The 111,513-nt window shown below is 71.4% G+C and carries 108 protein-coding genes, 6 tRNA genes and 4 pseudogenes (1 of these 118 only partly in view); 86 read left to right on the top strand and 32 right to left on the bottom strand.

Going from position 1 to position 111,513, the window contains the following annotated elements; all coding sequences use genetic code 11:
- Positions 1-111 precede the first annotated feature (111 nt).
- From ACIBK6_RS13120 to ACIBK6_RS13110, 3 genes are all read left to right on the top strand, one after another.
- Positions 112-1,368, top strand: coding sequence for a site-2 protease family protein (locus tag ACIBK6_RS13120; RefSeq protein WP_399051272.1), 1,257 nt, complete (start codon positions 112-114; stop codon positions 1,366-1,368).
- Between the two features lie 57 nt (positions 1,369-1,425).
- Complete coding sequence (locus tag ACIBK6_RS13115; protein ID WP_399051271.1) at positions 1,426-2,313, top strand: tRNA (adenine-N1)-methyltransferase; 888 nt, start codon at positions 1,426-1,428, stop codon at positions 2,311-2,313.
- 182 nt (positions 2,314-2,495) lie between these two features.
- Positions 2,496-3,074 (top strand): hypothetical protein, encoded by a 579-nt coding sequence (locus tag ACIBK6_RS13110; protein ID WP_399051270.1) that lies wholly within the window; start codon positions 2,496-2,498, stop codon positions 3,072-3,074.
- Between the two features lie 67 nt (positions 3,075-3,141).
- On the opposite strand, the gene ACIBK6_RS13105 is transcribed toward ACIBK6_RS13110, so the two are convergent.
- On the bottom strand, positions 3,142-3,420 hold the full coding sequence (locus ACIBK6_RS13105) for a ferredoxin (protein ID WP_399051269.1): 279 nt from the start codon (positions 3,418-3,420) through the stop codon (positions 3,142-3,144).
- Positions 3,421-3,660: 240 nt separating this feature from the next.
- Here ACIBK6_RS13105 and arc point away from each other — a divergent pair, with 240 nt between their 5' ends.
- The 6 genes from arc to prcA all read left to right on the top strand — a co-directional run bounded on the left by arc (position 3,661) and on the right by prcA (position 9,734).
- On the top strand, positions 3,661-5,427 hold the full coding sequence (gene arc / locus ACIBK6_RS13100) for a proteasome ATPase (RefSeq protein ID WP_399051268.1): 1,767 nt from the start codon (positions 3,661-3,663) through the stop codon (positions 5,425-5,427).
- A gap of 234 nt (positions 5,428-5,661) precedes the next feature.
- Complete coding sequence (dop, locus tag ACIBK6_RS13095) at positions 5,662-7,173, top strand: depupylase/deamidase Dop (protein WP_399051267.1); 1,512 nt, start codon at positions 5,662-5,664, stop codon at positions 7,171-7,173.
- Positions 7,174-7,293: 120 nt separating this feature from the next.
- A complete protein-coding gene (locus ACIBK6_RS13090) occupies positions 7,294-7,512 on the top strand; it encodes a ubiquitin-like protein Pup (RefSeq protein ID WP_016325855.1) in 219 nt (72 codons plus the stop codon).
- Between the two features lie 5 nt (positions 7,513-7,517).
- Entirely contained in the window at positions 7,518-8,123 is a 606-nt protein-coding gene (locus ACIBK6_RS13085) for an endonuclease VII domain-containing protein (RefSeq protein ID WP_399051266.1), read from the top strand.
- The gene (gene prcB, locus ACIBK6_RS13080; RefSeq protein ID WP_399051265.1) at positions 8,075-8,920 is read left to right on the top strand and encodes a proteasome subunit beta; all 846 of its coding nucleotides are present in this window, start codon (positions 8,075-8,077) and stop codon (positions 8,918-8,920) included. Before ACIBK6_RS13085 ends, prcB begins: the two co-directional genes overlap by 49 nt.
- Before the next feature lie 55 nt (positions 8,921-8,975).
- Positions 8,976-9,734 (top strand): proteasome subunit alpha, encoded by a 759-nt coding sequence (gene prcA, locus ACIBK6_RS13075; RefSeq protein WP_399051264.1) that lies wholly within the window; start codon positions 8,976-8,978, stop codon positions 9,732-9,734.
- A gap of 43 nt (positions 9,735-9,777) precedes the next feature.
- Here prcA and ACIBK6_RS13070 read toward each other — a convergent pair whose 3' ends face one another.
- Positions 9,778-10,800: a LacI family DNA-binding transcriptional regulator gene (locus ACIBK6_RS13070; RefSeq protein WP_399051444.1), complete on the bottom strand. Its 1,023-nt coding sequence runs from the start codon at positions 10,798-10,800 to the stop codon at positions 9,778-9,780.
- A 175-nt stretch (positions 10,801-10,975) separates the two neighbouring features.
- Here ACIBK6_RS13070 and ACIBK6_RS13065 point away from each other — a divergent pair, with 175 nt between their 5' ends.
- The 12 genes from ACIBK6_RS13065 to ACIBK6_RS13010 all read left to right on the top strand — a co-directional run bounded on the left by ACIBK6_RS13065 (position 10,976) and on the right by ACIBK6_RS13010 (position 23,227).
- Positions 10,976-12,235 (top strand): MFS transporter, encoded by a 1,260-nt coding sequence (locus ACIBK6_RS13065; protein WP_399051263.1) that lies wholly within the window; start codon positions 10,976-10,978, stop codon positions 12,233-12,235.
- A gap of 9 nt (positions 12,236-12,244) precedes the next feature.
- Positions 12,245-13,606, top strand: coding sequence for a Pup--protein ligase (pafA, locus tag ACIBK6_RS13060; protein WP_399051262.1), 1,362 nt, complete (start codon positions 12,245-12,247; stop codon positions 13,604-13,606).
- A 136-nt stretch (positions 13,607-13,742) separates the two neighbouring features.
- Positions 13,743-14,753 (top strand): FKBP-type peptidyl-prolyl cis-trans isomerase, encoded by a 1,011-nt coding sequence (locus ACIBK6_RS13055; protein ID WP_399051261.1) that lies wholly within the window; start codon positions 13,743-13,745, stop codon positions 14,751-14,753.
- A 167-nt stretch (positions 14,754-14,920) separates the two neighbouring features.
- Positions 14,921-15,292: an FKBP-type peptidyl-prolyl cis-trans isomerase gene (locus tag ACIBK6_RS13050; RefSeq protein ID WP_399051260.1), complete on the top strand. Its 372-nt coding sequence runs from the start codon at positions 14,921-14,923 to the stop codon at positions 15,290-15,292.
- A gap of 147 nt (positions 15,293-15,439) precedes the next feature.
- Entirely contained in the window at positions 15,440-16,390 is a 951-nt protein-coding gene (locus ACIBK6_RS13045) for a helix-turn-helix transcriptional regulator (protein WP_399051259.1), read from the top strand.
- A 16-nt stretch (positions 16,391-16,406) separates the two neighbouring features.
- A complete protein-coding gene (locus ACIBK6_RS13040) occupies positions 16,407-17,381 on the top strand; it encodes a helix-turn-helix transcriptional regulator (protein WP_399051258.1) in 975 nt (324 codons plus the stop codon).
- A gap of 15 nt (positions 17,382-17,396) precedes the next feature.
- Positions 17,397-17,651, top strand: a complete 255-nt coding sequence (locus ACIBK6_RS13035; RefSeq protein ID WP_399051257.1) for a hypothetical protein — start codon at positions 17,397-17,399, stop codon at positions 17,649-17,651.
- Positions 17,652-17,662: 11 nt separating this feature from the next.
- Positions 17,663-17,860, top strand: coding sequence for a hypothetical protein (locus tag ACIBK6_RS13030; RefSeq protein ID WP_399051256.1), 198 nt, complete (start codon positions 17,663-17,665; stop codon positions 17,858-17,860).
- Positions 17,861-18,071: 211 nt separating this feature from the next.
- Positions 18,072-18,356: a Sec-independent protein translocase subunit TatA gene (tatA, locus tag ACIBK6_RS13025; RefSeq protein ID WP_399051255.1), complete on the top strand. Its 285-nt coding sequence runs from the start codon at positions 18,072-18,074 to the stop codon at positions 18,354-18,356.
- Between the two features lie 70 nt (positions 18,357-18,426).
- Positions 18,427-19,383 carry a twin-arginine translocase subunit TatC gene (gene tatC / locus ACIBK6_RS13020; RefSeq protein ID WP_399051254.1) on the top strand — a complete coding sequence of 319 codons (957 nt, stop codon included), beginning with the start codon at positions 18,427-18,429 and terminating at the stop codon, positions 19,381-19,383.
- Between the two features lie 37 nt (positions 19,384-19,420).
- Positions 19,421-20,353: a diacylglycerol kinase gene (locus ACIBK6_RS13015; RefSeq protein ID WP_399051253.1), complete on the top strand. Its 933-nt coding sequence runs from the start codon at positions 19,421-19,423 to the stop codon at positions 20,351-20,353.
- Between the two features lie 45 nt (positions 20,354-20,398).
- The gene (locus ACIBK6_RS13010) at positions 20,399-23,227 is read left to right on the top strand and encodes a DEAD/DEAH box helicase (protein ID WP_399051252.1); all 2,829 of its coding nucleotides are present in this window, start codon (positions 20,399-20,401) and stop codon (positions 23,225-23,227) included.
- A 194-nt stretch (positions 23,228-23,421) separates the two neighbouring features.
- Here ACIBK6_RS13010 and ACIBK6_RS13005 read toward each other — a convergent pair whose 3' ends face one another.
- The gene (locus tag ACIBK6_RS13005) at positions 23,422-24,315 is read right to left on the bottom strand and encodes an ADP-ribosylglycohydrolase family protein (RefSeq protein WP_399051443.1); all 894 of its coding nucleotides are present in this window, start codon (positions 24,313-24,315) and stop codon (positions 23,422-23,424) included.
- Positions 24,316-24,541: 226 nt separating this feature from the next.
- Here ACIBK6_RS13005 and ACIBK6_RS13000 point away from each other — a divergent pair, with 226 nt between their 5' ends.
- From ACIBK6_RS13000 to ACIBK6_RS12990, 3 genes are all read left to right on the top strand, one after another.
- Positions 24,542-25,210 carry a PadR family transcriptional regulator gene (locus ACIBK6_RS13000; RefSeq protein WP_399051251.1) on the top strand — a complete coding sequence of 223 codons (669 nt, stop codon included), beginning with the start codon at positions 24,542-24,544 and terminating at the stop codon, positions 25,208-25,210.
- Between the two features lie 198 nt (positions 25,211-25,408).
- Positions 25,409-26,419 carry an ATP-binding cassette domain-containing protein gene (locus ACIBK6_RS12995; protein WP_399051250.1) on the top strand — a complete coding sequence of 337 codons (1,011 nt, stop codon included), beginning with the start codon at positions 25,409-25,411 and terminating at the stop codon, positions 26,417-26,419.
- The gene (locus ACIBK6_RS12990) at positions 26,416-27,237 is read left to right on the top strand and encodes an ABC transporter permease (RefSeq protein WP_399051249.1); all 822 of its coding nucleotides are present in this window, start codon (positions 26,416-26,418) and stop codon (positions 27,235-27,237) included. The genes ACIBK6_RS12995 and ACIBK6_RS12990 overlap by 4 nt, the downstream gene beginning before the upstream one ends.
- 161 nt (positions 27,238-27,398) lie before the next feature.
- On the opposite strand, the gene ACIBK6_RS12985 is transcribed toward ACIBK6_RS12990, so the two are convergent.
- A complete protein-coding gene (locus ACIBK6_RS12985; protein WP_399051248.1) occupies positions 27,399-28,244 on the bottom strand; it encodes a siderophore-interacting protein in 846 nt (281 codons plus the stop codon).
- 49 nt (positions 28,245-28,293) lie between these two features.
- The gene (locus ACIBK6_RS12980) at positions 28,294-29,202 is read right to left on the bottom strand and encodes a 5'-3' exonuclease H3TH domain-containing protein (RefSeq protein ID WP_399051442.1); all 909 of its coding nucleotides are present in this window, start codon (positions 29,200-29,202) and stop codon (positions 28,294-28,296) included.
- A gap of 230 nt (positions 29,203-29,432) precedes the next feature.
- Here ACIBK6_RS12980 and ACIBK6_RS12975 point away from each other — a divergent pair, with 230 nt between their 5' ends.
- From ACIBK6_RS12975 to ACIBK6_RS12960, 4 genes are all read left to right on the top strand, one after another.
- The gene (locus ACIBK6_RS12975; RefSeq protein WP_399051247.1) at positions 29,433-30,500 is read left to right on the top strand and encodes a glycine betaine/L-proline ABC transporter ATP-binding protein; all 1,068 of its coding nucleotides are present in this window, start codon (positions 29,433-29,435) and stop codon (positions 30,498-30,500) included.
- Positions 30,493-32,292 (top strand): ABC transporter permease/substrate binding protein, encoded by a 1,800-nt coding sequence (locus ACIBK6_RS12970; protein WP_399051246.1) that lies wholly within the window; start codon positions 30,493-30,495, stop codon positions 32,290-32,292. The genes ACIBK6_RS12975 and ACIBK6_RS12970 overlap by 8 nt, the downstream gene beginning before the upstream one ends.
- Positions 32,293-32,518: 226 nt before the next feature.
- Entirely contained in the window at positions 32,519-33,073 is a 555-nt protein-coding gene (locus ACIBK6_RS12965) for a helix-turn-helix domain-containing protein (protein WP_399051245.1), read from the top strand.
- On the top strand, positions 33,073-33,786 hold the full coding sequence (locus ACIBK6_RS12960) for a helical backbone metal receptor (protein ID WP_399051244.1): 714 nt from the start codon (positions 33,073-33,075) through the stop codon (positions 33,784-33,786). Before ACIBK6_RS12965 ends, ACIBK6_RS12960 begins: the two co-directional genes overlap by 1 nt.
- Before the next feature lie 5 nt (positions 33,787-33,791).
- Here the strand turns inward: ACIBK6_RS12960 and ACIBK6_RS12955 are convergent, their stop codons facing one another.
- Positions 33,792-34,904, bottom strand: a complete 1,113-nt coding sequence (locus tag ACIBK6_RS12955) for a TDT family transporter (protein WP_399051243.1) — start codon at positions 34,902-34,904, stop codon at positions 33,792-33,794.
- 70 nt (positions 34,905-34,974) lie between these two features.
- Between ACIBK6_RS12955 and ACIBK6_RS12950 the strand changes: the two genes are divergently transcribed.
- Complete coding sequence (locus ACIBK6_RS12950) at positions 34,975-35,904, top strand: LysR family transcriptional regulator (RefSeq protein WP_399051242.1); 930 nt, start codon at positions 34,975-34,977, stop codon at positions 35,902-35,904.
- A gap of 20 nt (positions 35,905-35,924) precedes the next feature.
- Here the strand turns inward: ACIBK6_RS12950 and ACIBK6_RS12945 are convergent, their stop codons facing one another.
- The 4 genes from ACIBK6_RS12945 to ACIBK6_RS12930 all read right to left on the bottom strand — a co-directional run bounded on the left by ACIBK6_RS12945 (position 35,925) and on the right by ACIBK6_RS12930 (position 39,984).
- Positions 35,925-36,608, bottom strand: a complete 684-nt coding sequence (locus tag ACIBK6_RS12945) for a GNAT family N-acetyltransferase (RefSeq protein ID WP_399051241.1) — start codon at positions 36,606-36,608, stop codon at positions 35,925-35,927.
- Positions 36,609-36,920: 312 nt separating this feature from the next.
- Positions 36,921-37,607, bottom strand: coding sequence for a gamma-glutamyl-gamma-aminobutyrate hydrolase family protein (locus tag ACIBK6_RS12940; RefSeq protein WP_399051240.1), 687 nt, complete (start codon positions 37,605-37,607; stop codon positions 36,921-36,923).
- A gap of 29 nt (positions 37,608-37,636) precedes the next feature.
- The gene (eat, locus tag ACIBK6_RS12935; RefSeq protein WP_399051239.1) at positions 37,637-39,088 is read right to left on the bottom strand and encodes an ethanolamine permease; all 1,452 of its coding nucleotides are present in this window, start codon (positions 39,086-39,088) and stop codon (positions 37,637-37,639) included.
- A gap of 140 nt (positions 39,089-39,228) precedes the next feature.
- Positions 39,229-39,984 (bottom strand): FadR/GntR family transcriptional regulator, encoded by a 756-nt coding sequence (locus ACIBK6_RS12930; protein ID WP_399051238.1) that lies wholly within the window; start codon positions 39,982-39,984, stop codon positions 39,229-39,231.
- Positions 39,985-40,061: 77 nt separating this feature from the next.
- On the opposite strand from ACIBK6_RS12930, the gene ACIBK6_RS12925 reads away from it, so the two are divergent.
- From ACIBK6_RS12925 to ACIBK6_RS12905, 5 genes are all read left to right on the top strand, one after another.
- A complete protein-coding gene (locus tag ACIBK6_RS12925; RefSeq protein ID WP_399051237.1) occupies positions 40,062-41,426 on the top strand; it encodes a glutamine synthetase family protein in 1,365 nt (454 codons plus the stop codon).
- Positions 41,427-41,434: 8 nt separating this feature from the next.
- Positions 41,435-42,805, top strand: coding sequence for an aldehyde dehydrogenase family protein (locus ACIBK6_RS12920; protein ID WP_399051236.1), 1,371 nt, complete (start codon positions 41,435-41,437; stop codon positions 42,803-42,805).
- 6 nt (positions 42,806-42,811) lie between these two features.
- Positions 42,812-43,597 (top strand): 3-oxoacyl-ACP reductase, encoded by a 786-nt coding sequence (locus ACIBK6_RS12915; RefSeq protein WP_399051235.1) that lies wholly within the window; start codon positions 42,812-42,814, stop codon positions 43,595-43,597.
- A gap of 164 nt (positions 43,598-43,761) precedes the next feature.
- Positions 43,762-44,991, top strand: a complete 1,230-nt coding sequence (locus ACIBK6_RS12910; RefSeq protein ID WP_399051441.1) for a haloacid dehalogenase-like hydrolase — start codon at positions 43,762-43,764, stop codon at positions 44,989-44,991.
- A gap of 66 nt (positions 44,992-45,057) precedes the next feature.
- The gene (locus ACIBK6_RS12905; protein WP_399051234.1) at positions 45,058-45,993 is read left to right on the top strand and encodes a DUF2510 domain-containing protein; all 936 of its coding nucleotides are present in this window, start codon (positions 45,058-45,060) and stop codon (positions 45,991-45,993) included.
- 41 nt (positions 45,994-46,034) lie between these two features.
- Here ACIBK6_RS12905 and ACIBK6_RS12900 read toward each other — a convergent pair whose 3' ends face one another.
- Positions 46,035-47,237: an amino acid deaminase/aldolase gene (locus tag ACIBK6_RS12900; protein WP_399051233.1), complete on the bottom strand. Its 1,203-nt coding sequence runs from the start codon at positions 47,235-47,237 to the stop codon at positions 46,035-46,037.
- A gap of 163 nt (positions 47,238-47,400) precedes the next feature.
- Between ACIBK6_RS12900 and ACIBK6_RS12895 the strand changes: the two genes are divergently transcribed.
- From ACIBK6_RS12895 to ACIBK6_RS12885, 3 genes are read left to right on the top strand one after another with little or no spacing between them, the layout of a single operon-like run.
- Positions 47,401-48,456, top strand: coding sequence for a hypothetical protein (locus ACIBK6_RS12895; protein WP_399051232.1), 1,056 nt, complete (start codon positions 47,401-47,403; stop codon positions 48,454-48,456).
- A complete protein-coding gene (gene mycP, locus ACIBK6_RS12890) occupies positions 48,453-49,643 on the top strand; it encodes a type VII secretion-associated serine protease mycosin (protein WP_399051231.1) in 1,191 nt (396 codons plus the stop codon). The genes ACIBK6_RS12895 and mycP overlap by 4 nt, the downstream gene beginning before the upstream one ends.
- A gap of 59 nt (positions 49,644-49,702) precedes the next feature.
- Positions 49,703-50,431 (top strand): SseB family protein, encoded by a 729-nt coding sequence (locus ACIBK6_RS12885; RefSeq protein ID WP_399051230.1) that lies wholly within the window; start codon positions 49,703-49,705, stop codon positions 50,429-50,431.
- 31 nt (positions 50,432-50,462) lie between these two features.
- Here ACIBK6_RS12885 and ACIBK6_RS12880 read toward each other — a convergent pair whose 3' ends face one another.
- Entirely contained in the window at positions 50,463-50,822 is a 360-nt protein-coding gene (locus tag ACIBK6_RS12880; RefSeq protein WP_399051229.1) for a DUF1844 domain-containing protein, read from the bottom strand.
- Positions 50,823-51,170: 348 nt separating this feature from the next.
- On the opposite strand from ACIBK6_RS12880, the gene infC reads away from it, so the two are divergent.
- The 10 genes from infC (at position 51,171) to ACIBK6_RS12830 (ending at position 62,039) form a co-directional block, all read left to right on the top strand.
- Entirely contained in the window at positions 51,171-51,854 is a 684-nt protein-coding gene (gene infC / locus ACIBK6_RS12875) for a translation initiation factor IF-3 (protein WP_399051228.1), read from the top strand.
- 99 nt (positions 51,855-51,953) lie between these two features.
- The gene (rpmI, locus tag ACIBK6_RS12870; protein ID WP_362721830.1) at positions 51,954-52,148 is read left to right on the top strand and encodes a 50S ribosomal protein L35; all 195 of its coding nucleotides are present in this window, start codon (positions 51,954-51,956) and stop codon (positions 52,146-52,148) included.
- A 104-nt stretch (positions 52,149-52,252) separates the two neighbouring features.
- Positions 52,253-52,639 carry a 50S ribosomal protein L20 gene (gene rplT / locus ACIBK6_RS12865; protein WP_114037952.1) on the top strand — a complete coding sequence of 129 codons (387 nt, stop codon included), beginning with the start codon at positions 52,253-52,255 and terminating at the stop codon, positions 52,637-52,639.
- 114 nt (positions 52,640-52,753) lie between these two features.
- Complete coding sequence (locus tag ACIBK6_RS12860; RefSeq protein ID WP_399051227.1) at positions 52,754-53,608, top strand: TrmH family RNA methyltransferase; 855 nt, start codon at positions 52,754-52,756, stop codon at positions 53,606-53,608.
- Between the two features lie 66 nt (positions 53,609-53,674).
- Positions 53,675-54,787 (top strand): ATP-binding protein, encoded by a 1,113-nt coding sequence (locus tag ACIBK6_RS12855; RefSeq protein WP_399051226.1) that lies wholly within the window; start codon positions 53,675-53,677, stop codon positions 54,785-54,787.
- A gap of 148 nt (positions 54,788-54,935) precedes the next feature.
- Positions 54,936-56,057 carry a phenylalanine--tRNA ligase subunit alpha gene (pheS, locus tag ACIBK6_RS12850; protein WP_399051225.1) on the top strand — a complete coding sequence of 374 codons (1,122 nt, stop codon included), beginning with the start codon at positions 54,936-54,938 and terminating at the stop codon, positions 56,055-56,057.
- On the top strand, positions 56,057-58,585 hold the full coding sequence (gene pheT, locus ACIBK6_RS12845; protein WP_399051224.1) for a phenylalanine--tRNA ligase subunit beta: 2,529 nt from the start codon (positions 56,057-56,059) through the stop codon (positions 58,583-58,585). Before pheS ends, pheT begins: the two co-directional genes overlap by 1 nt.
- Before the next feature lie 208 nt (positions 58,586-58,793).
- Positions 58,794-59,861, top strand: a complete 1,068-nt coding sequence (locus ACIBK6_RS12840; RefSeq protein WP_399051223.1) for a PP2C family protein-serine/threonine phosphatase — start codon at positions 58,794-58,796, stop codon at positions 59,859-59,861.
- A 249-nt stretch (positions 59,862-60,110) separates the two neighbouring features.
- Positions 60,111-61,451: a transcriptional regulator gene (locus ACIBK6_RS12835; protein ID WP_399051222.1), complete on the top strand. Its 1,341-nt coding sequence runs from the start codon at positions 60,111-60,113 to the stop codon at positions 61,449-61,451.
- A gap of 51 nt (positions 61,452-61,502) precedes the next feature.
- Positions 61,503-62,039: an NUDIX domain-containing protein gene (locus ACIBK6_RS12830; RefSeq protein WP_399051221.1), complete on the top strand. Its 537-nt coding sequence runs from the start codon at positions 61,503-61,505 to the stop codon at positions 62,037-62,039.
- 10 nt (positions 62,040-62,049) lie between these two features.
- Here ACIBK6_RS12830 and ACIBK6_RS12825 read toward each other — a convergent pair whose 3' ends face one another.
- Complete coding sequence (locus ACIBK6_RS12825; protein WP_399051220.1) at positions 62,050-62,307, bottom strand: hypothetical protein; 258 nt, start codon at positions 62,305-62,307, stop codon at positions 62,050-62,052.
- A 192-nt stretch (positions 62,308-62,499) separates the two neighbouring features.
- On the bottom strand, positions 62,500-63,360 hold the full coding sequence (locus tag ACIBK6_RS12820; protein ID WP_399051219.1) for a 3-hydroxybutyryl-CoA dehydrogenase: 861 nt from the start codon (positions 63,358-63,360) through the stop codon (positions 62,500-62,502).
- A gap of 164 nt (positions 63,361-63,524) precedes the next feature.
- Here ACIBK6_RS12820 and ACIBK6_RS12815 point away from each other — a divergent pair, with 164 nt between their 5' ends.
- Entirely contained in the window at positions 63,525-64,787 is a 1,263-nt protein-coding gene (locus ACIBK6_RS12815) for a glycoside hydrolase family 10 protein (RefSeq protein WP_399051218.1), read from the top strand.
- 20 nt (positions 64,788-64,807) lie between these two features.
- Here the strand turns inward: ACIBK6_RS12815 and ACIBK6_RS12810 are convergent, their stop codons facing one another.
- Together ACIBK6_RS12810 and ACIBK6_RS12805 are read right to left on the bottom strand one after the other, a co-directional pair.
- Positions 64,808-65,002 carry a DUF1918 domain-containing protein gene (locus ACIBK6_RS12810; RefSeq protein WP_399051217.1) on the bottom strand — a complete coding sequence of 65 codons (195 nt, stop codon included), beginning with the start codon at positions 65,000-65,002 and terminating at the stop codon, positions 64,808-64,810.
- Positions 65,003-65,040: 38 nt separating this feature from the next.
- Positions 65,041-65,961: a DMT family transporter gene (locus tag ACIBK6_RS12805; RefSeq protein WP_399051216.1), complete on the bottom strand. Its 921-nt coding sequence runs from the start codon at positions 65,959-65,961 to the stop codon at positions 65,041-65,043.
- Here ACIBK6_RS12805 and ACIBK6_RS12800 point away from each other — a divergent pair.
- Positions 65,960-67,438, top strand: coding sequence for a PLP-dependent aminotransferase family protein (locus ACIBK6_RS12800; RefSeq protein WP_399051215.1), 1,479 nt, complete (start codon positions 65,960-65,962; stop codon positions 67,436-67,438). The two genes, ACIBK6_RS12805 and ACIBK6_RS12800, sit on opposite strands and share 2 nt — an antisense overlap.
- Positions 67,439-67,469: 31 nt before the next feature.
- On the top strand, positions 67,470-67,901 hold the full coding sequence (locus tag ACIBK6_RS12795; RefSeq protein WP_399051214.1) for a GNAT family N-acetyltransferase: 432 nt from the start codon (positions 67,470-67,472) through the stop codon (positions 67,899-67,901).
- Positions 67,902-67,936: 35 nt separating this feature from the next.
- On the opposite strand, the gene ACIBK6_RS12790 is transcribed toward ACIBK6_RS12795, so the two are convergent.
- Complete coding sequence (locus ACIBK6_RS12790; protein WP_399051213.1) at positions 67,937-68,494, bottom strand: sugar O-acetyltransferase; 558 nt, start codon at positions 68,492-68,494, stop codon at positions 67,937-67,939.
- Positions 68,495-68,566: 72 nt separating this feature from the next.
- Between ACIBK6_RS12790 and ACIBK6_RS12785 the strand changes: the two are divergent.
- Positions 68,567-68,650 (top strand): annotated as a pseudogene (locus ACIBK6_RS12785) (alpha/beta fold hydrolase); the annotation flags it as partial.
- 76 nt (positions 68,651-68,726) lie between these two features.
- Entirely contained in the window at positions 68,727-69,461 is a 735-nt protein-coding gene (locus ACIBK6_RS12780; RefSeq protein ID WP_399051212.1) for an alpha/beta fold hydrolase, read from the top strand.
- A 69-nt stretch (positions 69,462-69,530) separates the two neighbouring features.
- Here the strand turns inward: ACIBK6_RS12780 and rox are convergent, their stop codons facing one another.
- Positions 69,531-70,982, bottom strand: a complete 1,452-nt coding sequence (gene rox, locus ACIBK6_RS12775) for a rifampin monooxygenase (RefSeq protein ID WP_399051211.1) — start codon at positions 70,980-70,982, stop codon at positions 69,531-69,533.
- A 373-nt stretch (positions 70,983-71,355) separates the two neighbouring features.
- Between rox and ACIBK6_RS12770 the strand changes: the two genes are divergently transcribed.
- The 6 genes from ACIBK6_RS12770 to ACIBK6_RS12745 all read left to right on the top strand — a co-directional run bounded on the left by ACIBK6_RS12770 (position 71,356) and on the right by ACIBK6_RS12745 (position 77,427).
- Positions 71,356-72,465 (top strand): FAD-dependent oxidoreductase, encoded by a 1,110-nt coding sequence (locus ACIBK6_RS12770; protein ID WP_399051210.1) that lies wholly within the window; start codon positions 71,356-71,358, stop codon positions 72,463-72,465.
- A gap of 101 nt (positions 72,466-72,566) precedes the next feature.
- A complete protein-coding gene (gene argC, locus ACIBK6_RS12765; protein ID WP_399051209.1) occupies positions 72,567-73,598 on the top strand; it encodes an N-acetyl-gamma-glutamyl-phosphate reductase in 1,032 nt (343 codons plus the stop codon).
- Positions 73,595-74,776, top strand: coding sequence for a bifunctional glutamate N-acetyltransferase/amino-acid acetyltransferase ArgJ (argJ, locus tag ACIBK6_RS12760; RefSeq protein WP_399051208.1), 1,182 nt, complete (start codon positions 73,595-73,597; stop codon positions 74,774-74,776). Before argC ends, argJ begins: the two co-directional genes overlap by 4 nt.
- Complete coding sequence (gene argB / locus ACIBK6_RS12755) at positions 74,773-75,684, top strand: acetylglutamate kinase (protein ID WP_399051207.1); 912 nt, start codon at positions 74,773-74,775, stop codon at positions 75,682-75,684. The genes argJ and argB overlap by 4 nt, the downstream gene beginning before the upstream one ends.
- Positions 75,681-76,877 carry an acetylornithine transaminase gene (locus ACIBK6_RS12750; RefSeq protein WP_399051206.1) on the top strand — a complete coding sequence of 399 codons (1,197 nt, stop codon included), beginning with the start codon at positions 75,681-75,683 and terminating at the stop codon, positions 76,875-76,877. Before argB ends, ACIBK6_RS12750 begins: the two co-directional genes overlap by 4 nt.
- A 7-nt stretch (positions 76,878-76,884) precedes the next feature.
- Positions 76,885-77,427 (top strand): arginine repressor, encoded by a 543-nt coding sequence (locus ACIBK6_RS12745; protein WP_399051205.1) that lies wholly within the window; start codon positions 76,885-76,887, stop codon positions 77,425-77,427.
- 48 nt (positions 77,428-77,475) lie between these two features.
- On the opposite strand, the gene ACIBK6_RS12740 is transcribed toward ACIBK6_RS12745, so the two are convergent.
- On the bottom strand, positions 77,476-78,165 hold the full coding sequence (locus ACIBK6_RS12740; protein ID WP_399051204.1) for a L,D-transpeptidase: 690 nt from the start codon (positions 78,163-78,165) through the stop codon (positions 77,476-77,478).
- Positions 78,166-78,370: 205 nt separating this feature from the next.
- Here ACIBK6_RS12740 and ACIBK6_RS12735 point away from each other — a divergent pair, with 205 nt between their 5' ends.
- The 4 genes from ACIBK6_RS12735 to ACIBK6_RS12720 all read left to right on the top strand — a co-directional run bounded on the left by ACIBK6_RS12735 (position 78,371) and on the right by ACIBK6_RS12720 (position 83,257).
- Positions 78,371-79,564 carry an argininosuccinate synthase gene (locus ACIBK6_RS12735; RefSeq protein WP_399051203.1) on the top strand — a complete coding sequence of 398 codons (1,194 nt, stop codon included), beginning with the start codon at positions 78,371-78,373 and terminating at the stop codon, positions 79,562-79,564.
- Positions 79,565-79,676: 112 nt separating this feature from the next.
- On the top strand, positions 79,677-81,104 hold the full coding sequence (gene argH, locus ACIBK6_RS12730; protein WP_399051202.1) for an argininosuccinate lyase: 1,428 nt from the start codon (positions 79,677-79,679) through the stop codon (positions 81,102-81,104).
- Positions 81,105-81,173: 69 nt separating this feature from the next.
- Positions 81,174-81,725 carry a TetR/AcrR family transcriptional regulator gene (locus ACIBK6_RS12725; RefSeq protein WP_399051201.1) on the top strand — a complete coding sequence of 184 codons (552 nt, stop codon included), beginning with the start codon at positions 81,174-81,176 and terminating at the stop codon, positions 81,723-81,725.
- On the top strand, positions 81,722-83,257 hold the full coding sequence (locus ACIBK6_RS12720) for an MFS transporter (RefSeq protein WP_399051200.1): 1,536 nt from the start codon (positions 81,722-81,724) through the stop codon (positions 83,255-83,257). Before ACIBK6_RS12725 ends, ACIBK6_RS12720 begins: the two co-directional genes overlap by 4 nt.
- 199 nt (positions 83,258-83,456) lie before the next feature.
- Here ACIBK6_RS12720 and ACIBK6_RS12715 read toward each other — a convergent pair.
- Positions 83,457-84,187: pseudogene (locus tag ACIBK6_RS12715) on the bottom strand (lysophospholipid acyltransferase family protein).
- Positions 84,188-84,400: 213 nt separating this feature from the next.
- Here ACIBK6_RS12715 and ACIBK6_RS12710 point away from each other — a divergent pair.
- From ACIBK6_RS12710 to ACIBK6_RS12700, 3 genes are all read left to right on the top strand, one after another.
- Positions 84,401-85,567 (top strand): glycerophosphodiester phosphodiesterase, encoded by a 1,167-nt coding sequence (locus ACIBK6_RS12710; RefSeq protein ID WP_399051199.1) that lies wholly within the window; start codon positions 84,401-84,403, stop codon positions 85,565-85,567.
- A gap of 133 nt (positions 85,568-85,700) precedes the next feature.
- Entirely contained in the window at positions 85,701-86,195 is a 495-nt protein-coding gene (locus ACIBK6_RS12705; protein WP_399051440.1) for a sigma-70 family RNA polymerase sigma factor, read from the top strand.
- A gap of 37 nt (positions 86,196-86,232) precedes the next feature.
- On the top strand, positions 86,233-86,736 hold the full coding sequence (locus tag ACIBK6_RS12700) for a GNAT family N-acetyltransferase (protein ID WP_399051198.1): 504 nt from the start codon (positions 86,233-86,235) through the stop codon (positions 86,734-86,736).
- A 10-nt stretch (positions 86,737-86,746) separates the two neighbouring features.
- Here ACIBK6_RS12700 and ACIBK6_RS12695 read toward each other — a convergent pair whose 3' ends face one another.
- Both ACIBK6_RS12695 and ACIBK6_RS12690 read right to left on the bottom strand, forming a co-directional pair.
- Positions 86,747-87,163, bottom strand: coding sequence for a hypothetical protein (locus ACIBK6_RS12695; protein WP_399051197.1), 417 nt, complete (start codon positions 87,161-87,163; stop codon positions 86,747-86,749).
- Between the two features lie 2 nt (positions 87,164-87,165).
- Positions 87,166-87,525 (bottom strand): hypothetical protein, encoded by a 360-nt coding sequence (locus ACIBK6_RS12690; RefSeq protein ID WP_399051196.1) that lies wholly within the window; start codon positions 87,523-87,525, stop codon positions 87,166-87,168.
- A gap of 108 nt (positions 87,526-87,633) precedes the next feature.
- On the opposite strand from ACIBK6_RS12690, the pseudogene ACIBK6_RS12685 reads away from it, so the two are divergent.
- From ACIBK6_RS12685 to ACIBK6_RS12645, 9 genes and pseudogenes are all read left to right on the top strand, one after another.
- Positions 87,634-87,877 (top strand): annotated as a pseudogene (locus tag ACIBK6_RS12685) (hypothetical protein); the annotation flags it as partial.
- Between the two features lie 382 nt (positions 87,878-88,259).
- Entirely contained in the window at positions 88,260-89,300 is a 1,041-nt protein-coding gene (locus tag ACIBK6_RS12680; RefSeq protein ID WP_399051195.1) for a methionine ABC transporter ATP-binding protein, read from the top strand.
- Entirely contained in the window at positions 89,297-89,965 is a 669-nt protein-coding gene (locus tag ACIBK6_RS12675; protein ID WP_399051194.1) for a methionine ABC transporter permease, read from the top strand. Before ACIBK6_RS12680 ends, ACIBK6_RS12675 begins: the two co-directional genes overlap by 4 nt.
- A 68-nt stretch (positions 89,966-90,033) precedes the next feature.
- Positions 90,034-90,897 (top strand): MetQ/NlpA family ABC transporter substrate-binding protein, encoded by an 864-nt coding sequence (locus ACIBK6_RS12670; protein WP_399051193.1) that lies wholly within the window; start codon positions 90,034-90,036, stop codon positions 90,895-90,897.
- A gap of 203 nt (positions 90,898-91,100) precedes the next feature.
- Complete coding sequence (locus ACIBK6_RS12665; protein WP_399051192.1) at positions 91,101-91,745, top strand: GNAT family N-acetyltransferase; 645 nt, start codon at positions 91,101-91,103, stop codon at positions 91,743-91,745.
- A 158-nt stretch (positions 91,746-91,903) separates the two neighbouring features.
- Complete coding sequence (cbiE, locus tag ACIBK6_RS12660; RefSeq protein ID WP_399051191.1) at positions 91,904-93,106, top strand: precorrin-6y C5,15-methyltransferase (decarboxylating) subunit CbiE; 1,203 nt, start codon at positions 91,904-91,906, stop codon at positions 93,104-93,106.
- A 345-nt stretch (positions 93,107-93,451) separates the two neighbouring features.
- Positions 93,452-96,757 (top strand): nicotinate-nucleotide--dimethylbenzimidazole phosphoribosyltransferase, encoded by a 3,306-nt coding sequence (cobT, locus tag ACIBK6_RS12655; RefSeq protein ID WP_399051190.1) that lies wholly within the window; start codon positions 93,452-93,454, stop codon positions 96,755-96,757.
- Between the two features lie 268 nt (positions 96,758-97,025).
- On the top strand, positions 97,026-98,246 hold the full coding sequence (cobA, locus tag ACIBK6_RS12650; protein ID WP_399051189.1) for a uroporphyrinogen-III C-methyltransferase: 1,221 nt from the start codon (positions 97,026-97,028) through the stop codon (positions 98,244-98,246).
- A 110-nt stretch (positions 98,247-98,356) separates the two neighbouring features.
- Entirely contained in the window at positions 98,357-99,244 is an 888-nt protein-coding gene (locus ACIBK6_RS12645) for a TrmH family RNA methyltransferase (protein ID WP_399051188.1), read from the top strand.
- A gap of 125 nt (positions 99,245-99,369) precedes the next feature.
- Here ACIBK6_RS12645 and ACIBK6_RS12640 read toward each other — a convergent pair whose 3' ends face one another.
- Entirely contained in the window at positions 99,370-100,530 is a 1,161-nt protein-coding gene (locus tag ACIBK6_RS12640) for a hypothetical protein (protein ID WP_399051187.1), read from the bottom strand.
- A 204-nt stretch (positions 100,531-100,734) separates the two neighbouring features.
- Here ACIBK6_RS12640 and ACIBK6_RS12635 point away from each other — a divergent pair.
- Positions 100,735-100,985, top strand: a pseudogene (locus tag ACIBK6_RS12635) (TrmH family RNA methyltransferase); the annotation flags it as partial.
- Positions 100,986-101,070: 85 nt separating this feature from the next.
- On the opposite strand, the gene ACIBK6_RS12630 reads toward ACIBK6_RS12635, so the two are convergent.
- A complete protein-coding gene (locus ACIBK6_RS12630; protein WP_399051439.1) occupies positions 101,071-102,261 on the bottom strand; it encodes a serine/threonine-protein kinase in 1,191 nt (396 codons plus the stop codon).
- A gap of 200 nt (positions 102,262-102,461) precedes the next feature.
- Here ACIBK6_RS12630 and ACIBK6_RS12625 point away from each other — a divergent pair, with 200 nt between their 5' ends.
- Positions 102,462-102,740 carry a hypothetical protein gene (locus ACIBK6_RS12625; protein ID WP_399051186.1) on the top strand — a complete coding sequence of 93 codons (279 nt, stop codon included), beginning with the start codon at positions 102,462-102,464 and terminating at the stop codon, positions 102,738-102,740.
- Positions 102,741-102,940: 200 nt separating this feature from the next.
- Positions 102,941-103,150 carry a hypothetical protein gene (locus ACIBK6_RS12620; RefSeq protein WP_399051185.1) on the top strand — a complete coding sequence of 70 codons (210 nt, stop codon included), beginning with the start codon at positions 102,941-102,943 and terminating at the stop codon, positions 103,148-103,150.
- 214 nt (positions 103,151-103,364) lie between these two features.
- Here ACIBK6_RS12620 and ACIBK6_RS12615 read toward each other — a convergent pair.
- The 4 genes from ACIBK6_RS12615 to ACIBK6_RS12600 form a co-directional block, all read right to left on the bottom strand.
- Positions 103,365-103,439: transfer RNA gene (locus ACIBK6_RS12615), tRNA-Val, on the bottom strand.
- 45 nt (positions 103,440-103,484) lie between these two features.
- Positions 103,485-103,556: transfer RNA gene (locus tag ACIBK6_RS12610), tRNA-Val, on the bottom strand.
- Between the two features lies 1 nt (position 103,557).
- Positions 103,558-103,631: transfer RNA gene (locus ACIBK6_RS12605), tRNA-Cys, on the bottom strand.
- A 39-nt stretch (positions 103,632-103,670) separates the two neighbouring features.
- Positions 103,671-103,743 (bottom strand) — tRNA-Gly (locus tag ACIBK6_RS12600).
- Between the two features lie 191 nt (positions 103,744-103,934).
- Between ACIBK6_RS12600 and ACIBK6_RS12595 the strand changes: the two genes are divergently transcribed.
- Genes ACIBK6_RS12595 through ACIBK6_RS12585 form a run of 3 tightly spaced genes read left to right on the top strand, consistent with a single transcriptional unit; the run spans position 103,935 to position 106,687 of the window.
- A complete protein-coding gene (locus ACIBK6_RS12595; protein WP_399051184.1) occupies positions 103,935-104,990 on the top strand; it encodes a chorismate-binding protein in 1,056 nt (351 codons plus the stop codon).
- Positions 104,991-105,812, top strand: a complete 822-nt coding sequence (locus ACIBK6_RS12590) for an aminotransferase class IV (RefSeq protein ID WP_399051183.1) — start codon at positions 104,991-104,993, stop codon at positions 105,810-105,812.
- Positions 105,813-105,853: 41 nt separating this feature from the next.
- On the top strand, positions 105,854-106,687 hold the full coding sequence (locus tag ACIBK6_RS12585) for a GNAT family N-acetyltransferase (RefSeq protein WP_399051182.1): 834 nt from the start codon (positions 105,854-105,856) through the stop codon (positions 106,685-106,687).
- 1 nt (position 106,688) lies between these two features.
- On the opposite strand, the gene ACIBK6_RS12580 is transcribed toward ACIBK6_RS12585, so the two are convergent.
- Positions 106,689-107,207: a DsbA family protein gene (locus ACIBK6_RS12580; RefSeq protein ID WP_399051181.1), complete on the bottom strand. Its 519-nt coding sequence runs from the start codon at positions 107,205-107,207 to the stop codon at positions 106,689-106,691.
- Positions 107,208-107,347: 140 nt separating this feature from the next.
- Between ACIBK6_RS12580 and ACIBK6_RS12575 the strand changes: the two genes are divergently transcribed.
- Both ACIBK6_RS12575 and ACIBK6_RS12570 read left to right on the top strand, forming a co-directional pair.
- A complete protein-coding gene (locus ACIBK6_RS12575; RefSeq protein WP_399051180.1) occupies positions 107,348-107,797 on the top strand; it encodes a hypothetical protein in 450 nt (149 codons plus the stop codon).
- A gap of 147 nt (positions 107,798-107,944) precedes the next feature.
- Positions 107,945-108,118 (top strand): hypothetical protein, encoded by a 174-nt coding sequence (locus ACIBK6_RS12570; RefSeq protein ID WP_399051179.1) that lies wholly within the window; start codon positions 107,945-107,947, stop codon positions 108,116-108,118.
- Between the two features lie 31 nt (positions 108,119-108,149).
- Here the strand turns inward: ACIBK6_RS12570 and ACIBK6_RS12565 are convergent, their stop codons facing one another.
- Together ACIBK6_RS12565 and ACIBK6_RS12560 are read right to left on the bottom strand one after the other, a co-directional pair.
- A complete protein-coding gene (locus ACIBK6_RS12565) occupies positions 108,150-108,707 on the bottom strand; it encodes a CGNR zinc finger domain-containing protein (protein WP_399051178.1) in 558 nt (185 codons plus the stop codon).
- Positions 108,708-108,904: 197 nt separating this feature from the next.
- Positions 108,905-109,321, bottom strand: coding sequence for an SsgA family sporulation/cell division regulator (locus tag ACIBK6_RS12560; protein WP_053723613.1), 417 nt, complete (start codon positions 109,319-109,321; stop codon positions 108,905-108,907).
- Between the two features lie 291 nt (positions 109,322-109,612).
- Between ACIBK6_RS12560 and ACIBK6_RS12555 the strand changes: the two genes are divergently transcribed.
- The 3 genes from ACIBK6_RS12555 to ACIBK6_RS12545 all read left to right on the top strand — a co-directional run bounded on the left by ACIBK6_RS12555 (position 109,613) and on the right by ACIBK6_RS12545 (position 110,366).
- Positions 109,613-109,684 (top strand) — tRNA-Val (locus ACIBK6_RS12555).
- Positions 109,685-109,753: 69 nt separating this feature from the next.
- The gene (locus ACIBK6_RS12550; protein ID WP_399051177.1) at positions 109,754-110,221 is read left to right on the top strand and encodes an SRPBCC family protein; all 468 of its coding nucleotides are present in this window, start codon (positions 109,754-109,756) and stop codon (positions 110,219-110,221) included.
- A gap of 73 nt (positions 110,222-110,294) precedes the next feature.
- Positions 110,295-110,366: transfer RNA gene (locus tag ACIBK6_RS12545), tRNA-Val, on the top strand.
- Between the two features lie 51 nt (positions 110,367-110,417).
- Here ACIBK6_RS12545 and ACIBK6_RS12540 read toward each other — a convergent pair.
- Positions 110,418-111,143, bottom strand: a complete 726-nt coding sequence (locus ACIBK6_RS12540; protein ID WP_399051176.1) for a 3'-5' exonuclease — start codon at positions 111,141-111,143, stop codon at positions 110,418-110,420.
- Between the two features lie 191 nt (positions 111,144-111,334).
- Here ACIBK6_RS12540 and ACIBK6_RS12535 point away from each other — a divergent pair, with 191 nt between their 5' ends.
- Positions 111,335-111,513: the 5' end (the start) of a DUF4365 domain-containing protein gene (locus ACIBK6_RS12535; protein WP_399051175.1), read on the top strand. The gene runs 400 nt beyond the window's last position; the window shows 179 of its 579 coding nt (coding positions 1-179); it begins with the start codon at positions 111,335-111,337; the stop codon falls past the right edge of the window.

Raw genomic sequence — 111,513 nt, 5'->3', positions numbered from 1 at the left:
CATGATCGTGGCATCGCACCATGCAGCGAACATTCGGCCGGACGAGGAGAGTCCGGCCGGGCTCCCGGGGCAGATTCCCCAAGGCAGGCATCGTACCGACGAAGGGAACCCGTGGAAGACAGCGGCGAGAGCGGCAAGCGCGAACGGCCGCAGTCCGGCGCCAAGGACAAGAACCCCGGCGCCGCCCCCGGCAACGGCACGCCGCCCCGCTCCGGGCCCGGCGGCGGCCTCCTGATGGGCCGCCCCTTCGGCGTGCCCGTCTACGTCGCCCCGAGCTGGTTCCTGGTCGCCGCCCTGATCACCTGGGTCTTCGGCGGCCAGCTCGACCGGGTGCTGCCCGAACTCGGCGCCGCCCGCTACCTCGTGTCGCTCTTCTTCGCCGTGGCCTTCTACGCCTCTGTGCTGGTCCACGAACTCGCCCACACGGTGGCCGCGCTCCGCTTCCAGCTGCCGGTGCGCCGCATCCAGCTGCAGTTCTTCGGCGGCGTCTCCGAGATCGAGAAGGAGACCGAGAGTCCGGGCCGCGAATTCGTGCTCGCCTTCGTCGGCCCGCTGCTCTCGCTCGTCCTGTCCGGGCTCTTCTACCTCGGCATGAAGACCGTCGAACCGGGCACCGTCCCCGGTGTACTGCTGGCGGGCCTGATGATCTCCAACCTGATCGTCGCGGGCTTCAACCTGCTGCCCGGCCTCCCCCTCGACGGCGGCCGGATGCTCCGCGCCGTCGTGTGGAAGATCACCGGCAAGCCCATGAGCGGCACCATCGCCGCCGCCTGGGTCGGCCGCGCACTCGCCGTCACCGTCCTCATCGGCCTCCCGCTGCTCACCCAGACCGGCGTCCTCGGCAACTCGCCCGACGAGGTCAGCGGCATGGACACCGTCACCGACGCGCTGCTCGCCGCCATCCTCGCCGCGATCATCTGGACCGGCGCCGGCAACAGCCTGCGCATGGCCCGGCTGCGCGAACACCTCCCCGAACTGCGCGCCCGCACCCTCACCCGGCGCGCGGTGCCGGTCGAATCCGCCACCCCGCTCTCCGAGGCGCTGCGCCGCGCCAACGAGGCCGGGGCCCGCGCCCTGGTCGTGGTCGACGGGCACGGCGATCCGACCGCGCTGGTCCGCGAGGCCGCCATCGTCGGCGTACCCGAACACCGCCGGCCCTGGGTCGCCGTCAGCGGCCTCGCCCAGGAGCTCACCGACGGCATGCGGGTCCCCGCCGAACTCGCCGGCGAACCCCTGCTCGACCTGCTCAGGGCCACCCCCGCCAGCGAGTACCTCGTGGTCGAGGAGACCGGCGAGATCTACGGCGTGCTGTCCGCCGCCGACGTCGAGAAGGCCTTCGTGGCAGCCATGGCTCGGCCCGGCAGCTAGCACCGCGGCGCGGCGGCCGTGGCGTTCGCGGCTTCGTACGGCCGGTACTCTGGTCGTATGTCCGAACCGACCGGTGCCGCCCGCCGTCGCGGGCCCTTCAAGGTCGGGGACCAGGTCCAGCTCACCGACCCCAAGGGACGCCACTACACGTTCACGCTCGAAGCCGGGAAGAATTTCCACACCCACAAGGGTTCCTTCCCGCACGACGAGCTGATCGGTGCTCCCGAGGGCAGTGTTGTCCGTACCACGGGAAACGTCGCCTACCTCGCGCTGCGCCCCCTGCTCCCCGACTTCGTCCTGTCCATGCCCCGCGGTGCCGCCGTGGTCTACCCCAAGGACGCGGGGCAGATCCTGGCCTTCGCCGACATCTTCGCCGGCGCCCGCGTCGTGGAAGCCGGGGTCGGCTCGGGCTCGCTGAGCGCCTTCCTGCTGCGCGCCATCGGCGACCACGGGATGCTGCACTCCTACGAGCGCCGCGAGGACTTCGCCGAGATCGCCACGCAGAACGTGGAGCGCTACTTCGGCGGCCCGCACCCCGCCTGGCAGCTCACCGTCGGCGACCTGCAGGACAACCTGTCGGACGCCGACGTCGACCGCGTCATTCTGGACATGCTCGCCCCCTGGGAGTGCCTGGACGCCGTCTCCAAGGCGCTCGTCCCCGGCGGCATCCTCTGCTGCTACGTGGCCACCACCACCCAGCTCTCGCGCACCGTCGAGTCCATCCGGGAGATCGGCTGCTTCGCCGAGCCGCAGCCCTGGGAATCGATGATCCGCAACTGGCACGTCGAGGGCCTGGCCGTCCGCCCCGACCACCGGATGATCGGACACACCGGCTTCCTGGTGACCGCCCGCCGCCTCGCGGACGGCGTGGAGCCCCCGATGCGCCGCCGCCGCCCCGCCAAGGGCGCGTACGGCGACGACTACGAGGGCCCCAACAAGGACTGACCCAGCTCAGTCACAACGAACCGGCGCCGCCGCCGAGTTCCCGGACCGACCCGGGAACTCGGCGGCGGCGCCTTTACGTTGACCTGTTGCCCCGGTGTTCCGCCCGCCTGTGACGTGTGGCACGATGCTGGCCACCCCCACCACCCCCACCACCCGCACCGCCCCCACAGGAGACCTCCCGCGTGCAGAATGCCGCCGTCCCTGAGCTCGCGCACACCCACGCCCGCCCCGTCCACTGGCTCGCCACCGCCACCGCGATGGCCGCCGTGGTGGCCCTCGCCGGCTTCCTCCAGCCGGATGCGGCCAAGGCCTCCCAGACACCCCGCGAGCACGGCGAACCCCTGACGACGGTGGCCGCCCCCGATCCGGGCGCGGTCGTCCTCCCGCTCCAGTGCGGGGCCGCGGGCTCGGTGGTGGAGAAGAAGTCCTCGGGCGACCTCGACGGCGACGGCGTCCCGGAGACCGTGGCGGTCGCGCACTGCCAGGCCGGCGGCGGCACCCCGCCCAGCGGCGTCTACGTACTCACCCGGGGTGCGGTCGAGGGAGCGCCGCCGCGCCTGGTGGCGACGCTCGTCGACCCCAGGGAGAAGCAGACCGTCGCCGACCTCACCGTGCGGGACGGCGCGGTGACGGCCACGCTGCTCGGCTACTCCTCCAACGACGTGCCGCGCTACGAACCCGACGTGCGCCAGCAGGTCAAGTGGCGCTGGCAGAGCGGGAAGTTCATCCGCTCGACCCAGCCCGCCCCGCTGGGCGTCTGAGCCTCGGGGGCTCCGAGCCCCAAGGCCACTGTGCGTAGCGGCCGGTAGCCCTCTGTTGGCTGGCCGCCTACTCCGCGCCGGGCCCGTACACCTCGACGCTGTCCGAAACCCGACGTACGTGAATGCAGTCGCCCGGGCACTCCTTCGCGGAGTCCACGACGTCCTGGAGCAGCGGCAGCGGTACGGGTGTTGTGGCCCCCGGAGTCTGCAGCAACTCGTCCTCGGAGCTCTTCACATAGGCGAGCCCGTCGATGTCCAGCTCGAAGACCTCGGGCGCGTACTGGACGCAGATGCCGTCGCCGGTGCACAGGTCCTGGTCGATCCAGACTTCGAGAGCCTCGTTCATGTGCCTGCCGTTCCTGCGCGAGTGAATCAATCGATGCCAGCCCTGACGGGTGTTGACCCACTCGACGATAACAACCGCCCGCTTTCCGATGTTGTTGGGTGGGTATTCCCCTGGCGTGAGGGAGAGCGCAAGGGTGAAGATCGGACACACCCCGGAGTCTTTGTGATCTAGGGGTTTCAATCACCACCAGCCCAGGTAGGGTCAGGAAGCGTCCAGCTCCCCTTGGAGGAGGTGAGGACCGTGGCAGCCCACGACGACGACATCAACCGCGGCATCCGGCCCGGGCGGGGGTCCGAGGACCCAGCCGGCCAGGTTGCCTATCTAGAGCAGGAAATCGCCGTCCTGCGACGTAAGCTCGCCGACTCGCCGCGTCATACGAGGATTCTCGAAGAGCGGATCGTCGAGCTGCAGACCAATCTGGCGGGCGTGTCCGCACAGAACGAGCGGCTCGCCAACACGCTCCGCGAGGCCCGCGACCAGATCGTGGCCCTCAAGGAGGAGGTCGACCGGCTCGCGCAGCCGCCGGCCGGCTTCGGTGTCTTCCTGCAGACCAACGAGGACGGCACCGCCGACATCTTCACCGGGGGCCGCAAGCTCCGGGTGAACGTCAGCCCCAGCGTCGAACTGGACGAACTGCGGCGCGGCCAGGAAGTCATGCTCAACGAGGCGCTCAACGTGGTCGAGGCCATGGAGTTCGAGCGCGCCGGGGACATCGTCACCCTCAAGGAGATCCTTGAGGACGGCGAGCGCGCCCTGGTGGTCGGGCACACCGACGAGGAACGGGTGGTGAGGCTCGCCGAGCCGCTCCTGGACATCACCATCCGCCCCGGCGATGCGCTCCTGCTGGAACCCAGGTCCGGCTACGTCTACGAAGTGGTCCCCAAGAGCGAGGTCGAGGAACTCGTCCTCGAAGAGGTGCCGGACGTCGACTACTCCAAGATCGGCGGACTGGGCAACCAGATCGAGCTGATCCGCGACGCGGTCGAACTGCCCTACCTCTACCCCGACCTCTTCAAGGAGCACGAACTGCGGCCGCCGAAGGGCATCCTGCTCTACGGACCGCCCGGCTGCGGCAAGACGCTGATCGCGAAGGCGGTCGCCAACTCCCTTGCCAAGAAGGTCGCCGAGGTGACCGGCCAGCCCGCGGGGAAGAGCTACTTCCTCAACATCAAGGGCCCCGAGCTCCTCAACAAGTACGTCGGCGAGACCGAGCGGCACATCCGCCTCGTCTTCCAGCGTGCCCGGGAGAAGGCGAGCGAGGGCACCCCCGTCATCGTCTTCTTCGACGAGATGGAATCCCTCTTCCGCACCCGCGGATCCGGTGTCAGCTCGGACGTGGAGAACACCATCGTCCCGCAGCTGCTCGCCGAGATCGACGGTGTGGAGGGCCTGGAGAACGTCATCGTCATCGGCGCCTCCAACCGCGAGGACATGATCGACCCGGCGATCCTGCGGCCCGGCCGGCTCGATGTGAAGATCAAGATCGAGCGTCCGGACGCGGAGGCGGCCAAGGACATCTTCGCCAAGTACCTCAGGTCCTCGCTGCCGCTGCACACGGACGACCTCGCCGAGCACGGCGGCGACGCCGACGCCACCACTCACGGAATGATCCAGTCCGTGGTGGAGCAGATGTACGCGGAGACCGAGGAGAACCGCTTCCTCGAAGTCACGTACGCCAACGGCGACAAGGAAGTCCTGTACTTCAAGGACTTCAACTCCGGCGCCATGATCCAGAACATCGTGGACCGGGCCAAGAAGATGGCCATCAAGGCCTTCCTCGACCAGAACCAGAAGGGCCTCCGAATCTCCCACCTCCTCCAGGCTTGCGTGGACGAGTTCAAGGAGAACGAGGACCTGCCCAACACCACCAACCCCGACGACTGGGCCAGGATTTCCGGAAAGAAGGGCGAGCGGATCGTATTCATCCGCACCCTCGTCACCGGAAAGCAGGGCGCGGACACCGGACGCTCCATCGACACGGTGGCCAACACCGGTCAATACCTGTAAAGGGCAGGCCGGCTGCGGATGCCCGCCCGGGCATCCGCAGCCGACTGCTTTTCAGGCCATCAGCAGGGCAAGAGCAATGACGGAATTGATCTCCCCACCAGCGCAAAGGCGTTCTAGGCTCTTCGGTACCGCCGAGTCGCGCAGTGCGGGGACGGGCACCGCACACGCACCGGAGAACCAGCGGTACTTGAGCGCCGCTCCCGCGGGGGAGCGCCGCCGGGCAAGGAGGGCCGCATGACCGTACGGCGAGTAATGGGCATCGAGACGGAGTACGGGATCTCCGTCCCCGGCCACCCCAACGCCAATGCCATGCTCACCTCGTCCCAGATCGTCAACGCCTACGCGGCGGCGATGCACCGGGCGCGCCGCGCCCGTTGGGACTTCGAGGAGGAGAACCCGCTGCGGGACGCCCGCGGCTTCGACCTCGCCCGCGAGGCCGCCGACTCCAGCCAGCTCACCGACGAGGACATCGGCCTCGCCAACGTCATCCTCACCAACGGGGCTCGGCTGTACGTGGACCACGCACACCCCGAGTACAGCTCACCGGAGGTCACCAACCCCCGCGACGCCGTCCTGTGGGACAAGGCCGGCGAGCGCATCATGGCCGAGGCCGCCGAACGTGCGGTCCAACTCCCCGGCGCCCAGCCGATCCACCTGTACAAGAACAACACCGACAACAAGGGCGCCTCGTACGGCACGCACGAGAACTATCTGATGAAGCGGGAGACCGCCTTCTCGGACATCGTGCGCCATCTGACGCCGTTCTTCGTCTCGCGCCAGGTCATCACCGGCGCCGGCCGGGTCGGCATCGGCCAGGACGGCCACGAGCACGGCTTCCAGATCAGCCAGCGCGCCGACTACTTCGAGGTCGAGGTCGGCCTGGAGACGACCCTCAAGCGCCCGATCATCAACACCCGCGACGAACCGCACGCCGACGCCGAGAAGTACCGCCGCCTGCACGTCATCATCGGCGACGCCAACCTCTCGGAGATCTCGACCTATCTGAAGCTGGGCACGACCTCCCTGGTCCTGTCCATGATCGAGGACGGGTTCATCAATGTCGACCTGGCCGTGGACCAGCCGGTCCGCACCCTCCACCAGGTCTCGCACGACCCCGCGCTGCAACACCTGGTCACCCTGCGCAGCGGCCGCACGCTGACCGCCGTGCAGCTTCAGATGGAGTACTTCGAGCTGGCGCGCAAGTACGTCGAGGAGCGGTTCGGGGCGGACGCCGACGAGCAGACCAAGGACGTCCTCGGCCGCTGGGAGGACGTCCTGAACCGGCTGGAGAACGACCCGATGAGCCTGTCGGGCGAGCTCGACTGGATCGCCAAGCGTGAGCTGATGGAGGGCTACCGCCGCCGTGACGGCCTCGGCTGGGACGCGGCCCGGCTGCACCTCGTGGACCTCCAGTACGCCGATGTGAGGGCCGAGAAGGGCCTTTACAACCGTCTGGTGGCCCGCGGCAAGATGAAGCGGCTCCTGGACGAGCCCGCGGTCGTACGGGCCCAGACCAAGCCCCCGGAGGACACCAGGGCGTACTTCCGCGGCCGCTGCCTGGAGCAGTACGCGGACGACGTCGCGGCGGCCTCCTGGGACTCGGTGATCTTCGATCTGCCGGGCCGCGACTCGCTCCAGCGGGTGCCAACCCTTGAGCCCCTACGCGGAACGCGTAATCACGTGAAGGCGCTGCTGGACCGGTGCCGGACCGCCGAGGATCTGGTGCGGGTGCTCTCGGGCGGCTGAAAAGCCGCAGGTATGGGAATCACAGAGGTGGGCCCCGCACGTTGCATCAAGTGCGGGGCCGATGTCAGACCCTGCTTGTAGGGTCTGATCAAGGACATCGAACCGAGCGGGGTGAGGTAGATGGCGACCAAGGACACCGGCGGCGGCCAGCAGAAGGCGACGCGCTCCACCGAGGAGGTCGAGGAGCAGGCGCAGGACGCGCAGGCTTCGGAGGACCTCAAGGAGCGGCAGGAGAAGTTGTCGGACGACGTGGACTCGGTCCTGGACGAGATCGACGACGTACTCGAGGAAAATGCCGAGGATTTCGTGCGCTCATTCGTTCAAAAAGGCGGACAGTAGTCGATATGTCCGGCTCGGTCGATGTGAAGCAATGCACCGGCTGTAAGCGGACGCTCTCCCATGCCTCCTTCGCTGCCGACAAGAACAGGCGCGACGGACTTCAGGTTCGATGCCGGGAATGCGTGGCGGAGTACGGCGCCGCGCACTACCGGCGTCGGCAGGGGGCACTCGGCAAGGCCGTGCGCGACAAGGTGGATGTTCCGCCCGGACACAAACTGTGTCGGACATGTGATGAGGTGAAGCCGTACAGCGAGTGGCATCGCAATGCGACCGCATCGGACGGCCTCTCAACTCGGTGCAAAGCGTGCAAGGCCATACAGGGGCGCGAGGGCCATCTCATGCGCCAGTACGGCATCACCAAAGCCGATCGGGACGACATGATCGCGTCACAGATGGGCGTCTGCGTAATCTGCCTCTCTGCTCCCGCCGTTCATGTGGATCATTGCCACGAGACGGGTAAGGTCCGAGGCGTACTCTGCTTCAACTGCAATTCGGCCATCGGCAAGTTGGGAGACGATCCCGACACCGTCCGTCGGGCTGCCGCCTACTTGGAAGGAAACTCGTGGAAGCCAACACTCGTGGCACCGGGCGTCTACCAGCTGCCTTCCTGACGCCTGGCTCCTCCTCATTCATGGACTTCCTGTCCGACCACTCGCCGGAGATGCTCCCCGGCAAGCGCACCCTGCCGCCCGTGCAGGGGCACATCGAAGCGCCGCACGGCACGACCATCGTCGCGACGACCTTCCCCGGCGGAGTCGTCCTGGCCGGTGACCGGCGCGCCACGATGGGCAACATGATCGCCCAGCGCGACATCGAGAAGGTCTTCCCGGCCGACGAGTACTCGGCGGTCGGCATCGCCGGCACCGCCGGCCTCGCGGTGGAGATGGTCAAGCTCTTCCAGCTGGAGCTGGAGCACTTCGAGAAGGTCGAAGGCGCCACGCTCTCCCTGGAGGGCAAGGCGAACCGGCTCTCCACGATGATCCGCAGCAACCTCGGCATGGCCATGCAGGGCCTCGCCGTGGTCCCGCTCTTCGCGGGCTACGACGTCGACCGCGAGAAGGGCCGGATCTTCTCCTACGACGTGACCGGCGGCCGTTCCGAGGAGCACGGCTTCGCCGCCACCGGATCCGGCTCCATCTTCGCCCGGGGCTCCATGAAGAAGCTCTACCGCGACGACATGACGGAGCAGCAGGCGACCACGCTGGTCATCCAGGCGCTCTACGACGCCGCCGACGACGACTCGGCGACCGGCGGCCCGGACGTGGCCCGCCGGATCTACCCGATCGTCACCGTCATCACCGAGGACGGATTCCGCAGGCTGACCGAGACGGAGTCCTCCGAGCTCGCCCGCGCCATCCTGGAACGGCGGCTGGAGCAGCCCGACGGCCCCCGGGCCGCCCTCCTCTGAGGCCCGCGCAGGCCCCGAGATGACCCCGCCACTGACAGAAAGGGACGGTTAGCCGGTGTCGACCCCGTTCTATGTCTCACCCCAGCAGGCCATGGCCGACCGTGCGGAGTACGCCCGCAAGGGCATCGCCCGCGGCCGCAGCCTGGTCGTGATCCAGTACGCCGACGGCATCGTGTTCGTCGGCGAGAACCCGTCCCGCGCGCTGCACAAGTTCAGCGAGATCTACGACCGGATCGGCTTCGCGGCCGCCGGCAAGTACAACGAGTACGAGAACCTGCGCATCGGCGGTGTGCGGTACGCGGACCTCCGCGGATACACCTACGACCGCGACGACGTGACGGCCCGTGGGCTCGCCAACGTCTATGCCCAGACGCTGGGCACCATCTTCTCCAGCGTCGGCGAGAAGCCGTACGAGGTGGAGCTGGTCGTCGCCGAGGTCGGCAGCACGCCAGAAGAGGACCAGATCTACCGGCTGCCGCACGACGGCTCGATCGTGGACGAGCACGGCTCGGTCGCGGTCGGCGGCAACGCCGAGCAGATCAGCACCTTCCTGGACCAGCGCCACCAGGACGGCATGTCGCTCGCCGAGGCGCTGCGGCTCGCCGTGCAGGCCCTGTCGAACCAGACGAACGGTGCCGAGCGGGAGATCCCCGCCGAGCGCCTGGAGGTCGCAGTCCTGGACCGGACGCGCCCTCAGCAGCGGAAGTTCAAGCGCATCGTCGGCCGTCAGCTCTCCCGGCTGCTCCAGGCCGACGTGGCCAAGACCGAGCCGACCGAGGCCCCTTCGGATCTCGAGGAGTCCGAGGAGGAGTAGTTCCGCTCCTCTTCACGCGCCCTTCACGCGCCCCGGTTCCGCGTCATGCGGGCCGGGGCGCGGCCGTTGAGCCCCGTACGGCCAGCGACACCGGCAGGTCCCCGGTCTGCGGTCGGCGCCCGCCGAGGACGGCGAGCAGAGCTGTCATGCCCCGGGCGCCGACCTGCTCGGCGGGCAGCGCGAGCGTGGTCAGCTCCGGCTCCAGTGCGGTGGCCAGGGTCAGGCCCTCGAACCCGGTGACCGATACGTCGTCGGGGACGCGCAGTCCCAGCCGGTGCGCCGCCTTGCAGGCCCCGGCGGCGAGGAAGTCGTCGTCGCAGACCAGCGCCGTGGGGCGCGGACCGGGTGCGCGAAGGGCCCCTTCGGCCGCCTGTCTTCCGGCGTCCACGCTGAGCGCCGCGTGCACGGTGCGCAGCTCCGCCCCCGGCACCCCGCCGAGCGCATCGGCCAGGGCCCGGGCGCGTACGACGAAGGTCCAGGAGTCCACGTCGGCCGCGACATGCGCGAAGCGGCGGTGTCCGAGACCCAGCAGATGCTCCGTCAGGCGCCGTACGCCGTCGGCGATGTCGAGGTTGACGTGCGCGGCGGGCCCCGGCTCGGCGGGGTCGCTGTCGAGCATCACCAGCGGCAGATCACTGCCGCGGATCGAGGCGAGCGCGCCCGCCGCCATCGAGGAGGCGATGACCCCGTCGAGCGCGGTGCGCGCCGAGTCGAAGGGGTCCCGGGCCGGGCCGATGCCTTCGGGGGAGGGGTAGAGGACCACGCCGAAGCCGTGCTCGGCGGCGACGCGGGCCGCCCCGGCGTAGACCTGTGCGAAGAACTCGCTGGTCATGGCGGGCACCACGAGGAGCGCGGTCCTGGTGCGGCCGAGCCGCAGGCTGCGCGCGGCGAGGTTGGGCCGGTAGCCCAGCTCCCGCGCGGCCTCCCTGACCAGCTCCGCGGTGCGCTCGGAGACCCGGCCGCGCCACTTGTCGCCGAGAACCAGCGAGACGGTGGCCTGGGACACCCCGGCCGCGCCCGCCACGTCCCGGCTGGTGGGCCGGGCCCCGGCGGGCCGCCCGGACAGCGCGGCGCGGGCGGCGCGCACCCCGGCGCGGGCCGCCACCGATGCGGACTCCGGGCTGTCCGGGCTGGTCACAGGGCCTCCTGGGCGGGCGGTGGGCGAGCGCGGGGTGGACCCGCGGACTTGCCACATGGTACGTATGACCTCGGACGTTATACGTAACACTTGAGGAGCGCCCATGGCGGCTGGATACGCGGAGATCCTTCGGACCCGGCATGCCGCGCGGCTGCTCGCGGGCACCCTCACCGGCCGGCTGCCCAACGCGACCGCCGCGATCGCCGTCGTCTTCTTCGTACGGGCCGAGGGCGGCAGCTACTCGCTCGCGGGCGCGCTGACCGCCGTGTACGGCGTCGCCACCGCCGTCGGGCAGCCGCTGCTCGGGCGGGCCGTCGACCTCTACGGGCAGCCCCGCGTCATGCTCCCGGCCTCCGTCCTGGCCGCGCTCGGCATGGTCCTGCTCGCCGTCGTGGGCATCGAGCCGGTGGCCGTGGCGTACGCGGCGGTGCTCGTGGCGGGGCTCGCCACACCGCCCCTGGAGGGCGGGCTGCGCGCCCTGTGGCCCGCCGTGCTGGAGCGCGAGGACCAGGTGCACACCGCGTACGCCCTGGACGCGATAGCCCAGGAGGTGATGTTCACGGTCGGCCCGCTGCTGGTCACCGTCGCCATCGCGCTCTGGTCGCCCGCCACGGCGCTGCTGCTGATCAACGCGCTCGGGATCCTGGGCGCGCTCAGTGTCGTACTCTCCGAGCCGTCCAGGACCTGGCGCTCGGCGCCCCGCGAGGCGCACTGGCTCGGCGCGCTGCGCTCGCCCGGACTGCTCGCGCTGCTCGGCTCGTTCTTCTTCGTCGGCCTCGCGCTGGGCGCCATCATCGTCGCCGCGTCCGCCTATGCCGACGACCACGGCAGCGACGCGATCTACGGCTGGCTGATGGCCGCCAACGGACTCGGCGCCCTCCTCGGCGGCCTCGTCTACGGAGCCCGGCAGTGGACCGGCGCCCCCGAGAAGCGGCTGCGGATCGTCGTGGCGCTGCTCGCCGTCGGCTATCTGCCGCTGATGCTGGTGCCCGGCGTCCCCGCCATGGCCGCGCTCACCCTCGTCTCCGGCCTCTTCCTCGCGCCGTCCATCGCCTGCGCGTTCATCGTCGTCGACCGGCACGCCCCGCGCGGCACGGTCACCGAGGCGTTCTCCTGGCTGGTGACCGCCTTCGGCGTCGGCACCGCGCTCGGCACGGCGGCCGCGGGCCCGGCGGTCGAACTCGGCGGCACCGGCGCGGGTTTCGCGGTCGCGGGCGGCGGCGGAATCGCCGCACTGATCGTGCTGCTCGCCACCCAGCGGGTCCTCGCAGCTCCCGGGCATATGCGCAAGGTCGCGGGAGTTGATGAAAATGATCGAAACCGTGCTGTCGAACCCGGTTTCAGCTCAGGCCATCAGGCGTAATGTTCACTCATGGACCGCCGCATTTTCGGGCTGGAGAACGAGTACGGCGTCACGTGCACGTTCAGGGGACAGCGCCGACTGTCTCCTGACGAAGTGGCGCGCTACCTCTTCCGCCGTGTTGTGTCATGGGGCCGCAGCAGCAACGTCTTTCTGCGGAACGGCGCCCGCCTCTACCTCGACGTGGGATCGCATCCGGAATACGCAACTCCCGAATGCGACAACGTGACCGAACTGGTCACGCACGACAAGGCCGGCGAGCGCATTCTCGAAGGCCTGCTCGTCGACGCCGAACGCCGCCTGCACGAGGAGGGAATCGCGGGCGACGTCTATCTCTTCAAGAACAACACCGACTCGGCGGGAAACTCCTACGGCTGCCACGAGAACTATCTCGTCGCCCGGCACGGAGAGTTCTCCCGGCTCGCGGACATCCTCATTCCGTTCCTCGTCACCCGCCAGTTGATCTGCGGCGCCGGCAAGGTGCTGCAGACCCCGCGCGGCGCGGTCTACTGCGTCAGCCAGCGCGCCGAGCACATCTGGGAGGGCGTCAGCTCCGCCACCACCCGCTCGCGTCCCATCATCAACACCCGGGACGAACCGCACGCGGACGCCGAGCGCTACCGCCGGCTGCACGTCATCGTCGGCGACTCCAACATGTCCGAGACGACCATGCTCCTCAAGGTCGGAGCCACCGACCTCGTGCTGCGCATGATCGAGGCCGGTACGGTCATGCGCGACCTCACTCTGGAGAACCCGATCCGGGCGATCCGCGAGGTCTCCCACGACCTCACGGGCCAGCGCAAGGTGCGCCTGGCCAGCGGTCGCGAGGCCTCCGCCCTCGAAGTGCAGCGCGAGTACTACGAGAAGGCCGTGGACTTCGTGGAGCGCCGCGGCATCCGCACCGGCACCGTCGACCAGGTCCTCGAACTGTGGGGCCGCACCCTGGACGCGATCGAGGCGGAGGACCTCGACCGGATCGGCACCGAGATCGACTGGGTCATGAAGTACCAGCTCATCGAGCGGTACCGGGCCAAGAACAACATGACCATGTCGCACCCCCGGGTCGCCCAGATAGACCTCGCCTACCACGACATCCACCGCCGCCGGGGCCTGTACTACCTCCTGGAGCGGAAGGGCCAGGCGGCCAGGATCTGCAACGACCTGAAGATCTTCGAGGGCAAGTCGGTGCCCCCGCAGACCACTCGGGCCCGGCTGCGCGGCGACTTCATCCGCCGCGCGCAGGAGCAGCGCCGGGACTTCACCGTCGACTGGGTGCATCTGAAGCTCAACGACCAGGCGCAGCGCACCGTGTTGTGCAAGGACCCGTTCCGTTCGGTGGACGACCGGGTGGAGAAGCTGATCGCCGGGATGTGAGACCCGTCGAGCCGTCACGGCCGGGGGCCCCGCACGCTGTTGCGTACGGGGCCCCCGGGCATGCCGCACCCTTGTGGTAGAGGAGTGGGGCCGTAGAGTGGCCGCTCCGACCATTCCAGCTACCCCGAGGACCACTGTGCGACGCCGACTTGCTGCCGCGCTCATCGTGCCGGCCCTGATGCTCACCGCGGCCTGCGGAGGAGGTGACGGCGGAGCGAAGAAGAAGGACGCGTCCGCCTCCCCCTCCGACAAGGCGTCGCAGCCCGCCGCCCCCAAGCCGGTGTCGGACGCCTCGCCGATGCCCACCGTCGCGGGCGATCTGGGCAAGAAGCCCACGATCACCATCCCGAAGGGCGACCCGAGCGGGAAGTTCGTCGTCAAGACGCTGACCGCGGGCACCGGTCCCGAGGTCAAGAAGGACGACCTCGCGGTCACGAAGTACACCGGCAAGATCTGGAAGAGCGGCAAGGACCTCGCCGGCTCCTACGACCAGGGCGGCGCCCCGCAGGTCATCCCGGCGGGCTCGCAGACGTACATCCCGGCGTTCAGCGAGGCGGTGCTCGGCCAGAAGGTCGGCAGCCGCGTGCTGGTCGTCGCCCCGCCGGCCGCCGCGTTCGGTGCCGCGGGCAAGCAGGAGCTCGGCGTCGGCCCCACCGACAACCTGGTCTTCGTCCTCGACATCGACAGCGTGATGCCGAAGAAGGTCGAGGGCACCCAGGCCGCGATCCCGTCCAATCTGCCGCAGATCAAGGCGGACAAGGACGAGGCCGCCACGATCACCGTGCCGAAGAACGACCCGCCGAAGACCCTCGTCGACCAGGTCCTCATCGAGGGCAAGGGTGCCGAGGTCAAGAGCGGCCAGACCGTCTTCATGCAGTACAGCGGCGCTACCTGGAAGCCCAACGAGGGCCTGGACAAGGCGAAGCTGTTCGACACCTCCTGGAAGACCGGCGCCCCGTTCTCGACCGTGATCGGTCAGGGCCAGGTCATCGAGGGCTGGGACAAGGGCCTGGTCGGCAAGAAGGTCGGCAGCCGTGTCCTGCTGGTCATCCCGCCGGAGCAGGGCTACAAGGACAAGGCCCAGGGCGCCGACATCCCGGCCAACTCGACTCTGGTCTTCGTCGTGGACATCGTCGGAGCAATGTAAGACTGTTCCGGTTGCCCATCCTTACCGGAGCCGCGAAGCGGCGTAGTACGCTGCGCATCTGCTTCGGCAGCGGTCAGGGCTTGGCCGTCATGAGGGTCTTCGGACCCAAGTGAGAAGCCCCCTCGTTTGCGAGGGGGAGGAGTCACAGCGATAAGTAGGAGCATTACGTGAGCATCGACAAGCCCGAGATCGACTTCCCCGAGGGTCAGCCGCCGGCGGACCTGGAGATCAAGGAGATCTGGGAGGGCGACGGCGCCGTCGCCAAGGCCGGCGACAACGTCAAGGTCCACTACGTGGGCGTGGCCTTCTCCACCGGCGAGGAGTTCGACGCCTCCTGGAACCGCGGCAACCCGCTGCAGTTCAAGCTCGGCAGCGGCCAGGTCATCGCCGGCTGGGACCAGGGCATCCAGGGCATGAAGGTCGGCGGTCGCCGCCGGCTGACCATCCCCGCCCACCTCGCCTACGGCGACCGCGGCGCCGGCAACGCCATCGCCCCGGGCGAGACGCTGATCTTCGTCTGCGACCTGATCGCCGTCTGAGCCGCACCTCGATCAGTCCTGAGCGATCGGACCTGATCAGACCGAGGGCCCGTGCCTGCTGGCACGGGCCCTCGGCTTTTGCCCGGGCAGCCCGGGGCGGTACGGTCAGCGGTCGGAGTGCAATACGAGAGAGGGCGTAGGGCATCGATGGCGATTGCCAAGGCCGAGCGGCTGATGAACCTGGCGCTGTGTCTGCTCGGGACACGGCGGCCGCTCAGCAAGCGGGAACTGCGCGCGTCCATCGAGGCCTACCTTGAAGCCGGGTCCGACGACTCCTTCAACCGGATGTTCGAGCGCGACAAGGACGACCTGCGCGAACTCGGCCTGGTCATCGAGACCGTGGAGAACATCGAGGGCGAGACCGGCTATCTCGCCCGCCGCGACAGCAACCGGCTGCCACCGGTCCAGCTCGACGCCGAGGAGGCCGCGGCCCTCGGCCTCGCCGCCCGGGTCTGGCAGCAGGCCCGGCTCGCGGGAGCGGCCAGCGGAGCACTCCAGAAGCTGCGCGCCGCCGGTATGCCGGAAGCTCACAATCCGTATGAGCACAGCGCGATCGAACCGCGCATCCCGGTCCATGAGGCGGCCTTCGAACCCTTGATGCTGGCCTGCCGCGACCGGCGCCCGGTCGTCTTCGACTACCGCAAGGCCAATGCCGTACGCCCCGAGACCAGGCATGTCGAGCCGTGGGTCCTGGAGTGCTGGCGCGGCCACTGGTACCTGGCCGGCTGGGACCGCGACCGGGGCGCCGAGCGGGTGTTCCGGCTCAGCCGCATCTCCGGCAAGGTCCGCTCCCGGGCGGGCGCCTTCACCGCGCCCGTGCCCGACGTCGTCACCGTGCGCGAGACCGTCGAGACCTGGGCGGGGGAGACCGCGACCCGCTCGGCCCGGATCCGGCTGCGGGCCGGGGCCGGCTACCCGCTCCGTTCCCGGGCCACCTCGGCTCGGGAACTCGGCGACGGCTGGGCGGAGTTGGAGATTCCGTACGGGCACGGGCTCGATGCCCACCTGGTGGAATTCGGCCCCGATGTCGTCGTGCTGGAGCCCGCCGACCTGCGGGCCGATGTCATCGACCGGCTGCGCGCCGTGGCCAAGGGCTGAGGGGGACCGTACGACCATGGCTGCCAATGCCATCGACCAGACCCGGCGGATGCTGTCGCTGGTGACCTATCTGCGCGAACGCCCCGGCGCCCGCGTCGGGGACGTCGCCCGCGCCTTCGGCATCACCGAGGACGAACTGATCTCGGACCTCGATGTGCTGCCCATGTGCGGCACCAGCTTCCGCGGCGGCGACCTCCTGGACATCGACACCGACGGCGACCGCATCTGGTGGCACAACCCGGACGATGTCGCCGAGCCCCTGCGGCTCGCCGCCGACGAGGCGACCGCGCTGCTCGTCGCGGCCCGTGCCGTGTCCACCCTTCCCGGCCTGCGCGAGGGCGACCGGCAGGCGCTGCTGCGCGCCACCGCCAAGCTGGAAGCCGCCGCCGGTGAGGCCGCGGGCGCCAGCTCGCGGCTCTCGGTCACCTTCGAGTCCGAGGGCGGCGTCTTCGCCGAGGTCGACCGGGCGATCTCGGAGCGCCGCCGGCTGTGGCTGAAGTACTACTCGCCCGCGCGCGACGAGCTCACCGAGCGCGAGGTCGACCCGATCCGGCTCTTCGCCGTCGGCCACACCTATATGGAGGCGTGGTGCCGGCTCTCGGAGGCCCGGCGCACCTTCCGGCTGGACCGGGTGGCCGAGATCCGCCTGCTCGACGAGGCGTCCGCACCGCCCGAGCTCGAACTGCGCGACCTGTCCGAGGGGCTCGTGCAGCCGTCCGCCGACGACCCCGAGGTCGTCGTGGAGGTCGCGCCCGGCGGCCGCTGGGTCGCCGAGTACTACCCGCACGACAGCGCCGAGGAGCTCCCCGACGGCGGCCTCCGGATCACGCTGCGCACCCCCGACCCGGCATCGCTGCGGCGCCTGGGGCTGCGGCTCGGCCAGGACGGCAGGATCGTCTCGCCGGACGACCTCGCGCAGAGCGCCCGGCGCGCCGCCCGCGAGGCGCTCGCCGGATATGAGGAACCGCCCACGCCTGATCACCAGAGCTGAGGAGAGTTGCGGAACATGTCGGTGCTGCCCGGTCTTTCCCGTCCCGTGATCCCGGTCCTCTTCAAGGCCGCCTGCCCGGAGTGCCGCGGCCGCTTCGAGCTCGGCGCGGCCGCGCTCCGGCTGGCGATCGGCGCCAGCCACCGCACCACCTTCTACTCCTTCACCTGCCCCGAGTGCGGCTCGGCCGTCCGCAAGCCCGCCGGCGAGCGCATTGTCGAACTGCTCACCGGCGGCGGTGTCCGCACCCTCCGTCTCCACTCCACCGTCTAGGGTCCCCATCCATGTTCTGGCCGATGACCGCCATCGCCCTCGGTTTCCTCGGGATCGCCGTGCTCGGCGTCCTCGCCGTCAAGGTCTTCGTCGAGGCGCAGCGGCTCGGCCGCCAAGTGGCCGAGACCACCCGCAAGATCAATCGCGCCGCCGAGGACCTGGAGCGCGCCGCGGTCGACCTCGCGGGTGCCGGGGAAACGCTGAGATGACCGGTGCGCTCTGATGTCGTACGTTTCGGGGCGGTACGCTGCACAACGCGGTCCAGGCAGCGAGGCACGGCCCGCGAAGGGGAGTACGCACGGGGATTGCCCGGCGTTCACCCCTGCGCGTTACGATCGCTGCACGTAAGGCGGTCGGACACCAGTCCGGCCGCCGCCCACAGCCCCACCCCACGCAGCCTCGGTGAGAAGGTAAACGCTTATGTTCGGAAGGCTCGGCGCCCCCGAGATCATTCTCATCCTCATCGTCGTCTTCCTGCTGTTCGGCGCGAAGAAGCTCCCGGACATGGCGCGGTCGCTCGGCAAGTCGGCCCGCATCCTCAAGAGCGAGGCCAAGGCCATGAAGGCCGAGGGGCAGCAGACGGCCCCGGCCGACCCGCCGGCCCCGGGTGAGCAGCCGCCGGCCCAGCGCACCATCCAGTCCGCTCCCGGCGATGTGAACAGCGCGCGTCCGGTGACCGAGCCGACGGACTCCACGCAGCGCTGACACCGGGCCGAAGCAGGCGCTGTTCACCTCCGTGACCAGAGCGACCTGCCGCACGAGATGAGGACGTGGGTTGCTCAAGTCTGCCCGCACACAACAGAAGGACCCCGAGGGGCGGATGCCGCTCTCGGATCATCTTCGCGAGCTGCGCAACCGGCTCGCGAAGTCGGTGTTCGCGATCCTGGTCTGCGCCGTGGTGGCGGCGTTCTACTACAAGCAGATCGTGGAAGTGATCACCGAGCCGATCAAATCCGCCGTCGACTGCAAGGTCTCCTTCTCCGAACTCGCCAAGAAGGGCGACGGCGAGACCTGCGGCAACATCACGATGTCCGGCCTCATGGGGCCGTTCACCCTGATGATCAAGGTGTCGCTGGTAGCCGGTGTCGTGGCGGCCAGCCCGGTCTGGCTCTACCAGCTGTGGGCGTTCGTCGCGCCCGGTCTGCACAAGCACGAGAAGAAGTACTCGCTGGGCTTCGTGGCCGCGGGCTTCCCGCTCTTCGTCGCCGGTGGCTGGTTCTCGTACAACGTGCTGCCCGCCGCGGCCCGGGTGCTGCTCGACTTCACGCCGCAGGGCGTGGCCAACCTCCTGCCGCTGAACGAGCTCCTCGACCTCGTCACGCGCATGATCATCGTCTTCGGCCTCTCCTTCGAGTTGCCGCTCTTCCTCATCATGCTCAACTTCAGCGGCATCCTCACCGGCCGCCGGATGCTGGGCTGGTGGCGCGGAATGATCATGGGTGTCACGATCTTCGCGGCCTTCGCTACGCCGACCGTCGACCCGATCTCTATGCTGTCGCTCGCCGCCCCGATCGTCGCCCTCTACTTCGTCGCCGTCGGCATCGCCATGATGAACGACAAGCGCCGCAAGCAGCGCGCCGAGGCCGGTCCCGGCGACGACGAGGCCTCCGACCTCGACCTCACCCCCGAGGACGTCGGCGCCGTCGAACCCGTGACCTCGCCCCCGGCCCTGCCCGAGCAGTCCGACGGCGGCCGGTCCAGCAAGCTGGGCGGATACGACGACATCACCTGACCTTGACGTGATCACCGGAGCTTGTAAGGTCCGGCGGGTGACCAGCGAGATCACCCTCTTCGTCAATCCCACCGCGGGACGCGGCCGGGGCGCGCACGCCGCGCAACCGGCCGCTTCCGCGTTGCGGGCCGCCGGGTTCTCCGTACGCACCGTCCTGGGAGAGAACGCCGAGGACGCCCTGCGCCGCGCCCGCGAGGCCGTCGAGGGCGGCACCGGGGCGCTGATCACCGTCGGCGGCGACGGCATGGTCAACCTCGCCCTCCAGGCCGTCGCGGGCACTTCGACCCCGCTCGGTGTCGTCGCCGTCGGCACCGGCAACGACTTCGCCCGCGCCCTCGGCCTGCCGATACGCGACCCAGCCCGCGCCGGAGCGCTCGCGGCCGGAGCCCTCAAGGGCGCGCACATCACGGACATCGACCTCGGCCGGACCGGCGACCGCTGGTTCGCGACCGTCCTCGCGTCCGGCTTCGACTCCCGGGTCAACGACCGCGGCAACCGCATGAGTTGGCCGAGCGGCCGCTTCAAGTACGACCTCGCGATGCTCGCCGAACTCGCCGCCTTCAAGCCGGTCCCGTACAAGATCACCCTCGATGACGGCGAGACCCGCGAGATCGAGGCAAGCCTCGTCGCCGTCGGAAACGCCTCCTCCTACGGAGGAGGCATGCGCATCTGCGCCGACGCCGACCTGACCGACGGCCTCTTCGACGTCACGGTCGTCGGCGACTGCTCCCGTACGACGCTCATCAAGGTCTTCCCGAAGGTCTACCGGGGCACCCACCTCGGCCACCCTGCGGTCACCACCCACCGCGTCGCCTCGATCACCCTCGCCGCCGACGGCATCACCGGATACGCCGACGGGGAACCGCTCGGTCCGCTCCCGCTCACCGCGGAGTGTGTACGCGGTGCCGTGCGGGTATTGGCACCCGTACCGGCGCCCGGCCGGAAGGCCGGCGGTCCCGGTCCCCGATAAAGATCGCGACCTCTGTCAGAGGCGGCGGGTAGGCTCGAAGACAAGATGACAGAGGACCTCTCACCAGCCGAAGCGTACGCAGCTGCCCGGCTCCGCGCCGTCGAGCAGGCCACCGCGCTCGCACCCTTCCGCGACCTGTACGACTTCGATCTGGACCCCTTCCAGATCGAGGCCTGCCAGGCCCTCGAAGCCGGAAAGGGCGTGCTCGTCGCCGCCCCCACCGGCTCCGGCAAGACCATCGTCGGCGAGTTCGCCGTGCACCTGGCCCTCCAGCAGGGCCGCAAATGCTTCTACACCACGCCCATCAAGGCGCTGTCCAACCAGAAGTACGCCGACCTCACCCGGCGCTACGGCCCCGGCAAGGTGGGCCTGCTGACCGGTGACAACAGCGTCAACGCCGACGCACCCGTGATCGTCATGACCACCGAGGTGCTCCGCAACATGCTGTACGCGAGCTCCCAGGCGCTCATCGGCCTCGGCTACGTGGTGATGGACGAGGTGCACTACCTCTCCGACCGCTTCCGCGGCGCCGTCTGGGAAGAGGTGATCATCCACCTCCCCGAATCGGTCACCCTGGTCTCGCTCTCCGCGACCGTCTCCAACGCCGAGGAGTTCGGCGACTGGCTCGACACGGTCCGCGGCGACACCGAAGTGATCGTCTCCGAGAGCCGACCCGTGCCGCTGTGGCAGCACGTCATGGCCGGGCGCCGGATGCACGACCTCTTCGAGGAGGAGTCCGACCACGGCGGCCGCGGGGTCGCCAGACGCGAGGTCAATCCCGACCTGCTGCGCATGGCGCGGATGGAGAACCAGAAGACGTACAACCCGCGCGACCGGCGCCGCGGCAAGATGGTCCGCGAGGCCGACCGCGAGCGCGAGCGCCGCTCGCGCTCCCGGATCTGGACACCCGGCCGCCCCGAAGTCATCGAACGGCTCGACGCCGAAGGCCTGTTGCCGGCCATCACCTTCATCTTCAGCCGCGCCGCCTGCGAGGCCGCCGTCCAGCAGTGCATGTACGCGGGCCTGCGGCTCAACGACGAGGAAGCGCGCCAGAAGGTCCGCGAGATCGTCGAGGAGCGCACCGCCTCCATCCCCGGCGAGGACCTGCACGTCCTCGGCTACTACGAATGGCTCGAAGGGCTGGAGCGCGGCATCGCCGCCCACCACGCGGGCATGCTGCCCACCTTCAAGGAGGTCGTGGAGGAGCTGTTCGTACGGGGCCTGGTGAAGGCCGTCTTCGCCACCGAGACCCTGGCGCTCGGCATCAACATGCCCGCGCGTTCAGTGGTGTTGGAGAAGCTCGTCAAGTGGAACGGCGAGCAGCACGCCGACATCACCCCCGGCGAGTACACCCAGCTCACCGGCCGGGCCGGGCGGCGCGGTATCGACATCGAGGGCCACGCGGTGGTCCTGTGGCAGCGCGGCATGGACCCGGGCGCGCTCGCGGGCCTGGCCGGCACGCGCACCTACCCGCTGCGCTCCAGCTTCAAGCCCTCGTACAACATGGCCGTCAACCTGGTCCAGCAGTTCGGCCGGCACCGCTCGCGCGAGCTGCTTGAGACCTCCTTCGCGCAGTTCCAGGCCGACAAGTCCGTCGTCGGGATCTCGCGCCAGGTGCAGCGCAACGAAGAGGGCCTCGAAGGCTACCGGGAGGGCATGCACTGCCACCTCGGGGACTTCGAGGAGTACGCGCGGATGCGGCGCGACCTCAAGGACCGCGAGACCGAGCTCGCCAAGCACGGCGCTGCGCAGCGCCGGGCGGCCGCCGCGGCCTCTCTGGAAAAGCTCAAGCCGGGCGACATCATCCATGTACCGACCGGCAAGTTCGCGGGTCTCGCCCTCGTCCTTGATCCCGGGCTGCCCGCCGGCCGCACCAACGGACACCGTGGCTTCGAGCAGCACGACGGGCCGCGCCCCCTGGTCCTGACCGCCGAGCGGCAGGTCAAGCGGCTGGCGTCCATAGATTTCCCGGTGCCCGTCGAGGCCCTGGAGCGGATGCGCGTCCCGAAGTCCTTCAACGCGCGCTCGCCGCAGTCCCGCCGGGACCTGGCGTCCGCGCTGCGCACCAAGGCCGGGCACATCGTCCCCGAGCGGCACCGCAAGGCCCGCTCCGAAGCGGCCGACGACCGTGAGATCACCCGGCTGCGGACCGCCCTGCGCGCCCATCCCTGCCACGGCTGCGACGAGCGGGAGGACCACGCGCGCTGGGCCGAGCGCTACCACCGCCTCCAGCGCGACACCAAGCAGCTGGAGCGGCGCATCGAGGGGCGTACGAACACCATCGCGCGCACCTTCGACCGCATCGTGGCGCTGCTCACCGAGCTCGACTACCTGCGCGACGACGAGGTCACCGAGCACGGCAGACGGCTCGCCCGCCTCTACGGCGAACTCGACCTCCTGGCCAGCGAATGCCTGCGCGCAGGCGTCTGGGAGGGCCTGACCCCGGCCGAACTGGCCGCCTGCGTATCGGCGTTGGTGTACGAGGCGCGGCAGTCCGACGATGCCGTGGCGCCCAAGACGCCCTCCGGCAAGGCCAAGGCCGCGCTCGGCGAAATGGTGCGGATCTGGGGGCGGCTCGACGCCCTTGAGGAGGACCACAAGATCAACCAGGCGGAGGGCGTCGGCCAGCGCGAGCCCGACCTCGGCTTCGCCTGGGCCGCCTACCAGTGGGCCTCCGACAAGGGCCTCGACGAGGTGCTCCGCGAGGCGGACATGCCCGCGGGCGACTTCGTCCGCTGGTGCAAGCAGGTCATCGACGTCCTCGGCCAGATCGCGGCCGCCGCCCCGCGCGAGAACAGCACCGTCGCCAAGAACGCCCGCAGGGCGGTCGACGCGCTGCTGCGCGGTGTGGTGGCCTACAGCTCCGTGGGCTGAGCGGATCGGCAGTACGGGGCGGCCCCCACGGGCGTTCGGTGGGGGCCGCCCCCATGTCCGCCGGGGCTTCACATGTGGCGCGTCCCGACCATCAAGGGACGTCGGCGGCCGGGCGGCAGCGGAGCTGAATCATCCTGCCCCTGGTGCCCCATGAGGTAGCTCCTGGCCCACCAACTCCCGTACGAGGTGAGCGCCTACCTCGCCAACTCCCGGGCCATATCGGTGAGTTCGCCCGCCCCCAGCACCCGGCTGCCGAAGCCGGGCAGCGGGACGTGGAGCGCGGCGGCCCAGCGAGCGGGCACGGCCGCCAGGCCGTGGCGGGCGCCGGCCAGGCCGCCCGTCACCGCGGCCACCGTGTCCGTGTCGCCGCCCAGATCGATCGCCGCACCCAGAGCCTGCTCGAAGGAGTCCGTCGTGCGCAGTGCCCAGAGGGCGGAGCCGAGGCAGGGCCACACCGCGCCGTTGAACTCCGTCGCGTCGTCGGGGTGCCAGTCGGGCGCCAGGACCGCCGACCAGCGGGCCCGGTGGTCGGGGTGCACGGCGGCCAGCGCGTCCGGCACGGCGCTGAGCGGATCGGCACCGCTCAGCGCGACCCGTACCAGGTCGTGGTAGATCGCCGTGCCTTCCCAGGCCGCCCGGTCGCCGTGGGTAAGTGCCGCGATGCGGCGGGCCGCGGCCATCGTCGCCTCGCGTCCGGCGTCCGCGAAGTAGACGGCGGACGTGGTGGCCCGCATCAGCGAACCGTTGCCCGCCGCATGCCGGTTGACCTGGAAGTGCAGCGCGGCCGCGCGATCCCAGGGTTCGCCGTTGGTCAGGACGTCCTCGGTCTGGAGCCCGATGTCCTTGGGCTCCGCCGCCGCCCAGCGCTGGAACCGCCGGAAGATGTCGGCGAGTTCGAGGCCGCCGTGTTCCAGGAGGGACTCGGCCACGAGCACGGCCATCTGCGTATCGTCGGTCGCCTCGCCCGGGTCCCAGCCGCCGCCCCCGCACATCGTGCCGATGCCGTCGGGGAACCGTGCCGAATACACCCCGGGCGGCCCGAATTCGAACGGCGCCCCCAGCGCGTCGCCCACCGCCGAGCCGACCACGGCACCCGCCGCTCGATCGGCGATGCCGGTGCGCTCATCAGGGCTGCGTCGCGGGACTTCGGGGTCTTCGATGGTCACGTCTTCACGCTAGCCACCGGCTTGGCGGGGCCGCGAACGGTTTTCCGCCGCGCGCCGGGGGGCGGGGATTCGCGATACATCGCGGTTGACGACACGCGACCTGTCGAGATATGTTCGGCTACGAGTATTCGGGAACGGGGTGATGGTCATGGCGGTCAGGCGGCGCAAGCTCAACAACCCGTTGGCGCTGGCTGTCATGGTGCTGCTCTCCGAGCGGCCGTCGATGCATCCGTACGAGATCGCCCAGACTCTGCGCCGGCGCGGCAAGGAGTACAGCATCAAGATCAATTACGGATCGCTCTACACCGTCGTCCAGAACCTCGAAAAACATGGATTCGTCGAGGTCTCCGAGGTGCAGCGGCAGGGCAACCGCCCCGAGCGCACCCTCTATGCCCTCACCGCGACGGGCCGCGAGGAGATGCTGCACTGGATGGCGGACATCGTCTCGGTGCCCGTGCATGAGTTCCCGATCTTCGAGACGGCGCTGTCCCTCATGGGCGTACTGCCGCCCGACGAGGTGACCGCGCTGCTTGAGCAGCGGCTCAGCACGCTGGAAGTGCAGGCCGCCGGGCTCAGGGGAGTCCTGCGGAAACTGTGCGAGACGCTGCCCCGGATGTTCCTGGTGGAGACCGAGTACCAGCTCCACATGATGGACGCCGAGGCGGAGTGGGTGCGCGGCTTCCTCAAGGAGATCGCCGAGGGCACCCTCAGCGGCCTCGACGGATGGCGCAGTCTGCATTCCACCGGTGAAGTCCCGCAGGAATGGCGGGACTTGGAGGAGGACCACTCCCGTACGCAGTCCGCGGACGCCCACTAGCCGCGGACGCACCGTTCACAGAAGAACCCCGGCACGGACTGTTGCAGCAGTCCACGCCGGGGTTGCGACCCAGGACCGGACCCGCGCGGAGCAGGCCAGGCGATCGAGGGTGCGGCACGCCAAGGATAGCCCGGCGCTCCTCACGCGGATCGGTCCGTCACCACCGACCATCCCCGCTCACCACAGGAGAGCCCCGTCATGAGCACCCGGGCGCCCGCAGTAGAGGCGCGCAACCTGATCAAGACGTACCCCGGTGATGTGACCGCCCTCAACGGCATGGCCATCACCGTCGAAGCCGGCAAGGTCTTCGGACTGCTCGGGCCCAACGGCGCCGGCAAGTCCACCACCGTCAAGATCCTCACCACCCTCGCGCGGCCCGACAGCGGCACCGCGACCGTCGCCGGGCACGATGTGCTGCGCCACCCCGACCGGGTCCGCCGCGCGATCGGCGTGGTGGCGCAGAAGTCCGGCGCCGACCCCGTCGCCACCGGCCGCGAGAACCTCCAGCTCCAGGGCCGGCTGTACGGTCTGACCGGTGCGGCACTCCGCCGCCGGGTGGACGAGCTCCTGGAGCGGTTCGGCCTCGCCGACGCCGGAAAGCGCATCGTCAAGGGGTACTCGGGCGGCATGCAGCGCCGCCTCGACGTGGCGCTCGGCCTGGTGCACCGGCCCGAGGTGCTGTTCCTGGACGAGCCGACCACCGGGCTCGACCCCGAGGCCCGCACCGCGATGTGGGAGGAGATCTCCCGCCTCGCCGGTGACGAGGGGCTCACCATCGTGCTCACCACCCACTACCTCGAAGAGGCCGACCGGCTCGCCGAGCGGATCGCGATCGTCGACCGCGGCCGGGTCGTCGTGGAGGGCACGCCCGACGAGCTGAAGGGTGAACTCCGCGGCGACGCCGTCCATGTGGAGCTGCGCGAGGCCGTCACCGAACGGTCGCTGCTGCGCGCGGCGCTCACGGGGCTGCCCGGGGTGCACGAAGTGCTGCTCGACGGCCGCCGCGTCAGCGCCCGCGCCGACGACGGCGCGGCCGCCGTACCCGTACTGCTCGCCGCCCTGGAGCGGGCCGGAGCATCCGTCGCCGCTGCGACCGTCGCCCGGCCCTCCCTCGACGACGTCTACCTCCGCCATGCCGGACGCCGCTACGCCGATGCCGAGGCGGCAGCCGAAGCCTCCGTCCTCGCCACCGCGGGAGATGCGCGATGACCACCGACACCGTGACCCGGACCCCGAGCAGCGGCCTCAAGGGTTCCAACGCCCTTGCCCAGACCTGGTACATGACGCAGCGTCAGCTGATGGCGATCTTCCGGCAGCCCGCCTATCTCCTGATCACCCTCATCCAGCCGGTGATCTGGCTGTTCCTGTTCGGCAACCTCTTCAAGAAGGTCGTCCAGCTCGGCGGCTTCGGCACCACCTCCTACCTGGACTACCTGGTGCCCGGCATCGTGCTGATGAGCGCGCTCGGCTCCAGCATGTGGGCCGGCATGGGCACCCTGGAGGAGATCGAGCGGGGCACCCTCAACCGCTTCCTCACCACGCCGGTCAGCCGCAGCGCCCTGATGAACGCCAACGTGGTGCAGAACGGCATCAGCATCGCCGTCCAGACGGTGATCATCCTGCTGCTCGGCAAGCTCGGCGGTGCCGACTACCCGGGCGGGTTCGGAGGTGTGCTCATCCTCGCCGTCGCCGCGATCCTGCTCGGTACTGTCTTCGGTGCCTTCTCCAACGCGCTCGGCATGCTGGTCCGCCAGCGCGAGTCGATCATCGGCATCAACACCTTCCTGCTGCTGCCGCTGACCTTCCTGTCCTCGGCGTTCATGGCGCCGTCCCAGATGCCGTCCTGGATGCGCCACATCGCCGACTTCAACCCGCTCAACTGGGGCATGGTGGCGGGCCGTTCGGCCATGTCCGCGGACCCCGACTGGGGCATCGTCCTCGGTCGCGGAGGCGCACTCCTCGCGCTGGCCGTCATCGCGGTGTGGCTGTCGACCCGCACGTTCCGCTCGTACCAGAAGTCGGTGTAGACCCGGCCGGTACGCCGACTCCCGCGGGCGCGTCGGCCCGGATGTACGGAGGGGAGGGGGCGGGGGGCAGCCGTCCCGGAAGCGGCGCAACCCCCGGCGGGGGAGCGCCGGGGGTTGCGGGGGAGCGGGTCGATCAGGGCAGGGGGCTCCGCGTGGCTGCTTCAGGCCGGCGGAGCCTCCTGCTCGCGCTCCACCTGCGCGTTCCACTCCCGCTTCGTCGCGCGCCAGGCGTCGTCGTCCTGGCCCAGGCGCCAGTATCCGGAGATGGACAGGCGCTCGCGCGGTACGTTCCGCTCGATGCGGAGCAGCCGGCGCAGCTCCTTCACGAATCCGGCCTCGCCGTGCACGAAGGCGTGCACATCGCCGGGCGGGAACTCCAACTCCCTTATGGCGCCGACCAGTTCGGAACCCACCGGGGCCGTGCCCCGGTGCAGCCACGTCACCGTGGTGCCGTCCGGCGTGGTGATCTTCTGCTCCTCCTCGGGGCCGGCCACCTCGACGAAGGCATGCACCACGGCGTCCGCGGGCAGGCGCTCCATGGCCGCCGCGATCGCGGGCAGCGCGCTCTCGTCACCGGCGAGCAGATGCCAGTCGGCCGCCGGGTCCGGGGCGTATCCGCCGCCGGGGCCGAGGAAGCGCACCGTCTCGCCGGCCTGGACGCGGGTGGCCCAGGGCCCCGCCAGGCCCTCGTCACCGTGCACCACGAAGTCCACCGTCAGCTCGCCGAGCACCGCGTCCCAGGCCCGTACGGTGTAGGCGCGGGTGCTCGGCCACTGCTCGCGCGGGAACTCGGCGCGGATCCGCTCCATGTCGAAGGGCTCCGGGTAGCTCACGCCCTCGGCCGGGAACAGCAGCTTGATGTAGTGGTCGGTGTGCTCGCCGACGGCGAACCCGGCCAGCGACTCGCCCCCCAGGACGACCCGCACCATGTGCGGGGTGAGGCGCTCGGTGCGCACCACTCGCGCCTCGTTGGCCTTGGGCTTTGTGCGAGACGGGCGTTCTGCCACAGTGCGCTCCCCTGATCCACTACTAGTTAGGATTACCTAAGTTAGCACTTCAGTGGCGGAGAGTGGAGAGCACACGCCCCACCGCTCCGCCCAGCCCCCACCGGGCCACCAGTTCGTCCAGCGTGGCCGGGTCGAGCGCCTCGCAGGGCAGCGCGGCATCGAACTCCGGCAGGGGCACGTCCAGCGCGACCCGCACCACCTTCGGCGCGACGTCCAGGTAGTCCGCGGCCTCCAGGATTCCCCTGCGCTTGGCCGGGGTCAGCCGGGAGAAGCGGTCCGCGGCGGCCGTGCGGACACCCGCCAGGTCGCCGTACTCCGAGATCAGCTGGGCGGCGGTCTTCTCGCCGACGCCCTTCACGCCGGGCAGCCCGTCGCTCGCGTCGCCGCGCAGCGCGGCGAAGTCCGCGTACTGATCGGGCCGCACCCCGTACTTCGTACGGATCATCTCGTCGTCCACCAGGTCGCAGTCGCCCACACCCTTGCGCGGGTACAGCACGCGCACCCCGCGCTCGTCGTCCACCAGCTGGAACAGGTCGCGGTCGCCGGTGACGATGTCGACGGGACCGGGAGCGCGGGCGGCCAGCGTGCCGATCACGTCGTCCGCCTCGTAGCCCGCGACGCCGATGCGGGCGATGCCCAGCGCGTCCAGGACCGCCTCGATCACCGGGACCTGCGGGGCCAGGGTGTCCGGGACCTCCTCCTCGTCGGGCAGGCCCGCCGGGGTCTGACGCGCCACCCGGTGCGTCTTGTAGGAGGGGATCAGCTCGACCCGCCAGTGCGGCCGCCAGTCCGCGTCCATACAGGCCACCAGCTCGTCGGGCCGGTGGTCCTGGACCAGCCGGCCGATGAAGTCGAGCAGGCCGCGCACGGCGTTGACCGGCGTGCCGTCCGGGGCCCTGACCGTGTCGGGGACTCCGAAATAGGCCCGGAAGTAGAGGGAGGCGGTGTCGAGGAGCATCAGGCGTCGCGTCACACCCCGATGATGCCGCACCCCACTGACACTCACCTCGCGCCATCAGTGAACTGGGTCACGGTTGCGTTTGCTCCCGCTGAAGCGGGGCAGGCGCGACGCCGGAGCGGACCCAAGTATGGATTTCAACCATTTCTTGGGCGGCGGACCGAATCCGCCCGCTCCACGGCCCGCGCACGGGGGATGCGGGCCGTTTTCGTTCGACCCGTGAGGTGTATGTGTCCAGGCTGCAAGCCGAGCAGCTCTACAAGGTGTTCGGCAGACGACCCGGCGAAGCCGTCCGCGAGCTCGAAGGCGGCGCCGGCCGCGACGAGCTGCGGGCGGACGGGACGACCGCGGCGGTGATCGACGCATCGTTCACGGTCGATCCCGGCCAGATCTTCGTCGTCATGGGTCTCTCCGGATCCGGTAAATCGACCTTGCTCCGCATGCTCAACGGACTGCTTGAGCCCACCGCGGGCCGCGTCCTGTTCGACGGCCAGGACCTGACCAGCCTGTCCGCCCGCGAGCTGCGCACCGTCCGCTCCACCAAGATCAGCATGGTGTTCCAGCACTTCGCGCTGTTCCCGCACCGCAGCGTCCTGGAGAACGCCGCGTACGGCCTCGAAGTGCAGGGCGTCCCGCGCGCGGAGCGCGAGAAGCGCGCTGCCGAGGCCCTGGAGCTGACCGGCCTGGCCGGCTGGGGCGACTCCTGGCCCGACGAACTCTCCGGCGGCATGCAGCAGCGCGTGGGCCTGGCCCGGGCGCTGGCCACCGACGCCGACCTGCTCCTGATGGACGAGTCGTTCAGCGCCCTCGACCCGCTGATCCGGCGCGACATGCAGGACCAGCTCCTCGAACTGCAGAAGCGCCTCAAGAAGACGATCGTGTTCATCACGCACGACCTCAACGAGGCCATGCGGCTCGGCGACAAGATCGCCGTGATGCGCGACGGCCGGATCGTCCAGCTCGGCAGCGCCGAGGACATCCTGCTGACCCCGGCCAACGACTACGTGGCCTCCTTCATCCAGGACGTCGACCGCTCCCGGGTGCTCACCGCGCTGTCCGTGATGACCACCCCGCACCGCCCCGACGCGGGGGACTGCGACTGCGAGACCGTGCTGCCCGGCACCCCCGTCGCCGACGTGTGCACGGTGGCCGCCCGGGTCCCGCACCCGGTCGCCGTGAAGGACTCCGACGGCTCGCTGCTCGGCGTCGTACCGCAGGACCGGCTCATCGCCTTCCTCGGGGACGACAAGCAGGGCCCGGTCGCCTGCTCGATGAAGGAGGTGGCCGCCCATGCCTAGGCTCCACCTCGGCGACTGGGTCGACAGCGCCGTCAACTTCCTCCAGCACCACTTCTCCTGGCTGTTCGACGCCATCACCCAGGTCGTCAACGGCATGTACGACGGCATCAACGCGGTGCTCGACTGGCCGCAGCCGCTGCTCTTCGCGGGCATCCTCGCCGTCGTCGCCTGGTGGCTGCGCGGACTGCTCGCCGGTGTCCTCACCTTCGCCGGATTCGCGCTGATCGACTCGATCCAGCTGTGGGACGACACGATGTCGACGCTGTCGCTCGTGCTCGTCGCGGCGATCGTGACGCTGGTCATCGCGATCCCGCTCGGCATCTGGGCCTCGCGCTCCAAGACGGTCAGCGCCGTCCTGCGGCCGGTCCTCGACTTCATGCAGACCATGCCGGCGATGGTCTACCTGATCCCCGGCATCATCTTCTTCGGCGTCGGCGTCGTCCCCGGCATCATCGCCACCATCGTCTTCTCGCTGCCTCCGGGCGTACGCATGACGGAGCTCGGCATCCGCCAGGTCGACGGCGAACTCGTCGAAGCGGCCGAGGCGTTCGGCACCACGCCGCGCAACACGCTGCTGCGGGTGCAGCTGCCGCTGGCGCTGCCCACCATCATGGCGGGCATCAACCAGGTCATCATGCTCAGCCTCTCGATGGTCGTCATCGCGGGCATGGCGGGCGGCGGCGGCCTCGGCGGCGCCGTGTACCGGGCCATCGGCAACGTCGACATCGGCCTCGGCTTCGAGGCGGGCATCTCCATCGTCGTCCTCGCCATGTACCTGGACCGGATGACCGGCGCGCTGAGCCGTCAGGTCTCGCCGCTCGGCCGCCGCGCGCTCGCCAGGGCGAAGGCCGCCACCGGCGGTCTCAAGATCTGGAACTACCGTCCGCAGCCCGCCGTCGCGGTCGTCGGCGTGGTCGTCCTCGCGCTCGTCGCGGGCGGCATGGGCATGTTCGGCTCCTCGGACACGGCCACCGCCACGGGCGCCAAGGACGTGGGCAAGGGCAGGAAGATCTCGCTCGGCTACATCCCGTGGGACGAGGGCGTCGCTTCCACCTTCCTGTGGAAGGAGCTCCTGGAGCGGCGCGGCTTCACGGTCGACGCCCGGCAGTACGAGGCCGGCGCGCTCTACACCGGCATGGCCGGCGGCCAGATCGACTTCGAGACCGACTCCTGGCTGCCCACCACCCACGCCCAGTACTGGGCGAAGTACAAGGACAAGCTGGAGGACCTGGGCTCCTGGTACGGGCCCACCTCCCTGGAGCTGTCGGTGCCCTCCTACGTCAAGGACGTCGACTCGCTGGCGGACCTCAAGGGCAAGGGCGCCGAGTTCCAGAACCGCATCGTCGGCATCGAGCCGAGCGCCGGCGAGACCGGGATCCTGAAGGACAAGATCCTCAAGGAGTACGGCCTGGACGGCGAGTACAAGGTCGTCGACGGCTCCACGCCGGGCATGCTGGCCGAGCTGAAGCGGGCGTACGCCAAGAAGGAGCCCATCGTGGTTCCGCTCTGGTCGCCGCACTGGGCGTACAACACCTACGACCTGAAGAAGCTCAAGGACCCCCAGGGCGTCTGGGGCAAGGGCGACGGTGTGCACACCCTGGCCCGCAAGGGCTTCGGCGCCGACAACGCCGAGGTCGACAAGTGGCTGAAGAACTTCACGATGGACGAGAAGCAGCTCACCAGTCTTGAGGCGAAGATCCAGTCGACCGGCAAGGGCAAGGAGCAGGACGCGGTGCGCGCCTGGCTCAAGGAGAACCCGGGCCTGGCCGACAAGTGGACCCCGGTCTCCTAGGAGCAGACCCCCTCCCTCCTGGGAGCGGATTCCCTCGCACCTCCCGTTTCCGCAGCCGTGGCCGGTCCTCCGGCCACGGCTGCGGAGCGTCGTGATCCGGCCTGATCCCGGCCGGTACCCTCGGTGATCTTGGCGTGACGGTCCCCTCGGGAGCCGAAGCTGCGTAGGGTGCAGGGAACGCAGCCGGTGCGGACGCGGAGCGAGTGACAGGGAGGGAGCCCGGGAGATGGACGACAAGGAAACTCTTCGGGTGGGGGTGGCGGTGCGGCGCCTGCGCCGCAGCCTGGGCCTCACCCTCGCCGTGGTCGCCGAGCGCAGCGGCCTTTCGGTGCCCTTCCTCAGCCAGATCGAGAACGAGCGCGCCCGCCCCAGCGCCCGCTCCCTCCAGCGCGTGGCGGACGCCCTCAACACCACGGTCGGCGACCTGTACGACGCCGCCGACTGCACCCGCACCGTCGACGTGGTCCGCGCCGAGCCCGAAGCGGACGCCCCCGGCGTCCGGTCCCTGCTGCGCGGCCACCACCAGCTGCACGCCATGGAGTTCACCGGCGAGCAGGACACCGGGCGCGAATTCCAGCACCGCAACGACGAGTTGATGTACGTGGTCGACGGGGCCGCCGAGGTCGAGGCCGAGGGCCGCGCCTACCGGCTGGAACGCGGTGACACGCTGTGCCTGTCCGGCGGGGTCCGGCACCGCTGGCGGGCCGCCCTGCCCGGCACCCGGATCCTGGTCGTGGCGGTCGCCGACCACATCGAGGCCATCGAGGAGACCCGGCACTGATGAGGGTGGTCTCCCTCGTCCCGTCCCTGACGGAAGCGGTCGCGGTCACCGCACCCGGGCTCCTGGTGGGAGCGACCGACTGGTGCAGCCACCCCGCCGGGCTCGACGCCGTACGCATCGGCGGCACCAAGAACCCGGACGTGGCGGCCATCGAGGCGCTCGCCCCGGATCTGGTCGTCGCCAACGAGGAGGAGAACCGGGCCGCCGATCTGGCGGCGCTGGGCGCGGCCGGGCTCGACGTCCTGGTCACCGAGGTCCGCTCGCTGCCGCAGGCGTTCGCCGAGCTGGAGCGGGTCCTGGTCGACGGCTGCGGTCTCGCCAGGCCGGGCTGGCTCGACGCGGCCGAAACGGCGTGGGCCGGGGTGCGGGCGGGCGCGGAACGGCGGGCCGTCGTGCCGGTCTGGCGGCGCCCCTGGATGGTGCTCGGCCGGGACACCTTCGCGGGCGACCTGCTGGCCCGGCTCGGCGTGCGCAATCTCTACGCCGGCCACGCCGAGCGCTACCCCCGCGTCGGGATCGACGAGCTGAACGCGGCCGGAGCCGAGCTGGTGGTGCTGCCCGACGAGCCGTACCGCTTCACGCGCGAGGACGGCCCGGAGGCCTTCCCCGGGCTGCCCGCCGCACTCGTCTCCGGGCGCCACCTCACCTGGTACGGGCCGTCACTGGCCGAAGCTCCGGCCGTACTCGGCGCGGCGCTCCGGATCAGCGGCTGAGGCTCCTACTTCTTCACGGGGGCCGCGAGCAGCCTGCCGTTGACCAGGCCGCGTACGGTGTGGAATCCGGCCACCAGCCAGGCGGTCACAAGCAGCGCGTACAGGGCGACCGCCAGCCAGTCGAACGCGTCGAGCCCGGTGTGGTGGGCGAGGCCCTCGGCGCCGGTGACACAGGTGCCGACCGGGAAGGTGAAGGCCCACCAGGTCATCGCGAAGCGCATGCCGCCCCGGGCCGCCCGGACGGCCATGGCCACCGCGAGCGCCAGCCACATCAGGGCGAAGCCCATCACCGGCACGCCGTACAGCACGGCGAAGGCGCCCATTCCGTTCGCGTACGTGGCGGCGATGGCGCCGGGGGCCACATCGGCCAGCTTGTTCACGGCGGTGGTGGACTGGCCGAGCGGGCCGAGCACCAGGAACAGGGTGGGGGTGAGGAAGAGGGGCAGCGCACCCCGGTGGATCAGGCGCGAGAACACCGCGGGCAGGATGACCAGGGTGGCCAGCAGGCTCATGCCGAACATCGCGTACGAGCCGAGCAGCAGCGCCTCGCGGGCCTGGCCCGCGGGGAGGTGGGGGACGAGCAGCGGGCCGAGGGTGGCCGAGACCATCGGCGCGACCACGGGGAGCAGCCAGACCGGGGACGCGCTGCCGGGTGCCACGTCATGGCGCACGACCATCAGGTACGGGACGGCCACGGTGGCGGCCAGGCCGATCAGGGTGCCCACGCCGTACAGCACCCAGGCCAGCGGGACGGCCGCGCTCTCGCCGATCACGTCGGTGCCGACGGTCAGGGTGCCGATGCCGACGGCCAGGAACGCCATCGCCAGACAGCCGTAGAAGGGTGCCACGGTCGGGTCCAGGAGATGCGCGCGGGCCTGGTCGCGATGGTGCAGCCAGTGCCCGGCCCGGGCGCCGAGCAGCACCACGAGCATGGCCAGCGAGAGCGCCCAGATCACCGGAAGGCCCGGGATGTGGAAGGGAAGACCGGCACCCGCGTTCGCGATGATGGCGGTGCCCATGACCGCCGCGTACCAGTTCGGGCCGAGGTGGCGAAGGGCGGGGCGCCGCGCGGCGGCGGGGGTCTGGGTGCGGGGACGCGGTTGCGCGATGGTGGCCATGCATCCAGCTTCGTCCCGGTCAACGGCCCCCGCCACGCCTGCCGGGGCTATGAGCCCATAAGCTGGGTTTATGAGCTTGAACGGTCCTGAGGACACCAACCCACTGGCCCACCGGGTGCCGGACCTGGGCGCGATGGAACTGCTGCTCGCGGTCGCCCGGCACGGCAGTCTGGGGCGGGCGGCCCGCGACCTCGGCATCACCCAGCCCGCCGCCAGCAGCCGGGTCCGCTCCATGGAGCGGCTGCTGGGCGTCGCACTCGTCGACCGCTCGCCGCGCGGATCCCGGCTCACCGCCGAGGGCGTCCTCGTGACGGACTGGGCGCGGCGGGTCGTGGAGGCGGCCGAGGCATTCGACGCGGGCGCGCAGGCGCTGCGGGGCCGCCGGGACTCGCGGCTGCGGGTCGCCGCGAGCATGACGATCGCCGAGTACCTGCTGCCCGGCTGGCTGATCGCGCTGCGCGCGGAGCGGCCCGGCACCGCGGTGTCGCTCAGCGCCGGGAATTCGGCCGTGGTCGCGGAGCGGCTGCTCGCCGACGAGGCCGAACTCGGCTTCGTGGAGGGGCTCGGGGTGCCCGCCGGCCTGGACTCGGCGGTCATCGGCCACGACCGCCTGGTCGTCGTCGCGGCCCCCTCGCACCCGTGGGCCCGCAGACGGCACCCGCTGGCCCCCGCGGAACTGGCCGCGACCCCGCTCATCCTGCGCGAACAGGGCTCGGGCACCCGCCAGGTCCTGGACGCCGCGCTCGCCGCCCACGGCGGTCTCGCCGAACCGCTCCTCGAACTCGCCTCCACCACCGCGGTGAAGGCGGCCGTCGTCAGCGGTGCGGGCCCCTCGGTGCTCAGCGAACTCGCCCTGGGGGAGGAGCTGGCGGCCCGCCGCCTGGTGCGGGTCCCGGTCGAGGGCGTACGGCTGCGGCGCGATCTGCGCGCGGTGTGGCGCCAGGGACCGCTGCCGGCGGGGCCCGCCCGCGACCTGCTCTCCCTGACCCGAAACGCCTGACGCACGTATGTGACGCAGCGTCAGGCGGGCACGAGGCGAAGGCCGTTGGTGTCCTGGCGGGCCCGGGCCAGGCGCTGCTCGATGGTGTGCCGCACCACCGGCCACTCCTCGTCGAGGACCGAGTAGAACGCCGTCCCGCGCACGAGTCCGTCCAGGCCCCGGGTGTGGACCCGGCGCACTCCCTCGCACACCGCGCCGAGACGTTCGATCGCGGCCCGCGAGCGGGTGTTGCGGGCGTCGGCGCGCAGCGAGATCCGGCGTACCCGCCAGGTGTCGAAGGCGTGCTGGAACATCAGCAGCTTGGCCTCGGTGTTGATGCCGGTGCCCTGGGCGTGCGCGGAGAGCCAGGTGCCGCCGATCTCGGCCGCGTCCGGGACCGCGTCGGCGGCGCCGGTCAGCGGGCCGCGCGGCGCGGGCGGCCACACCACGGGCCCGTCCCAGTAGTCGAGTTCGCAGAACCGGGTCGAGCCGACGACCAGCCCGTCGCCGGCCCGCACCGTCGCGAACACCAGGGACCGGCCGGCCTCCTGGTCGGCCAGGGCGCTCTGGATGTAGGCGTGCGCCGCTTCGAGTCCGTGCGGTACCGGCGTGAAGGCGTACGAGGTCCGGTCGGCCGCCGCGGCGGCGGCCAGGGCCGGGGCGTGGGACGCGGTGAGCGGTTCGAGCCGTACGGAACGGCCCGACAGGATGACGGGTGCGGGCACGGGGCCTTCAGGTCCTTCGGGGCGCGGCGGAGCCTCCCCGCCGATGGGCGGAGGAAGCGGGGAACACGGAGACACCCGGTCAGGATGTGTCCGTGAAATGGCCAAGGAAGGAACGAGTGCGCGAAGAGGAACGAGCGGCCAGGTGAAGGCGAGGAGTCTCGGGGAATCCGCCCGATGAGGGGCGGCGAGAGGAAGATACCCGGACGACCGCCCAATCGTCACCCCCTCGGAGAGGTGATGATTTCCGGGCGTGTCGTACGGCCCCGGACCCAACCGGGTCCGAGGCCGTGGCAGCGGGTCTGAGCTGGGGCTTCAGCGGGTGGACGCGGCCCGCACGAGCCCCTGGGCCACGCGTGTGTCCGTGCCCATTTCGGGATGCCACTGGACGCCCAGGACCCAGCCGGGGCCGGGCAGTTCGGCGGCCTCCACCGTGCCGTCCTCGGCATGGGCCGAGGCCACCAGGCCGGTGCCGAGCCGGTCCACGCACTGGTGGTGGTGCGTCGGCACGTCGGATGCCTCGGGCACCAGTGACGCGTACAGCGTGCCCGGCACCGGCTTGACGGTGTGCGAGCCGAACACGCCCCGCCCGTTGGTGTGCCCCTCCAGATGCTGGACCAGGGTGCCGCCCAGCGCCACGTTGAGGAGCTGGAGGCCCCGGCAGATGCCGAGCAGCGGGGTGCCCGAGGCCAGTGCCGCGTCGATCAGGGCGAGTTCCCAGGCGTCCCGGTCCCGGGCGGGGGGACCGGTACGGGGCGACGGCTCAGCCCCGTACCGGACCGGCTCGACATCGGCCCCGCCCGCGATGACCAGGCCGTCCAGGCGCGCCACGACCTCGGCCGCGGCCGCCGGGTCGTCGTCGGGCGGCAGCAGCGCGGCGAGTCCGCCGGCCGCCCGGACAAGCCGGGGATAGGCGGCGGGCAGCAGGGCGGCGGGCATATCCCACACGCCCCACCGGGCGGGCTCCTGGTACGTACTGAGGCCGATGAGCGGCTTGGACACGGCGGCGGTCTCCGTTCGTTGGGCGGTGTTCAGTCCCGGGCGAGTTCGGCCTCGGCGGCGGCCAGGGCGGCGAACTCCTCCTCGGGCGCGTGGGCGACCAGTCGATGGCGACTGTAGAAGGCGAAGTAGGCCAGCGCGATCGCGTAGACGCCCAGGGCGATGAACGCGGCGTCCTTGTCCACCAGGAACGTCGCCACCAGCGCGGACAGCGCGAGGACGAAGGCGATCGCCGAGGTCAGGACCCCGCCGGGCGTGCGGTAGGGCCGCGCCAGGCCCGGCTCGCGGCGCCGCAGCACCAGGTGCGAGAGCGCCATCAGGGCGTACGAGATGGTGGCGCCGAACACCGCGACGTTCAGCATCCGGCCGCCGTTGCCGCTCCAGGCGGCGAGCGCGAAGCCGATCGCGCCGGGGATCAGCAGGCCCAGGTACGGCGACTTGCGGCGGCTGGTCAGAGACAGGAAGCGGGGGAGGTAGCCGGCCCGGGACAGGGCGAAGAGCTGGCGCGAGCCCGCGAAGATCAGCGAGAAGAAGGACGCCACCAGGCCCGCGAGGCCCGCGTAGTTGACGAAGCGGCTCAGCGCGGTCGGGCCGCCGTCGCCCTGGAGCGCGACGACCAGCGGGTTGCCCGCGCCCTTGATCGCGTCGGAGCCGTGCGCCCCGGTCGCGGCGAAGAAGGTCACCACGGCGAGCAGTACGAGGACCGACAGCGAGATGGCGAGCGCGCGCGGCATGGACCGCACCGGGTCCTTGGCCTCCTCGGCGGCCAGCGGCACCCCTTCGACACCGAGGAAGAACCACATCCCGAAGGGGAACGCGGCCCAGATGCCGAGCACCCCGAACGGCAGCCACGAGCTGGCCCCCAGCGCCGAGGCGTCGACCGGAATGTCGTTGAGCCGGGCCGCGTCGAAGTCGGTGAAGGCGCCGACGGCGAAGACCAGCAGGGCGGCGACCGCGATCGCGGTGACCACGAGGCTGAAGCGCAGGGCCTCGCCGACGCCCCACAGGTGGATCCCGATGAAGATCGCGAAGCAGGCGAGATAGACGGGCCAGCCGGAGGTCAGGCCGAACAGGCCGAGCGACTGGACGTAGTCGCCGATGAAGAGCGAGATCGCGGCGGGCGCCAGGATGTACTCGATGAGGATCGCGGTGCCGGTCAGGAAGCCGCCCCAGGTGCCGAGCGCCCGGCGGGCGAAGCCGTAACCGCCGCCCGCGGTGGGCAGGATGGCGGAGAGTTCGGCCAGCGAGAAGACGAGACAGGCGTACATGATGCCCATCAGGAGGGTGGCTACGGCGAGTCCGCCGAAGCCGCCCTTGGAGAGGCCGATGTTCCAGCCGGAGAAGTCGCCCGACACCACATAGGCGACGCCGAGCCCGGTGAGCAGCAGCCAGCCTGCGCTGCCGCGGCGCAGGGTGCGCCGGTGCAGGTAGTCGTCCGGTGCGGACGTGGGTGGTGCGGTGCGGAGGTCGGTGCCCTCGGCCATGAGCCGCTCCAGATGATCGTCAAGGAAGATCAGGTCAATGGTTCGGCTGCATACCTTTGCCGGAGGGTAGGGGTCAGCGCAAGGGGTGTACGTAAAACCGCGGTTACGGAAATCCGGGGTGAACGCCGCCCGGGGGCTGCTCAGGTCAGGAAGCCGCGCAGCAGCGCCGCCGTGCCCCCGCAGTGCTCCCGCATCACTTCCCGCGCCCCGTCCGCGTCGCCGTCGAGCACCGCCTCGACCAGTGCGGTGTGCTGGTGCTGCGAGTGCTCCAGGTTGCGGACCAGGAGCGGGATGCAGTCCAGGAGGTCGTTGACGGTGGCCCGCACGGCCGCGTACTGGGCGGTGAGCGTGGGCGATCCGGAGAGCTCGGCCAGGGTGAGGTGGAGCAGGGTGTCCTGGCGGCGGTAGTCGGTGAGCTCGGCGTCATGGGTCGCGGTGAGCGCGGCCCGCAGCCGCCCGGCGCCCTCTTCGGTGAGGCCATGCGCCGCGCACAGCCCGGCCGCGCCGACCTCCAGGACCTCCCGGAATCGGAGGATGTCCTCCACGTCCACCGAGGCGACGCGGCGGCGCAGTTCGACCTCGCCGCCCCCCTCGCCGGGTCTGGCCAGCACGAACGTGCCGCCGTACCGGCCGCGCCTGCTCTCCACCAGGCCCTGGTCCTGGAGCACCTTGAGCACCTCGCGCAGGGTGACCCGGCTGATCCCCATGCGTTCCGCCAACTCCCGCTCGGACGGCAGCCGTTCACCCGGCGGCACGAGTCCCAGGCGCAGCAGCTGGAGAATCTGCTCCAGCGCTTCCTCGAAGCCGTTCCCGGCCCGTACGGTCCGCAGTACGGGGACGAGGGCGTCCGGCGTCCTGCCGTCCGCACCGGCCGCCGAGTCGATCTTCTTCGCCACGTCGTGGATTCCCCTTCCCAATCAATGGTCTTACCCCATACCTTATGGCTCTCGGCTGACCCAAGGAGGAGCATCCCGTGGCAGACCGCACACCCCCGCTCTCGATCGAGGAGCTGCGCGCCCTCGTCGCGAGCGGTGAGATCGACACTGTCGTTCTTGCCTTCCCCGATATGCAAGGGCGACTGCAGGGCAAGCGCTTCGCGGCCGGGTTCTTCCTCGACGAAGTCCTGGCGCACGGCACCGAAGGCTGCAACTACCTACTCGCCGTCGACACCGAGATGAACACCGTCGACGGATACGCGATGTCCTCCTGGGAGCGCGGCTACGGCGACTTCGCCATGCACGCGGACCCGGCGACACTGCGCCGCGTCCCGTGGAACGAGGGCACCGCGATGCTCATCGCGGACCTCGGCTGGAACGACGGCTCACCGGTCGTCGCGGCCCCCCGCCAGATCCTGCGCCGCCAGCTGGAGCGGCTCGCGGAGCTCGGCTACACCGCCCAGGTCGGCACCGAACTCGAATTCATCGTGTTCAAGGACAGCTACGAGCAGGCCTGGGACGCCGGGTACAAGGGCCTCACCCCGGCCAACCAGTACAACATCGACTACTCGGTGCTCGGCACTGGCCGCATCGAGCCGCTCCTTCGCCGCATCCGCAACGAGATGCAGGCCGCGGGCCTGACCGTCGAGTCGGCCAAGGGCGAGTGCAACCCCGGCCAGCACGAGATCGTCTTCCGCTACGACGAGGCCCTGGTCACCTGCGACCAGCACGCCGTCTACAAGACGGGTGCCAAGGAGATCGCCGCCCAGGAGGGCGTCTCGCTCACCTTCATGGCCAAGTACGACCAGCGCGAGGGCAACTCCTGCCACATCCACCTCTCGCTCACCGACGAGGACGGCCGCAACGTGATGGCGGGCGACGGCCCCGACCACATGTCGCCGGTCATGCGCCACTTCCTCGCGGGCCAGCTGGCCGCGCTGCGCGACTTCTCCCTGCTGTACGCGCCGAACATCAACTCCTACAAGCGCTTCCAGCCGGGCTCCTTCGCGCCCACCGCCGTCGCCTGGGGCCACGACAACCGCACCTGCGCGCTGCGGGTCGTCGGCCACGGCCCCGCCACCCGCTTCGAGAACCGGCTCCCGGGCGGCGACGTCAACCCGCACCTCGCCGTCGCCGGACTCGTCGCGGCCGGCCTGTACGGCATCGAGCACCAGCTGGAACTCCCCGAGGCCTGCACCGGGAACGCCTACACCGGCGACTACGCCCACGTCCCCACCACGCTGCGCGAGGCCGCCGAGCTGTGGGAGAACAGCCCCATCGCCAAGGCCGCCTTCGGGGACGAAGTCGTCGCGCACTACCGCAACATGGCGCGGGTCGAGCTCGACGCGTTCGACGCCGCGGTGACCGACTGGGAGCTCCGCCGCTCCTTCGAACGCCTGTGAGGAACGACTTGTCCACTGCGTACGAGCTTCAGGTGCTCAACCCGGCCACCGAGGAGGTGATCGCCACCGTCCCGGGCGCCACCGCCGCCGATGTCGACGCGGCGGTGGTACGGGCCCGGGCCGCCCAGCGCGGCTGGGCGGCCGCGGCGCCTGCCGACCGGGCCAGGCTGCTCCGCCGGTTCGCGGCCACCGTCGACCAACACATCGAGGAACTGGCCCAGTTGGAGGTCCGCGAGGCCGGGCACACCATCGGCAACGCCCGCTGGGAAGCGGGCAACGTCCGTGATCTGCTCGACTTCTCCGCCGGGGGAGTGGAGCGACTGAGCGGCCGTCAGATCCCGGTCGCGGGCGGCCTCGACATCACGATCCTCGAACCGCTCGGCGTGATCGGCGTGATCGCCCCCTGGAACTTCCCCATGCCGATCGCCGCCTGGGGCGCCGCCCCCGCCCTGGCCGCCGGCAACGCGGTGATCCTCAAGCCCGCCGAGACCACCCCCCTCACCGCGCTGCGGCTGGCCGAACTCGCCCTGGAAGCAGGGCTGCCCGAAGGCCTCTTCCAGGTCCTGCCGGGTGCGGGCAGGATCGCGGGCGACGCGCTCGTCGAGCACCCCGGCGTCGCGAAGATCGTCTTCACCGGGTCGACCCGGGTCGGCAAGCGGATCATGGCCAAGTGCGCCGACCGCGTGAAGCGGGTGACCCTGGAGCTCGGCGGCAAGAGCCCCAACATCGTCTTCGCCGACGCGGACGTGGCAGCGGCGGCGGCCGCCGCCCCCATGTCGTTCCTGGACAACTCCGGCCAGGACTGCTGCGCCCGCACCCGCATCCTGGTCCAGCGCACCGCGTACGACCGCTTCCTGGAGCTGCTCGCCCCCGCGATCCAGGAGATCGTGGTCGGCGACCCGTCCGACGAGAAGACCCAGATGGGCCCGCTGATCTCCAAGGTCCAGCTCCAGCGCGTCCGGTCCTACGTGCCCGACAGCGCACCCGGCATCCGCGGCAGCGCGCCCGAGGGCACCGGCTTCTGGTTCCCGCCGACCGTCCTGACGGGCCTTGACGCCGACGCGCCCGCCGCCGTCGAGGAGGTCTTCGGGCCGGTCGCCGTGGTGCTCCCCTTCGAGGACGAGGCGGACGCGGTGCGGCTCGCCAACGCCACCGAGTACGGGCTCTCCGGTTCGATCTGGACCCGGGACGTCGGCCGCGCGCTGCGAGTGTCCCGAGGCGTCGCCGCGGGCAACCTCTCGGTCAACTCCCATTCCAGCGTGCGCTATTCGACGCCCTTCGGCGGCTACCGGCAGTCCGGCCTCGGCCGGGAACTCGGTCCCGACGCCCTCACCGCTTTCACCGAAACCAAGAACGTCTTCATCAGCACGGAGGCCTGAACCACCATGTCTTCTGACGCCATCATCTGCCGCCGCCTGGCCGGCCGCACCGCCGTCATCACCGGCGCCGGCAGCGGCATCGGCCTCGCCACCGCCAAGCGCCTGGCCGCCGAAGGCGCCAACGTCGTCTGCGGCGACATCGACGAGACGGCCGGAAAGGCCGCCGCCGAAGCCGTCGGCGGCACCTTCGTCAAGGTAGACGTCACCGACCAGGAACAGGTCGAGGCGCTCTTCAAGACGGCCTTCGACACCTACGGCAGCGTCGACATCGCGTTCAACAACGCGGGCATCTCGCCGCCCGACGACGACTCCATCCTCACCACCGGGCTCGACGCCTGGCGCAGGGTGCAGGAGGTCAACCTCACCTCCGTCTACCTGTGCTGCAAGGCCGCGCTGCCCTACATGCAGCGCCAGGGCCGGGGCTCCATCATCAACACCGCCTCGTTCGTGGCCATCATGGGCGCGGCCACCTCGCAGATCTCGTACACCGCGTCCAAGGGCGGCGTGCTCGCGATGTCGCGCGAGCTGGGCGTGCAGTTCGCCCGCGAGGGCATCCGGGTCAACGCGCTGTGCCCGGGGCCGGTCAACACCCCGCTGCTCCAGGAGCTGTTCGCCAAGGACCCGGAGCGCGCCGCGCGCCGCCTGGTGCACATTCCGGCGGGCCGGTTCGCCGAGGCCGACGAGATCGCGGCGGCGGTCGCCTTCCTCGCCAGCGACGACTCCTCGTTCATCAACGCCACCGACTTCCTGGTCGACGGCGGGATCTCGGGGGCGTACGTCACCCCCCTCTAAACCCCTCTGTTCACTTCAAGGTCATGCACAAGGCAGCCGGGCGTCGCACGACGCCCGGCTGTTCTGTCTACCGTCCGTGATGATCTTCCCCATGACAGGAGCCCCCCAGCGTGTCCACGCCCAGCATCGCCCGCCGGCTGCCGGTCCTCGCCGTGGCCCTCGCCATGGCCGCCACCGGTCTCGTCGCCGCCCAGCCCGCCGAGGCGCGCCCGGCCCACTGCCCCCAACTGACCATCTCCGACGGCTGGTACGGGGACAACCAGGCCCGCCTCCAGGAGCTGATCGACAGCTACGGCAAGTGCGGCGCGGGCGCCCGGCACGGCAAGAAGCCGGTCGCCGTCTTCGACTGGGACAACACCGTCGTCAAGAACGACGTCGGCGACGCGACGATGTACTGGCTGCTGCGCAACGCGAAGATCCAGCGTCCGGTGGGCGGCGACTGGCACACCACCAGCCGCTATCTGACCGACACCGCCGCGAGCGCGCTGGCCGCGTCCTGCCCGGCCGGTTCCGCCAAGACCCTTCCCACCGCCACCGACACCACGTGCGCGGACGAGATCCTCGCGGTCTACGGCGACGGGAAGACCAGCAAGGGCGCGGCGGCCTTCGCCGGGTACGACCGCCGCACCATCGAGCCCTCGTACGCCTGGCTCGCCCAGCTCCTGCACGGCTGGACCCCGGCCCAGGTCACGTCCTTCGCGTCGGCGGCCCGCACCGAGAACCTCGCGGCCCCCGCCGACGCCGTGCAGACGGTCGGCAGCAACACCAAGGCCACCGCGTGGGTGCGCTACTACGACCAGCAGCGCGATCTGATCCGTACGCTCCAGAAGGCGGGCTTCGACGTCTGGATCACCTCGGCCTCGCCCGAGCCGGTCGTGGACGTGTGGGCGCGCGGCGCGGGCGTCGACCCCGACCACGCCATCGGCATCCGCTCCACCACCGAGCACGGCCGCATCACCTCGCACCTCAAGGGCTGCGGCTCGGCGAAGGACGGCGACGACTCGGTGATCACCTACATCGACGGCAAGCGCTGCTGGATCAACCAGGAGATCTTCGGCGTACGGGGCGCGGCGGCCGAGCGGGTCCAACCGGCCGCCAAGCGGCAGGTGTTCGCAGCCGGGGACTCCGACACCGACGTCTCCTTCCTGCGGGACGCCACCGGACTGCGGCTCGCCCTGAACCGCAACAAGAACGAGCTGATGTGCCGGGCGTACGACGACCACGACGGCCGCTGGATCGTGAACCCGATGTTCATCGAGCCGAAGCAGCAGAAGACGGCGCCGTACCCGTGCGCCTCCACCGGCTACACCGGCCACGACGGCACCCCCGCCCCGGTCAGGCGCGGCGACGGCTCGATCGTCCCGGACCAGCGGGACACGGTGTACGCGGGCTGAACCCGGATCCAAGGTGTGGCCACGGTCCGCCGGACGCCCTCTGGAGGCAGGCTCTAAGGTGTGGCCATGACCATGACGACCCCGCCCGGCTGGTACCCGGATCCGGGCGTGCCCGGTGTCGAGCGCTGGTGGGACGGCACCGCCTGGACCGCCCACACCAGAGCGCCGGGCGGGCAGGCGTTCGGCCCGGCGCAGCCGGTCACTCCGCCGCAGCCGGTCACCGTCGCCGGGCCGCCCGTACGGCGGCGCGGCCCGCTGGTGGCGATCGGCGCGGCGGCCGTGGTCCTGGTGGCCGCGATCGCCGGCGGAGTCGTCGTCCTCGGCAAGGGCGACGACGGGGCGCCGAAGACGCCGGGCGGCTCCACCGGCACCACGGCGGCCAGTGCCACCAACTCGCCGCCGCCGAAGGCGAGTTCACCGCCATCCGCGGATCCGAACACCCTGGTCGATCAGCTCGACGGCATCACCCTGCCGATCCCGGACGGCTGGGAGAAGACGGACGACATGGTCGGCGGGCTCGTCACCATGCAGACGAAGGACACCTACAACTGCCCCGGCGCCTCCGGGTTCTGCCCGCACGGCAGGGTCACCACCGCCACGGCCGCCTCGACCGGCCTCAAGACCGCCGAGGCCGTCGCCAAGAACGACATCGGCGACGCGGCCAACGCCGCCTATGACCGCGACCCGGTCGGCAGCCGCCACTACAACGGCATCACCTCGCACCGCGAAGTGAAGTCCGGTCAGGTGGTGGTGAACGGCCGCACCGGCTACCTGGTGCGCTGGGAGGTCAAGACCGGCGCGGGGCCCGGCGGTTACGTCCAGTCGCTCGCCTTCCCCTCGACCGTCGGCAGCGAGGCGATGGTCATCGCCCGGTTCGCCTTCGACGCGGGCTCCGCCGGGCCGCCGCTCAGCCTCATGGACACCATCACCCGCGGCATCGCGCCCATCGGCGGCGGACAGAACGGCGGAGTCGGCAGCAGCCTCGCCCCGCCGTCCGGCTGAGAGCCAGTGCTCCGAGGCCTACCGGAACGTAACGCCCAGGCCTACAGGAACGTACGGCCCTCACCCCGGTACGTCGGCACGGTCGCCGTCACCCGGTCGCCCTCGACGAGCTGCAACTCCTCGAAGCGCTCGCACAGTTCGCCCGCCTTCGCGTGCCGGAACCACACCTTGTCGCCGATCAGCAGATCGTCGGCGGGGGAGCCGAGCAGCGGCGTCTGCACCTCGCCCGCGCCCTCCTGCGGGTCGTAGCGCAGTCCCTCCGGCAGATACGGCACCGGCAGCCGGTCCGCGCCGGGCGCGCCCGACGCGGGGTACCCGCCGCCCAGCACCGTCACGGCCCCGACGCCCGGCCGGCGCACCACAGGCTGGGCGAACAGCGCGGCCGGACGCCCGCTGAACGACGTGTAGTTGTCGAAGAGCCGCGGCACATACAGCCCCGACCCCGCCGCGATCTCGGTCACCGCCGCCTCGGCCGCCGTGTGCTGGACGCTGCCGGTGCCGCCGCCGTTGACGAACTCCAGGTCCGGTACGACCGCCCGCACCGCGCGGACCACCTCGGCCCGCCGGGCCGCCAGCTCCCGGCGGGCCGCCGCCTGCATCAGCCGGATCGCCCGCGACCGCACCGGGCGCCCCGCCACCGCGTCCCCGACCCCGGCCACATGCCCCTCGTACGCCATCAGACCCACCAGCCGGAAACCCGGCCGGCGCGCCACCGAGCGGGCCAGATCGGCGAGTTGGGCGGGGGTGCGCAGCGGGGAGCGGCGTGCGCCGACCCGCAGCCGGCCGCCGAGGAGGTGGAGCGAGGTGTCCAGTTCCAGGCAGACCCGTATCTCCAGGCCCTCGCGCTCGCGCGCCCGGTCCACGAGGTCCAGCTGCGCCGGGTCGTCGATCATCACGGTGACGGCCCCCGCCAGCTTGGGGTCCGCGGAAAGCTCGGCGAAGGAGGCGCGGTCCGCCGAGGGATACGCGAGCAGGACGTCGTCGAACCCGGCCCGCGCCAGCCACACCGACTCGGCGAGCGTGAAGGACATCAGGCCCGCGAAACCGGGCCGGGCGAGCACCCGCTCAAGCAGGGCCCGGCACCGCACCGACTTGCTGGCGACCCGGACCGGCTTTCCGGCCGCCCGGCGGACCAGATCGTCCGCGTTGGCGTCGAACGCCTCCAGATCGACGATCGCGACGGGCGCATCGAGATGAGCGGTCGCCCGGTCGTACCGGGCGCGGTCAGCGGCGCGGGGTGTCATGGCGGAAGCCTGCCAGAACCGGTTACCACAAGGTAGGGGGACGATCGGCGCAGATGCCGCGGGCCTGCGGACCGGTCTCGGCCCGCACAGGATCAGCCCGTAGAGTGACGCCCGAGCGGGTAACGGGCTGAACCGGACGGCACGAGGGGTACGAGGGGGGCGGATGACCACCGACGCACGACGCCCCAGCACCCCTCAACCGCCGCCGCCCGCACCGGAACCCGAGCCGTCCGGCGAGCTCGCACCGGCCCCCGAGCCGTGGGCCCCCGGGGACGCCGCGGGCCGATTGCGCTCGGCCCTGGACCTGATCGACCCGGGCCCGGTCCTGCCGAACACCCCCATACCGCCCATGACTTCGGCCCCGCCGCCCCCCGTCATACCCCCGCTGCCCGCCGCCCCGCCGCGGCCGCTGCTGCCCCCGGAGCCCCTCTCCGACGAGCCCACCGGGCTGCGGCCGGTGCCCTCCCGGCGGCCCGGAGTCGTGGCCGCGGCCGCCGCTTGCGTGGTCCTCGGCACCGGGCTCATCGGCGGGGCCGCCGCCGGAACCTGGCTGGGCGGCGACTCCGCCGGGCCCGCCGCCCGCAGCAACTACGCCGCCGCCCGCGACCTGTGGCACAGCGTGCCGGTCGACACCCTCTTCCCCCGCACCATCACGGGCACCGGCGCGGGCCCCGGCGGCGCCGAGCGCGACTGGATACGGATCGGCGTCGCGCCCGACAGCGACTGCGCGGGCGCTCTCGACCCGCTGCTCCTCAAGGTGCTCGAACCGGTCGGCTGCGCCCGCATGGTGCGCGCCACCTACACCGACGCGACCAGCAGCAGCGTGACCACCGTCGGCCTGGTCTTCACCCAGGCCGAACCGGCCGCGATGACCGCTCTGGAGAACCGGTTCGTCAATGAGAAGCTCGGCGACCGCAGCGATCTGATGCCGCGCACCTTCTCCGTCAAGGACACCGAGGCCGCCGCCTTCGGCGACAAGCAGCGGGCGAGCTGGACCGTACGGGTCCTCACCGACGCACCCGTCGTCGTCACCGCCGTCTCCGGATTCGCCGACGGCCGCCCGGTCGCCGCGCCCCAGTCCGCCGATCAGGCCACCGCCGTCGGCGCGACCGGCCCCGCCGCCGAGGCCGGCCTGGGCTTCGAGGCCAAGGGCATCGCGGACAACATCGAACGCGGCCTGCGCAAGAAGGCCGCCGCCACCCCGGAGCCCGCTCGATGACCAAGTCCGTCCGGCTGCGCCGCACCGCCGCACTCGCGTCGGCCGCCGCGCTCACCCTGTTGCTGACCGCCGCCCCGGCCCGCGCCGACGGCATCCGCGACCGCCAGTGGGAGCTGGGCGCGATGCACACGCAGCAGGCGTGGCGTACGGCCAAGGGCAAGGGCGTCACGGTGGCCGTCCTCGACACCGGCGTCGACGCCGGCCACCCCGACCTCGCCGGACAGGTCCTGCCCGGCACCGACCTCATCGGCTTCGGCGCGAGCCAGGGCAGCCGCGACTGGGCCCGGCACGGCACCGCCATGGCCGGCATCATCGCGGGTCACGGGCACGGCGCCGACAACGAGTCCGGGGTGCTCGGCATCGCCCCCGAAGCCAGGATCCTCCCGGTCCGGGTCATCCTCGAATCGACCGACCCGGCCCGCAAGCAGGCCCGCGAGACCAAGGGCGGCGCGCTCGCCGACGGCATCCGCTGGGCCGCCGACAACGGCGCCGACGTCATCAACCTCTCGCTCGGCGACGACAGCGAATCCGCGCACCCCGAACCCGCCGAGGACGCCGCGATCCAGTACGCGCTCGGCAAGGGCGCCGTCGTCGTGGCCTCCGCGGGCAACGGCGGAGACCAGGGTGACCACATCTCCTACCCGGCCGCCTACCCCGGCGTCATCGCGGTGGCCGCCGTCGACAAGAACGGCACCCACGCCTCCTTCTCCACCCGCCGCTGGTACGCCACCGTCAGCGCGCCCGGCGTGGACGTCGTCATCGCCGACCCCGACCTCAAGTACTACGAGGGCTGGGGCACCAGCGCGGCCTCCGCGTTCGTCTCCGGCGCCGTCGCCCTCGTGCGCTCCGGCCACCCCGGGCTCACCCCCGCGCAGATCAAGAAGCTGCTCGCCGACACCGCCCGGGACGCCCCGCAAGGCGGCCGCGACGACGCCCGCGGCTACGGCATGGTCGACCCCGCCGCCGCCCTCGCCGCCGCCGCGAAGCTGAAGCCCGCCGGGCTGCGCTCCGAGTCCACGGCGTACGGCAAGGCCTACTTCGGCAGCGGCCCGGACGCCCCGGTCTCCGCCGACGCCCCGGCGAACTGGCTGGCCCCCGTCTCCGCGGGCGGCGGTGTCCTGCTGCTGACCGCGGGCGTCGTCCTGTGGCGCTCCACCCGGGTCAGAACCCCGCGCGAGTGGCTCTGAAGCCGGTCCTGCGCCAAGGCCGTGCCGGGGCCGGTACCGGCCCCGGTTAGGCTCGTGCCGTGGCGCTCAAGAACATTCCGGATTCCGGTTTCTCCGACGACGACGGCACTGCCGCCCCCGAACTGACCGAGGCGCTGGCCGCCTGGGCCCAGGACCGATCGGCCGAGCCGCGGGTGCTGGCCGCGCTGACGACGGCCCGCCTGCTGGTCCCCGTGGTCGCGATGCTCGGCGAGAGCGAGATCGACGAGAGGGGCCTCAAGCGCGAGAAGACCAGCGACATGGCCGTCCCCACCCTCAAGGCGGGCGACCGCACGGCGCTGCCCGCCTTCACCTCCATCGAGGCGCTCGCACTGTGGGACCCCGCCGCCCGGCCGGTCGCCGTCCCGCTGCACCAGGCCCTCGCGGCCGCCGTCCACGAGAAGGCCGACACCGTGGTCATCGACCTCGCGGGCCCGGTCGCGTACGAACTGAAGGGCGCGGCCCTGCTCGCCCTCGCGGAGGGCCGCACCAGCGCGGACCCGCTGGACGACCCGTCGGTGCTCGAAGCGGTGCGCTCCGCCGTGGCGGCCGTCCCCGCGGTGCTGCGCGCCCACCTCGGCCCCGGCAGCGCGGACGGCACGCTCGCCCTGGTTCTTGCCGATGGGACGGCGCCGGCCGACGCCGCCCGCCGGGTCGCGGAGCTGATCGCCGCCGACGAGACCCTGCGGGCCCGGCTGGTACGGGGCCTCGACCTCGCCCTGCTGCCGATGCAGGCCCCGCCGCCGAACGAGCCGCTCTTCACCCGCTGAGCGGGAGCCGGAGCGGCAGCGGCTCGGGGCCTCAGCCGAAGACGGCGCCCGTGTACTTCTCGCCGGGGCCCTGGCCCGGCTCGTCCGGCACGATCGACGCCTCGCGGAACGCCAGCTGGAGCGACTTCAGACCGTCGCGCAGCGGGGCCGCGTGGAAGGAGGAGATCTCGGTGGCCCCGGCGTCGAGCAGACCGGCCAGGGCGTGCACCAGCTTGCGGGCCTCGTCGAGGTCCTTGTACTGGTCGCCCTCCTCGGTAAGACCGAGCTTCACGGCGGCGGCGCTCATCAGGTTCACGGCGACCGTCACGATCACCTCGACCGCGGGAACCTCCGCGATGTCGCGGGCCATGGTGTCGAAGTCGGCGGACTCGTTGGGGGGCGTTTCACTCATGCCCCACACGATATGCGGTGCGGGCCACCGCTCCTCCCGCGCACTCGATTAGCCCCCCTGTCCGGTTGCTGCTAACCTTGTGTAACGACCGGCCAGGCACGTGTGCCCGGCCCACAAGTGGAGGCTCCGATCTCCCACCCGACCACCCTCCGGGGCGGCGGGTCATCCGGTCAGGTGGCCACCATCGTTCCGTACGGACGATGGAGCCGCCCGATGTGCGCCCCGCGGTGGACCGCGGCGGTGTTCCGGTTTTCTTGGAGCCCCGCCTGTGTCCGTCCGGGGCATTTTTCGTTCCCCGCGACGGTTGGTCACGTCATACAGACGTACGCGGCTGTCCGCAGGTCAGTCGTGTGGTGCTACCGAGGAGGATCCATCAGCGCCGAGCCCCGCATCAACGACCGGATTCGCGTGCCCGAGGTGCGACTTGTCGGCCCCAGTGGCGAGCAGGTCGGAATCGTTCCGCTTGCCAAGGCCCTGGAGCTCGCACAGGAGTACGACCTCGACCTGGTCGAGGTGGCGGCGACCGCCCGTCCGCCCGTGTGCAAGCTCATGGACTACGGGAAGTTCAAGTACGAGTCGGCCATGAAGGCCCGTGAGGCGCGCAAGAACCAGGCGCACACGGTCATCAAGGAGATGAAGCTCCGGCCGAAGATCGACCCGCACGACTATGACACCAAGAAGGGTCACGTCGTCCGGTTCCTCAAGCAGGGCGACAAGGTCAAGATCACGATCATGTTCCGTGGTCGCGAGCAGTCCCGGCCGGAACTCGGCTACCGACTGCTCCAGCGCCTCGCTTCGGACGTGGAGGAGCTCGGCTTCGTCGAGTCCAGCCCGAAGCAGGACGGCCGAAACATGATCATGGTCCTCGGTCCGCACAAGAAGAAGACCGAGGCGATGGCCGAAGCCCGCGAGGCCCAGGCGGCCCGCAAGGCGGAGCGCCAGGGTCAGTCGGCTCCGGCGGCGGAGGACGAGACCGCGACCGAGGCGCCCGTCGCCGAAGCCGTGGCCGAGGAACACCCCGCCGAGGCCTGATTCCGGGACAGCCGTTCCGGATATCCGATACATATGACGCTCCCGAGCGCCGGTTCCCGGACCGGCTGGGAGCGCCACTGACGAGGAGATAACGGCGCTATGCCGAAGAACAAGTCGCACAGCGGTGCCAGCAAGCGCTTCAAGATCACCGGCTCCGGCAAGGTGCTCCGTGAGCGCGCCGGCAAGCGCCACCTGCTCGAGCACAAGTCGTCCAAGAAGACCCGTTCGCTGACGGGCACGGTCGTCCTGGCTCCGGCCGACGCCAAGAAGATCAAGAAGCTTCTCGGCAAGTGACGTTCCGCCGCCTCCGGTCACCGGAGGCGGAACGTCGAGACCGGGACCTATTCGATTTCGGGTCGTGTGAGTCCAACCACGGCCCCGCTACAAGGAGTTAACAAGTGGCACGCGTCAAGCGGGCAGTAAACGCCCACAAGAAGCGCCGGGCGATCCTCGAGGCGGCCTCCGGCTACCGCGGTCAGCGTTCGCGCCTGTACCGCAAGGCCAAGGAGCAGGTCACCCACTCGCTGGTCTACAACTACAACGACCGCAAGAAGCGCAAGGGCGACTTCCGTCAGCTGTGGATCCAGCGCATCAACGCCGCTGCCCGCCAGAACGGCATGACGTACAACCGCCTCATCCAGGGTCTGAAGGCCGCCAACATCGAGGTGGACCGCAAGATCCTGGCCGAGCTCGCAGTCAACGACGCCAACGCGTTCGCCGCGCTCGTCGAGGTGGCCCAGAAGGCCCTCCCGAGCGACGTCAACGCGCCGAAGGCCGCCGCCTGATCAGGCAGCCCCTCTGGCATTGCCCGGACCCGCAGGCCCTCCCGCCTGCGGGTCCGCTGCGTTCCCCCTCGCCGCGTTTCCCCTCGCCACGTACGAAATGAGAGCCGCCGACCCATGGGCACCCCCGAGCTGATCTCCCCGCGTTCCCCGCGCGTCGCCGCCGCCCGCCGGCTCGCCCGGCGCAACTTCCGGGGCAAGGAACGCCGGTTCATCGCCGAGGGGCCGCAGGCCGTGCGCGAGGCCGTCGAGCACCGCAGCGGCGGCGAGGCCACCCTGACCGAGCTGTTCACCACCGTCGAGGCCGCCGAGCGGTACGCCGATATCGTGGCCGCCGCGCTGGACGCCGGGGCCCGCGTCCACTACGCCGACGACGAGGTGCTCGCCGAGGTCTCCCAGACCGTCACCCCGCAGGGACTGGTCGGCGTCTGCCGCTTCCTGGACTCGCCGTTCGAGGAGATCCTCCGGGCGGAGCCGAAGCTGGTCGCCGTGCTCGCGCACGTCCGCGACCCCGGGAACGCCGGCACCGTCCTGCGCTGCGCGGACGCCGCCGGCGCCGACGCGGTCGTCCTCACCGACGCCTCCGTCGACCTGTACAACCCCAAGTCCGTGCGCGCTTCGGTCGGTTCGCTCTTCCATCTGCCGGTCGCCGTGGGCGTACCCGTGGAGCAGGCCGTCCAAGGGCTGCGGGACGCGGGCGTCCGCATCCTGGCGGCCGACGGCGCGGGCGAGGACGACCTCGACGCGGAGCTCGACGCCGGCACCATGGGCGGGCCCACCGCGTGGATCTTCGGCAACGAGGCCTGGGGCCTGCCCGAGGAGACCCGCGCACTCGCGGACGCCGTGGTGCGCGTGCCCATCCACGGCAAGGCCGAGAGCCTCAACCTCGCGACCGCCGCCGCCGTGTGCCTCTACGCCTCCGCGCGTGCGCAGCGTGCTGCGGGAGGGTGCCGCTCCGTCACCTCGTACTAGTAGTGTTGCGGGCTCGGGGGCCCACTCAGCGCTTCGGAGAGGTGGGATAGGGGGATGGCTGTCGGCATGAGCAGCACCGGCAACAGCACCACGCTGTGCCCTTCCGACCGTCCTGACGTCCTCGGCTTCGACCCCGACGACCTGCCCGACGGCATCGTGGTCGCCGACGAGACGGGGCAGGTGGTCTGCTTCAACGCCGCCGCGGTGCGGATCACGGCCGTCGCGAAACACGAGGCGCTCGGCCGCCCGCTGGAGCGGGCGCTGCCCCTGGAGGACCTCAAGGGCCGCCGCTGGTGGCAGCTCACCGATCCGTACGGCGGACTCGCCATCCGGGTCGGCCAGCCCGAACGCAATCTGCTGCTGCCGGGCGGCCGCGAAGTGCTGGTCTCCGCGCGCTACGTGCGCGAGCACCCCACCGGTCCGGTCCGCCGGGTCGTGGTCAGCCTGCGCTCGACCGAGGCCCGGCGGCGCACCGAACGCTCCCACGCCGAGCTCATCGCCACCGTCGCCCACGAACTGCGCTCCCCGCTGACCTCCGTGAAGGGCTTCACCGCGACCCTGCTCGCCAAGTGGGAGCGGTTCACCGACGACCAGAAGCGGCTCATGCTGGAGACCGTCGACGCCGACGCCAACCGCGTCACCCGGCTCATCGCCGAACTCCTCGACATCTCGCGCATCGACTCCGGACGGCTCGAAGTGCGCCGCCAGCCCGTCGACATCCCGGCCGCCGTCGGCCGCCACATCCAGGCCCATGTCGCCTCCGGCCAGTCCCCGGACCGCTTCCTGGTCCGCATCCGGCGTCCGCTGCCCGATCTCTGGGCGGACCCGGACAAGATCGACCAGGTGCTCGGCAACCTGCTCGAAAACGCGGTGCGGCACGGCGAGGGAACCGTCACCATTGAGGTGGCACCAGCACCCGTCCGCATCGAAGAGCACGACGAGAAGGGAACGGCCGTCACCGTGAGCGACGAGGGCCCAGGCATCCCCGAGGAGTCGATGGGCCGTGTCTTCACCCGCTTCTGGCGGGGGAGCAAGCGCGGCGGGACCGGCCTCGGCCTGTACATCGTCAAGGGCATCGTCGAAGCGCACGGCGGCACCATCACCGTGGGGCGCGGGCCCGGTGGCGGCGCCCAGTTCCGATTTATCCTGCCCGTCGGCGCTCCGGCGTATCTCCAGTAGATCGCCCCCCGAGCCGCCCACGGGCGCACTCGCATTCCTGCACCCCGTTAGACTCGACCTTTGGCGCGTTTGTGTCCGCGCGCTATCGCGGTATCGCTGTCGCGGTCGCGGGGACCCCCAGCCAAGCCAATCGGAAGCACGGGAAGAGATGTCGGCACCCAATAAGTCGTACGACCCTGTTGAGGTCGAGGCGCTGAAACCGGAAGAGATCGAGCGCATGCGGGACGAGGCGCTCGCCGCCTTCGCGGCCGCCGGTGACCTCGAAGCGCTCGCCCAGGCGAAGACCGCGCACACCGGAGGCACCTCGCCCCTCTCGCTCGCCAACCGCGAGATCGGCGCCCTGCCGCCGCAGGCCAAGGCCGCCGCCGGCAAGCTCGTGGGCATGGCCCGCGGCGCCGTCTCCAAGGCCCTGGCCGTCCGCCAGGCCGAGCTGGAGGACGAGCGGGACGCCCGCGTCCTGGTCGAGGAGGCGGTGGACGTCACGCTGCCGTACGACCGGGTACCGGCCGGCGCCCGCCACCCGCTGACCACGCTCTCCGAGCGCATCGAGGACGTCTTCGTGGCCATGGGCTACGAGGTCGCCGAGGGCCCGCAGGCCGAGGCCGAGTGGTTCACCTTCGACGCGCTCAACATCGGCCCGGACCACCCGGCCCGCACCGAGCACGACACGTTCTTCGTGCAGGGACCGGACCGCTCGGCCAACTCCGGCGTCGTGCTGCGCACGCACACCTCGCCCGTGCAGATCCGCTCGATGCTCGACCGCGAGCCGCCGGTGTACGTGATCTGCCCCGGCCGGGTCTACCGCACCGACGAACTCGACGCCACGCACAGCCCGGTCTTCCACCAGGTCGAGCTGCTCGCCGTGGACGAGGGCCTCACCATGGCCGACCTCAAGGGCACCCTCGACCACATGGTCAAGGCGCTCTTCGGCGAGGACATGACGACCCGGCTGCGGCCGAACTTCTTCCCCTTCACCGAGCCGTCCGCCGAGATGGACATGGTCTGCTACGTCTGCCGCGGCGAGTCCGTCGGCAACCCGGACCGGCCCTGCCGCACCTGCTCCTCCGAGGGCTGGATCGAGCTCGGCGGCTGCGGCATGGTCAACCCGAAGGTGCTCACCGCCTGCGGAGTGGACCCCGAGAAGTACAGCGGATTCGCCTTCGGCTTCGGCATCGAACGAATGCTGATGTTCCGCCACAACGTCGAAGACATGCGAGACATGGTCGAGGGTGACGTCCGGTTCACCCGGCCGTTCGGGATGGAGATCTGATGCGGGTCCCGCTTTCTTGGCTGCGGGAGTACGTCGACCTGCCGGCCACCGAGACCGGCCGCGACGTGCAGGCCAAGCTCGTTGACGCCGGCCTGGAGGTCGAGACCGTCGAGCAGCTCGGCTCCGGGCTCAAGGGCCCCCTGGTCGTCGGCAAGGTCCTCACCATCGAGGAGCTGGACGGCTTCAAGAAGCCCATCCGCTTCTGCACCGTCGACGTCGGCATGGCCAACGGCACCGGCGAGCCCCAGGAGATCGTCTGCGGCGCCCGCAACTTCGCGGTCGGCGACAAGGTCGTCGTGGTGCTGCCCGGCGCCGTGCTGCCCGGTGACTTCGCGATCGCCGCGCGCAAGACGTACGGCCGGACCTCGCACGGCATGATCTGCTCCGGCGACGAGCTCGGCATGGGCCCGGACACCACCGGCGGCATCATCGTGCTCCCCCCGGAGCACGAGGTCGGTACCGACGCCATCGCGCTGCTCGAACTCGTCGACGAGGTCCTCGACATCGCCGTCACCGCCAACCGCGGCGACTGCCTGTCGATGCGCGGTGTCGCCCGGGAGACCGCGATCGCCTACGGTCTGCCGCTGCGCGACCCGGCGCTGCTCGACGTGCCCGCGCCCAACTCGTACGGCTACCCGGTGAAGATCGCCGACCCGATCGGCTGCGACCGCTTCACCGCGCGCACCGTGACCGGCCTCGACCCCGAGGCGCGCTCCCCGATCTGGCTCCAGCGACGGCTGCAGAAGGCCGGGATGCGCCCGATCTCGCTCGCCGTCGACATCACCAACTACGTGATGATCGAGCTCGGCCAGCCGCTGCACGCCTACGACCGCACCCTGGTCGAGGGGCCCATCGGGGTCCGCCGCGCCGAGGCCGGCGAGCTCCTCACCACCCTCGACGGCGCCAAGCGCAAGCTCGACGCCGCCGACCTCGTCATCACCGACAGCCGGGGCCCCATCGGCCTCGCCGGTGTGATGGGCGGGGCCAACACCGAGATCGCCGACGCCGTCACGGACCCGGGGACCGGTGAGGTCAAGGGCACCACCGACGTCGTCATCGAGGCCGCGCACTTCGACGCGGTCGCCATCGCCCGCACCGCGCGCCGCCACAAGCTGTCCTCCGAGGCGTCCAAGCGCTTCGAGCGCGGGGTCGACCCGCAGGCCGCGGCGGCCGCCGCCCAGCGGACCGTCGACCTGCTCGTGCTGCTCGCGGGCGGCACGGCCGAGGCCGGCGTCACCGAGATCGTCTCGCCGTCCGCGCCGCGCAGCATCGCCATGCACGCTGACCACCCGGACCGCGTCGCGGGCATCGAGTACGGCCGCGAGACCGTCGTACGCCGCCTCCAGCAGGTCGGCTGCGACGCGTACGGGCAGGACGAGCTCGTCGTCACCGTGCCGTCCTGGCGCCCCGACCTCACCGAGCCGAACGACCTCGCCGAAGAGGTCATCCGGCTGGAGGGCTACGCCAACCTGCCCGCCACCCTGCCCAAGCCGCCCGCGGGACGCGGGCTGACCGAGCGGCAGCGCCTGCACCGCCGGGTCGGCCGCGCGCTCGCCGGGGCCGGGTACACCGAGGCGCCGAGCTACCCGTTCATCGCCGAGTCGGTCTTCGACCAGCTCGGGCTCGAAGCGGACGACCCGAACCGCCGTGCGGTGAAGCTGGTCAACCCGCTCAGCGACGAAGAGCCGGCGCTGCGCACCACGCTCCTGCCGGGGCTGCTCGCCGCGCTGCGCCGCAACGACGGCCGCGGCAGCCACGACCTGGCGCTCTTCGAGACGGGTCTGGTCTTCCACCCCTCGCCGACCCCTGGCACCGCCGCCCGGCTGCCCGTCGACCGCCGTCCCACCGACGAGGAGATCGCCGGCCTTGACGCCGTGCTGCCGGTGCAGCCGCGGCACGCCGCCGTCGTCGTCGCCGGTGCCCGCGAGCAGGCCGGCTGGTGGGGCAAGGGCCGCCCGGCGGAGTGGGCCGACGCGGTCGAGGCCGCCCGGACCGTGGCCCGCGAGGCGGGGCTCGAACTCGCCGTGGACCAGGGCCGGTACGGCCCCTGGCACCCGGGCCGCTGCGCCGAGCTGTATGTGTTCCCCGAGGGTGTGAAGACCCTCGTCGGGCACGCCGGCGAGCTGCACCCGCGCGTCGTGAAGGCGTTCGGTCTGCCCGCCCGCACCTGCGCCATGGAGCTCGACCTGGACCTCCTTGAGCGGGCCGGCGAGGGCACCGTGCAGGCGCCGAAGATCTCCGCCTTCCCGGTGGCCACCCAGGACGTGGCGCTCGTCGTCGACGCGGACGTCCCGGCCGCCGCGGTGGAGAACTCGCTGCGCATGGGCGCCGGTGAACTCCTGGAGTCCATCCGCCTGTTCGACGTCTACAGCGGCGAGCAGGTCGGCGAGGGCAAGAAGTCCCTGGCGTACGCGCTGCGGTTCCGCGCCGCCGACCGCACCCTGACCGTCGAGGAGGCCTCGGCCGCCCGCGACGCGGCGGTGGCCCTCGCCGGCGAGCGCATGGGCGCGGTGCTGCGCGGGGCGTAGCTCCAGCGGGATCCGCCGACAGGGGCGCACCGGGACTCCCGGTGCGCCCCTGTCGTGTGTGTCCGGAACGAGCCGATCCCTCTCACTCGTTCGGGTGGAAATCCGGTCGAACCGCTCAAGAAAGTACGGACGATCGACAGAATCAATCCGGCCGTGCGGGCCGGCCCCGGCCATGACCCACCGGACACTCCCCAGGGGGGCCGACGGCATGATCCGTACACCGGGATGGACCTGGGCCTGTGCCACCGCCCTCCGCTCCCGGCGGGCCCTCGCCCTCCTCCTCCCGGCCTGCTGGCTCGTCCTGGTGATCGCCTGGGAACTGACCTGTCCGCTGGCCGGCGAGGACGGCATGGGCCTGCGGGTCGCCACCTGCCTCGCCTTCCTGGTCGCCGTCCTCTGGCTCGCCAACGCGGTACGGAGCGCGGCGGCCGGGGAGTTGCGGCGGATCCGGCAGATCGCCGAGATCACCCAGCGGGTGCTGCTGAGGCCGCCGCCCCCGCGGCTCGACGGGTTCGCGCTCGCCGCCGGCCAGCTCTCCGCCAGCCGTGGGGCCTCGGTCGGGGGCGACCTGTACGAGGTGATGTCCACCCCGTACGGGGTGCGCGTCGTGATGGGCGATGTGCGCGGCCACGGACTCGGGGCGATCGGCGCGGTCGCCGCCGTCCTCGGCAGCTTCCGCGAGGCCGCTCACGACGAGCCCCAACTCGCGGGCGTGCTGCGGAGGTTGGACCGGACGCTGGCCCGGCATCTGCGGGAGCGCTGCCGCGGTGAGCATCCGGCGGCGGGCGGCGGCGAGCCGGAGAGTCCGCTCGCCGAGGAGTTCGTCACCGTACTGCTCCTGGAGATCGCTCCCAGCGGCGATGTGTACGCCCTCAACTGCGGTCATCCCTGGCCCCATCGGCTCAGCCGCGGCGCCGAGCCCCTCACGCCCGGCGACCCGCTGCCGCCGCTCGGCCCCTTTCCGCTCCCGGCCGAACTGCCGCTGCTGCGCTGCACCCGGCTGCTGCCCGGCGAGGCGCTCTGCCTGCACACCGACGGCGCCGAGGACGCCCGGGACGCCGCCGGGCGCTTCTTCGCGCTGCGCGAGGCGCTCGCCACCGCGGCCCGCCCCTCGCCGGTGTCGCCCCGGCGGGTGGTGGACGAGGTGCAGCGCGCGCTGCTGCGCCACACCGGCGGGCGGCTCTCGGACGATGTGGCCCTCCTGGTTCTGCGCAACGACCGGGTCCGGGTGCCCGTCCAGTCAACGGGCGGCGAGGCGGCCCGGGTCGGCCAGTGAAGTGGGGCGCCGTCGCCCTGCCGGGAGTGCCGGGCAGCGCGGACAGGGCGGACGGCGCCGGGTGCGGGCCGCCGCACTGTACGAGGGGGAGCCGGCGGCCCGGCCGCCTCAATAAGGAGGCGGTTCCGAGTCAATCGACTGGGGGCGCTCAGGGGCAGAGAGCGCAGCGCATAAATGCGGGTACTCGGTTCACACCCCGTGTGAACCGGGCTCCACTACGCTGGCCGGACCGAGCCAACGGAGGGCCTCATGCAGCCCAATACCCTGCTCGACGCGCTGGTGGACGAGGCGGGGATCTCGCACGCCGGGCTCGCGGCCCGGGTGAACCAGGCGGGCCGGGCCAGAGGCCTCGTACTCAGATACGAACACACCGCGGTGGCCCGGTGGTTGAAGGGCCAGCGCCCGCGCGGCCAGGTGCCCGACCTCATCTGCGAGGTGCTCGCGGGCCGGCTGCGCCGCCGGGTCACCCTCGACGACGTGGGCCTCGGAGTGCCGGGGGAGCCGGTCCCCGCGCACGGCTCGCCGCTCGCCGGCTTCGTGGAGCGGGCGACCGCCCTGTGGCGCTCGGACGAACAGCAGCGCACGCACATACTCGACGCCCCGGCCGTCACCGGCACCCCGGCCGTCATGCCCGTGTGGGAGTGGGAGAACCCGCCGGAGGACACCGATGTGTCCCGCAACGGCCAGACCGCGGTGGGCGAGTCGGACATCGAGATGCTGCGGGCGGCGCGCGAGCACTACGAGCTGATGTACCGCAAGGCGGGCGGCATCGCGACCCGCTCCCGCATCGTCGGCTTCCTCAACGCCGAGACCGCCCCCTTACTGCGCGGCGGCTACACGGACGCCACCGGACGCCAACTCCACCGCGCCACCGGGGGGTTGGTGGCCATCGCGGGGATCTGCGCCTACGACTCCAACGCCCAGGGGCTCGCCCAGCGCTACTTCCACCAGGCGCTGCGGCTGGCAAAGGCCAGCGGGGACCGCGGACTTGGGGCGTACGTCATCGCGCTGCTCGTCAACCAGTCGCTGTTCATGCGGGACCACCGCCAGGCGGTCGCCTTCGCGGAGGCGGCCCTGCGGGCGGCGGGCGGCCGGCTGAGCCCGGCGCTCGCGGCCGATCTGCACGCCATGCAGGCCAAGGCGTACGCGCATCTGGGAGACGGGCAGAGCGCGCTGTCCTCGATCCGGAGCGCCGAGTCGGCGGCCGGGCGGATCAGGCCGGGCCAGGAGCCGGCCGAGACCGGCTACGTCCAGCCGGGCCTGGTCAACGTCCAGGTGGCGGAGGCGCTGCTCAGCCTCGGCGATCTGACGGCCGCGCGCGAGCAGGCGGCGCTGGCGGCCGACGAGCCCTCCCACGACAGGGGCAGGGTGCACCGCCTTGCGATGCTCGCGCAGATCGAGCTGCGACAGGGCGACGCGGACCGGGCCGTGGCCACCGCGGTCGAAATGGCGGAGCGGGCCCGGGGGATGGAGTCGCAGCGATTGCGTGACCGGCTGCGCCTGGTGCGCGAGCACCTGGTCGAGAGCGGTTGCGCCGGCGCCGAGGAAGCCGCCGAGCTGATCGACGGGGCGCTTCGAGTTCCGCTCTGACCGTCAGCCTGCTGCGATATTGCCATCTACTTGTCGGAAGGTGGCAGAAACGTGCAGTGGACGAACCTGAGCGAACAAACTGTGTATGAAAATCGCTGGTTTCGGGTCAACCTCGCGGACGTGGAGCTCCCGGACGGGCGGCACCTGGACCACTTCCTGATCCGGCTGCGGGCGGTCGCCGTGGCAACGGTCGTCAACGAGGCCAACGAGGTGCTGCTGCTCTGGCGGCACCGCTTCATCACCGACAGCTGGGGCTGGGAGCTGGCCGCCGGAGTCGTCGAGGACGGCGAGGACGTCGAAGCCGCCGCCGCCCGCGAAATGGAGGAGGAGACCGGCTGGCGGCCGGGGCCGCTCAAGCACCTGCTCACCGTCGAGCCCGCCAACGGGCTGATCGACGCCCGGCACCATCTGTTCTGGTCCGAGTCGGCCGAGTACACCGGCCATCCAAAGGACGACTTCGAGTCGTCCCGACGCGAGTGGATACCGCTCAAGCTGGTGCCCGACATGGTCGCCCGGGGGGAGGTCCCGGCCGCCAACATGGCGGCCGGCCTCCTGCTCCTGCACCATCTGCGGCTCGCCGACGGCTGACCGCCCGGCGCTAGTGCCCGAGGGCCTGCCACACGGCGAGCGAGAGTGCGCCGACGGCGCTCAGCACGGTGACGGCGGGGAGCGGCCACCTCAGGTGTTCGAGGGCCGCCACCCGTTCCACCAGATCGGTCAGTTCATGCTCGGTCTGCTCGCCCCGCTGGGCGAGCAGCGCGTGCTGCCCGTCCATGCGGGTCAGGCCGACGTCCAAGCAGCGGCGTAACTCCGCGAGTTCGTCGACGGTCGTCGGATGTCCCGGGTCCCTGGACACGGCGTGGCTCCTTAAGTCCTGCTCCGGACGTGCCATTGATGTGTTGGCTTCGAGTCAACTAGCCGTGTTCCAGGGACGGGAGCGTGTGCGATGGGCATATGCGGGCTCGGTCCGCACACCCGGTGTGCGCGGAACGAGCCCGGCCCACGCCTTTCGGACGTACACCTGCGGAGCAGACGTACGCCGCTCTACTCAGGCGTACGAGTAGAAACCGGACCCGGTCTTGCGGCCGAGGCGGCCCGCGTCCACCATGCGCTGGAGCAGCGGGGGAGCGGCGTACAGCGGCTCCTTGAACTCGTCGTACATCGAGTCCGCGACCGAGGCGACCGTGTCCAGGCCGATGAGGTCGGAGAGCTTCAGCGGGCCCATCGGGTGGGCGCAGCCCAGCTCCATGCCGTTGTCGATGTCCTCACGGCTCGCGATGCCCGACTCGAACATCCGGATCGCCGAGAGCAGATACGGGATGAGCAGCGCGTTGACCACGAAGCCCGAACGGTCCTGGGCGCGGATCGCGTGCTTGCCGAGCACCTTCTCGACCAGGGCCTGCGCCCGGCTGATGGTGCCCTCGGAGGTGGTGAGCGCGGGAATCAGCTCGACCAGCTTCTGCACCGGGGCCGGGTTGAAGAAGTGGATGCCGATGACCTGGTCGGGACGCGAGGTCGCGACCGCGAGCTTCACCAGCGGGATGGAGGAGGTGTTGGAGGCCAAGATCGCGTCCGGGCGGGTCACCACCTGGTCGAGGATCTGGAAGATCTCCGTCTTGACCTGCTCGTTCTCCACGACGGCCTCGATCACGAGATCGCGGTCGGCGAACTCGCCGAGGTCGGTGGTGAAGCTCAGCCGGCCGAGCGTCGCGTCGCGCTCCTCCTCGGTGATCTTGCCGCGTTCGGCGGCCTTCGAGAGGGAGTTGTGGAGCCGGGTGCGGCCGATCTCCAGGGCCTCGCCGGTGGTCTCGGCGACCATGACGTCCAGGCCGCTGCGCGCGCACACCTCCGCGATGCCCGCGCCCATCTGGCCACAGCCCACAATTCCGACGCGTTCGATGTCGGTCACATCGTGCCTTTCGCTCTACTGCGGTCCCCGGCGGGTCCCCCGTGTGATTCCGGCGCCCGCCTTCGGCCCTTGACGTTACTCCGGACGCGCGAGGGCATGAGGGGCCGGGGCGGGCATGCCGTCCGGTACACCTGGGTCATCCGACCGGAGCGAGGGGTGTCAACGTGGGACGAATCACTCGGCGGGGCTTTGTGGCGGGCACGGCGGGAGCGCTGAGCGGGCTGATCACAGCCGGTGGGGCGCTTGCCGCGGACCGGGACGAAAGCCTCGAAACCGCCGTGCGGGCGGTGGCCGAGGCCAGGGGAGCGGCGCGGGAGTTCCGCGGCGTCTGGCTGGCGACGGCCGCCAACCGCGACTGGCCCACCAGGCCCGGCCTCGGCGCCGCGGCCCAGCGCGCCGAACTCCTGGCCCACCTCGACAAGGCGGTCGAGCGGCGGCTCACCGCGGTGGTCCTCCAGGTCCGCCCGACCGCCGACGCGTTCTGGCCGTCCCGGTACGAGCCCTGGTCCGAATGCCTCACCGGAGTGCAGGGCGAGGACCCCGGCTGGGACCCGCTGGGCACCGCCGTGGCCGAGGCGCACCGGCGCGGCCTCGAACTGCACGCCTGGTTCAACCCGTACCGGGTCGCCCACCACACCGATCCGGCACGGCTGGCCCCGACGCACCCCGCGCGCGTCCACCCCGACTGGGTCGTCCCGTACGGCGGGAAGCTCTACTACAACCCGGGCCTGCCCGAGGTCCGCCGCTTCGTCCAGGACGCCATGCTGGACGCCGTACGCCGCTACGACATCGACGGCGTGCACTGGGATGACTACTTCTACCCCTATCCGGTGGCGGACCAGAGCTTCGACGACGACGAGGCCTACGAGCGGTACGGGTCCGCCTTCCCGGACCGCGACGCGTGGCGGCGCGACAACATCGACCTGCTGGTGCGCGAGACCGCCGCCCGGATCAAGAAGATCAACGGCCGGGTGCGGTTCGGGATCAGCCCGTTCGGGGTGTGGCGCAACGCGGCGAGCGACGATCGCGGCTCCGCGACCCGGTCCGGCGTGGCGACCTACGACGATCTGCACGCCGACACCCGCACCTGGGTGCGCGAGGGTCTGCTGGACTACATCTGCCCGCAGCTCTACTGGAACATCGGATTCGAGGCGGCCGATTACGCCGTTCTGGTGCCCTGGTGGGACGCGGTGGCCCGGGGCACCGGCGTCGACCTGTACATCGGGGAGGCGCTGTACAAGGCCGGAGATCCGGCGCAGCCCGAAGCCTGGCAGGACCCGGCGGAACTGTCCCGCCACCTGACCCTGGCGCAGCGGTACCCCGCGGTGCGCGGCCACTGCTTCTTCGCCGCGCAGGAGGTCACCCAGGACCGCACCGGAGCCATGGCCCGCGTCGTCGCCGACCACTACCCGGCCCGGGCCCGCTGAGGGGCCCGCGGCCTGCGCCGCTACGCGTCCTCGGCGATGTGCCGCACCACGGTGTCCGGGCCCGGCGACATCAGGGTTTCGTGCCCGTCCTCGAACCGCACGCGGAACGGGGGAGTTCCGTCGGGACCCAGCACTTCGATGACCTCGGCCTGCCGGTCGTGCTGGCCGACGGTCCTGCCGTGTACAAGGATTCGGTCGCCCACGCTTGCTCGCATGCGGCCAGTCTAGGACGGCACACGGAACTCGCCACCGCTCAGGATCTGGCCCGCTGGGTCACCGCGATGCACACCAGTACCCCGGCGGCGGCCAGCGGGGCGGCCGGGGACAGGTGCTCGCCGAGCAGCAGCACCGACCAGATGAGGGTGAGCAGCGGCTGGGTCAATTGGAGCTGGCTGGCCTTCGGCACGCCGATCGCGGCCAGGCCGCGGTACCAGACGTAGAGGCCGAAGAAGTTGGAGCCCACGGCCACCCAGAGCAGCCCGGTCACACCGTGCGCGGTGAGCCGCCAGGGCTCGTACGCGAGCGCCACCGCGGCCCCGGCCAGGGCGAGCGGCAGACACAGCACCAGCGCCCAGCCGACCACCTGCCAGCCCGGCATGACCGCGGCCAGCCTGCCGCCCTCGACGTACGCGGCCGCGCAGACGAGCAGCGCCGCGAACAGGTACACATCGCCGGTGGACAGGGCGCCGCCGCTCTGCTGCACCGTGAACGCGGCCACTACCGCGGCCCCGGCCAGCGAGGCCAGCCAGAACGCCCGCGACGGCCGCCGCCGGGTGCGCACCGCGCCCAGCGCCGCCGTGGCCAGCGGCAGCAGCCCGATCACCACGGCGGCGTGCGAGGTCGTGGAGGTCTGCAAGGCGATCGTCGTGAGCAGCGGGAACCCGACCAGTGAGCCGCCCGCGACGATGGCGAGGCCGGGCCAGTGCGACCGGTCGGGGAACGGCACCCGGCGGCCGGCCAGCAGCGCGCCGGCGATCAGCGCGGACAGTGCGATCCGGAGCGACACCAGCGACCAGGGCCCGAAGCTCTCCAGGCCCCAGGCGGTGGCCGGGAAGGTCAGCGAGAAAGAAACCACGCCGAGCGCGGCGAGAACCGTCCCGCGCGGCAGGGCGGGGCTGTCGGCCCGGCTGACCGCTATCGACGTAAGGGGAGTAGCGCTATCCTGTGCTGTCATGCATGAGCGTAGCAGTGTGGCGGAATTGGCAGAATCCCTGCGGGCCGAGCTCGGCCGCTACTCAGTGGGCGGAAAGCTCCCGTCGAGCCGGGCCCTGGTCGAGCGCTACCGGGTTTCCCCGGTGACGGTCTCGCGCGCGCTCGCCCGGCTCGTCGCAGAGGGCCTGGTCGTCACCCGCCCCGGCGCGGGCGCCTACCGCGCCGAGCCGCGCACGGTCACCGCGCGCGCCGGTGACACCTCCTGGCAGGAGGTCGCCCTCAGCGCCGACGGCGCCACCGATCCGGCCCCCCGCGCGGTCGACGCGGGCGGCGTCCTGGCCACCCTCACCGCGCCGCCGACCGGCGTCATCGACTTCAGCGGCGGCTATCTCGACCCCGGGCTGCGGCCCGAGCAGGCCATGGCCGCCGCCCTCGCCCGGGCCGGCCGCCGCCCCGGCGCCTGGGGCCGGCCGCCCGTCGACGGCCTCACCGAGCTGCGCGAATGGTTCGCTCGCGAGATCGGCGGCACCGTCACCGCCGCCGACGTCCTGGTCACCGCGGGCGGCCAGACCGCGCTGACCACCACCCTGCGCGCGCTCGCCGCGCCCGGCGCTCCCGTCCTGGTCGAATCACCCACCTATCCCGGCATGCTGGCCATCGCCCGAGCCGCGGGCCTGCGCCCCGTGCCGGTGCCGGTCGACGCCGACGGAGTGCGCCCCGAACTCCTCTCCCGGGCCTTCCGGGCCACCGGCGCCCGCGTGTTCGTCTGCCAGCCCCTCTTCCAGAACCCGACCGGCGCCCTCCTCGCCCCGGACCGCGGCCGCGAAGTGGTCCGCATCGCGCACTCCTTCGGCGCGTTCGTCGTGGAGGACGACTTCGGCCGCCGGATCGTCCACGAGGACGCGCCGCCGCTGCCCGCCCCGCTCGCCGCCGACGATCCCGACGGTGTCGTCGTCCACGTCTCCTCCCTCACCAAGGCGACCTCACCGAGCCTGCGGGTCGGCGCGCTCGCCGCCCGCGGGCCCGTACGGGAACGGCTGCGCGCCATCCAGGTCGTCGACTCGTTCTTCGTCCCGCGCCCGCTGCAGGAGACTGCCCTCGAACTCGTCGGCTCCCCGGCCTGGAGCCGCCATCTGCGCGCCGTCTCCGCCGAGTTGACGGCACGCCGGGACACCCTGGCCGCCGCCGTCCTGCACCACCTCCCCGAACTCGCCCTGCCCCACGTCCCGTCCGGCGGCTACCACCTCTGGCTCCGCCTGCCCGACGGCGCCCCCGAGCCCGCCTTCCTCTCCGCCGCCCTGCGTGCGGGCGTCGCCGTGACCCCCGGCCGCCCCTACTTCAGCGCCGAACCCCCGGCCGCCCACATCCGCCTCAGCTTCGCGGGCGTGACGGGCCGCACGGAGATCACCGAGGGGGTACGCAGGCTGCGCACGGCGCTGGACGAAGTGCTGGGTCAGCCGGACCCCGTACCACCAGGACAGCGTGGCATCCGCCACTGACAATCGGGCCGACGCCTGCGACGCTCCCGGTATGAGCGATGTGATCTTCCGTGAGTACGTGATCTCCAGCGACCCCGCGCGGCTCGATGCGGCCCGGGTCCACCACTGGCTCTCCACCGACGCCTACTGGGCGCTCGGCCGCAGCCGTGCGAAGCAGGACGCCGCCATCGCCGGATCCCTCAACTTCGGCGCGTACGACCGGACTTCGGGCGAGCAGCTCGGCTATGCGCGGATCGTCACCGACCACGCCACCTTCGCCTGGCTCTGCGATGTGTACGTCGACCCCGCCGCGCGCGGCAAGGGGCTCGGCACCGCGCTGGTGAGCGCCGTCCGGGACCACCTGGAGCCCGCCGGGCTGCGCCGGATCCTGCTCGCCACGGCGGACGCCCACGGCGTCTACGAGAAGATCGGTTTCCGGACGCTGGAGACGACGGACAAGTGGATGGCGCTGGGCGTTCAGTAGCCCCTCGCCACCCGCTTCCCCCGCTTTCGCCGAGGTCAGGCCAGCTCGCGGACGACCCGGGCCGGATTGCCGACCGCCAGGACGTTCGGCGGCAGGTCCCGCGTGACGACGGCGCCCGCGCCCACCACCGTGCTGGCGCCGATCGTCACGCCGGGGCAGACGATCACCCCGCCGCCCAGCCACACGTTGTCCCCGATGGTGACGGGCTCGGCCTTCTCCCAGCCCGCCCGTCGCCGCTCGGCGTCCAACTCGTGGGTGGGCGTGAGGAGTTGGACGTTCGGGCCGATCTGGACATCGGCGCCGACGGTGATCCGGCCGGTGTCGAGGAAGACGCCGCCGAAGTTCACGAACGTACCGGCACCGATGCTGATGTTGTAGCCGAAATCGCACTGGAACGGCGCTCTGATCCGTACGGATTCGGCCACCGAACCCAGTAGCTCCGCGAGGATCTTGTGCCGGTCGGCGGGCGGTGCCGCCGCGGCCGCGTTGTAGGCGGCGCACAGTTCGACGCGGCGCTGGGTGTCGTCGCGTAGTTCGGGGTCGTCGGGGACGTACCACTCCCCGGCCAGCATCAGCCGCTTGTTCTCACCCACGGGGGGTCCTCCCAGCTCGGTTGCCCGGAACACATCGGATCGGTGGCGGACGGCCAGCCGGCCCGGGCGCAGCTCGACGGCTGCGGCCACTGGATCCGGCAGGAGCGGCCGGAGGACGTCAACCGCATACTGACCGACTGGCTCGGCCAGTTGTAGCCGATCGGGCGAACGGCCGCTCTCCGGTACCGATACAGGCCGGAATCTGTCCTGTACCCGTCCTAACGTGCCTGCCATGGCAACCTACGTACTTCTCCCCGGCTTCTGGCTCGGGGCCTGGGCCTGGCGCTCCGTCACCGACGAGCTGCGCGGTCGTGGCCACGACGTACATCCGCTGAGCCTGACCGGGATGGGCGAGCGGGTTCACCTCGCCGGGCCCGAGACCGGCCTGGAAACGCACATCACCGACGTACTCAACCTGATCCGCTACGAAGACCTGCACGACGTGGTGCTGGTCGGGCACAGCTACGCCGGTGCGGTCGTGGTCCCGGGCGTCGCGGACCGGATGCCGGAGCGCATCGCCCGGCTGGTGTTCATCGACAGCGGACCGCTGCCGGACGGGATGTCCCAGGCGCAGTTCACCCCGCCCGAGGAGCAGGCCCGCAACGCCGAGCTGGTCCGCACAGTGGGCCACGGTTGGCAGCTGCCGCCCCCGCCGTGGGAACAGCTGGCCTCCGGGGTGCCCGACCTGCCGGCCGGCACGGTCGAGCGGCTGACGCGGCTGGCGGTGCCGCAGCCGTGGGCCACCGCCACCACCCCGGCCCGGCTGACCGGGGCCTGGGAGAAGCTGCCCCGGCTGGCCGTGCCGTGCAGCTTCACGGCGGAGCAGATCCGCGCGATGGCCGCCACCGTCCCCGCGTTCCGGCACATGGCGGCCGAGGGCTGGGCTTACCGGGAACTGCCCGGCTGGCACTGGCCCATGTTCGACCGGACCGAGGCGCTGGCGACGATCCTGCACGAGGCGGCCTGACGGGCGGAACGGCGGTGACTCGGCGCTGCGGTCGGCTTCAACTGGCGGCAGCGCCGAACCAGGTCGGCTTCAACTGGCCGCAGCGCCGAACCACTTGGGCAGGTGGCCGAGCAGGTCCCGCTGGTCTTCGCCGACCCACACGACGTGGCCGTCCGGCCGCAGCAGCACGGCGGGTGCGTCCAGTTCCTCGCTGACGTCGACGACGTGGTCGACCCGGTCCGCCCAGCCCGTCACCGAGAGCTGCCCGCCGGTCTGGTCGAGCAGCAGTCCGCGGCCCCCGTGCATCAGCTCGTAGAGGCGCCCCTGCTCCTTCAGCCGCACGTCCCGCAGTCGCCGGCCGACCAGTTCGTGCCCCTCGTCCTCGCCGAAGTCGTAGCGGATGTCGACCGCGGTGACCATCCCGGTCACGCAGCGGTTCACCTCCTCGAAGTCCATCAGCTTGGAGAACAGCTCCCGCAGCGCGGTCGCACCCGGATCGGCGCCCATCAGCGTGATCTGCGCGCGGGCCCGGTCCAGCACGCGGCCGCCCACCGGGTGCCGTTCGGCGTGGTAGCTGTCCAACAGCCCCTCCGGAGCCCAGCCGTTGACCGCGGCGGCCAGCTTCCAGCCGAGGTTGAACGCGTCCTGCACACCGAGGTTGAGCCCCTGCCCGCCGACCGGCGGGTGGATGTGCGCCGCGTCGCCGGCCAGCAGCACCCGGCCGACCCGGTAGCGCTCGGCCTGCCGGGTGGCGTCGCCGAACCGGGACAGCCAGCGCGGCGAGTGCACGCCGAAGTCGGTGCCCGCGAACGCCCGCAGCTGCTGCTTGAACTCCTCCAGGGTCGGCGCGGTCGCACGGCCCGCGGCCACCCCGTCGGCGGGCACGATGACGCGGTACGTCCCGTCCCCGTTGGGGATGGTGCCGAAGTGCAGTTGGGTCTTGCGGACTTCCGCGACGACGGCGGCGACCGTTTCCTGATCCTCGGTCATCTCCATGTCGCCGAGCAGCGTCTCGACCTTGGCGGGCTCGCCGGGGAAACCGACGCCGAGCAGCTTGCGCACCGCACTGCGGCCGCCGTCACACCCGACGAGGTAGCGCGAGCGCAGCCGAGTCCCGTCTGCCAGCTCGACGGTCACCCCTGCCCCGGCGCCGTCCTCGGGCTGGCTCAGCCCGACCACCTCGCAGCCGCGCCGGATCTCGGCACCGAGTTCGAGGGCACGGGCGTTGAGCAGCCGCTCGGTGACCGGCTGCGGGACGGTGAGGCCGTACGGATGCGCCGTGTCCAACTGCTCCGGCCACGGCTTGTGGATGCCGCCGAAGAATCCGCCGACGCTGAACTTCTCACCGCTCGCGAGGAACCGGTCGAGCAGGCCGCGCTGGTCCATCACCTCGACGCTGCGCACGTGCAGGCCGCGCCCGCGGGTCTCCTTGGTCTGCTCGGCCTGCTTCTCCAGCACGACCACGTGCACGTCGTGCAGCCGCAACTCGGCGGCCAGCATCAAGCCGGTCGGTCCGCCGCCGACCACGATCACGTCAATCATCACAACGCCCCGTTCAATGAGATTGGATTCCGGCCAACCGCTCCGCGCACCCCATACATCGACAACACCGCACACACTTCACACACGTGGCGAATCTGTCATTTGCGCAGGTCCTGGCCTCGGCCGACCATTCTGCTGCATGCCCCGGGCCTTGCCGCAAGCCCCCCAGTGCGCTATATCTTGATAGTGGCAAGGAGTGCGTAACCTCCTTGCCTTTCTCTTTTGCCGCTCCGCGCCTTCTTGCGCTCGTGGTTGCCGGCCGCTTTCGGCCACCGGCACGCCGTATTTCAACGGCACCTTCTTGGTGACTGTGCTTTCTTGGTCGCGCGCCAGAACTCCTGGCAACCCACCGACCTTTCAAGGGAACAGCTCCATGAACTCCGCTCGCGAGCCCCGCATCGTGGTCGTCGGTGCGGGCCTCGGCGGCCTCGCCCTGGCCCGTGTGCTGCAGCTCCACGGACGCTCCGTCACCGTCCTCGAATGTGACGCTTCCACCGGCGCCCGCGCCCAGGGCGGCAGCCTCGACATACATGGCGACACCGGTCAGACCGCCCTGCGCGCGGCGGGCCTGCTCGACCGGTTCCGCGCCCTGGCCCGCCCCGAAGGCCAGGAGTGGCGGCTGCTCGACCCCGCCACCGCCACCGTCCTGCCCTTCCCGGGGCCCGCCCACGACGAGGACAGCCCGGAGATCGACCGCGGCCAGTTGCGCGGCCTGCTCCTGGAATCCCTCGCCGGGGGCACCGTCCGCTGGGGCCGCGCCGTCACGGGGGCCACCCCGCTCGGGGACGGCACCTGGCGCCTGCTCCTCGCCGACGGCACCACCGAGGACGCCGATCTGGTGGTCGGCGCCGACGGCGCCTGGTCGCGCATCCGCCCAGCCCTGTCGGACGCCACACCCGGCTACACCGGTGTCACCTTCATCGAGGCCGGCTTCGACGACTGCGACACCCGCCACCCCGCGCTCGCGCGCATGGTCGGCAACGGCACCCTGCTGGCGCAGGCCGACAGCAAGGTCCTGCTCGCCCAGCGCAACAGCAACGGCCGCATCCGCGCCTACATCGGCTTTCGCGCCCCGCAGAACTGGCAGGCGGCTGCCGGCGTGAAACTCGGCGACAGGGCGGCCGTGCGCGCACACCTGCTGAAGATGTTCGACGGCTGGGACGAGAGCCTGCTCTACCTCCTGCGGCACCACGACGGCGGGTTCGTCAACCGGCCCCTGTTCGTGCTGCCCGCCCCGCACGCCTGGGAGCACGTCCCCGGCATCACGCTGCTGGGCGACGCCGCGCACCTGATGCCCCCCGTCGGGCTGGGCGCCAACCTCGCGATGCTCGACGGCGCCGACCTCGCCCACGCCCTGATCGCCGAATCCCGCGTCGACGACGCCGTCCGCGCCTACGAGAACCTCATGCTGCCGCGCTCGGCCGAGGCCGCCCAGGGCTGCGCCGAGGCGCTCGACAACCTCATTCCCCCGACGGACACCTGAGCAAGCCCGGCGCCACCGCCACCGGTCCGCGATCACGCCAGTCGTTGCATAAAACTGCATAGCTGCGTATAGTCATGCCATCACCGAGGAGGATGGATTCGATGGCGGCGGTACGTGCGGCGGTAGCGGGGGCCAGTGGGTATGCGGGCGGGGAGCTGCTGCGTCTGCTGCTCGGGCATCCCCGGGTCGAGATCGGGGCGCTGACCGGGCACTCGAACGCCGGGCAGTCGCTCGGCTCGCTTCAGCCGCATCTCGTGCCGCTCGCCGGGCGCGTCCTGGAGCCGACCACCGCCGAGGCGCTGGCCGGGCACGACGTCGTCTTCCTGGCGCTTCCGCACGGGCAGTCCGCGGCGGTCGCCGAGCAGCTCGGCGACGACGTCCTCGTGGTCGATATGGGAGCCGACTTCCGGTTGCGCGCCCCGGCCGACTGGGAGAAGTTCTACGGTTCGGCGCACGCCGGGTCGTGGCCGTACGGACTGCCCGAACTGCCGGGCGGACGTGCCGCGTTGGAGTCGGCCCGGCGGATCGCCGTGCCCGGCTGCTACCCGACCGCCGTCTCCCTCGCGCTCTTCCCCGCGTACCAGAGCGGACTCGTGGAGCCCGATGCCGTGATCGTCGCCGCCACCGGCACCTCCGGCGCGGGCAAGGCCCTCAAGCCGCACCTGCTCGGCAGCGAGGTCATGGGCTCCATGTCGCCGTACGGAGTCGGCGGCGGGCACCGGCACACCCCCGAGATGATCCAGAACCTCAGCGCCGTGGCGGGCGAGGACGTCACCGTCTCCTTCACGCCCACCCTCGCGCCCATGTCCCGCGGCATCCTCGCCACCTGTTCCGCGAAGGCGAAGCACGGGGTCAGCGCCGAGAGCGTACGGACCGCGTACGAGAAGGCCTTCGCGGACGAGCCGTTCGTCCACCTGCTCCCCGAGGGGCAGTGGCCCGCCACCGCCTCCGTGTACGGGTCCAACTCCGTTCAGGTGCAGGTGGCGTACGACGAGAGCGCGGGGCGCGTCATCGCCATCAGCGCCATCGACAACCTCACCAAGGGCACCGCCGGCGGCGCGGTGCAGAGCATGAACATCGCCCTGGGTCTTGAAGAGGCCATGGGCCTGACGACGATCGGAGTTGCGCCGTGAGCGTGACGGCAGCCAAGGGGTTCTGGGCAGCGGGCATCGCCGCCGGAATCAAGCAGAACGGCAATCCGGACCTGGCCGTCGTGGTCAACACCGGGCCGCGTACCGCCGCCGCGGGCGTCTTCACCTCCAACCGCGTCAAGGCCGCCCCGGTCCTGTGGTCCGAGCAGGTGCTCAAGGGAGGTGAGGTGAGCGCCGTCGTCCTCAACTCCGGTGGCGCCAACGCCTGTACGGGCCCCAAGGGATTCCAGGACACCCACGCCACGGCCGAGAAGGTGGCCGAGTCGCTCAACACCGCCGGGTTCGACGAGACGGGCGGGCACGGCGCGGGCACGATCGCCGTCGCCTCGACCGGGCTCATCGGGACCCTGCTTCCCATGGGCAAGCTGATCCCCGGCATCGACAAGGCGGTCGCCCAACTCGACGTGCACGGCGGCGAGAAGGCCGCCATCGCCATCAAGACCACCGACACCGTGCACAAGACCAGCGTGGTCACCAAGGACGGCTGGACGGTCGGCGGCATGGCCAAGGGCGCGGGCATGCTCGCCCCCGGGCTCGCCACCATGCTCGTGGTGCTCACCACCGACGCCGACCTGGACGCGGCCGCCCTCGACAAGGCGCTGCGCGCGGCGACCCGCACCACCTTCGACCGGGTCGACTCCGACGGCTGCATGTCCACCAACGACACCGTGCTCCTGCTCGCGTCCGGGGCGTCCCAAGTGGTCCCCGAATACGCCGAGTTCGCCGAGGCCGTGCGGACCGTCTGCGACGATCTGGCCCGCCAGCTCATCGGCGACGCGGAGGGCGCGTCCAAGGACATCCGCATCGAGGTGATCAACGCGGCCGACGAGAACGACGCCGTCGAGGTCGGGCGGTCCATCGCCCGCAACAACCTCCTCAAGTGCGCCATCCACGGCGAGGACCCCAACTGGGGCCGGGTGCTCTCCGCCATCGGCACCACCAGGGCCGCCTTCGACCCCGACCGGCTGAACGTCGCCATCAACGGGGTCTGGGTCTGCAAGAACGGCTCCGTCGGCGACGACCGCGACCTGGTCGACATGCGCTACCGGGAGGTCAGGATCACCGCCGACCTTGCCGCCGGCGCCTGCGAGCCCGTCGTCATCTGGGCCAACGACCTCACCGCCGACTACGTCCACGAGAACAGCGCGTACAGCTCATGAGCACTCGCAAGCACACCGCACTGCCCAAGGCGCAGATCCTCATCGAGGCGCTGCCCTGGCTGACCCGGCACCACGGCAAGACCGTGGTCATCAAATTCGGCGGCAACGCCATGATCGACGAGGAGCTGAAGGCCGCCTTCGCCCAGGACGTGGTGTTCCTGCGCCAGTCCGGCCTCAAGCCCGTCGTCGTGCACGGCGGCGGACCGCAGATCAGCGCCCAGCTCGACAAGCAGGGCCTGGTCAGCGAGTTCAAGGCGGGCCTCAGGGTCACCACGCCCGAGGCGATGGACGTGGTCCGCATGGTGCTCGCCGGGCAGGTGCAGCGCGAGCTGGTCGGTCTGCTGAACCAGCACGGCCCGCTCGCCGTCGGCATGACCGGCGAGGACGCCCACACCATCACCGCCACCCAGCACCGCCCCGAGATCGACGGTGAACTGGTCGACATCGGCCGGGTCGGCCAGATCACCGCGGTCGACCCGGGCGCCATCCAGGCGCTCCTGGACGACGGCCGGATCCCGGTCATCTCCTCGATCGCCCGCTCCCAGGACGACGGACATGTCTACAACGTCAATGCTGATACGGCGGCTGCGGCACTTGCGGTTGCGCTGGGCGCCGAGACCCTGATGGTCCTCACCGATGTCGAGGGCCTGTACGAAGACTGGCCCAACAGCGACGACGTGATCAGTAAACTGACGGCCAGTCAGCTGGAGAAGCTGCTGCCCGAACTCTCCAGCGGCATGCTCCCCAAGATGGAGGGCTGCCTGTTCGCCGTGCGCAACGGGGTCAACACCGCGCGCGTGATCGACGGCCGGGTGCAGCACTCGATCCTGCTGGAGATCTTCACCGACGAAGGCATCGGCACGATGGTCCTGCCCGACCGGCACGACGGACATGAGGGATCGCGGTGACCAACCAGGAACTCGCCCAGCGCTGGCAGCACGTCATGGCCGACAACTACGGCACCCCGAAGCTGTCGCTGGTGCGCGGCGCGGGCGCCACGGTCTGGGACGCGGACGGCACCCAGTACACCGACTTCGTGGGCGGCATCGCGGTCAACGCGCTCGGCCACGCCCACCCCGCCGTCGTGCAGGCCGTGAGCCGGCAGATCGCCTCGCTCGGCCACGTCTCGAACCTGTTCGTCGCCGAGCCGCCGGTGGCGCTCGCCGAACGGCTGCTCCAGCTCTTCGGCCGGCCCGGCCGCGTCTACTTCGGCAACTCCGGCGCCGAGGCCAACGAAGCCGCCTTCAAGATCGGCCGGCTGACCGGGCGCACCCACATGGTCGCCACCGACGGCGGCTTCCACGGCCGGACGATGGGCGCGCTCGCGCTCACCGGCCAGCCCGCGAAGCAGGAGCCGTTCCGGCCGCTGCCCGGCGATGTCACCCACGTACCGTTCGGGGACGCCGACGCGCTCCGGGCCGCGGTGACCGCGGAGACCGCGCTGGTGATCATCGAGCCCATTCAGGGCGAGAACGGCGTCGTCGTCCCACCGGCCGGCTACCTCAAGGCCGCCCGGGAGATCACCCGCGCGACCGGCACGCTGCTCGTCCTGGACGAGGTGCAGACCGGCATCGGGCGGACCGGCAGCTGGTTCGAGTACCAGCGGCACGAGGGTGTCGACCCCGACATCGTCACGCTCGCCAAGGGCCTCGGCGGCGGCCTGCCGATCGGCGCGACCGTCGCGTTCGGTGCGGCGGCGGACCTCCTCAAGCCCGGGATGCACGGCACCACCTTCGGCGGGAACCCGGTCGCCTGCGCCGCCGGTCTCGCTGTGATCGACACGCTCTCCGCCGACGGAGCGCTCGACCGGGTCAAGCGGATCGGCGAGAAGCTGCGCGGCGGAATCGAGGCGCTGGCCCACCCGCTGGTCTCCCACGTCCGTGGTGCGGGGCTGCTGCTGGGTATCGTGCTCAACGAGCCCCTCGCACCTCAGGTGCAGCAGGCGGCTCAGGACGCCGGCTTCCTGGTCAACGCGCCCGCCCCCGATGTCGTACGGCTCATGCCGCCGCTCATCATCGGTGACGCGGACGTGGATGCCTTCCTCCAGGCGCTGCCCGGCGTTCTTGAAGCAGCAGGCGGGGACGGACGATCCGGAGAATGAGACGACGATGACCGACGAGGCGCAGGACTTCGAGCCGGGCGGCCCCGCCGTACCGCAGACCCGCACCGCCCGCCACCGCCGGATCGTGGACATCCTCAACCGGCAGCCGGTGCGGTCCCAGAGCCAGCTCGCCAAGCTCCTCGCGGACGACGGGCTGAGCGTCACCCAGGCGACGCTCTCCCGCGACCTGGACGAGCTGGGCGCGGTGAAGATCCGCAACACCGGTGGCGAACTGATCTACGCGGTGCCCAGCGAGGGCGGCTTCCGCACGCCGAAGGCGCCGCTGGGGGAGTCGGCCAAGGAGGAGCGGATGCGCAGGCTCTCCGCGGAGCTGCTCATCTCAGCCGAGGCCTCCGCCAACCTGGTGGTGCTTCGCACCCCGCCGGGTGCCGCCCAGTTCCTCGCCTCGGCCATCGACCAGGCAGAACTGCACGACATCCTCGGCACGATCGCGGGTGACGACACGCTGATGCTGATCAGCCGCGATCCGTCGGGCGGCCAGGCGCTGGCCGACCATCTGCTGCGCCTCGCGCAGAACGAGCCCCGCTAGCACGGCAGTTGGTGGCCCCGGCCGCCAACTGGCCTGCGGCGCACGGATTCAGTATCGAGTGATCGCGGTCGGGCCGCTGTCCGTGCCGATCGCGATGTGCGGGCGCCGCCAGGGTCTCACCCAGGCGAGCACCCGGGCCATCGCCTCGGCGGGCACCGACACGCAACCGGCCGTCGCGCCGCGCCCGTTGACATGCAGGAAGATCCCGGCGCCCCGGCCGCGCACCCGGTGGTGGTAGTTGAAGCCGATCACAAGCGCGTGGGCGTACTGGCTCGCGTACGCCGTCAGATGCTCGGACTCACCGGCCCGGCAGTCCGCGGGCAGGCCCTCCACCCAGCGGTTGTACGCGCGGGACGCGTTGTCCTGGCACCACCAGGAGCGGTCCGTCGCGCGCCGATAGGGATACCAGGTGCCGTGCGGGGCGGCCGCGACCCCGAAGGCGTACGGGAGTGCGTACAGGCCTGTCGGCGTGGTCTCGGTGCCCTGGACGCGCCGGTCGCCCTCGACCAGGCCGTGCGCGCCGAACCTGGCCGGCGCCGAGCCCACCGCCACCCAGCGCCCGCCGCGCCGGTCCCACCAGGTGAGCCGGCCCGTGGTGGCCCCCGCGGCGGGTGCCTCGGCGGTCAGCAGCTGGCTGCCGCCACCGGTGCGGGCCATCCGCTCGGGCAGCGGCTCGGCGTGCGCGGGCGCGGTGAGCGGGATCAGCAGGGACGCGAGGAGCAGAGCGGCGATACGCATGCTCCGGACCGTAAGCGCCACCGCCGGGCCGGGCCGGTTGACCCGGCCCGGGTTGCTCCGTACGCGGGATCCGGGCGGGCGACCGAGCGGTCAGGCCGTGCGCCGGGGGAGCGGGACGGGCGGCCCACGCCCCGGACTCATTGACAAAACATACGGTCCACTGCATAATTATGCCTATCACCACATGCACCGTGAGGAGAAGCAAGTGACCGAGCGCGTCGTACTCGCCTACTCGGGCGGTCTGGACACCTCCGTCGCCATCGGCTGGATCGCCGAGGAGACGGGCGCCGAGGTCATCGCTGTCGCCGTGGACGTCGGCCAGGGGGGCGAGGACCTGGACGTCATCCGCAAGCGCGCCCTGGCCTGCGGTGCCGTGGAAGCCGAAGTCGCCGACGCGAAGGACGAGTTCGCCGAGGAGTACTGCCTCCCCGCGATCAAGGCCAACGCCCTCTACATGGACCGCTATCCGCTGGTCTCGGCCCTCTCCCGGCCGGCCATCGTCAAGCACCTGGTGGCCGCCGCCAAGAAGCACGACGCCTCGACCGTGGCCCACGGCTGCACCGGCAAGGGCAACGACCAGGTCCGCTTCGAGGCCGGCATCTCCGCGCTCGGCCCCGGCCTGAAGTGCATCGCCCCGGTCCGTGACTACGCGATGACCCGGGACAAGGCGATCGCCTTCTGCGAGGAGAAGAGCCTCCCGATCGCGACCACCAAGAAGTCGCCGTACTCCATCGACCAGAACGTCTTCGGGCGGGCCGTCGAGACCGGCTTCCTGGAGGACATCTGGAACGCGCCGATCGAGGACATCTACGAGTACACCGCCAACCCGGCCGTCCCGCGCGAGGCCGACGAGGTCGTCATCTCCTTCAAGGAGGGCGTACCCGTCGCCGTCGACGGCAGGCCCGTCACCGTCCTCCAGGCGATCCAGCAGCTCAACGAGCGGGCCGGCGCCCAGGGCATCGGCCGGATCGACATGGTCGAGGACCGGCTCGTCGGCATCAAGTCCCGCGAGGTGTACGAGGCACCGGGCGCGATCGCGCTGATCACCGCCCACCAGGAGCTGGAGAACGTCACCGTCGAGCGCGAACTGGCCCGCTACAAGCGGCAGGTCGAGCAGCGCTGGGGCGAGCTGGTCTACGACGGCCTGTGGTTCTCCCCGCTCAAGCGCGCCCTGGACGGCTTCATCGACGAGGCCAACCAGCACGTCACCGGCGACATCCGGATGACCCTGCACGGCGGCCGGGCCGTGGTGACCGGCCGGAAGTCCGATGAGTCGCTGTACGACTTCAACCTGGCGACCTACGACTCGGGCGACACCTTCGACCAGTCCAAGGCGCAGGGCTTCATCGAGATCTTCGGCCTGTCCTCGAAGATCGCCGCCAAGCGCGACCTGGCGTAGCGCCACTCGTTAGACGTGCCGTCTCCCCGCTCCTCCGCGGCGGGGTGGGGGTCCCCCTGGCCCTTGGGGCCTTGGGGGAGACACATATCCATCCTTGTGAGGAGCAGTAGCTGTGAGCAGCAACAACGGTGACGTCCGGCTCTGGGGCGGCCGCTTCGCCGACGGGCCCGCCGAGGCGCTGGCGAAGCTGTCCGCGTCGGTGCACTTCGACTGGCGGCTCGCGCCGTACGACATCGCGGGTTCCCGCGCCCACGCCCGCGTGCTCCACCAGGCGGGCCTGCTCACGGCCGACGAGCTCCAGCGGATGATCGCGGGCCTGGACCGGCTCGAAGGGGACGTCGCCGACGGCTCCTTCGTGGGCACCATCGCCGACGAGGACGTGCACACCGCGCTGGAGCGGGGCCTCCTTGAGCGCCTCGGCCCCGACCTCGGCGGCAAGCTGCGGGCCGGCCGCTCCCGCAACGACCAGGTGGCCACGCTCTTCCGGATGTACCTGCGCGACCACGCCCGGATCATCGGCGGCCTGATCGCCGAGCTCCAGGACGCGCTGGTCGGCCTCGCCGAGGCGCACGCGGACGTCGCCATGCCGGGCCGCACGCACCTCCAGCACGCCCAGCCGGTCCTCTTCGCCCACCATGTGCTCGCGCACGTCCAGTCCCTGTCCCGGGACGCCGAGCGCCTGCGCCAGTGGGACGAGCGGACCGCCGTGTCGCCGTACGGCTCCGGAGCGCTCGCGGGCTCGTCGCTCGGCCTGGACCCGGAGGCGGTCGCCGCCGACCTCGGCTTCGAGCACGGCTCCGTCGCCAACTCGATCGACGGCACGGCCTCCCGCGACTTCGTCGCCGAGTTCGCCTTCATCACCGCGATGATCGGTGTGAATCTGTCGCGGATCGCGGAGGAGATCATCATCTGGAACACGAAGGAGTTCTCCTTCGTGACCCTGCACGACGCCTTCTCCACCGGTTCGTCGATCATGCCGCAGAAGAAGAACCCGGACATCGCGGAGCTCGCGCGCGGCAAGTCCGGCCGTCTGATCGGCAACCTGACCGGCCTGATGGCGACCCTGAAGGCGCTGCCGCTCGCGTACAACCGGGACCTCCAGGAGGACAAGGAGCCCGTCTTCGACTCCTGCGACCAGTTGGAGGTCCTGCTGCCCGCCTTCACCGGCATGATGGCCACGCTCACCGTCAACCGGGAGCGGATGGAGGAGCTCGCCCCGGCCGGCTTCTCGCTCGCCACCGACATCGCCGAGTGGCTGGTCAAGCAGGGCGTACCGTTCCGGGTCGCGCACGAGGTCGCGGGGGAGTGCGTCAAGGAGTGCGAGGCGCACGGCATCGAGCTGGACCAGCTCACCGACGAGCAGTTCGCGAAGATCTCCCAGCACCTGACCCCGGAGGTCCGCACCGTCCTCGATGTCGCGGGCGCGCTCGCCTCCCGGGACGGCCGCGGCGGTACGGCCCCCTCGGCGGTGGCCGTCCAACTGGCCGAAATCAAGGCCGACTTGACGGTCCAGCACGCCTGGGCGACCGCCAAGAAGTAGCCGCCCCGGCCTTCGGTGCGCCATAGCCCCGATGAGACATTCATGTCTCATCGGGGCTATGGTTGTCTCATGACCGTGGACCGAGACCAGGTGCTCCGCACCGCAGCCGCACTCCTCACCCGCAAAGCCACCGCCACCATGGACGAGGTCGCCCGCGCCGCCGGGATCGGCCGGGCCACCCTGCACCGGCACTTCGCCGGGCGGGAAGCCCTGGTCAGGGCCCTGGAGGAGCTCGGCATCCGGGAACTGGAGGCGGCCCTGGACGCGGCCCGCCTCGACGAGGGGAACTCCTGCGACGCGCTGCGGCGCCTGGTCGCCGAGGTCGAGCCGGTGGCCGGCCTCCTCGCCTTCCTCGTCACCGAGAACCAGCTCTTCGAGGGCGAGCAGATGAACGCGGGCTGGGCCCGCCTCGACGCCCGGGTCTCCGCGCTCTTCCGGCGCGGCCAGGAACAGGGCGAGTTCCGCATCGACCTCACCCCCGCCTGGCTCACCGAAGCCCTGTACGGGCTGATCGGCGCCGGCGCCTGGTCCGTGCAGGACGGCCGGGTCGCCGCCAAGGACTTCCAGTACATGATCGCCGAGTTGCTGCTCGGCGGCGTACGGCGGAGCGTGGAGAAGTGACCGCAACGGAACCCCGGGAGCACCACGCCGTCGGCCGCGCGGGCCGGTGGCTCGCGCTCGCGGTGCTGGTGCTCGCCGTGCTGCTCGTCGCCGTCGACGCGACCGTACTCGGCCTCGCCACGCCGTTCCTCAGCGAGGACCTCAAGCCGTCCGCCACCCAGCTGCTGTGGATCGGCGACGTCTATTCGTTCGTCATCGCCGGTCTGCTGGTCTCGATGGGCAGCCTCGGCGACCGCATCGGCCGCAAGAAGCTGCTGCTCATGGGCGCGGTGGCGTTCGGCGCGGTGTCCGTGCTCAACGCGTACGCCACCAGTCCGGAGATGATGATCCTGGCGCGGGCGCTGCTCGGCGTCGCGGGCGCCACCCTGATGCCGTCCACCCTCGCGCTGATCCGCAACATCTTCCACGACCCGAAGGAACGCAGCCTCGCCGTCGGGATCTGGGGCGCCGCCGCCTCCGCCGGTGCGGCGGTCGGGCCGGTCGTCGGCGGGTTCCTCCTGGAGAACTTCTGGTGGGGCTCGGTCTTCCTCATCAACCTGCCCGTCATGGCCGTCCTGGTCCTCGTCGGCAGCAAGCTGCTCCCCGAGTCGCGCGACCCGAACCCCGGGCCCTGGGACCTCCTCAGCGTCCTGCTCTCCCTCATCGGCGTGGTCGCCGTCGTATACGCGGTGAAGGAGGCCGCCGTCAACGGGTTCCGCTGGGACATCGTGGTGGCGGCCGTGCTCGGCGTCGCAGCGCTGGTCTGGTTCGTACGACGGCAGCGGACGCTCGCCTCGCCCCTCCTGGACATCCGGCTCTTCCACCACCGCGGCTTCTCCGGAGCCGTACTGGCCGATCTGCTGACCATCCTCGGCCTGTCGGGTCTGGTGTTCTTCCTCTCCCAGTTCCTCCAACTGGTCCAGGGCCGCTCGCCGTTGGAGGCCGGTCTCATCGAACTGCCCGCCGCGGTCGGCGCGGTGGGCGCCGGACTCGCGGCCGGCACGATCGCCCGCCGGGCCTCGGTGCGCGGTGCGGTCTCCGGGGGGCTCGCGGCCGTCGGCCTGGCCCTCGCCGCCTGTGTGCTGCTCGGCGCGGACACCCGGATCGTGTCGCTCGGCATCGCCCTGTTCGTCGGCGGCCTCGGTGCGGGCCTCGCCTTCACGGTGACCAGCGACGTCATCCTCTCCAGCGTCCCCAAGGAGCAGGCCGGCGCGGCGTCTGCGGTCTCCGAGACCGCGTACGAACTCGGCGCCGCCCTCGGTATCGCGCTGCTCGGCTCGGTGGTGACCGGTATCTACCGGGGCTTCCACGCCCCGGCCGGTGTCCCCGCGGATGCCGTGGCCGAGGCTCGCGACTCGCTCGGCGGCGCCGTCGAAGCCGCCGCCAGGCTCCCGTCCGACCAGGCGCAGGCCATGCTGTCCGCCGCCAGGGACGCGTTCACCAGCGGCTTCCAGACAGCGGCCGGGGTCGGCTCGGTGGTGCTCTTCGCGACGGCGGCCGCGGCCTGGTTCCTGCTGCGCGGCCAGAAGCTGGCGGACGGCGCCGAGCACTGACCCCCAGCCCTGCCAGGGGCGCGGGGAACTGCGCGACCAGCCACGCACGGTCCGCGGCCGACAGACGAAAGGGCCGCACCCCAGAACACCGGGGTGCGGCCCAACTCGCTTGATTCCGGGCGGCCTTCAGGGGCGCGGGGAACTGCGCGAGCAACCACGAACGACCCGCACCAGAACAATCCGCCCCCCAGCGGAGCGCTTACGCCGCCTTCGCCTTGGTCGCGTACATGTCCACGTACTCCTGCCCGGACAGCCGCATCACCTCGGCCATCACCGAGTCCGTCACGGCCCGCAGCACATAGCGGTCGCGGTCCATACCCTCGTAGCGGGAGAACTCCATCGGCTCGCCGAAGCGGACCGTCACCTTGCCGGGGCGCGGCATGCCCGCGCCGCCCGGCTGGAGCTTGTCGGTGCCGACCATCGCGAACGGCACCACCGGCGCGCCCGTCATCAGGGTGAGCCGCGCGACGCCGGTGCGGCCCCGGTACAGGCGGCCGTCGGGGGAGCGGGTGCCCTCCGGGTAGATGCCGAACATCCGGCCGTCCTCCAGGACGCGGCGGCCGGTCATCAGCGCGGCCACACCGCCGTTGGCGCCGTCCCGGTCGACCGGGATCATGCCGACCCCGGTGAAGAACCACGCCATCAGGCGGCCCTTGAGACCCTTCCCGGTGACGTACTCGTCCTTGCCGATGAAGGAGACCTGCCGGTCGCACACGATGGGCAGCACGATCGAGTCGATGAACGTCACGTGGTTGCCGGCGAGGATGACTGGACCGGTGCCCGGAATGTTCTCGGCGCCTTCCACCTGTGGGCGGAACATCAGGCGCATGATCGGTCCGAGCACTGCCTTGATGAGCGCGAAGCGGGACAACGGGCCCTCCGGGGGAGTCGTCTGGGTGGGGGTTGGATGTCTGTGCAGGTGAGGACGATACTCGCGGGTCAACGCTGATCGCACATCGGGTTCACGAAGTGGATACGCGCTGTTGACGTGTGTTTGGGCCGGGTTCCCCGCTGCTTCGTTCCCATGTCCCCGCGAAACACCCCTGTTCTTAAGCCCGGTCCGCCTACGCTCGTCCTCTCGCTTTGGCAGGTGCGGGACATGCAGGAAACACCAGTGGGACCGATGACGAACGAGGAGTGTTCATGACTGAGGGTGAGCGGATGAGCCCCGGACGGCGCACCGTGCTCGGCGCGGCGGGCGCGGCCGTGCTCGGCACGGCGGCCACCGGGCTCGCGGGCGCGCCGGCGTCGGCCGCGCAGCGCGGCGGCGGGGGCCGGGGCCGGGGCGGTTACCGGGACCTGCCCGTTCCGTACGTCATAGGACACCGCGGCACCGCCGGATACCGGCCCGAGCACACGCTCGGCTCCTACCAGCACGCCCTCGACCTCGGCGCCCACGTCATCGAGCAGGACCTGGTGCCGACCAGGGACGGGCACCTGGTGTGCCGCCACGAGAACGACATCTCGGCCACCACCAACGTTTCGGACCACCCCGAGTTCGCGGCGCGGAAGACGACCAAGAGCGTCGACGGGACCGCCGTCACCGGCTGGTTCACCGAGGACTTCACGCTCGCCGAACTCAAGACGCTGCGGGCCAAGGAGCGCATCCCCGGCAACCGGCAGCACAACACCCTGTACGACGGCCGCTGGGACGTGCCCACCTTCGAGGAGGTGCTGCGCTGGGCGGAGGAGCAGGGCCGCCGCCTGGGCCGCCGCATCTGGCTGCACTCCGAGACCAAGCACCCCACCTACTTCCGGGGCATCGGGCTGCCCCTGGAGGACCGCCTCGCGGGGCTGCTGCGCCGCTACGGGCGCCACCGCGCCGACTCCCCGCAGTTCCTCGAATCGTTCGAGCCCAGCAGCATCCAGCGGCTGGCCGAGCTGGTCGACACGCCCTCGGTGGTGCTGCTCTCCAACGCGGGCACCAAGCCCTGGGACTTCGTGGTCGGCGGCGACCCGCGCACCGTCGACGACCTGGTCACGCCCGCGGGCCTGAAGTGGATCGCCTCGTACGCCCAGGGCATCGGCCCCACTCTCGACCTGATCATCCCGAAGGACGCGGCGGGCAAGCTGACCCGGCCGACCACCCTGGTGCGCGACGCCCACCGGCACGGCCTGATCCTGCACCCGTACACGATGCGCAACGAGAACACCTTCCTGCCCGCCGACTTCCGGCGCGGCACCGACCCCAACGCCTACGGGGACGCCTTCGGGGCCTTCAAGACCTACTTCGCGACCGGCATCGACGCGGTGTTCTCCGACAACGCGGACACCGCGCTGCTCGCCGCGGCCGACTTCCGCAAAATCTGACGGCCAGGACGGTCGCATACTGACGGCCGCATGCCGAGGGCCGGGTGGTTCCGCCCGCGTGCTTCGAGCCACGAACGAGTGACAAGTGCCCGCCGTGGAAACCGCCTTCCGCGGCGGGCGCGTCCCGCCCGGCATGGATCTCGTCACAGCGCTCAGCCCGCTCCTCGCCGCCGAGGCCGCGGCCGAGGCACCCGGCACCGGAGTCGACGCCGCCGACCTCGAACAGGCCGTCTGGGTAAGGCTCCTGGAACAGCACCCGGCCGACCCGGCGCGCTGGGTGCGCACCGCCGTACGGGCCGAGGCGCGCCGCGCCCGCCGGCTCCGGCGCCACGAGCGGCCGTACGGCGGTGCGCCGGCCGCCGACCCGGACCCCGGGCCCGAACTCGCCGCCATCACCGCCGAGCGGCGCCGCACCCTGCACGCGGCGGTCGGCCGCACCCCCGGCAACTGCCCCCGCCTGCTCGCCGCACTGCTCTCGCCCAAGGACCCCACCTACCGGGAAATCGCAGGGGAGTTGGATATCTCACAAGGCAGCCTGGGGCCGATGCGTTCCCGTTGCCTGGGATGCCTGCGCAGAATGCTGGCGGCGGAGGTTGCGGCTCCTGAACTCGGGGGAAAGGAGCGATAGACAACCGGGGGACCAGTTGAGCGGGAGGCATGCACACATGGGCATGAGCGTGACCATCTCTGCGGCCGGCGCACAGGATGCCGAGCAGATACTGAAGCTGCAGTACCTGTGTTACCAGAGCGAGGCCGAGCTCTACGGCGACTACTCGATCGAGCCCCTGACGCAGACCCTGGAGCGGCTGCGGGCCGAACTCTCCACGGGATACGCCCTGGTGGCCCGGCTCGGCGACGAGGTGGTGGCCTCGGTGCGGGGCAGCGTCGACGCGTCCGGCACCGGCCGGATCAACAAGCTCATCGTCCACCCCCGCATGCAGGGGCACGGCCTGGGCGGCCGCCTCCTGGACGCCATCGAGGCCCACTTCGCGGCGGAGCTCGCCGCCAAGCGCTTCCAGCTCTTCACCGGCCACCGCAGCGAGTCGAACCTGCGGCTGTACCGCAGGCACGGTTACGCGACGGTGTCGACCCGGGTGGTCGCCCCCGGGCTCTCCCTGGTCACCCTCGAAAAGGACGCCGTGGCCCAGGAGTTCGTGGCCAGCGCCTAGGGGGTACCCCCTAGCGCTTGGCCTTGCGCAGCCACAGCATGCCGAGCACCGGCAGGATCACCGGGATGAACACGTAGCCCATGCCGTAGTCGGACCACACCGTCGCGTCCGGGAAGGCGGAGGCGTCGGCCAGGGTCCACGTCCCCACCGTCAGAACGAAGAGGAGCTCCGCCGCGCAGCACACCAGCGCTGCCCGGCGGGCCTTCTCGCCGCCGCGTACCAGCGAGTACGTGATGAAGCCGTAGACGCAGGCCGCGATCGCGGACAGCACGTACGCCAGTGGTGCCTTCCCGAAGTCCATGATCATCTGGACGATCGAGCGAGATGCCGCGGCCACGGTGAACACCCCGTAGAACCAGACGAGCACCCGGCCGGGGCCGGAGCCGAGCTTCGGGGCGGGCGTGGTGTCGGTGGCGGACTCGGTCACGGTCAGCTTCCCCAGATGTCGTAGAGACGCACTTCGAGCACGGCCAGCACCACGGCGCCCGCCGACACCGTCACCGAACCCCACTTGGTCCGCTCGGAGAGCGAGAGGAACCCGGCGGCGGGAATCGCCGCGAACGCGCCCGCCAGATAGGCGACGAAGATCGCCGTGCCCTGCGCGGGCTTCTCGCCGCGGCCGAGCTGCACCAGACCGACCACCAGCTGGGCCAGCGCGAGGACGGCGACCACGGCCATGCCGATGAAGTGCCAGTCCTTGGTGGGCTGGTCCCGGTATGCGGCGAATCCGCACCAGGCTGCGAGGGCGAGCGCGGCGGCGGCGACCGCGACCGTCAGGGCGTCGAGCATGGGGACGAGGGTATTACGGGCCGAAAGGCCCGATGCGCTCGCCCCCACCCCCGCACATAGGGTCGACAGCTATGAGGATCAGCGCTGACGCCCTGTTGTTCGGCAACGCTCGCGGCGGCCCGCCGCGGCGTGGATCCGGCGCGCCGCGTGGTGTTCGAGGACGCCCCGGCGTGGGGGCACCTCCCTGGTCCTTAAGACCTTGGGGGAGCTCGGCGCCGGCCGCGCGGCGGGCCTGACGGCCGTGGCCTTGACCACAACGCACCGGGCCGAGGAGCTCGTCGCCGACGTGGCCGTGAGCGACCTCTCGGCCGCGTCCGCGCAGGTCACGAACGGTGGCGTGGAGATCGTCACGGCCGACTGGGCCCGCCCGAATCCGTCCGTATGGCGATCCAGGGATGTCCGCTATTCGGACATCCCTGATTCGTTCCCGTTCGGTTCTGCTTTACTTGCCGCATGACCACGACGAGCAGCCGCACCCTTGCGACCGAGGCGATGATGACGCCCGGTGCTCGTTGTATGTGTCGAATGTGCGCCTTCTGAGGGCCCCCGCCTGAGCCTCGCGCCCCGAAGCGAGACCTGTCGGCCGCCCGAGTCCGTATCAGCACACGGATTCGGCCTGCCCCCGCGCACACCGTGCCCCCGGTATCCACCGATGAGGCCGAGCCGCGCCCCGAACACGTTTGCCCCGTGCCCGGCATACCCCGCGCCGTGCACTCGACAGTGACGGAAATCCTGTGATCACCACAACGGGCCTGACCAAGGTCTACCAGTCGCGCGGACGAGATATCACCGCGCTCGACGGCGTCGACCTGCACGTCCGCGAGGGCGAGGTGTACGGCGTCATCGGCCAGAGCGGCGCCGGCAAGTCCTCCCTCATCCGCTGCGTCAACCTGCTTGAGCGCCCCACCTCCGGCACGGTGACCGTCGACGGCGTCGACCTCACCGCACTGGCCGGCCGCGGCCGCCGGGCGGGCAAGGACCTGCGCCGGGCCCGCTCCCGCATCGGCATGGTCTTCCAGCACTTCAACCTGCTGTCCGCGCGCACCGTGCAGGACAACATCGAGCTGCCCCTGGAGATCCTCGGCGTCTCCGGCAAGGAGCGCTCCCGCAAGGCCCTCGAACTGCTCGACCTGGTCGGCCTCGCCGACAAGGCCAAGGCCTACCCCGCGCAGCTCTCCGGCGGTCAGAAGCAGCGCGTCGGCATCGCCCGCGCCCTGGCCGGCGACCCCAAGGTGCTGCTCTCCGACGAGGCGACCAGCGCGCTGGACCCGGAGACCACCCGCTCGATCCTCCAGCTCCTGCGCGACCTCAACCAGCAGCTCGGCCTCACCGTCCTGCTCATCACGCACGAGATGGACGTCGTGAAGACCATCTGCGACTCGGCCGCGCTGATGAAGAAGGGCAAGGTCGTGGAGTCCGGCACCGTCAGCGAACTCCTGGCCACCCCCGGCTCCGAGCTCGCCGCCGAACTGTTCCCGGTGAGCGGCGCGGCCTCCGGCCCCGAGCGCACCGTCATCGACGTCACCTTCCACGGCGAGGCCGCCACCCAGCCGGTCATCTCCCAGCTGTCCCGCACGTACAACATCGACATCTCGATCCTGGGTGCCGCCATGGACACCGTCGCGGGCAAGCAGATCGGCCGGATGCGGATCGAACTGCCCGGCGCTTACGAGGACAACGTGGTCCCGGTCGGCTTCCTGCGCGAGCAGGGCCTCCAGGTGGACGTGGTGGACGACAGCCAGGCGCTCGACCTGGTCAAGGAAGGTGCCAAGTGAGCTGGTCGGAGATGCAGCCGCTGCTGTCGCAGGGAACGTACGACAGCTTCTACATGGTGCTGTGGGCGACCGTCGTCACCATCGGGCTCGGGCTGCCGCTCGGCGTGCTGCTCGTCCTCACCGACAAGGGCGGGCTGCTCCAGAACCGCCCGGTGAACAAGGTCATCGGCGTCATCGTGAACATCGGCCGCTCGCTGCCCTTCATCATCCTGCTGATCGCGCTGATCCCCTTCACCACCTGGGCCGTCGGCACCTTCATCGGCCCCAGCGCCATGATCGTGCCGCTCTCCATCGGCGCGATCCCGTTCTTCGCGCGGCTCGTGGAGACCGCGGTCCGCGAGGTCGACCACGGTCTCGTGGAGGCCGTCCAGTCCATGGGCGGCGGCATTCCCACCATCGTGTGGAAGGTGCTGCTCCCGCAGGCGCTGCCCTCCCTCGTGTCCGCCGTCACCACCACCGTGATCACCCTGGTCAGCTACTCCGCGCTGGCCGGCGCGGTCGGCGGCGGCGGGCTCGGCTCGGTCGCCATCACCTACGGCTACCAGCGCTTCGAGACCAACTTCATGCTCATCACCGTGGCGATCCTGATCCTGATCGTCACCGTCGTCCAGCTGCTCGGCGACGGCGTCGTCCGCCTCATCGCCCGCCGCGGCCGGACCTCCTGAACTTCCCTCCCAGGGCCCGCACTCCTTGTCCGGGCGTCCCACCGCACCACCAGAAAGAGGCACTTTTCGTGCGTAAGAACACCAAGATCACCGCTGCTGCCCTCGCCACCGCCGCGCTCGCCGTCGGCCTCACCGCCTGCGGCTCCTCCTCCGACCCGAAGCCGGCCGCCAAGGGGGACGGCGCCAAGGCCGACGAGTCGAAGGCGCTGGTCGTCGCCGCGTCCCCGACCCCGCACGCCGACATCCTCAAGTTCGTCAAGGACAACCTGGCGGCCAAGGCCGGACTCAAGCTGGAGGTGAAGGAGTTCACGGACTACGTCCTGCCGAACACCGCCACCGAGCAGGGCCAGGTCGACGCCAACTTCTTCCAGCACAAGCCCTACCTGGACGACTTCAACAAGAAGAACGGCACCCACATCGTGCCGGTCGTCGACGTGGAGCTGGAGCCGCTCGGCGTCTACTCCCACAAGGTCAAGTCGCTCAAGGACATCGCGTCCGGCCAGACGATCGCCGTCCCCAACGACACCACCAACGAGGGCCGCGCGCTCCAACTGCTCGCCGCCAACGGCCTGATCACGCTGAAGGACGGCGCGGGCGCCGGGGCCAAGCTCTCCGACATCAAGGACAGCAAGGGCCTGAAGTTCAAGGAGCTGGAGGCCGCGACGCTGCCCCGCGCCCTGAACGACGTCGACGCCGCGGTCATCAACGGCAACTACGCCATCGAGGCCGGCCTGAAGCCGGCCAAGAACGCCCTCGCCCTGGAGAAGGCGGCCGGCAACCCCTACGCCAACTTCCTCGCCGTCAAGCAGGGCAACGAGAACGACCCGCGCATCCAGAAGCTGGCCAAGCTCCTGAACTCCGACGAGGTCAAGAAGTTCATCACCGACAAGTACGCGGGCTCGGTCGTCCCCGCGTTCGGCGCCGCCAAGTAGCGCTCCCGGCACGGCAGTACGAAGGTCCCGGACGCCCCCAGGGTGCCCGGGACCTTCGTCGCAAGGCGCACCCGGCCATGCGTCCGGCGGGCCCGATGCTGCATGCTGTGCCTTTACGGTCCTTTACGGCCGACGGTCCCCGGGAGCCCCACGGCCCCCGCGGTCACCACGGCCTCACGGCGGTCCACGGCATGGAGCGGCACATGACAACCCCCCTTCCGGTGTTCCCGGACATCTCCATCAGCACGGACCGGCTGGTGCTGCGCCCCTTCGACGACGCCGACATCCCCGCGCTCATCGAGATGATGAACGACGAGCAGACCGTCGCCTGGACCTCGGTGCCCCACCCCTACACCGCCCGCGACGCCGAGGACTGGGTCCGCCACATCGCCCCCGGCGCACGCACCGCGGGCCGAGGAATCGTTCTGGCGGTCACCGAGTTCCTCACCCAGCGCCTCGTCGGCATCGTCCACCTCCAGAAGACCAACTGGCGCACCCGGGCCACCGAGGTCGGCTACGTCGTGGGGCCCTGGGCGCGCGGCGAGGGCTACGCCACCGAAGCCGTGCTCGCCACCGCCCAATGGCTGTTCAGGGACCAGCGGTTCGAGCGCCTTGAGCTGCGCACCGCCGCCGACAACACCGCCTCCCAGCAGGTCGCGCAGAAGATCGGCTGCATCAGCGAGGGCGTCCTGCGCAACGCCTGGATAGCCCGGACCCAGACGGAGGACGGCGGCTGGACGGACTTCCGCACCGACCTCATCGTCTGGAGCCTGCTCCCGGAGGACCTCGACGGCGTCGCCGACCAGTTCGCGGACGCCGGATACGCCTCCTTCACCGACTGGAACTGACCGGAAACGCCCTTGGGCGACCGGAGTACGGCTGCTCCACCGACCGGAACCGGCCCACGCCCGCCGACCGGAACGGAAATCCGCGGCTACCCTCGATCTGTACCCGGCGCATCAGCCGGGCCGCCCCGACCTGCGACGACATCTGGAGACTGACGACGATGGCCGACCGCGTCACGGTGATCGGCTGGGACGGCTCGCCGCTCACCGCCGCGGCCACCTCCGCGCTCTCCGCGGCCACCCTGGTGGCCGGCGCCGCACACCACCTCGCGCTCCCCGAAGTACCGGCCGGCGCCGAGCGCATCCGGCTCGGCAGCGTGAGCCTGGCCGCCCGCCGCATCGCCGGACACCGCGGCAGCGCGGTCGTCCTCGCCGACGGCGACCCCGGCTTCTTCGGCGTCGTACGCACCCTCAGGGCGCCCGAGCACGGCCTGGAGGTCGAGGTCGTGCCCGCCGTCTCCGCCGTCGCCGCCGCCTTCGCGCGGGCCGGAATGCCCTGGGACGACGCCCAGGTCGTCGTCGCCCACTCCCGCACCCTGCGCCGCGCCGTCAACGTCTGCCGCGCCCACCCCAAGGTCGCCGTCCTCACCTCGCCCGGTGCCGGACCCGCCGAACTCGCGCTGCTCCTCGAAGGGGTCCACCGCACCTTCGTCATCTGCGAGGAACTCGGCAGCGACCGCGAGCAGGTCACCGTCCTCACCTCCGAGAACGCCGCCGACCACGCCTGGCGCGACCCCAACGTCGTCATCGTCCTCGGCGGCGGCCCGGCGACCGAGGGCGACGGCTGGCTCGCCGGACCCGCCCCCGGGTACCCCTCCGCGCTGCGCGGCTGGGCGCTGCCCGCCCGCGAGTACGGCACCGGGCTCGGCTCCGGCGAGTCCACCGAGCTGCGCGCCGCCCAACTCGCCCGGCTCGGCCCGCGCATCGGCGACCTCGTCTGGGACATCGGCAGCGGCAGCGGCGCGCTGGCCGCCGAGGCGGCCCGGTTCGGCGCCGCTGTGATCGCCGTCGACGAGGACGCGGAGGCCTGCGCGCGCACCGAATCGGCCGCCCGCCGCTTCGGAGTTCAGGTCCAGGTCGTCCGCGGCAGGGCCCCCCACGTCCTGGAGTCGCTGCCCGAGCCCGACGTCGTACGCGTCGGAGGCGGGGGCGCGGCCGTGGTGGAGGCGTGCGCGGATCGCAGGCCGGAGCGCATCGTGACGCACGCGGCCACCCGCGACGAGGCCGAGGCCGTGGGCGCCGCGCTGAGCGCCGGCGGATACGAAGTCGAGTGCGCGCTCCTCCAATCGGTCGACCTCGACACGAGCGCCTGGTCGGAGCGCGAACGCTCGGTCGTCTTCCTGCTCTCCGGAAGGCGGAAGTAAAGATCCCCGTGACCCTTCCGGCGCGTCGCTGGGGGTAGGCTGGCCGATCGTTGTACCGCACCCGGCCGTTCGGCGTTCCGCTCGCCAATGTCCGGAACAGGGAACCGCTTTGGAACCCCGTTCGCGGTACGGCACATCCGGGGGACGCGCAACGTGGCGCAGCCCACACGGTCCGTGGCCGAGACTGACCGCCACGGCGGCGAAGGCCCGCGACAATGCATGGTGTCGTTGACGCCTGCGGGCCGTTCGCACCGCGCGGCGCACACGTTCTGAGCGACGGGTGCCGCCCAGCGTGCGGTCCCGGGCGCAGGCCGAAGGAGCACTACAGATGGGCAAGGGGTACGCATGACTGACACCGGCCAGGTCCCGGGCGAGGGACTGCCGGAGAACGCAGGCATGGTGGAACAGCCGGGCGTCCCCGCTCCCGGTGCCTACACCTTCCTCGATCCCGCAGACAGCTCGGCGAATGCCGTGGAAGACGACGATCTGCTGCTGATGCCGGGCGCCCAGGGCGCCTGGATCGACCCGCAGTCGACGCCCGCGCCCGTCACGGCCCACGTGCCGCCCGCACCGGCCGCCCCCGGCCCCGCCGCCGAACCCGGCGCGCACGAGACCGGCGGCCGCGACACGGGTTCCGTCGATTTCGGCGGCGTACGCGTCGCGGCCCAGGCGCCCGCCGGGGCGAGCCCGCCGCCCGCCCGCCGCCCGCTCCACCTCGGCCCGCAGGTGCCGGACGCCTCGGCCGGCGTCGTACGCTCCCTCGCCGACCGGGGCCCGGCCGCCGGCACGCCCGTGAACCCGGCGCCGGTGCGCACCCCGGGCCCGCCGACCGCCGGCCCCGAGTACCTCGATGTCCCGCGCGAGGAGCCCGCGGCTCAGCTGCCCGGACCGCAGCTCGGGGAGCTCCCCCCGCAGGCCGGGATGGCATGGACGCCTCAGCAGCGCTCCGCGCCCCACGAGTCACTCAACACCCCTCTGCCCTCTGCAGAAACGGTCGTCCCGGAGGACCTCGCGGTCCGGGCACAGGTTCCGGCCGTTCCGCCGCAGCCCGCCGAACACTCCGCCCAGCATGCGGGGCAGCCCGTCGGGCAGCCCGCGCTGCTCGTGGACCAGCTCGTCGCCCAGCAGGCGGCGCAGCAGCCCGGACAGCCGCAGCCGGTGGGCCGGTTCGTGCCGGTCGACGGCTCGGTCCCGACCGCCCCCCATCTTGCGCCCGCGCCGGTCCAGGCCGCTCCCGCGCCGGAGGCACCGGGACCGCAGGCAGTTCAGCACGCCCCCGAGCCCGGCGCGGCCGCCGCCCAGCCGGAGCCGGTCGCTCCGATCGCCGTCGAGCCGGTCGCCCCCGAGGTTCCGGCCCCGGCTCCGGCCGCCGAACCCGTGGCCGCCGGACCGGCCTTCGCCGAGCCCGTCCCCGCCGAGGCCATCGCGGTCGAGCCCGCCCCCGCCGCCGAGCCGGTCGTGACACAGCCCGTCGCCGAAGCCGTACCCCCGCAGCCGGTGGCCGCCGAGCCCGCGCCCGTCGAAGCCCCCGCCGCCCAGCCCGAGCCGGTCGCGGTGGCGCAGAGCCCGGCCCCAACGCCGGTCGCCGTGCCCGTGCCGGAAGCCGTTGCCGAGAAGCAGGCACCGCAGCCGGCGGCCGAGCCCGCGCCCGAGCCGCCCCAGCCGGTGGCCGAGGTTGCCGTCGCAGCGCCGGTCCAGGCCCCCGCGCCCGTACTCGTACCGCAGCAGGGGCAGCCCGCGGCGGCCGCCGAACCGGCCGTGCAAGCGGCCCCCGAAGCCCCGGCCGCGGTGGAAGAGGCGCTCGAAGTGATCGCCGCGCCGCGGCCCGCCGCCGAGCCGGAGCCGGTCGCCGAACCCGCGACCGGATCCGCGGAGCCCGCCGAGGAGTCGGCCGAGATCATCGAGGCGCCCGAGCAGCCGCCCGCCGCCCCCGCCTACGACGACGCCGAGCGCGAGGCCGTGCTGCGCGTCATGCGCGAACGCCGCGACATCCGCAACGGCTTCCGCGGCGACCCCATCCCGCACGAGGTGCTGCTCCGCGTCCTGGAGGCGGCCCACACGGCGCCCTCCGTCGGCCACTCGCAGCCCTGGGACTTCGTGGTCATCCGGTCCGCCGAGACCCGCCGCACCATGCACGAACTCGCCCAGCGCCAGCGCGAGGCGTACGCCAAGTCGCTGCCCAAGGGCCGGGCCAAGCAGTTCAAGGAACTGAAGATCGAGGCCATCCTCGAAACCCCGGTGAACATCGTCGTCACCGCGGACCCGACGCGCGGCGGCCGGCACACCCTGGGCCGGTACACCCAGCCGCAGATGGCCCCGTACTCCTCGGCGCTCGCCGTCGAGAACCTGTGGCTCGCCGCCCGCGCCGAAGGCCTCGGCGTCGGCTGGGTCTCCTTCTTCGACGAGCGCGAGATGGTCCGCGCCCTCGGCCTGCCCGAGCACCTCGAAGTCGTCGCCTACCTCTGCGTCGGCTACGTCGACGAGTTCCCGGACGAGCCCGAGCTGATGCAGGCGGGCTGGTCCAAGCGCCGCCCGCTGTCCTGGGTCGTCCACGAGGAGACGTACGGCCGCCGCGCGCTGCCCGGCGAGGACCCGCACGACCTCCTTGAGGAGACCGTCACCAACATCCGCCCGCTGGACGCCAAGGCGCTCGGCGAGGCCTGGGAGCGCCAGAAGCGGATGACCAAGCCCGCGGGCGCGCTCGGCATGCTGGAGATCATCTCCGCGCAGCTGTCCGGCCTCTCGCGCAAGTGCCCGCCGCCGATCCCGGAGCCGGCCGCCGTCGCGATCTTCGCGGGCGACCACGGCGTGCACGCGCAGGGCGTCACCCCCTGGCCCCAGGAAGTCACCGGCCAGATGGTCGCCAACTTCCTCGGCGGCGGCGCGGTCTGCAACGCCTTCGCCAACCAGGTCGGCGCCGAAGTCTGCGTCATCGACGTGGGTGTCGCCTCCGAACTCCCGGCCACGCCCGGCCTGTTGCCCCGCAAGGTACGACCGGGCACCGCCGACATGACGACCGGCCCCGCGATGACCCGCGAGGAGGCCATCGCCGCCATCGAGGTCGGCATCGAGACCGCCCGCGACCTCGTGGCAGCGGGCAACAAGGCGCTCCTCACCGGCGAGATGGGCATCGCCAACACCACGGTGTCGGCCGCCCTCATCTCCCTGTACACGGGCGTCGACCCCGCCGAGGTCACCGGCCGGGGCACCGGCATCAACGACGAGACGCACGCCCGCAAGGTCGACGTCGTACGCCGTGCCCTCGACCTCCACCAGCCGGACCCGGCCGACCCGATCGGCGTACTCGCCGCGATCGGCGGCCTGGAGCACGCGGCCCTGGTCGGCTTCCTGCTCGGCGGTGCTTCACTGCGTACGCCCGTGATCCTCGACGGCGTCAGCACCGGGGCGGCCGCGCTGGTCGCCCGCGCGATCGCGCCCGAGGTGCTGTCCGCCTGCATCGCCGGCCACCGCAGCGCCGAGCCCGGCCACGTCGCGGCCCTCAACAAGCTGGGTCTGCGCCCCCTGGTCGATCTCGACCTCCGCCTCGGCGAGGGCACGGGCGCCCTGCTCGCCCTGCCGGTGGTGCAGAGCGCGGCCCGCGCGATGCACGAGGTCGCGACGTTCGACTCCGCGGGCGTCACCGAGAAGTAGCACGTACGCACGAGGGGGGGCCGGGGTGCTGACCCCGGCCCCTGCCCGTGCCGCCCCACCGCTAGCGCCCTGGGCACCCTGGCTCTGCCCGTGCCGCCCCACCCGCTCGTCCCTCAGGGAGTGGCCCGCGGATCACGGCCGGGGGCGCGGCCCAGATCCACCGGACACCCCCTAGGCTGTCCCGCGGGATCGCGTACCCCTCCCACCAGCCGCTTCACCGCCGCAGCGGCCCACCTCACGCAAGCCCCGCCCGAGGAGCACCGCCGCCATGGTCGAACACCCCGCGTACCCCGTAGGCCTCCGCCTCACCGGCCGCCGAGTCGTCGTCATCGGCGGCGGCCAGGTCGCCCAGCGCCGCCTCCCGGCCCTCATCGCCGCCGGGGCCGACGTCACGCTGATCTCCCCGAGCGCCACCCCCTCCGTCGAGGCGATGGCCGACGCGGGCGAGATCCGCTGGGTGCGCCGCCGCTACCAGGACGGCGACCTGGCCGACGCCTGGTACGCCCTGGTCGCGACCGCCGACGCCGAGGCCAACGAGCAGATCTCCGCCGAGGCCGAGGACCACCGCGTCTGGTGCGTACGCTCCGACGACGCGAGCGCCGCCACCGCCTGGACCCCGGCCACCGGCCGCTCCGAGGGCGTGACGGTCGCCGTACTCACCACCGACACCCCCGACCCGCGCCGCAGCGCCGCCATCCGCGACGCGGTCGTGGAGGGCCTGCGTGACGGCACCCTCGTCGCCCCGCAGCAGCGCACCCGCACCCCGGGCGTCGCACTGGTCGGCGGCGGGCCCGGCGACCCGGACCTGATCACGGTGCGCGGCCGCAGGCTGCTCGCCGAGGCGGACGTGGTGATCGCCGACCGGCTCGGCCCCCGCGACCTCCTGGACGAACTCCCGCCGCACGTCGAGGTGATCGACGCCGCGAAGATCCCGTATGGCCGGTTCATGGCCCAGGAGGCCATCAACAACGCGCTGATCGAGCATGCCAAGGCGGGCAAGGCGGTGGTCCGGCTCAAGGGCGGCGACCCGTACGTCTTCGGCCGCGGCATGGAAGAGCTCCAGGCGCTCGCCGAGGCCGGCATCGCCTGCACGGTGGTGCCCGGCATCTCCAGCTCCATCTCGGTGCCGAGCGCCGCCGGGATCCCGGTCACGCACCGGGGCGTGGCCCATGAGTTCACGGTGGTCAGCGGCCATGTGGCACCGGACGACCCGCGCTCTCTGGTCGACTGGAAGTCGCTGGCCCAACTCCGCGGCACCCTCGTGCTGTTGATGGCCGTCGACAAGATCGGTCCGATCGCCCAGGCGCTCATCACGCACGGTAAGAACCCGCAGACGCCGGTCGCGCTCGTCCAGGAAGGCACCACGGCTGCCCAGCGCCGTGTGGACGCCACCCTGGCGACCGTCGGCGAGGTCGCCAGGGCCGAGGAAGTGAAGCCCCCGGCCGTCATCGTCATCGGCGATGTCGTCACCGTGAACCCGCGCCCGTAACCACCGCGAACCCGCACCCGTGCCCCGCTGGAATGCGCATCCGTAACCACCGGTAACGCATCTCCGTCCCAGCCGTTGGCACCACACCCAGGACAAGGCAGTATCACCCTGTGGCCGATCTCATCACCATCGAGGACCCCGACGACCCCCGCCTGCGCGACTACACGGGCCTGACCGACGTGGAGCTGCGGCGCCGCCGCGAACCCGCCGAGGGCCTCTTCATCGCCGAGGGCGAGAAGGTCATCAGACGGGCCAAGGACGCCGGCTACGAGATGCGCTCGATGCTGCTCTCGGCCAAGTGGGTCGACGTCATGCGGGACGTCATCGACGAGCTCCCGGCGCCGGTGTACGCGGTCAGCCCGGACCTCGCCGAGCGCGTCACCGGCTACCACGTGCACCGCGGCGCGCTCGCCTCCATGCAGCGCAAGCCGCTCCTGGCCGCCGAGGAACTCCTCACCACCGCCCGCCGGGTGGTGGTCATGGAGGCGGTCGACGACCACACCGACATCGGTGCGATGTTGCCTTTGGGCCCACAGAAAGGTGCAGGTCAGCGCGTCGCCATCTTCGAGGACATAGTTGATCACGCGAATCTGGGGGCTGCCTTCCGCAACGCGGCCGCTCTGGGCGTGGATGCCGTCTTCCTCACGCCACGCTGCGCCGACCCCCTCTATCGGCGGGCCGTGAAGGTGTCGATGGGTGCTGTCTTCCACGTTCCCTGGACCCGGCTGACCTCTTGGCCGAAGGACATCGAGCTGTTCCGCCGGCAAGGCTTCGTGACGGCTGCTTTGTGCCTCGGCGAGAAGTCGATCACGATTGACGAACTAGCCGCCCGCCGGTATGAGAAGCTGGCGCTCATGCTCGGCACCGAAGGCGACGGATTGTCGATCGACGCCCTGCGTGCGGCCGATGAATGGGTCCGGATCCCGATGGCCGCAGGGGTGGACTCCCTGAACGTCGCCGCGGCCTCTGCCGTGGCCTTCTACGCGACGAGGCTCTAGGCCCAATCCAGGACTCCGTTGGTGAGAGCGAGGCGCCGGTCAGCTGTTTGCTCCGCAGCGTTGTGGCCCCGGTCCGGTGAGGCCAGGACCGGGGCCACAGTTGGTCATTCGTCACATGTCAGCGGTCAGCGCTGGTCGCCGGGGACGAAGAGCAGGCCCTTGGGGCTCTGCAGGGTGACGTTGACGTCGAGGTGGGTCACCACGCCGGTGCGCTGGTCCACGACGGCCAGGGCCGGGTCGTTGGGCAGGTCGCCGTCCTTGGGCTTGGGCTGGGAGGCGAACAGGGTGCCGGGGCGGACGCCCTTGGTGTCGGCCTTGTAGATCTTGCCGGCGGCCGAGTCGACGACGAACAGGGTGCCGTCGCCGCTGACCGGCTCGATGTCGTCCAGCTGCGGGGTGGCCGCGCCCTTGCTCGGAGTCTTGGCGTTGACCAGGTTCAGCTGGCGGACCGTCGGGTGCTGGGCGTCCAGGTCGGAGACGTAGACCAGCTTGCTGTCGGCCTGCGCGTCCTGGATCAGGGTGCCGCCGTCGCGGCCGGGGACCCAGCGGTTGGAGTCCGGGTCGGTCAGGCCGAGCTTGGCCTTGGCCGGGGCGCCCTTGGCGGGGTTGATCACGGCGGCCGTGTCGTTGACGCCGTAGAGGGGGGTCAGCTTCGCGGTGCTGCCGGACAGCTTCAGGGTGTACGTCGCGGCGGTGTTGTTCGCGCCCGGCAGGGAGGTGTCCGGGTTGGAGTGCGCGACGTAGACGGTGCCGTTGGCGCCCACGGAGAGTGCGTCGGTGCCGCCGTTGGTGCCGTCGCTGCCGGTCTGGGCCGGGCTGGGGCTGTAGTTGTAGTGCTGGACGATCCCGGAGGTGCGGGTCGGGGTGATCGTGTAGAGGCTGGAGTTGAGGTCCTCGTTCACGGTGGCCAGCAGGCGGTGGTTGCGCGGGTCGGCAGTGAGGCCGTCGACGCGGCCGGGCAGCACCCAGTGGCGCAGCGCCTTGCCGGTCTTGACGTCGAAGCCGACGATGTCGGTCTTGCTGCCGGCGGGGGTGCCGTCGGCAGCGGCGTTGTTCTGGTAGGCGACGTAGAGCACGTCACCCAGGCGGGTCAGGTCGTCGGGGCTCTTGTAGCCGGTCGGGGCGGCCGCGAAGAGCGTGAGCTTGAGATGGGTGCCCGCTGGGGCGTCGTGCTTGGACGCGGGCGCGGCCTCGTTGGCCATGGCGGCCGGGACGGCCACGGCGGAGAGCGCGGTGACGGCGGACAGGACCCCGAGGGAAGCGCGAGCGGTCTTGCGCAGGGACATGGGTCGCTCCAGCGAAAAGATAATGGGGGGAGGCCCTGCGGCTTGCGTGGGCCCCCGTCACCCTGAACGACACCGCCCGGCTGGACAAGTGTCGGATCCCTTTTCGAGGCACTGTTCACCTCGGCGTCCGGGCGGGTTCGGCCTTGCGTTGCCCGGTGCAGTCGCCCACCGCGAGGCTGACGTCAGCGGCCAGGGAAGACGGGCGGCGCCATCTTCCGCAGCGCCGCCGCCCTCGGCATGGACGCGGTCCTGCTCTCGCCGGACTGCGCCGACCCGCTGTACCGGCGCCCGGTGAAGGTGTCGAGGGGCGCGGAGGGCGACGGCCTGTCCCGGCAGGCGCTGGTAGCGGCCGACGAGTGGGTACGCATCCCGATGGCGCACGGCGTCGACTCGCTCAACGTGGCGCGGCGGCGGTCGCCTTCTCCGCGGTCGCGACGGGCCGCCCGACGGCGTGAGGGTGGCGGGCCCCAAAGGGGCGCGGGGAACTGCGCGACCAGCCCAAGACGGCCCGCACCCCAAAACAACGCCTCGGCAGAACGTTCAGAACTGCTTGACCGCAGCAATCCCCAGCAGCACGATCAACGTCACCAGCACGAACACCGTGAGCCGCTGCCGAAGCAGCCGGGGGTTGGCGGGCCGCAGCCCACCACCCGAGGTGCGCGCCCCGGGCCGCGTTCCCGGACGGGAGGCGTTGCTGCGCGGCCCAGCAGGACGCGAGCCACCCGTGCGCGGCGCCGAGCCGCCCGTGCGGGGCCCGGACCGGGACGCCGACGCTCCCGTGTTCCGGCCGCCCTGGGTGTACGGCTGGGTGCGCTCGTCGAGCCGCCCGGTGGGCCGGTCCTGCTCGACGCGCTCGCGCTGCACCGGAGGACGTACGTCCAGGGCCGCCGGGTGCCCGTGCAGACCGCCCTGGGCCTCCCGGGCGGCGATCTCCTTGAGCCGCATCGACAGCTGGAGCGTGCTGGGGCGCTCCTCCGGATCCTTCGCCAGACAGGCCCGCACCAGCGGGGCCAGCGCGTCGGGAACGCCGCGCAGCTGCGCCTCCTCGTGGACCACGCGGTAGAGCATCACCTCGGAACTGCCGTGCCCGAAGGGCGAGTCGCCCATCGCGGCGTACGCCAGCGTCGCGCCGAGCGAGAACACGTCGGTGGCAGGCGTGACCGCGGCGCCGCGCACCTGCTCGGGCGCGAGGAAGCCGGGGGAGCCGACGGCCGTGCCGACATGGGTGAGCGTGGAGGCGCCGGTCGCCCAGGCGATCCCGAAGTCGATGATCCTGGGCCCCTTCGGGGAGAGCAGGATGTTGGACGGCTTGAGGTCCCGGTGGACGACCCCGGCCTCGTGCACGGCGACCAGGCCCTCGGACAGCGCGGCCCCGATCGCGGCGGTTTCGGCGGCCGTCAGCGGGCCCTCCTCGGCGACCTTGTCGTGCAGGGACGGCCCGGGAACGTACTGCGTCGCGAACCAGGGCCGCTCCGCCTCCAGATCGGCGGCGACCAGCCGGGCCGTGCAACCGCCCCGGATCCGCCGCGCCGCGGAGACCTCACGGGCGAACCGGGACCTGAACTCCTGGTCCTCGGCGAGATCGGGCCGGATCACCTTCAGCGCCACCCGCTGCCCGCGCCGGTCGGAACCGAGGTACACGACCCCCATGCCGCCCGCGCCGAGACGCCGGTGAAGCCTGAACGAGCCGACGACACGCGGGTCCTCGCGCCGGAGCCGCATCATCGCCATTTTCATCCCCGCTGCCAGTCCTGTTGACGTGGCACAGCTTACGTACCCGCCGCCCGGTGTGCTCATAGGCCGCGCCCTCGCGGGCCGGGCGATTGTCAGTGCCGGGTGGGAAACTTGAAGAGTGGTCAGCAGGCCCCGGATCCATGGCTGCTGACCCGTGCGAGATCTCAACGGTCCGTCGCAGAAGGGGGTTTGGATCAATGAAGGGTGACCGGGTGGAGATAGTGGTGGACGCGGGAGACACGACCCGGACGTACGAAGTGGTGGCAAGCCGGGCGGGGCGCAGGGTGGAGACGGCGGTCCGTCGGGGGGTGGTGGAAGTGAGCGAAGTCACCCGCAGCGGCACGGTCGTGCGCACGGCCCGCTTCATGGCCACCAGGGTGCTCGCCCTGGTCGAGCAGCCCGTCCCCAGGGAGGACGCGGGGGAGGCGGAGACCCGCGCCCAGGCCCGGCCCCTCCGGGAAGACCCCAAGACGTAGGGGTCCCGTCTCCACCCAGGGGAGTACGTCCAGGGGGGAGGGCTCATCCCCTGGGAGGCCCGCAGATAGGTACGAGGGCATGACGTCCTCGGCCGCGTGGATCCCTACTGTTGAAGTCAAGCGGCGGGTGGAGCACTCGTCCCCCGAGGTCAGACGCCCGCCGCTGCCAACCGCACCGATGAAACGAACAGGAGAGGACCATGGCGGACACGGCTGCGCGGACGATCATCCGTACGCAGGGACGCAGGGCGTACAGCGCCGCGTTCGGTGCCCGTCGTTCCGGCCCGCGCCACCCCCTGGTGGCGATGGCCATGGTCCTTCCCCTGGCGGCCCTGCTCGTAGTCGTCTTCGGCGGCTGGGACGCGGTGGTCACACAAGCGTCGTCCGTGGGCGTGATGCTGGGGCGCTGAGCGGCGCCCCGGACCCGGTAGAGCGGACCGGGTCGGGGACATCCGGCCATTTCAGCCCCGTGGGGACGGGGGTGCGGCGGACGGCAGTAGAAGGCGTTGCCCGATCGGCTGGGGAGCCGATCGGGCAACGCCTTTTGCGCATACGGAAGTTGGACGCACCACGACGCACCGCAACGACAGAACCCCCGGCCTTCGTAAAGGCCGGGGGTCCGGTTGGTGCGCGATACTGGGATTGAACCAGTGACCTCTTCCGTGTCAGGGAAGCGCTCTCCCGCTGAGCTAATCGCGCGGGACGGTCCCAAGCCTGCTGGACCGGTTACTTCGTGTTACTGCGTGCGCGATACTGGGATTGAACCAGTGACCTCTTCCGTGTCAGGGAAGCGCTCTCCCGCTGAGCTAATCGCGCTTGGAGGTGGAGACGGGATTTGAACCCGTGTAGACGGCTTTGCAGGCCGTTGCCTCGCCTCTCGGCCACTCCACCAGGAGTGCATATGGGGGTTCGGGAAGATCCCCCACACCGAGCGGACGACGAGATTCGAACTCGCGACCCTCACCTTGGCAAGGTGATGCTCTACCAACTGAGCCACGTCCGCTTGTCGTTTCCGTTCGGCTTGCGCGTCCCGGCGACGTGTTGAACTCTAGCGGATTCCCGGGCCAGTACAAAAACGCGTTTGTGCAGCGTGCTGCGTTACGCCTGGTCGGCGCCCGGGCCGGGGTCCGGGCGGCTGTTCGCCTCCCGGCCGCTCAGGGGCACCCCGTCCGCACCGGTCATAGACTCGCACCCGTGCCCGACCTCGCTCCTCTGGCCCGCTTCGGCGGCCTCGTCGCCTCTGACCTGCGTGATGTCACCAGCGACCCGGAGGCCCTGGACTCCACCGGCTTCTGGGCCGTCTCCGCCGACTTCGAGGGCCGCCTCGTCTGCGCCCGCTTCGGTGACGTCCGTACGCGGCCGGTGCCCGCGCCCGTCCCCGGCGCCTGGCGCGGGCCTGCCGCCGCCGACTGGACGTCCTCCCTCGACCGCGCCGCGTACACGGCCGGTGTCCGCCGCATCCGCGAGCACATCGCGGCCGGCGAGGTCTACCAGGCGAACCTCTGCCGGGTGCTGACCGCGCCGCTGCCCGACCCGGCGGCGGCCGACGTGGACGCGCTCACCGCGCTGCTCGCCCGGGGCAACCCCGCGCCCTATGCCGGAACGATCCGGCTGCCCGCGCACGGAGTGGAGATCGCGACCGCCTCGCCCGAGCTGTTCCTGCGGCGCACGGGGCGGACCGTGGAGTCCGGGCCCATCAAGGGGACCGGGCGGACGGCGGCGGACCTCCTGGAGAAGGACCACGCCGAGAACGTGATGATCGTGGACCTCGTCCGCAACGACCTGGGGCGGGTCTGCGCCACCGGTTCGGTGACCGTGCCGGAGCTCTGCGCGGTCGAGGAGCACCCCGGCCTCGTCCACCTCGTCTCCACCGTGCGCGGCGAACTGCGGCAGGGGGCCGGGTGGCGGGAGCTGTTCGGTGCCGCGTTCCCGCCGGGCTCGGTCACCGGGGCGCCCAAGTCCAGCGCACTGCGGATCATCGAAGCCCTGGAGACCGCGCCCCGCGGCCCCTACTGCGGCGGCATCGGCTGGGTCGACGCGGACCGGCGCCGGGGCGAGCTCGCCGTCGGCATACGTACGTTCTGGATCGACCGGGAGCTCGGCGTGCTGCGCTTCGGTACCGGGGCGGGCATCACCTGGGGCTCGGACCCCGAGCGGGAGTGGGACGAGACCGAGCTGAAGGCGTCGCGACTGCTCGCGGTAGCGTCGGGCGCGTATGCCCAGGGCGGGTACACGGGAAGGACCGGGTAAATGCAGATCTGGGTCAACGGCGCACTGCGGGGCGCCGACGCCGCGCGGGTGTCCGTCCTCGACCACGGGCTCACCGTGGGCGACGGCGTCTTCGAGACGGTGAAGGCGGCGCAGGGGCGGACGTTCGCGCTCACCCGCCATCTGGACCGGCTGACCCGCTCGGCCCGCGGCCTCGGCCTGCCCGACCCGGACCTGGACGAGGTGCGACGCGCCTGCGCGGCCGTCGTCGAAGCGAACCCGGTGCCGCTCGGCCGGCTGCGCATCACCTACACCGGCGGGCTCTCGCCGCTCGGCTCCGACCGGGGCGATGCGGGGCCGACCCTGGTCGTCGCGCTCGGCGAGAGCGCGCGCCGCCCCGACACCACCGCCGTGATCACCGTCCCGTGGACCCGCAACGAGCACAGCGCCGTCGCGGGCCTGAAGACCACGTCGTACGCCGAGAACGTCGTCGCCCTCGCGAAGGCGCACGGCGAGGGCGCCTCCGAGGCCCTCTTCGCGAACACCGCGGGACAGCTCTGCGAGGGCACCGGCTCCAATGTCTTCGTGGTGGTCGACGGGCAGCTGCACACCCCGCCGCTCGCCTCCGGCTGCCTCGGCGGGATCACCCGCGCGCTGACCGTCGAATGGACCGGGGCGCACGAGACCACACTGCCGCTGGACGTCCTGGAGAGCGCCGAGGAGATCTTCCTGACCTCCACCCTGCGCGATGTGCAGGCCGTGCACCGCGTCGACGGGCGGCAGCTGACTCCGGCGCCCGGTCCGGTCACCGCGAAGGCCATGCGGATCTTCGACGAGCGGGCCGGATCCGATCTGGACCCGTAAAACCGGTGACGCGCGGCCCCGGGGCAGGTACAACGGCCTTGATGACCACCACCATTCGGCCGACCGGGCCGCTCCAGCAGGGCGCCGACGGCGCCAAGTCGCGTACGTACGACGTGTGTGTGAACAGCAGACGCGTCGGACGGATCGAGATCGCCACCGACGCCCGGTTCGGGGCCGCCATGGGCCGGATCGACGGTCTGCGGATCGATGAGGCCGACCGGGGTCGCGGGCGCGGCACCGTCGCCGCCCTCGCCGCCGAGGAAGTGCTGCGCGGCTGGGGCTGCGGCCAGGTCAGCCTCTCGGTGCCCGCGGACGCGGCGGCGGCGCTGCGGATGGCCGCCGCCCTCGGCTACACCGAACGCGGCCGGAACATGATCAAGCAACTCCCGCCCGCCGCACCCGAGTTGCCCGCCGGTGCCGCCGGACGGCCCATGACCGCAGGCGAGTTCGACCGATGGGAGCGCGCGGACGTCGAGAGCTTCGCGCAGAGCTGGATCGACCGCGGAGTGCCCGCCGAGCAGGCCCGGAACAAGGCCGATTCGGAGCACCGCAGGCTGCTGCCGGACGGCGTCGCCACCGCCGGAGCGCACTTCCGGGTCCTGGAGGACCGGGGGACCGCCGTCGGTAGCGTCTGGGTGGGCCGCAGTGCGCTACCCGCGGAGGGCGCGTACGTCTTCGACGTGCGGGTCGCCGAGGAGTACCGGGGCCGGGGCCACGGCCGCTCGCTGATGCTGCTCGCGGAGCGGGTGGCCCTGGCCGGCGGGGCGGACACGCTGGGCCTGCACGTCTTCGCGGACAACGTCCCGGCGCTGCGCCTCTACGAGTCGCTGGGCTACCGGCCCACCCGATACCACCAGTACAAGAGCCTGCTCTGAGCTACTGGGCGAGCAGCCGGTCGGCGATCTCCTCGATGCGGGCGCGCAGCCCGTCCTGGCTCTTGCCGCCGTCGAGCCGCTCGTCGCCGATGACGTACGTCGGAGTGCCACTCACCCCGATCGCCTTGCCCTCCGCCTGGTCCGCGTCGACGATCAGGATGTGCCGCCCGTCGATGAGGGCGGTCTCGAACTCGTCGGCGTCCAGGCCGAGTTCGCCCGCCGTCCGCACCAGGACGCGCTCGCCCTGCTCGGCGAGGCGCTCGGTGCGGGCGAGCACGGCCTCCACGTACGGCCAGCCCTCACCCTGCTCGAAGGCCTCCTCGGCGGCCTGGGCGGCGGCGAAGGCGTGCTTGTGCTTCTCCAGCGGGAAGTGCCGCAGCCGGATGTCGAGGCGGTCGCCGTAGCGGGCGCGCAGCGCGCGGATGTCGTCGAGGGCGGTGCGGCAGTCGGGGCACTGCAGCTCGCACCACACGTCGAGGACGACGGGGGCCGCGGTGCTGCCGGAGGTGGTGTCGCTCATGGGGCCAGTCTTCCAGCAACCGGGACCTGGGGAGGATCCCGCCCCGGAGATCTCCCTGAGGTCGCGGTTCACCGTGGCCCGCCGGCTGGGTTCCGGTGCAGGATGGAAGGAAGCCATACCCGCACGCCTGGAGGAACCGGATGCTTGCCGAGACCGTCTGTTCCGCCGTGTCCGCGGCCGGACTGGGCATCGCTGCCGTCACGGCGTACCGCAAGCGCTTCCTCGCGGCTACGCGCATCGCCGCCTACTCGCTGGTCCCCGTCGGTCTCGTCATGACCGGTGTCGTGCAGTGGGTGGCAGGCATCGTCTTCAAGCCGAGTGTGTGGATCGGCTTCGGGCTGCTCGGGGTCGCCTGGCTGCTGTTCATGACGACCCGCGCCATCGAGCGGCGCGGCGGCGGCACCCGCAAGGAGCGCAAGGCCGCCGCGGCGGCCGCCCAGCGCGAGGCGGTCGCCCCCGCGGCCTCCGCCCCCTCGCTCGGCACCGGCCGTACGCCGGCCGCCCAGCCCGTACCGCAGGCCAAGGCGAAGCCCGCCGCGAGCGAGGACTTCAGCGACATCGAGGCCATCCTGAAGAAGCACGGCATCTGACCCGGAGCTTTCCGGGGACGGGCGCGCCGGGGCGTGGGCGCCCCCGCGCGGCCGTTTCCGGGCGCGCGACAAGATCGGGCGAACTCCCGCTTGTTATGGGCGTGTTGGTATACCCATGCGGTGGGGGTGGGTCATGATCGCCCCGAGATGCCGGACACTTCCCAGGGCTCCACCCCTGCACCGACCGACAAGCCGAGCGCGCCCGACCCTCAGGCGCGGGGCTGTCTCTACGCGCTCTCCCAGCCGCCCCTGATGATCTTCCTGGGGGTGATCGGCTGTCTGCTGCTCATGGCGGCCGTGCACGACCTCTTCCTGCTATGAGAGCCCGACCGCTCCCGGGATCCGGCCGGGATCAGCCCGCGGCTTCCTTGCGGCGGGCCCGGTACGCGGCGACGTGCAGGCGGTTGCCGCAGGTCCGGCTGTCGCAGTAGCGCCGGGAGCGGTTGCGGGAGAGGTCCACGAAGGCCCGTCCGCAGTCCGGCGCCTCGCACCTGCGAAGACGTTCCTGCTCGCCCGTGACGACGATGAAGGCGAGGGCCATGCCGCCGTCCGCGGCCAGGTGGTCGGCCACCGAGGCGCCGGGCGCGAAGTAGTGCACATGCCAGTCGTAACCGTCGTGGTCGGTCAGCTGAGGGGTGGTGCCCGCCGCGGCGACCAGCTGGTTGACGAGCTCGGCGGCGCTGTGCGCGTCGGGCGCCGCGAAGATCTCCGCGAACCTGCTCCGGACCCCCTGGACGCCCAGGAGGTCGTGGCGGGAGAGCCGCTCCACACCGCTCACGCTGTGGTCCTGGACGAAGTCGTACAGCGCGGCCACGTCCGCGAGACGGTCCGTCGCCTCGCTCTCCGGTGCGGTGTTCACCAGATCGACCACCATGTCGAGGGCGATCCTGGTGTCGTGAGGGATCAGCACGATTCGCTCCCTGGCCTGCGGCGGGCGGGCGCCCGTCGGATGCTGGCCGACTCTAGCGGCTCGCGCTGTCAGCGCACCGGCGCCGTCCCCCACGACGGCTTTCGTGGTGGGCGGCGCCGGTGTTCTGCCGTTATGTGGTTGTCCGCGCGGCGCCGTCGCCCCGAGTCGGACGGCGCCGTGCGGCTCTCTCCGTGGCCTCAGTTGTTCTCGGCCAGGATGTGCGAGAGTTCCGTGTCGAGATCGAAGTGACGGTGCTCGGTGCCGGGTGGCACCGCGGCGTCGGTCCGCTTCAGGAACGACTCCAGGGCCCGCGCCGGGGCTTCGAGCAGGGCTTCTCCTTCCGGCGAGCTCAGGGCGATACAGACGACGCCCTGGCCGTGACTGCGTGACGGCCAGACTCTGACGTCGCCGGTTCCGGTGGGCCGGTGCAGGCCCTCGGCGAGGAGGTCGCGGGCGAATACCCACTCGACGGTCTCCTCGGCTCCGGTGTGGAAGGTGGCGTGCACGGCATAGGGATCGGCCGTGTCATACCGCAGGCCCGCGGGTACAGGCAGTGAGGACTCGCTCGACACAACGAGGCGCAGGTGCAGCTCGCAGCTGACCGTGGTGTTCATAAGCGCCAGGGCCTTTCGCTCAGTGTGCGCTCGGGGATTCGCACGTCGGCGAAATCGACATGCCACCTACGGTGCCGTTGTAAACCCCTCTGACCGTTTTGCGGGCCTTCACGTAGCTCGTACGGCCGACTATTACTTTGAGTGATAGGTCCATTTCGGTGAATCCATTTCCGGACACCGGTACACCGGATTGGGCCGCCTGGATACGGAGAGTGACGAACGGCCCGCGCGGGACGTCACCGCGCGTGGTCAAGGGCCCCGCTGACATGGGGTAATGTTTGCGGTGCGCCCGGGCGATTAGCTCAGTGGGAGAGCGCTTCGTTCACACCGAAGAGGTCACTGGTTCGAACCCAGTATCGCCCACCCGGACCGAAGGCCCCGGAGATCATCTCGATCTCCGGGGCCTTCGGTGTTCCCGGGCAGACTGGGGGCATGGACTGGTGCCGCTACCGCTTCCGCAGCGTCTGGGAACTGCCCGCCGAGCCCGCCGCCGTGTACGCGGTCCTGGAGCGTGCCGAGGAGTACCCGCGGTGGTGGCCCGAGGTCCGCGAGGTGACCCCGGTGGACGACGACACCGCCACCGCCCGGCTCCGCTCGCTCATCCCGTACGACCTGTTCGTCACCGCCCGCGAGGGTCGCCGCGATCCGGCGGCGCTGGTCCTGGAGGTCGAACTGAGCGGCGACCTGGAGGGCTGGGCGCGCTGGACGCTGTGCGCGCACGGCGAGGGCACGCGGGCCGTCTACGAGCAGGAGGTGGAGGTGCGCAAGCCGCTGATGCGGCGGCTCGCGGTGCCGGGCCGCCCGCTGTTCCGCGCCAACCACGCCCTGATGATGAGGTCCGGGCGCAGGGGACTCCGGCGCCGGCTGGATCGGGAGCAGCCGCGCGGAGCGCGTCGTTGAGGGGCGGTGGTCGGGTGACGGGCGGGCGGTTTGAAAGCTGGGCGTGGGGGACTGTATTGTTCAGTCCGTTCCCGGGCGATTAGCTCAGTGGGAGAGCGCTTCGTTCACACCGAAGAGGTCACTGGTTCGAACCCAGTATCGCCCACCGGGAAAGGCCGGTCCGTCACTGACGGACCGGCCTTTTTGCTGCCGGTCCTCAAGCCGCCGCCGGGAGTTCGGGGCGCAGCGGCCAGGCCGTGTCCACCACTTCCGGAGTGCCCTGCCGGGCGAACCAGGCCTGCAGGCCGCGCGCCTGGGCCGCGTGCCAGGTCGCCTGCAAGGTGTGCAACTCGGTTGGCGACAGCCGTTCCAGACGGGCCGCGAACCTGCGCCCCACGGCCCGTACGACCTCCAGGGCGGCCAGCGCGTCGGCGGCCGCGTCGTGCGCGCCCTCCAGTGTCACGCCGTAGTGGGCGCAGAGGTCGGTGAGGGTGCGATGGCCCTTGCGGTAGCGGTCGAGGTGCTTGTCGAGGACCCGGGGGTCCAGGACGCGCAGCGGATCCCCGTCGAGGTAGTGGTCCAGACAGGCGGCGCGGTGCCGCTTCAACTCCCGGTCGAGCAGCGTCAGATCGAACGGCGCGTTCATGATGACCAGCGGCCGGCCCGCCGCGCACTGCTCGGCCAGGCCCTTCCCGATCTCCTCCATCACGGGGGCAGGCCAGCGCCCGTTCAACTGGAGGTGCTCATCGGTCAGTCCGTGTACGGCGGTGGCGCCCGCCGGGACCGGAACGCCCGGATTGACCAGCCAGCGCGTCGCCCGCGGCCGCGCACCCGGGCCGTCCTGGACGACCAGCGCGGCCGAGACTATCCGGTCCTCCTCGACGTCGACCCCGGTGGTCTCGGTGTCGAATGCCGCCAGGGGACCCTCGTACCAGCACGTCATGTCTCATCAACTCCTCGCGCACTCCCGGCAGATGGCGTGCTTCCCCTGCCCGATTCCGTGATACCCGTGCTGTTTGCGACATACGCCGTTTGCGGGGCTCGGAGTGCGGAGACAACACAGGTGACGGACTTGGCAGTTGACGGTCCGTCACGGGGAGAAGTTCGGCACAGTCCGGAAGGCATACGACAGCCATGGCGCTCGCGCAGCCCGATCCGGCCGCGCCCGGGCACGGTCTGCTGCCCGAGCGGATCGCACCGCTGCGCGGCTCACTCGCCACCACCGCCTGCATGGAGACCCTCCAGGTGGGCTATCTGCACGCGGTGGCGGCGGCAGCGGGGTGTTCGCTCTCGCAGCCCTTTCCGGACAACGG

Origin of the sequence: Streptomyces sp. NPDC050485, from assembly GCF_044458185.1 — a bacterium.
Classification (GTDB): domain Bacteria; phylum Actinomycetota; class Actinomycetes; order Streptomycetales; family Streptomycetaceae; genus Streptomyces.
The sequence above is the reverse complement of the archived record's forward strand: the minus strand, read 5'-3'. Positions and strand labels throughout refer to the sequence as shown.

What these genes read in the sequence shown, in the direction of transcription:
- ACIBK6_RS13115 (WP_399051271.1), top strand. Translation starts at nt 1,426, where the DNA reads ATGTCCGAACCGACCGGTGCCGCCCGCCGTCGCGGGCCCTTCAAGGTC.
- ACIBK6_RS13105 (WP_399051269.1), bottom strand. Translation starts at nt 3,420, where the DNA reads ATGAACGAGGCTCTCGAAGTCTGGATCGACCAGGACCTGTGCACCGGC.
- dop (WP_399051267.1), top strand. Translation starts at nt 5,662, where the DNA reads ATGACCGTACGGCGAGTAATGGGCATCGAGACGGAGTACGGGATCTCC.
- ACIBK6_RS13090 (WP_016325855.1), top strand. Translation starts at nt 7,294, where the DNA reads ATGGCGACCAAGGACACCGGCGGCGGCCAGCAGAAGGCGACGCGCTCC.
- ACIBK6_RS13085 (WP_399051266.1), top strand. Translation starts at nt 7,518, where the DNA reads ATGTCCGGCTCGGTCGATGTGAAGCAATGCACCGGCTGTAAGCGGACG.
- ACIBK6_RS13065 (WP_399051263.1), top strand. Translation starts at nt 10,976, where the DNA reads ATGGCGGCTGGATACGCGGAGATCCTTCGGACCCGGCATGCCGCGCGG.
- pafA (WP_399051262.1), top strand. Translation starts at nt 12,245, where the DNA reads ATGGACCGCCGCATTTTCGGGCTGGAGAACGAGTACGGCGTCACGTGC.
- ACIBK6_RS13045 (WP_399051259.1), top strand. Translation starts at nt 15,440, where the DNA reads ATGGCGATTGCCAAGGCCGAGCGGCTGATGAACCTGGCGCTGTGTCTG.
- ACIBK6_RS13040 (WP_399051258.1), top strand. Translation starts at nt 16,407, where the DNA reads ATGGCTGCCAATGCCATCGACCAGACCCGGCGGATGCTGTCGCTGGTG.
- ACIBK6_RS13035 (WP_399051257.1), top strand. Translation starts at nt 17,397, where the DNA reads ATGTCGGTGCTGCCCGGTCTTTCCCGTCCCGTGATCCCGGTCCTCTTC.
- ACIBK6_RS13030 (WP_399051256.1), top strand. Translation starts at nt 17,663, where the DNA reads ATGTTCTGGCCGATGACCGCCATCGCCCTCGGTTTCCTCGGGATCGCC.
- tatA (WP_399051255.1), top strand. Translation starts at nt 18,072, where the DNA reads ATGTTCGGAAGGCTCGGCGCCCCCGAGATCATTCTCATCCTCATCGTC.
- ACIBK6_RS13010 (WP_399051252.1), top strand. Translation starts at nt 20,399, where the DNA reads ATGACAGAGGACCTCTCACCAGCCGAAGCGTACGCAGCTGCCCGGCTC.
- ACIBK6_RS13000 (WP_399051251.1), top strand. Translation starts at nt 24,542, where the DNA reads ATGGCGGTCAGGCGGCGCAAGCTCAACAACCCGTTGGCGCTGGCTGTC.
- ACIBK6_RS12995 (WP_399051250.1), top strand. Translation starts at nt 25,409, where the DNA reads ATGAGCACCCGGGCGCCCGCAGTAGAGGCGCGCAACCTGATCAAGACG.
- ACIBK6_RS12990 (WP_399051249.1), top strand. Translation starts at nt 26,416, where the DNA reads ATGACCACCGACACCGTGACCCGGACCCCGAGCAGCGGCCTCAAGGGT.
- ACIBK6_RS12980 (WP_399051442.1), bottom strand. Translation starts at nt 29,202, where the DNA reads ATGCTCCTCGACACCGCCTCCCTCTACTTCCGGGCCTATTTCGGAGTC.
- ACIBK6_RS12970 (WP_399051246.1), top strand. Translation starts at nt 30,493, where the DNA reads ATGCCTAGGCTCCACCTCGGCGACTGGGTCGACAGCGCCGTCAACTTC.
- ACIBK6_RS12965 (WP_399051245.1), top strand. Translation starts at nt 32,519, where the DNA reads ATGGACGACAAGGAAACTCTTCGGGTGGGGGTGGCGGTGCGGCGCCTG.
- ACIBK6_RS12960 (WP_399051244.1), top strand. Translation starts at nt 33,073, where the DNA reads ATGAGGGTGGTCTCCCTCGTCCCGTCCCTGACGGAAGCGGTCGCGGTC.
- ACIBK6_RS12955 (WP_399051243.1), bottom strand. Translation starts at nt 34,904, where the DNA reads ATGGCCACCATCGCGCAACCGCGTCCCCGCACCCAGACCCCCGCCGCC.
- ACIBK6_RS12950 (WP_399051242.1), top strand. Translation starts at nt 34,975, where the DNA reads ATGAGCTTGAACGGTCCTGAGGACACCAACCCACTGGCCCACCGGGTG.
- eat (WP_399051239.1), bottom strand. Translation starts at nt 39,088, where the DNA reads ATGGCCGAGGGCACCGACCTCCGCACCGCACCACCCACGTCCGCACCG.
- ACIBK6_RS12915 (WP_399051235.1), top strand. Translation starts at nt 42,812, where the DNA reads ATGTCTTCTGACGCCATCATCTGCCGCCGCCTGGCCGGCCGCACCGCC.
- ACIBK6_RS12910 (WP_399051441.1), top strand. Translation starts at nt 43,762, where the DNA reads ATGGCCGCCACCGGTCTCGTCGCCGCCCAGCCCGCCGAGGCGCGCCCG.
- ACIBK6_RS12905 (WP_399051234.1), top strand. Translation starts at nt 45,058, where the DNA reads ATGACCATGACGACCCCGCCCGGCTGGTACCCGGATCCGGGCGTGCCC.
- ACIBK6_RS12900 (WP_399051233.1), bottom strand. Translation starts at nt 47,237, where the DNA reads ATGACACCCCGCGCCGCTGACCGCGCCCGGTACGACCGGGCGACCGCT.
- ACIBK6_RS12895 (WP_399051232.1), top strand. Translation starts at nt 47,401, where the DNA reads ATGACCACCGACGCACGACGCCCCAGCACCCCTCAACCGCCGCCGCCC.
- mycP (WP_399051231.1), top strand. Translation starts at nt 48,453, where the DNA reads ATGACCAAGTCCGTCCGGCTGCGCCGCACCGCCGCACTCGCGTCGGCC.
- ACIBK6_RS12880 (WP_399051229.1), bottom strand. Translation starts at nt 50,822, where the DNA reads ATGAGTGAAACGCCCCCCAACGAGTCCGCCGACTTCGACACCATGGCC.
- rpmI (WP_362721830.1), top strand. Translation starts at nt 51,954, where the DNA reads ATGCCGAAGAACAAGTCGCACAGCGGTGCCAGCAAGCGCTTCAAGATC.
- ACIBK6_RS12860 (WP_399051227.1), top strand. Translation starts at nt 52,754, where the DNA reads ATGGGCACCCCCGAGCTGATCTCCCCGCGTTCCCCGCGCGTCGCCGCC.
- ACIBK6_RS12855 (WP_399051226.1), top strand. Translation starts at nt 53,675, where the DNA reads ATGAGCAGCACCGGCAACAGCACCACGCTGTGCCCTTCCGACCGTCCT.
- pheS (WP_399051225.1), top strand. Translation starts at nt 54,936, where the DNA reads ATGTCGGCACCCAATAAGTCGTACGACCCTGTTGAGGTCGAGGCGCTG.
- pheT (WP_399051224.1), top strand. Translation starts at nt 56,057, where the DNA reads ATGCGGGTCCCGCTTTCTTGGCTGCGGGAGTACGTCGACCTGCCGGCC.
- ACIBK6_RS12840 (WP_399051223.1), top strand. Translation starts at nt 58,794, where the DNA reads ATGATCCGTACACCGGGATGGACCTGGGCCTGTGCCACCGCCCTCCGC.
- ACIBK6_RS12835 (WP_399051222.1), top strand. Translation starts at nt 60,111, where the DNA reads ATGCAGCCCAATACCCTGCTCGACGCGCTGGTGGACGAGGCGGGGATC.
- ACIBK6_RS12810 (WP_399051217.1), bottom strand. Translation starts at nt 65,002, where the DNA reads ATGCGAGCAAGCGTGGGCGACCGAATCCTTGTACACGGCAGGACCGTC.
- ACIBK6_RS12800 (WP_399051215.1), top strand. Translation starts at nt 65,960, where the DNA reads ATGCATGAGCGTAGCAGTGTGGCGGAATTGGCAGAATCCCTGCGGGCC.
- ACIBK6_RS12805 (WP_399051216.1), bottom strand. Translation starts at nt 65,961, where the DNA reads ATGACAGCACAGGATAGCGCTACTCCCCTTACGTCGATAGCGGTCAGC.
- ACIBK6_RS12795 (WP_399051214.1), top strand. Translation starts at nt 67,470, where the DNA reads ATGAGCGATGTGATCTTCCGTGAGTACGTGATCTCCAGCGACCCCGCG.
- ACIBK6_RS12780 (WP_399051212.1), top strand. Translation starts at nt 68,727, where the DNA reads ATGGCAACCTACGTACTTCTCCCCGGCTTCTGGCTCGGGGCCTGGGCC.
- rox (WP_399051211.1), bottom strand. Translation starts at nt 70,982, where the DNA reads ATGATTGACGTGATCGTGGTCGGCGGCGGACCGACCGGCTTGATGCTG.
- ACIBK6_RS12770 (WP_399051210.1), top strand. Translation starts at nt 71,356, where the DNA reads ATGAACTCCGCTCGCGAGCCCCGCATCGTGGTCGTCGGTGCGGGCCTC.
- argC (WP_399051209.1), top strand. Translation starts at nt 72,567, where the DNA reads ATGGCGGCGGTACGTGCGGCGGTAGCGGGGGCCAGTGGGTATGCGGGC.
- argB (WP_399051207.1), top strand. Translation starts at nt 74,773, where the DNA reads ATGAGCACTCGCAAGCACACCGCACTGCCCAAGGCGCAGATCCTCATC.
- ACIBK6_RS12745 (WP_399051205.1), top strand. Translation starts at nt 76,885, where the DNA reads ATGACCGACGAGGCGCAGGACTTCGAGCCGGGCGGCCCCGCCGTACCG.
- ACIBK6_RS12740 (WP_399051204.1), bottom strand. Translation starts at nt 78,165, where the DNA reads ATGCGTATCGCCGCTCTGCTCCTCGCGTCCCTGCTGATCCCGCTCACC.
- ACIBK6_RS12725 (WP_399051201.1), top strand. Translation starts at nt 81,174, where the DNA reads ATGACCGTGGACCGAGACCAGGTGCTCCGCACCGCAGCCGCACTCCTC.
- ACIBK6_RS12710 (WP_399051199.1), top strand. Translation starts at nt 84,401, where the DNA reads ATGACTGAGGGTGAGCGGATGAGCCCCGGACGGCGCACCGTGCTCGGC.
- ACIBK6_RS12705 (WP_399051440.1), top strand. Translation starts at nt 85,701, where the DNA reads ATGGATCTCGTCACAGCGCTCAGCCCGCTCCTCGCCGCCGAGGCCGCG.
- ACIBK6_RS12700 (WP_399051198.1), top strand. Translation starts at nt 86,233, where the DNA reads ATGGGCATGAGCGTGACCATCTCTGCGGCCGGCGCACAGGATGCCGAG.
- ACIBK6_RS12690 (WP_399051196.1), bottom strand. Translation starts at nt 87,525, where the DNA reads ATGCTCGACGCCCTGACGGTCGCGGTCGCCGCCGCCGCGCTCGCCCTC.
- ACIBK6_RS12665 (WP_399051192.1), top strand. Translation starts at nt 91,101, where the DNA reads ATGACAACCCCCCTTCCGGTGTTCCCGGACATCTCCATCAGCACGGAC.
- cbiE (WP_399051191.1), top strand. Translation starts at nt 91,904, where the DNA reads ATGGCCGACCGCGTCACGGTGATCGGCTGGGACGGCTCGCCGCTCACC.
- cobT (WP_399051190.1), top strand. Translation starts at nt 93,452, where the DNA reads ATGACTGACACCGGCCAGGTCCCGGGCGAGGGACTGCCGGAGAACGCA.
- cobA (WP_399051189.1), top strand. Translation starts at nt 97,026, where the DNA reads ATGGTCGAACACCCCGCGTACCCCGTAGGCCTCCGCCTCACCGGCCGC.
- ACIBK6_RS12640 (WP_399051187.1), bottom strand. Translation starts at nt 100,530, where the DNA reads ATGTCCCTGCGCAAGACCGCTCGCGCTTCCCTCGGGGTCCTGTCCGCC.
- ACIBK6_RS12630 (WP_399051439.1), bottom strand. Translation starts at nt 102,261, where the DNA reads ATGGCGATGATGCGGCTCCGGCGCGAGGACCCGCGTGTCGTCGGCTCG.
- ACIBK6_RS12625 (WP_399051186.1), top strand. Translation starts at nt 102,462, where the DNA reads ATGAAGGGTGACCGGGTGGAGATAGTGGTGGACGCGGGAGACACGACC.
- ACIBK6_RS12620 (WP_399051185.1), top strand. Translation starts at nt 102,941, where the DNA reads ATGGCGGACACGGCTGCGCGGACGATCATCCGTACGCAGGGACGCAGG.
- ACIBK6_RS12590 (WP_399051183.1), top strand. Translation starts at nt 104,991, where the DNA reads ATGCAGATCTGGGTCAACGGCGCACTGCGGGGCGCCGACGCCGCGCGG.
- ACIBK6_RS12585 (WP_399051182.1), top strand. Translation starts at nt 105,854, where the DNA reads ATGACCACCACCATTCGGCCGACCGGGCCGCTCCAGCAGGGCGCCGAC.
- ACIBK6_RS12580 (WP_399051181.1), bottom strand. Translation starts at nt 107,207, where the DNA reads ATGAGCGACACCACCTCCGGCAGCACCGCGGCCCCCGTCGTCCTCGAC.
- ACIBK6_RS12575 (WP_399051180.1), top strand. Translation starts at nt 107,348, where the DNA reads ATGCTTGCCGAGACCGTCTGTTCCGCCGTGTCCGCGGCCGGACTGGGC.
- ACIBK6_RS12570 (WP_399051179.1), top strand. Translation starts at nt 107,945, where the DNA reads ATGCCGGACACTTCCCAGGGCTCCACCCCTGCACCGACCGACAAGCCG.
- ACIBK6_RS12560 (WP_053723613.1), bottom strand. Translation starts at nt 109,321, where the DNA reads ATGAACACCACGGTCAGCTGCGAGCTGCACCTGCGCCTCGTTGTGTCG.
- ACIBK6_RS12550 (WP_399051177.1), top strand. Translation starts at nt 109,754, where the DNA reads ATGGACTGGTGCCGCTACCGCTTCCGCAGCGTCTGGGAACTGCCCGCC.
- ACIBK6_RS12540 (WP_399051176.1), bottom strand. Translation starts at nt 111,143, where the DNA reads ATGACGTGCTGGTACGAGGGTCCCCTGGCGGCATTCGACACCGAGACC.